Below are 115,343 nucleotides of genomic sequence, written 5' to 3'. Positions count from 1 at the left end.
CTTTATAATAGAAGTAAGTAATTGAAATCAGGAGAGAATAACTAATGACAAATACTCATTTATTTTTTAATACAAGCATTGGTAAACAGAAACCTAATAGTATAAGGAATAAAGAACAAGTGTGTCCGTTCTGTCAGAGAGAACAATTGACGAACATTATTGCGGAGGATGGTCCAATCATTTGGTTGGAGAATAAATATCCCGTATTAGAAAATGCTCATCAAACGGTCTTAATCGAGACAGCTGAGTGTGACACGGAACTTTCACAGTATGATGACAACCATTTAGTCAGATTGATTACATTTGGTTTAGACAAGTGGTTAAGTATGGAGAAAAGTGATAAATACAAATCTGTGATTTTTTTCAAGAATCATGGGCCGCATTCAGGTGGAAGCATTGCTCATCCTCATATGCAAATTGTTGGTTTATATGATGTCGTGTATCAAAATAAGGTGCAGGCTGACGATTTTGTAGGAGAATTGATTGATCAACATGGTGATACTGAATTTTCTTTATCGAATAAACCTCGTATTGGTTTTTATGAATTTAATGTTAAATTAGGACAGAAAAAGGATATTGCAGCGTTTGCTAAATATATTCAAATGGCAACCAAATATATTCTGAGGGATTTTCCTTTTACATGTAACAGCTATAATCTATTTTTTTATCATTTCGAGAATGAAATATATGCAAAAATCGTCCCTCGATATGTAACAAGCCCTCTTTTTATCGGATATTTCTTGCCACAAGTACCTAATAACATCATGTGGATGGTAAAGGATATTCAAAGTAAATATGTACAATTATAATATGCATTTTTCTTTGTTACAAAAAAGAAATATACGTAGCTGTTGTGATTTTCATTTAAAAAAAATATAATGAAGTATTGTACACAGATTATTTTTAATGAAGAGCCTTTGTTTCATAAGGAGATTGATTAATGACTTCTAAACGAACGACAACATCGAGAATTGATTATACTTTAGTTCTTATTTTATTTTTATTGTTTTTAGTGAGCTGTATTTCTATATATAGTGCACAAACGACTGAACAATACGGTGAGAATTTTTTACTTAAACAAATTGTATGGTATGTAGTGGGAATAGGGATTATACTAGCAGTCATTACTTTAGATGCTGAGCAATTAAAGAAAATTTCTTGGTATGCTTACGGTTTTGGACTATTGCTACTTGGATTTCTTGTTGTCGCACCTGAAAGTATTGCTCCTGTAATTAATGGAGCTAAATCATGGATACGGTTGCCTGGTCTTGGACAAATACAGCCCGCTGAGTTAGTAAAGGTTTTTCTCATATTAGCTCTAGCCAGGGTCATCGATGACCATCATCAAAAGACACAATTAAAAACTGTGAAAACAGATTTTTTCCTATTATTTAAAATGCTAATTGTTACTGGCTTCCCTTTGTTGCTCATCATGCAACAACCAGATTTGGGGACTTCCTTGGTAATTTTAGCGATTTTGCTCGGAATGGTTTTTATCTCAGGTATCACTTGGAAAATACTCGCGCCTATTGTAAGTGTAGGTGTAACTTTAGTTGTTGGTATTTTTTATTTTGTATTGTGGCATCCAGAGTTGTTGGAAAAATATTTGGGCGTGAAGGAATACCAATTGGGGCGAATTTATTCTTGGATCGATCCTTATAATTATCAAAGTTCTACAGGTTTTCAACTAACGCGCTCCTTACTTGCCATCGGTTCTGGTGAGACAACAGGAAAGGGCTACGGCACAAGGGAAGTTTACTTACCAGAAAGTCACACAGACTTTATTTTTAGTATCATAGGAGAAGAGTTCGGTTTTATTGGGGCAAGTGTGGTTGTTAGTTTATTTTTCTTATTGATTTATCATTTAACTAAAATAGGCATCAGTACAAGAACGCCATTCTATACATATGTTTGTGTAGGGGTAATTAGTTTAATAACTTTCCATGTCTTTCAAAATATCGGAATGACAATTGGTGTTTTACCGATTACAGGAATCCCACTACCGTTCATTAGTTATGGAGGAAGCTCACTAATGGGTAATATGCTTGCCATGGGACTAATTTTTTCAATTGGCTTTCATAGTAAACGGTATATGTTTTCCAGATCTTCCTAAGAAAAAGAAACCCGAGAATTTAAAATTCTCGGGTTAATGCTGTTAGATAGATGCACCAGTATCCAGTATGATCACCTTCGGATCAACTTTAATATTTAAGTCAGGATATCCCTCTTTCCATTCTTTATAATCAAAATTCCTTATTTTTGTGCTATAAACCTTACCTAGTCCGATTGGGTCGGCATCATCTTCTTGAAAAGACTTAATAAGCGCTGAACATTCATTTTTTATTTTTTTATTGATAAAATTCGTTATCTCTTTTATTTTTTTATCATCGATATTATTTCCGGAATATTCTTTTATATTACCTTGGACTTTAATTTTGATAGTGATGTTTGTTGGATCTTTTTTATCTAATTTATATTTATGATTGGAATGTATACTTTTAATAGCCACTTTTTCACCATCCGGCAAGTCGATAGAGAAGTCACCTCTACTATAACGATCAACGAGTAATTTAAAATAAAATAATTTATCACTTGGGAGAATTTTATATGCAGCATGATCTTTAAATAATGATATGCCCGCTAGTTCGATTTCCTGTTCATTGATTTTTTTGATATGTGGTAAGAAGATATCCTTCCCTTCCTGATAAAAATCTCTCATAAATAAGGTTAAGTTCGTTTTAGGTAAATCTCCATAGTCAATATTATGTTCAATTAAGTCAGAAATAAAGGTTCCATTTCCTTGTGGGCCATATTCTCCTTTTAAAATTTCCTCCGTACTACTATCAGTAGTTGCGAAGTAGATTCGTTTGCCAATGGAAGCATCTCGTTGATAGGCGTCTACATAAACAGTTAATCCACGTTCGGCAATGGCAATATTATATAATGTAAGCCTTAAACCTCCGACTACAATTGGATTGGGTGATTGCCGGTTTGCTTTATACAGTGTCTCTCTCCTGAGATCACCGGTTGTTGTAACAGTTTTGTTCTCTACACTCATTTCTTTGTTGAATATTTCCATAAGAAAGGTTGTCTTTAACAAATGCTCATCACTCGTATCAGGGTCAAAGCCAGTTGCGACTGCAATATTGAGTTCATCTATTATTCTTTTCTGTACACATCCAGTTAGTATGAACAGGCAGCAAATGATACATAACCATTTTTTCATGTTTTCTTCACCTTCTTTATAATGAGGGATAAACAGTACAATAAGGGAATATAAACAAATACAAGAGCTACAGACACCAGTTCAACCACTTGATTAAACCTTTCAATATCTAAGCCTTTCTCTAAAAAAGTAACGATAATAACTGAGATGGCTGAAATCAGTATGGAACCTTTTCTTTGCTTTAATTTAGTGGCTCTTTTAAGTAACCTTGAAGCAATCCAAAGAGAGAGACATATATTCGGTAATAATATCAAACACCAATTGGCAACCCCAATATACTCAAATCGTTCAACAAATGGAAATTGCACCATTTGCCACATAGAGAGTGTAGCCCAAATCGTATTTTCTAATTGTTTTTCTGAGAAATAGGAAAAAGCGATAATCGCTAATATCGTATAAAAAATTGTTGTCGTGGCGACTCCGATATGGGCCCATTTTTTCGATTTCTGCGGTTGGTTAATAAAAGGGTAGATAAATAAAATCGCTTCAAATCCAACAGAAGTTAGTGACATATGATAAGAAGCTTGAAGTAATTCGGTGATTTTATGTTGCCAAATCGGTAATAAGTGGGTGAAGTCAGCGTACTTTAGAGTAAAGGTGAATGTAAATACTAAATAGGCTGGCAAAATGGTTCCAAAAAAACAAATACCCACAACTGTCCTAAGTCCACCGTAGACAATATATATTGATAGAAGTAAGAACAATACCGAAAACGCAAAATTATTTATATCTGGAAACATCCATATTTGAATAACTTCGATAAAATTCAATATAAAGGAAAGAAGGTAAGTGATATAAAATAAAACAAAGGCGAAGCTTGCCACTTTACTAATGAATCGCCCAAAAAGAAACTCATGAACGGTAATAATATCTCCATTAACCATTTCACATAATTTGTACATCATCCATAATACAATATGAATATAAACACCTAGAATGAGAATGGAAATCCATGCATCATATCCAGCATAGTCGGCAATAATTCTTTGATATCCTAGAATGCCAATGCCAATTTGCATAGAGATCATCACATAAAAAACGAGATAGGGAGATATTTTTAAGTTATTGGGAATCGTTTGGCTTTGCATATTCATCACCTCTACTAAGGCTAGGGTTATTCATCAATGTCTTTTGGGTTTTCAGCTTTCTTCTTATTGAATCGTTTTGGTTTTTGCGTTCTTAAAACATGTGGACGCCTGTACATTTTTTGTAAGGGTGCGCGAATAAGTGTATCCTTCATATCTGCTAATCTAAGTGGGTATATTGGCGCCAAAAAAGGTCTTCCTAGTGAGGTCAGGCGTAATAAGTGGGCAATGAGAATACAGAAACAAAAAAGAATTCCTAATACACCCCAAAATTGTGCAAACAGAAGAAAGGGAAAGCGTAAAACCCTAATTGTATTACCCATTTTATAAACAGGTGTTGTAAAGGAACCTAATGCACCTAATGCGACAAAGATTAACAGTACGTTACTAGTAAGACCGGCTTCAACAGATGCTGTACCAATAACGATACCACCTACGATACCAATGGTTTGGCCGACTTTAGTAGGGAGCCGTGCCCCCGCCTCACGCAATAATTCAATCGTCAGCTCAAGAAATAATGCTTCGAGAATAGGGGGGAGCGGAATGGTTCTTCTTGATGTTACTAATATCCCTAATAAGTCTGGCGGTATGAGCTCGTATTGATATGTCATAGCTGCAACGTAAATCGGTGTAACCAAAACTGAAAAGACAACAGCAAAAAATCGCACTAAGCGAAAAAATGTAGCGACAATCCAATTGAGAAAATAGTCTTCGAAAGCGCTAAAAAATTCAATTAACGTCGTGGGCGCTATTAACACATGTGGTGAACCATCAACGATTATGGCGATTTTTCCTTCAGCAAGAATAGCAGCTACTCGATCAGGCCTCTCGGTGTCTAGTAATTGTGGAAATAGGGAATTGGAATTATCACTTAATAATTCAACAATATTAGAGCTATCAGAAATCGTGTCAATCTCAATATTTTTTATACGTTGTTTCACAGTATCAACATTGTCTTTATTAGTAATTCCTTCTATATGTAAGACAGCTACTTTTGTTTTCGAAAGTTTACCAACAGTGTATTCTTGTGAAATTAATTCTTTGATAGGTAATCTCTTCCTAATCAAATTTAAGTTTTGACCAATAGCCTCAACAAACGCTTCCTTAGGTCCTATTACAGAAAACTCAATTTCAGGTTGACTGAGAGATCGAACAATTTCTTTCTGAGCGGCAATAAATCCAAAACGATTTTTATCAGAATCTAGTGTGACAAGTACATATCCATTTAATAACTTTTGTTCTATATCCCTTGGATTTTTTAAAATATGAATATCTGCAATGGGAACTATTCTATGCAAATCATCCAGTGATTCAAATTTTTTTGTTAAAAGTGCTGGTAAAGCACTTTCCTGGATAATTTGTTCATCTACTAAAGTCGCATAAAAATGAAAACCAAACCGTTCATTCGTTTTTTCATTAAAATAATAGGTAGACTGAAAATCAGTTGACAGCTTTAATAAAGATTTCCAATCATCATTTTTGATTTTTTTAAACTTATCCCATATGCTCAAAGGTATCACCGTCAATCAGAAGTATTAAATGCATCTAATCAATATTGTTACCAAATTTGGTTGTGTTATGAATGATGATTAAAAAATGGTAAAGGAGAGATACAAGTTGGCTCACGATTTGGATCAGAAGATAGAAGCGCTAGTGGAAAAATACACGGAATTGTTATTAGGAGAAAGTGACGAAACATTGCAAGAAGAAGTAAAATCCTGGATTATTTATTCATTTATTGCTAAACAGATGCCACCTTTAGTAAAACATTGGAATCAATTGTACCCTGAAGGAAAACAAGAAATGATGGAGCTAATTACAAAGATTAAAGATTTAAATGATAAACAGCGGCTTCAACAAAAGCCTGATGAATAAAAGGGATAAAAAATAAGAACAGATGATGACTGTCGGTCAACATCTGTTCTTATTTTATTCCTCACATATCTTAGCTATTGAATGTTACCGTTTGTTCCATATGGAAACTGTGTAGAGTATCCTTGGAATTGTTGGTAAGATTGTTGTAGACTTTGTTGATCTGCTGCATCAAGACTGTACCAACCTCTTTCAAACATGAGGTTATAAAGATGACGTTGTTCATTCTTTGTTTCAGTAAAAATACGCATAAAATCTTCATAAAGTGTTTGATTACTAACTTCATTTAAATAAATGCTATAAGAATCACTCATGTACTTTTCCATTGCAAGTAGGTCGTTTGTAAAATCACGATCATTCATTTGTGGTGTTTTAGCTATTTGTTTTTCAGGATTTTGTACTTTTTTTGAATTAGTCAACTGAGTTTCCTCCTTATTGCATATTATTAAACGGTTGTGTCGTATTTAGATGTTTCAAAATTTGCTCATAATGACGTTGATGCATTTGTCCACATTGTTCAAAAACAGTTTTTAAAGCAGGGTCTTGACATTGTCCCGCATAGAAATGAGCTTTTTTCATTGCTAATAAATTCCAAGAAAGCATATCATTAAAGTAAAGTGCATCTTTTGTTGATACCATAACTGGGGGTTGCTGCATGATTCCTTGTTGATTCGAGAAGTTTGTATTTTGTTGTTGCATCCCAATACCTCCATTTTGATGATTTTCTTCTAAAATAGTTTGTCAATTGCTGAAAAATTTATGCAGAAAGAAAAAAGTGAAAAAGAAATAAGAAATCTATAAGGAAAATGATTGATTAAATTTTGCAAATATTTTATTATTATAAGTATCAAAGGAATTTCCAAAATTTTTTACAGAAAAAATGAATGAGCATTCATTCAAAATCGAAGGAGGAAGAACAGTTGACCAAACAGATTAGAAAGGCTGCTGTTTTAGGCTCAGGTGTTATGGGCTCTGGAATAGCCGCGCATTTAGCAAATATTGGTATACCAACACTTTTATTAGATATTGTTCCTCGCGAATTAAGTAATGAAGAAGAAGTAAAGGGGATTACCCTTAAGGATAAACAGTTCAAAAATAAAATTGCCGAAAGTGGTAAGCAAAAACTATTAAAGCAAAAACCTGCACCGTTAACAGCAAAGAAAAATATTCATCTTATTGAGGCCGGTAACTTCAATGATGATATGGAGCGCTTGAAAGAAGTGGATTGGATCATTGAGGTGGTAGTAGAAAATCTCAGCGTGAAAAAAGACGTGTTTGCCCAAGTAGATAAATATCGACGTCCTGGAACAATTGTCAGTTCTAATACATCTGGTATTTCTATCGAAGCAATGGCTGAAGGACGTTCTGAAGACTTTAAGAAGCATTTCCTAGGCACTCATTTCTTCAATCCACCACGTTACTTAAAACTATTGGAAGTGATTCCAACTAAGGAAACATCGCCTGAGGTACTTTCTTTTATGCAAACTTTTGGTGAGGATGTTTTAGGAAAAGGTGTTGTTATCGCAAAGGATACGCCTAATTTTATTGCCAATAGAATCGGCACATACGGTCTCCTTGTAACAGTACAAGAAATGTTAAAGGGTGGGTTTACTGTTGGTGAAGTAGATTCAATTACGGGACCACTTATTGGTAGACCGAAAAGTGCGACTTTCCGTACATTGGACGTTGTTGGTTTAGATACGTTTGCCCATGTAGCTAAAAATGTCTATGACCAAGTAGAAGGTGAAGAAAAACAAGTATTCGATGTACCAGATTTTATTAATAAGATGTTAGACAAAGGCTGGTTAGGCAGTAAGACAGGACAAGGATTTTTCTTAAAACAGGGCAAAGAAATTTTAGAGTTAAATCCTAAAACCTTAGAATACGGTCCTCGTAAAAAGTTGAAAACGGCAGCGGTAGAAATAGCTAAACAACAAAAAGGGACAGCAAACAAAATGAAAGCGCTTGTATACGCAGATGATCGCGCTGGAGAATTATTATGGAAGGTGTTATCACCAGCATTAGTATATTCTGCGCAACTCCTAGGGGAAATTGCCGATGAAATTCAATCCATTGATGATGCAATGAAATGGGGATTTGGTTGGAATATGGGCCCATTTGAAACATGGGATGCTATTGGTTTGGAACAGTCAGTGAACAAAATGAAAGCAGAAGGATTAGACATTCCAGAATGGGTTGAGAAAATGATCGCTGATGGACATACACAGTTCTATAAGGAAGAGAACGCGACAACTTTTGTGTATGAAAATGGTGAGTATCAGCCGATTAAGTTAAACCCAAAAGTAATAAACTTAAAGCAATTAAAACAAAAACAAGGTGTCATTAAGAAAAATACTGGAGCAAGCTTAATCGACTTAGGCGATGGCGTCGCTATCTTAGAGTTCCATTCAAAGAGTAATGCGATTGGTTTAGACATTATTCAAATGATTAATTTCGCTATTGATGAAGTAGAGAAAAATTATAAAGGTCTTGTTATCTCCAATCAAGGAAAGAACTTCTGTGTCGGTGCCAATATCGGAATGATGTTAATGGAAGCCCAAGATGATAATTACTTCGAATTAGATATGGTGATCAAACAATTCCAAAATGCGATGACGAAAATCAAGTATAGTGCTAAACCAGTCGTAGTGGCTCCATTCGGTATGACACTTGGCGGGGGAGCGGAAGTAGCTTTAAGTGCATCACATGTTCAAGCATCTAGTGAAACTTACATGGGCTTGGTGGAAGCAGGAGTTGGATTAATTCCAGGCGGCGCAGGGAACAAGTCACTATATTTGAAACATTTAGCAAGCATGCCTAAAGGAGTTCAATTTGATCTACAGAACGTAGCCAATAAAGTCTTTGAAACAATTGCGATGGCAAAGGTATCTACATCAGGAGAAGAGGCGAGAGAAAATAACTTCTTGAATACTTCGGATGCAATTAGTGTAAATGGAGATCACCTCATTTATGATGCCAAACAAGCAGTATTAGCATTGGCAAATGCAGGTTACCTTCCACCAGCAAAAGTGAAATTCCCAGTTGTTGGTGAAACAGGGTATGCCGCATTACTTTTAGGTGCTAATTCTATGCATTTATCTGGTTATATTTCGGAACATGATTTAAAAATTGCCAAGGCACTGGCATATGTCATTGCTGGCGGCAAGGTGCCTTTTGGTACAGAAGTAGATGAGCAATATATGTTAGATCTTGAAAGAGAAGCATTTCTAAAACTTATTGCAGAGCCAAAATCTCAACAACGGATGCAACACATGCTCTTAAAGGGTAAACCACTCCGTAACTAATCATAGATTGCTAGAAAGAATAAAAGATACCGAGAGTAGAAGGAGAGGGAAAAAGCAATGAAAGAAGCTGTAATTGTTGCAGGTGCTAGAACACCTGTCGGTAAAGCAAAAAAAGGCTCACTTGCCACTGTTCGGCCAGATGATTTAGGTGCACTTGTTGTAAAAGAAACGTTGAAACGAGCTGGAAATTATGAAGGTAGTATTGATGATTTAATTATTGGTTGTGCCATGCCAGAAGCAGAGCAAGGTTTGAATATGGCCAGAAATATCGGTGCATTAGCTGGGCTTCCAGACTCGGTACCAGCAATCACAGTCAATCGCTATTGCTCATCAGGGTTGCAATCAATCGCTTATGGTGCCGAAAAAATCATGCTTGGTCACGCAGATACAGTGATCGCCGGTGGAGCTGAATCCATGAGTCTTGTACCTATGATGGGTCATGTTGTCCGTCCTAATTTAACTTTAGCCGAGACAGCTCCTGAATATTATATGAGTATGGGGCATACAGCAGAGCAAGTTGCTGGAAAATACGGCATTTCAAGAGAAGAGCAGGATGCATTTGCTGTACGTAGTCATCAAAAAGCAGCGAAAGCAATTAGTGAAGGTAAATTTGCTGATGAAATTACTCCGGTTGATGTCACACTCCGTCAAATTGGATCGGATAATAAAGTGAAAGAACACAACTTCCAGTTTTCACAAGATGAAGGTGTACGGAGTGATTCAACAGTTGCAACATTAGGGAAACTGAGACCAGCTTTTAATGTGAAAGGTTCAGTTACAGCGGGGAATTCATCACAAACAAGTGATGGTGCAGCAGCTGTAATGATTATGGACAGAGAGAAAGCAGATGCACAAGGATTGCAGCCTTTAGTGAAGTTTCGTTCTTTTGCTGTCGGAGGCGTGCCGCCAGAGGTTATGGGGATTGGGCCAATTGTAGCAATTCCTAAAGCTTTAAAACTAGCGGGGTTAGAGCTATCAGATGTCGGATTATTCGAACTAAATGAAGCTTTTGCTTCTCAATCCATTCAAGTCATTAGAGAATTAGGGTTGGATGAAGAAAAAGTGAATGTTAACGGGGGAGCTATTGCTTTAGGGCATCCACTGGGGTGTACCGGAGCTAAGCTAACACTATCATTAATTCATGAAATGAAGCGTAGAAACGAGCAATTTGGTGTTGTAACGATGTGCATTGGTGGCGGAATGGGTGCCGCAGGTGTGTTTGAACTTCTTTAAAACGACTAAGTTCGATTTTTAAACCAATAGTGTTATAGAGTGGAAGACACTCGACTCCTGCGGTTAATAGATCAAAGAAATCTGAGCCCTGAAAAAAGTGAGTGTCTGATGCGCAATGAACCGAAGTGAAAATTTTATTTAATTACCTTTGAAAAACAAAGTTAACGAAAACTGCAAAAAGCATAAAGAATGAAGATGGAGGATGATGAACGTGTCAAATCAAACTGAAAAATTTATTAAAGGTGGAAGCTTTTTAATTGAAGATATTTCTTATGAAAATATGTACACACCAGAGGATTTTAGCGAAGAGCAAATCATGATTGCGAAGACGACAGAAGATTATGTGACAAATGAAGTGGTACCTCAAGTGGATTATTTAGAACAACATGAATTCGATCGCTCTGTAAAACTATTGAAAAAAGCTGGTGACCTAGGCTTACTTGGTACAGATGTGCCAGAGGAATACGGTGGACTCGGTTTAGATAAGGTAAGTTCAGCACTTATCGCTGAAAAAATGTCACGTGTCGGTGGTTTCTCTATCTCACACGGTGCCCATGTAGGTATTGGTTCTCTTCCAATTGTATTGTTCGGAAATGAAGAGCAAAAGCAAAAATACTTACCGGTGCTTGCGACAGGTGAAAAATTAGCTGCTTATGCACTAACAGAACCAAGTTCAGGATCTGATGCATTAGGAGCAAAAACAACTGCTAAATTAAACGCAGAAGGCACACATTATGTATTAAATGGGGAAAAACAATGGATTACGAATGCTGGGTTTGCCGATGTGTTCGTTGTTTATGCCAAAATAAACGGTGACCAATTCACAGCTTTTATTGTTGAAAGAGAATATCCGGGTGTATCAACAGGTGCTGAAGAAAAGAAAATGGGTATTAAGAGCTCTTCTACAAGAACACTTATTTTAGAAGATGCACAAGTACCAGTTGAAAATGTACTAGGTGAAATTGGTCGTGGTCATGTCATTGCCTTTAACATTTTAAATATTGGTCGTTACAAACTTGGTGTAGGTGCAGTGGGTGGTTCTAAGCATGCCTTTAAATTAGGGGTAGCTTACGCTAACCAACGTCAACAATTCAGTACGCCTATTTCTTCTTTTAATTTAACGAAGGAAAAATTCGGAACAATGGCAAGTAAAATTTATGCAGCTGAAAGCTCCGTTTACCGTACAGTGGGTCTATTTGATGACAGAATGAGTCAACTGAGTGATGAAGAAGTCAAAGACGGTAAAGAAGTAGCGAAGTCTATTGCTGAATATGCAATAGAATGCTCACTTAATAAGTTTTTCTCTACCGAAGTTTTAGATTATGTAGTTGATGAGGCAGTTCAATTACATGGTGGTTATGGCTTTATGGCAGAATATGAAGTAGAAAGAGCTTACCGTGATTCTAGAATCAACCGAATCTTTGAAGGAACAAACGAAATCAACCGTCTTTTAGTACCAGGAACGTATGTTAGAAAAGCAATGAAAGGTGAGCTGCCTTTATTCGAAAAAGCAATGGCACTTCAAGAGGAATTGATGATGATGATGCCAGAAGAGCCAGGTACTGAAGCATTAGAGCAAGAGAAATACCTTGTAAAGAACGCTAAGAAAATCGCCTTACTTGCAGCAGGTTTATGTGCACAAAAATACGGAAAAGCTTTGGATAAAGAGCAAGAAGTTCTTGTAAATATTGCTGATCTTGTTTCTTACGCCTATTCTATGGAATCTACTGTTCTTCGTACTGAAAAAGCCATAGTAAAAGACGGAGTAGCAAAAGCGGAACAAAAGCTATTGTACACACAAATTTTCTGCCAAGAAGCATTTAATCAAATTGAGTTAATTGCGAAAGAAACTTTAGTAGGTGTGGAAGAAGGCGATACATTACGAATGATGCTTTCAGCACTTAAGAAGTTTACGAGACATACTCCAACAAATGTAATTGCGAAAAAACGTCAAGCGGCTGAGAAAATTATTGAAGCTGAAAGATTCGTAGTATAATATTTATCTTTAATGAATAGAAGGAAAGTAACCTGTTTACTTCCTCCATTTGCGAAGTTTATAACTTGAGGCTCAAGAACGAATGTGGGCCTCTTTGTTTTGTTTTTAATATGATAATAATTACAATTCTTCGTTATGAAAATAAAAAGAAATATGTTATGCTAATGAAACGATAGTATTCATGAATATAGGTATGATAAAATAGGTGGTGAAAACATGGCACTTACTTTCTATTGGTACCCTAAATGTGGTACTTGCCGAAAAGCGAAAAAATGGCTAGATGAACATGAAATAGCCTATGATGCGATACATATAGTGGAAAATCCCCCATCCCGCAAGGAAATAGAAGATTTTTACAAAAAGAGCGGGTTAGAGCTGAAAAAGTTTTTCAACACAAGCGGTCAAAAGTATCGTGAGTTAGGATTAAAAGACCGAGTGAAAACGGCCTCAGAGTCGGAACTGTTGGATTTATTAGCATCGGATGGAATGTTAATTAAACGTCCATTAACAACAGACGGTACGAAAGTAACAGTCGGATTTAAAGAGCTAGAATTTGAACAAAATTGGCTGTAAATGGTGGATGCGCTTTATACGTTTTAAACGATCGTTTATTCGGTCATTAAAATAAACAATTTCCTAAATTAATGGAGGTATGAAACATGAGCACACCTAAAGAATTACGTTATTCAGAAGAACACGAGTGGGTAAAAACAGAAGGAGATAAAGTTCGTATTGGTATTACATACTTTGCTCAATCAGAACTTGGAGATATCGTATTTGTTGAGCTTCCAGAAGTAGGAGATGAAGTAACTGCTGATGAACCGTTTGGTAGCGTAGAATCTGTTAAAACAGTTTCTGAGTTATATGCACCAATTAGTGGTAAAATCGTTGAGATTAACGAAGAAGTTAGCGATAGTCCAGAATTTGTGAATGAATCTCCTTACGAGAAAGCATGGATGATCGTTGTTGAGCCATCCGATGCAAGTGAAATTGACAAGCTAATGACAGCTGAACAATATGAAGAAATGACAAAAGAAGATTAATTGCAGTTAAATAAAGAAGGTCAAATCATTAAATGGTTTGACCTTTTTCTAAATTTCTATATAGACATACCAGCTAAGTGCTGAAAAGTTTTCAAATGTAAAAAGGCTTACTATTATAAAATATATAAATGATATATATTAGGTGATGAGCATGCATATAGAACATGGCAATAAAGTGATTATTGTTGAAGGTAAATCTGACAAACGAAAAGTGAAAGGACTAATCAGAGAACCTGTAGAGATCTTATGTACAAATGGAACGATTGGCACTTCGAAGTTGGATGAATTAATTGATTATTTAATTGGGAAGGAAGTCTATATATTAGTCGATGCTGACGCATCAGGAGAAAAACTTCGTAAACAATTTAAGAGAGAGTTACCAGAGGCAGAGCATATCTATATTGATAAAATGTATCGTGAAGTCGAGGCGGCACCCGCGTATCATTTAGCTACAGCCTTAATAAGCGCAAATATAGATATATATACCGAGTATTTAGATAAAGGGTGATAACATGATTGACTGGTCAAACAATGACTTAAATGATTTGATCGCAAGGAAGCAATCCGGCTTATTTTATTTATTCACTCCTATGTGTGGGACATGTCAAGTTGCCGGGAAAATGCTAACAATTACTGAGCAACTGTTGCAGAACCTTCCTATAGGAAAAGCCGACCTGAATTTTTTGCCAGCAGTAGCCGAAAAGTATGAAATTGAAAGTGTACCGTGTTTACTTGTGTTTAAAAAAGGAGAGTTAGTTGATAAGCTTTATGCTTTCCATTCCGTACCTTATTTACTTGAGCAAATTCAATCATATGAATTACAGTTTCAATTTTAAAACCACTTATTGTTTAGGAATAAGTGGTTTTCTTATGCTTTCAATCAAGGGGTTTTGCGCAAATATTTAAATACACCTTTCACTCATTCTATGCAGATGAACCGATGGGCTGTATCTTTTTTCTGTCGATAAGTCTAGCTTTTGACATATTTCTCGGGAAATAGGTGTGAACATTGTTGGAAATAAAATGTTCTGTCGGTTAAAGTCGATAGTTAGGAGAAGGAAATCATTTCTTGGAACAGAATTATAGAATATAAGACGGGGCAGGAGGTGGTTTCAATAGAGAAACTCATTTATCATTTCAATCAATCTTTAAGAGTAAATGATCATATTTTAATGATGTTAAAGGAACCTATAAGGATACGAGTAGAATTAGAACAAAATCTATTGTATTTGACATTAGACCGTAAAAGGCTGTTAATTAAACATGCTCGCCCATTGAAAAATTATCATATAAACATTCAAACTACTGCTGACCACTTTCATTCTTTGCTTCAAGGGCGTACAAGTCTAAAGAAACAAGTGGATGAAAAGCATATCATCCTTAAATCGACTTTTAGACAATTATTGAAATTAGATGCCATTTTCCTGTTAAATCAAAATTAATCAAAAATATATCAAATGTACTAAAAAAAGATTGACTTCCCAAAAAAAGGTTGTTATTCTATCCTTAGAATAATTAGAAAATTAAATATTCTTATCGAGAGTGGTGGAGGGACTGGCCCTATGAAACCCGGCAACCGGTTGTTTGATACACGGTGCTAATTCCAGCAGAGCATAAAAGCTCTGATAGATAAGAAGAGATGATAAACCCTCTTCTTTGTGAAGAGGGTTTTTGGTCGTCTTTTCTTTCCAATTTAAAAAAGAGGAGAGATGTAAAATGGCAGAAAAAGAAAAGCAACTTCGTTTTGAAACAATTGGTGTTCATGGTGGGCTAAAACCTGATCCAGTAACAGGGGCAAGAGCAGTCCCAATCTATCAAAATAATGCTTATCAATTCCAAAATACAGAGCATGCGCAAGACTTATTTGGCTTAAAAGAAACAGGATATATTTATTCTCGTATTCATAATCCAACGGTTACTGTGTTTGAGGAAAGAGTTGCATTGTTAGAAGGGGGAACAGGCGCATTAGCATTAGCAAGCGGGCAAGCAGCCATTTACTTAGCACTTCTTAATATTGTTCAAGCGGGTGATGAAATTGTAGCTGCCTCTAATTTATATGGAGGTACATATAATTTATTTACAGTCACTTTACCAAAGTACGGCATCAACGTTAGGCTTATCGATATGAATAATGAAGAGGAACTACGAGCAGCAATCAATGAAAAGACACGAGCTGTATTTGCCGAAACCATTGGTAACCCGAGTTTACAAGTACTAGATATTGAAACGGTTTCTAATATCGCCCATGAACATGGTGTGCCGTTAGTGGTTGATAACACATTTGCAACTCCTTATCTATGTCGGCCGATTGAGCATGGCGCAGATATTGTTGTTCATTCTGCTACGAAATGGTTACTGGGGAATGGGACGACAATGGGGGGAATCATTGTTGACGGTGGTAAATTTGATTGGAATTCAGAGAAGTATCCAGGATTAAGTCAGCCGGATACAAGCTATAACGATTTAGTATATAGTGAGGCACTTGGCCCTGTAGCATATATTACTAAGGCGAGAGTGCAGCTTCTAAGGGATTTAGGTCCAGCACTAAGTGCACAAAGCGCCTTCCAATTCACTTTAGGTTTAGAAACGTTAACGGTTCGAATGAAAGAACATATTGCTAATACGAAAAAAATTGTGCAATATTTGAATAATCACCCTGCTGTTAATTGGGTACTTTATCCGGGCGATGACAACCATCCTAATAAAGAATTAGCAGACAAATATTTATCTAAAGGTGCAGGGGCAGTTGTCGTTTTTGGCATATCTGGTGGGCGCAAAGCAGGTGCGAAGGTTATTAATTCGGTTGAGCTGTTCGCACATGTAGCGAATGTAGGTGATGCAAAAAGTCTTATTATACATCCAGCAAGCACAACGCATCAACAACTTAATCAAGATGGGTTAAAACAAGCAGGTGTACCTGAAGACTTAATCCGATTATCAATTGGAATTGAAAATGTAGAAGATTTGATCGATGATCTTGAATCTGCTATTGAAGCGGCAACCGGTATTGCTTCATTAAATATAAGGGCCTAACAACTATTATTTTCAGATTTGACACCTACTTCAATGACATGATACTATTACACAGGTACACAAAAAAATTCAATATATTCATAGTTTGCTCTTATTTAGAGAGGTGGAGGGAAGTGCCCTTTGAAGCCCGGCAACCGTCATTTAATTGAAATGGTGCCAATTCACTCAAAGCATTAGCTTTGAAAGATGAGAGAAAGGAATTTTCATAACAAGCCTTTCTGCTCATAAGCAGGAAGGCTTTTTTTAAAAACAATGGATATGCTATAAATGTGTTGGTTTTTCTGGATTGAAGAGGTGAAGTATAAGATGATTTCAATAAAAGATGTAAAAAAGATTTTCTCAACGAAAAACGGGAAAGTAAATGCAGTAGACAATGTTAACCTCGAAATTAACGAGGGTGAAATATTCGGTGTAATCGGATACAGTGGTGCAGGTAAAAGTACATTGATTCGTATGTTAAATGGACTTGAAATCCCGACTGAAGGCGTTGTATCTGTAGCTGGGAATGAAGTTTCTCGCATAAAAGGTGCTAGCTTAAGAAAGGCTAGACAAGAAATAAGCATGATTTTTCAACATTTTAATTTATTATGGTCTCGAACAGTTCGAGAAAACATTGCGTTTCCATTAGAAATTGCTGGTGTACCTAAGAAAGCGCGACTAGAGAGAGTTAATGAATTAATTAAATTGGTCGGACTAGATGGTCGAGAGGATGCCTATCCTTCGCAATTAAGCGGTGGACAAAAACAGCGAGTAGGTATTGCTCGAGCACTTGCCAATAATCCTAAAGTACTGTTATGTGATGAGGCGACAAGTGCTCTAGATCCGCAAACAACTGATAGTATTCTCGACTTACTTGTTGATATTAATGAACGTTTAGGGTTAACTATTGTGTTAATTACGCATGAAATGCATGTCATTCGCAAGATTTGCCACCGTGTGGCTGTCATGGAAGGTGGAAGAATTGTTGAAATTGGCGAAGTGCTAGATGTGTTCCAAAAGCCAAAAGAACCTATTACGAAGCGTTTTGTTCAACAAGTGACCGAACCGGAAGAAACGAAGGAAACGATTACACATTTACTGAGTGCTTATCCAAATGGCCAAATTGTTCAACTTGGATTTGTAGGTGGTTCAGCGGAACAACCATTAATCACAAACTTAATTCGTCACTACAATGTAACAGTGAATGTATTACAAGGAAAGATATCCCAAACACAAAGTGGCTCTTACGGTACCTTATTTATTCATATAGATGGAGAGTCGGATGAGGTTACCCGCGCGATTGAATATATTCATTCGCAGAAGGTTGGCGTGGAGGTGATTTCCCATGCTTAATGAATGGCTACCAAATGTGGATTGGGAAAGAATGTGGGAAGCAACAAAAGAAACTTTATATATGACAAGTATTTCTGTTATAGCCACGTTTATTTTAGGAATTATTCTTGGATTACTTTTGTTCTTAACTTCTAAAGGGAATATATGGCAAAATCAGCTAGTTAATAAAATTATTGCGGCATTTGTTAATGTCTTTCGATCCATTCCGTTCTTAATCTTGATTGTGTTACTAATCCCTTTCACAAAAATGATTTTAGGGACAATGATTGGAGAAAATGCAGCATTGCCAGCACTCATTATTGGTGCAGCACCTTTCTATGCAAGAATGGTGGAAATTGGCTTACGTGAGATTGATAAAGGTGTCATTGAAGCCTCTAAATCGATGGGTGCAAAAACAAGTACAATTATATGGAAGGTACTCATTCCTGAATCTATGCCAGCGCTTGTTTCGGGTATTACCGTTACAGCGATTGCGCTAGTCGGATATACGGCGATGGCAGGTGTCATAGGTGCAGGAGGATTAGGGAATCTTGCCTACTTAGAAGGTTTCCAAAGAAGTAGATATGACGTTGTATGGATTGCAACGATTATTATCTTAATTATCGTGTTTATCATTCAAATGATTGGTGATTTGATTACTTCCAAACTAGACAAACGATAGGAGAGCTAAAAAATGAAAAAATGGTTATCTGTTTTAATGATTGCAGCTGTTGCATTATTTATTGCTGCTTGTGGATCTTCAGATGAAGGTAGCGAAGGATCTGATGAAGGAACAAAAACATTAAAAATTGGGGCATCTAATGTACCGCATGCTGAAATCCTAAATGAAGCAAAACCTTTATTAGAAGAAAAAGGAATTGAATTGGATATCACAACCTTCCAAGATTATATTGTACCGAACCAAGCGTTAGAGGGTGGCGATATTGATGCGAACTATTTCCAACATATCCCTTATTTAGAATCTCAAATGGCTGAAAATGATTATGATTTTGTTAATGCTGGTGGTGTTCATATCGAGCCGATTGGTGTTTATTCACAAGAATATGATAGCTTAGATGATCTTCCAGAAGGAGCAACAATTATTATGAGTAGCTCTGTACCTGACCACGGTCGTATTTTGACAATGTTAGAAAAGGAAGGTTTGATTACACTAAAAGCTGATGTCGATAAAACGACAGCGACAATTGATGATATTGAGGAAAATACGAAAAATATAAAGTTTGATACAGAGTATGAAGCAGCACTTCTTCCACAAATATATAATAATGGAGAAGGTGACGCAGTTCTAATTAACTCTAACTATGCGATTGATGCTGGCTTAAATCCAGTGGAAGATGCAATTGCACTTGAAGAAAGTGATTCTCCATATGTGAATGTAATCGCAGTTAGAGCTGGGGATGAAGACAAAGAAGAAATTAAAGCACTACTAGAAGTATTACACTCTGAAGAAATCCAAAGTTTCATTGAAGAACAATATGAAGGTGCAGTTGTACCTGTTACTGAATAATAGAAATTTATTAAAGAAGTCTACTTAGTTGTAGGCTTCTTTTTTTGGTAAGGCGATGTATAGGGACTAACTAGTACAATTGATGCAAATAAAGGTAGATTAGACGGCTTTTAGAGAATCCCTAAATTCGATTTGATAGAAACAAGTAGTGAGGGAAATTCGTATTATTAAGAAAGAAAATAATAAATCAAGTTAAAACGCTTTTCCCCCATGATCGGGTTTCCGCGTTCATTAAGGTTAAGGATACGAAAAATTGCTAATAAAAGCGGCTTGCGCGTGCATCGAGAGAGAAAAAACCAAAGATAGCAGAACAAAGTCTATTTGCACGTGCATCCAGAGAGAAAATCCAAAGATAGCAGAACAAAATCGCTTTGCTCGTATATCGGAAGTAAAAATACCAACCAGCTTAATAAAAAACAGATAATAATTCTCTGTATATTGCTTAATCTTACAAAGGTGGCCTTAACTGTTGATTAGAGGTATTTTGCACAGACAAAATAGTCATTTCTAACTTGTGTATGAGTAAAGATGAATATTTGTAAGTAATGACCCATGAATTTATGAATAAAAGAGGTGGATAAAACCAATCGCGATAAATTCAGTAAAAAAGCGTATTTTCATGTTTTATCGTGTTTGAATGGGGTAAGTTTATAGTGTAGTATTTTTATTGTAATCATTATAACGCTTTAAACGGCGAAAATTTGAAAGGATTGATTCATTATTAGTCAGCTACAGCTGAATTACACAAGCGAAATGGAAAAGGCCATGCACGGAGCATACGGTGTAGGTTATGAAACGTATTGCCAAAGACAAGATGTAAGGATGCGCGTAGAAAAACAGCGTGAAAAAGATTACTTAAAGAGTCAAAGAATTGTTGCCGATATCGAACGTAAAGCACATGCTTAAATAAAGAGTAGAGCTGTCAGATAGACGGCTCTTTTTGTATACAATAAATGAACATGTGATTTCATTACGCCAATGTTAAAGAAGCGTGAAACTATTTATTATGTAAAAAGCTGGCTTCTTTTTTTCATATAATTGCTTATGAACAAGATGATTATGATGATTTTAATTTGGACATAAATGCAAGTAGAAACGAACTTAACAATAAGTCATATATAAATAGAAGAAAAATGAGTTATTTTCGCTAAATTTAGTGTAGAATAATGGATGGTGATAGGTTTACAACATATACATAGTGGAAATATCGTCTAATATGTGCAAAGAGTTGATATCACATTTAATTTGTTATAAGATTGTAATGAGAATAAAGTGAGAATTAAACTAGAAATGAGATTTGACTTAACAGGGCAAATCTTTTTTATTACGGAGGTATAAACATGGCATCTACATTAACAATTAAAGACCTTCATGTTGAAATTGAAGGAAAAGAGATTTTAAAGGGTGTTAACCTTGAGATAAAGGGTGGAGAAATCCACGCAATTATGGGTCCTAACGGAACAGGTAAATCAACATTATCTTCCGCAATTATGGGACATCCGAAATATGAAGTAACAAAAGGAAGTATTATTTTAGATGGTGAAGATGTACTTGAAATGGAAGTAGATGAGCGCGCGCGCGCAGGTCTATTCCTAGCAATGCAGTACCCAAGTGAAATCAGTGGCGTAACAAATGCAGATTTTTTACGTTCCGCAATTAATAGCCGTCGAGAAGAAGGCGAAGAGATTTCTCTAATGAAATTCATTCGTAAAATGGATAAAAACATGGAGTATCTTGAAATGGATACAGATATGGCCCAACGTTACTTAAACGAAGGCTTCTCTGGTGGGGAGAAAAAACGTAATGAAATCCTACAGATGATGATGATTGAGCCTAAAATTGCGATTCTTGATGAAATTGATTCTGGATTAGATATCGATGCATTGAAAGTCGTTTCTAAAGGGATTAACGAAATGCGCGGTGAGGAGTTTGGTTGCTTAATTATTACTCACTACCAACGTCTATTAAACTACATCACGCCAGATCACGTGCATGTAATGATGCAAGGTCGTGTCGTTAAGTCTGGTGGACCAGAATTAGCACAAAGACTAGAAGCTGAAGGTTATGACTGGATTAAAAAAGAATTAGGTATTGAAGACGAATCAGTTGAGCAAGAAGCGTAAGAGTTAGGAGGATCACTATGTCAACAGAAATAAAGTTACCATTTGATAAAGAATACGTACATTCTTTTTCAAAAGATATGGGCGAGCCTGCATGGATGACAGATCTCCGTGTAAACGCACTGGAGAAAGCTGAAGATCTTCCAATGCCTAAGCCTGATAAAACAAATATTTCAAAATGGAATTTCACTCAATTTGATAAGCATATCGTGGGAAGTGAAGATTACTCTTCATTAACAGATTTGCCAGAAGAAGTAAGAAGCTTAATTAATTTAGAATCAGCTGACCAAAATTTATATATTCAGCGTAATAATCGTCCGGCATATATCTCTTTATCAAAGACAGTTCTAGATCAAGGTGTTATTTTCACCGACATCTTTACTGCTGCTAGAGAGCACGGAGATTTGTTGCAAAAATATTATATGACAGATGGGGTAAAGGTTGACGAACATAAGTTAACAGCTTTACATGCTGCACTGATGAATGGTGGCGTATTTGTCTATATTCCTAAAAATGTAGAAATCAAAGAGCCACTACACTCTGTATTTATTCACGACGATCAAGAAGCAAACCTATTCAATCATGTATTATTGGTTGCTGAAGATAATAGTTCTGTTACTTATGTAGAAAACTACATTTCAACAATGGAAGAAAGCAAAGGCATTTTTAACATCATTTCCGAAGTTGTTGCTAATACAAATGCAAAAGTAACTTATGGAGCGGTAGACACTTTATCTGCTGGAACTACTGTATATGTGAATCGTCGCGGAGTTGCTGGCCGAGATGCACGTATTGAATGGGCATTAGGCTTAATGAATGATGGCGATACAGTTTCTGATAATAAAACGAATTTAATCGGCGATGGTTCATATGGAGATATGAAAACAGTCGTTGTAGGTCGCGGGAAACAAACGCAAAACTTTACAACAAACATTGTACACTTCGGTAAAGCATCTGAAGGTTACATCTTAAAACATGGTGTAATGAAGGATGCAGCTACTTCCATCTTTAATGGAATTGGCAAAATTGAGCACGGAGCGACAAAGGCGAATGCAGAACAAGAATCTCGTGTATTAATGCTAAGCGAAAAAGCACGTGGAGATGCGAACCCAATTCTATTGATTGATGAAGATGATGTAACAGCTGGTCACGCAGCTTCTGTTGGTCGTGTCGATCCGTTACAATTATATTATTTGATGAGTCGTGGTATTTCACAAAAAGAAGCAGAACGCCTTGTTATTCATGGCTTCCTTGCTCCAGTAGTTAATGCTCTTCCTATCGAAGGGGTTAAAAAGCAATTAACAGCTGTGATCGAAGGGAAAGTTCAATAATGAATGCAAAAGAGATTCGCGAGCTATTTCCAATACTAAATCAAGAAGTCAATGGCCATCCATTAGTGTATTTAGATAGCGGTGCTACATCACAAAAACCAATTCAAGTGATTGAAGCGGTACAAAAATATTATCATAACGATAATTCAAATGTTCATAGAGGTGTACACACTTTAGGTACAAGGGCTACTGACGGCTATGAAGGCGCCAGAGAAAAAGTCCGCAAGTTTATTCAAGCAAAATCCACTGAAGAAATTATCTTTACTAGGGGAACAACGACTAGTATAAATAAAGTGGCTGCAAGCTATGCGAGAGCGAATCTTTCAGAAGGGGATGAGATTGTTATCTCCTATATGGAGCACCATAGTAATATTATTCCTTGGCAACAAGTGGCTAAGGAAACTGGTGCAACATTAAAATATTTACCATTACAAGAAGATGGAACAATTGCTCTGAGTGATGTTTCCGCTACAATTACAGACCAAACGAAAATTGTTTCTGTTACACTTGTATCTAATGTATTGGGTGTAATCAATCCTATAAAAGATATTGCCAAAATTGCTCATCAGCATGGAGCTGTAATGGTTGTTGATGCTGCACAAGGGGCACCGCATTTAAAAATTGATGTGCAAGATCTAGATTGTGATTTTCTTGCTTTTTCAGGACATAAAATGTGTGGACCTACTGGTATTGGCGTTCTATATGGTAAGAAACAACTTTTAGAAAATATGGAGCCAGTTGAATTTGGTGGCGAAATGATTGATTTTGTCGGCTTATATGAGTCTACATGGAAAGAACTTCCGTGGAAGTTTGAAGGTGGCACACCAATCATTGCTGGAGCGATTGGACTAGGTGCAGCGATTGATTTCTTAGAAGAAATTGGTTTAGACCAAATTGAGGCTCACGAACATAAGCTTGCTGCTTATGCTTTAGAGAGACTTTCTGAAGTAGAAGGCATGAAAATTTTCGGTCCAAAAACAGCAGCAAATCGTGCAGGGATTGTTACATTTAATTTAGATGATGTTCACCCGCATGATGTGGCAACGGTATTAGATGCTGAAGGAATCGCTATTAGAGCGGGACATCATTGTGCACAGCCGTTAATGAAATGGTTGAAGCAATCAGCAACAGCTAGAGCAAGCTTCTATTTATATAACACAGAAGAAGATATTGATAAGCTTACAACAGGGCTTATCAAAACGAAGGAGTATTTCAGCGATGTCTTTTAATAACTTAGATACCCTCTATCGCCAAGTGATTATGGATCACTACAAGAACCCTCGAAACAAAGGCGTACTTGAAGATGATAGCTTAACAGTTAATATGAATAATCCGACTTGTGGAGATAGAATTCAGTTAACCTTAAAGCTCGAAGATGGGAAAGTCGCTGATGCCAAATTTGAAGGTGAAGGCTGTTCTATCTCAATGTCATCGGCATCTATGATGACACAGGCGATTAAGGGAAAAACAAAGGAAGAAGCAGTAAAGCTATCTCATATTTTTTCTGATATGATGCTTGGGAAAGATTATGACGATGATATCGATTTGGGTGATATTGAAGCACTTCAAGGTGTTTCCCAATTTCCGGCACGTATTAAGTGTGCGACACTAGCGTGGAAGGCGATGGAAAAGGGAATGAACGAGGAAGATACAGCTAAGTAGTCATAGAGTTGTGACGTTAAAATAAATCATGGTGAAGGATTTTTCTAACCATAAGAATGGAGGAATACGAAATGGCAAAAAAAGCACCTGAAATCGGCGATTACAAGTATGGATTTGCCGATAAGGACATTTCCATTTTCCGGTCAAAACGCGGTTTAACAAAAGAAATCGTGCAAGAGATTTCTAAAATGAAGGAAGAGCCTCAATGGATGCTTGACTTCCGATTGAAATCTTTAGAGCACTTCTACAATATGCCAATGCCTCAATGGGGTGGCGATCTATCAGCACTAAACTTTGATGAGATTACGTATTATGTAAAACCATCTGAGAAAACAGAGCGTTCTTGGGATGAGGTACCTGAAGAAATCAAACAAACTTTTGATAAGTTAGGTATTCCAGAAGCGGAGCAAAAATATCTTGCTGGGGTTTCTGCTCAATACGAATCTGAGGTTGTTTACCATAATATGCAAGAGGATCTTGAGTCAAAAGGAATTGTCTTTAAAGATACAGATTCTGCCCTACGTGAAAACGAAGATATTTTCCGTGAGCACTGGGCAAAGGTAATCCCACCGACAGATAATAAATTCGCTGCATTAAACTCAGCCGTATGGTCTGGTGGTTCATTCATCTACGTTCCTAAAGGAATTAAAGTAGACACACCATTACAAGCTTACTTCCGTATTAACTCTGAGAATATGGGTCAGTTCGAGCGTACGTTAATCATTGTAGATGAAGGCGCACATGTACACTATGTTGAAGGTTGTACAGCACCTGTTTATACAACAAATTCATTGCATAGTGCCGTAGTTGAAATTATCATCAAAAAAGGCGCATATTGCCGTTATACAACAATTCAAAACTGGGCAAATAACGTGTTTAACCTCGTTACAAAACGTGCAGTTTGTGAAGAAAATGCAACAATGGAATGGATTGATGGTAACATCGGATCCAAACTAACGATGAAATATCCAGCCGTTATTCTTAAAGGTGAAGGCGCTCGTGGTATGACATTGTCCATCGCATTAGCAGGTAAAGGACAACACCAAGATGCAGGTGCGAAAATGCTACACTTAGCACCTAATACATCTTCGACAATTGTCTCTAAATCAATTGCTAAACAAGGTGGTAAAGTAACTTACCGTGGAATTGTTCAATTTGGACGTAAAGCAACTGGCGCACGTTCAAATATTGAATGTGATACATTAATTATGGATAATCAGTCAACTTCTGATACAATCCCTTATAATGAAATCATGAATGACAATATTTCATTAGAGCACGAAGCAAAGGTATCTAAAGTATCTGAAGAACAATTATTTTATCTAATGAGCAGAGGTATTTCTGAAGAAGAAGCAACAGAAATGATTGTTATGGGCTTCATCGAACCATTTACAAAAGAACTTCCAATGGAATATGCTGTTGAAATGAACCGTTTAATCAAGTTCGAGATGGAAGGTTCAATTGGATAAATGCTTAAAACCCTTATTATATAAGGGTTTTTTGTTTGGAGTAAAAATTATTCGTGCCGGTTTCGGGCAGATATAGATTTTTTCTCGTTTATTTTAGTATATGAGGCGAACTTTTTTAGTTCGTCTTCTTCTTTTTTTTGAGTTAAGTCAGAGGTTATTTATGGTTTAATCAGTCATGCTCTTTTTTGTAATTGTCTACAGAGTGAGATGAATGCAAGGAATTTTCCCACCCAAAAACCTTAGCAAGTCGTTCGTTATTGTCATAATTTTGAATGTCAATCATGTCTTAGGTTGCTACGCTATATTTTGGGGAGCAAAATGCATTTGTACTAACAACAAGGTTGAAACAATAGAGTAGCAAATGCGTCTTTTATACTCAGATCAGTAAATTGATCATTATATCTTTTCACTCCTCCATTCTATAGAGAAAATAGGCTTTCTATATGTATTTTTTATGAAGGGCTGTCCACACGGGCAGTCCTTTTTACTTATATATTATAGAAAGGAGAGTGTTTTATATGGTTAATGTGATAAAGCAGCTGGTATCTCAGGAAGTGGTTAATCAACGCTCTTATGGTAAAGGAAACAAAATTCAATATATAACACCACATCAAACAGGAAATATGGGAATCGGAGCAAATGCACAGATGCATGCTAATTTACAGTCGAACTTAAATGCAAGACAAGCTAGTTGGCACTACCAGGTGGATGATCGCATGGCAATACAATCATTTGAAGATAATGTGATGTGCTGGGCAGCAGGAGATGGGCGAGGGCCAGGGAATACGGCGTCGATTCATATTGAAATGTGCATCAATGCCGATGGAGATTATGAACAGACAATCAATAATGGTGCAGCATTAGTCAAAATGTTGATGGACAAGTATGGGTTGGATCGGAGTAGAATTAAACAACATCACGACTGGTCAGGGAAAAACTGCCCCGCACAATTGCGCGCGGGTTATAAGGGCATTACATGGGAGGATTTTTTGAATAAAGTAGATGGGGTGCAGGAAGAGGAAAATTTCGGATCCCCTTCACCCGGTCCTAATCAGCCAAAACCAAAACCGGTTGAGAATGGAAATAGTATTGTCGACTATCTCAACGCACAAGGAATAGACTCATCCTTCAAGAATCGAGCAATATTAGCAAAGCAATATGGGATGAATAATTATCAAGGTACGGCGGCGCAAAATATTGCTTTATTAGAAAAAATCAAAAAAGGAGTGCCGAAGAAGCCGCAAACAGCCCCGAAAGCGAATCTGAATGTGGACGGAAAATGGGGAAAATCAACAACGAGAGCACTACAAAAAGCACTTGGTACTCCTGTTGATGGTATCATCAGTAATCAGCCGAAAAATAGTGTAACGAATGCCTTCTATGATGGAACGATTCACTTTGCTAGTGGAAAACAAGGAAGTCCAATGGTAAAAGCATTACAACGACTGATTGGTGCAAATCCTGATGGTTTTATGGGCCCTCAAACAGTAAGAGCGTTACAGATATATTTGGGGACGGTTGCTGATGGTGTATTAAGTCGTCCATCCCTCGTAGTAAAAGAAATGCAACGACGACTAAATGCAGGAACTTTTGTTAAATAAATGAACATAAAAAGCAAGGTTACTTTAATGGAAGTATTCACCTTGCTTTTTTATATTATTGCATAGAGGAATTCAATTTGTAGCGGTCCTTAATGGAATAATCAATTTTCCTTAAAGTTCACCGTTTTCATGTCTGTATGTAAAGCTGACCAATCTGTCGTCCCTATCTTTCTTAATTCTATAGCAGCTTCCTCAGGTGTCATTCGAAAAGAGTCGTATACCCATTCAGCCAGAAAGCCTACTGTCCCATAACTCGAAAAGGAGGCGTAGCTTTTATGGTTATATACATGCATCAATGCAGCAGATAGTTCTCGTGATAGATGGTGAATAAATTGTGGATTTTGAAACTGTTCTTTATAGAAAGATTGATAAAAAAAGACATGATTACATATATCCTTGGTTGTTTCTTCTACCTTTAAATGATGATTGTGCCTTTTTTTAGCTTGAGGATAAAACGCTAAAAATTCGTTGATAATGTCCTTTGAGAGTTGATCAAGTAAATCATATTTATCATAGTAATAGACATAGAAGGTAGAGCGACTGATGCCTGCTCTTTTTACAATCTCTTTTACTGTTATAGAAGAGAATGTCTTTTGATGTAATAGCTCAAGTAGTGCTGTGATGATATAAGCTTTCGCAGATGTATTTTGTAGCATTGTTTCCTCATCTCCTAAAATTGGACATTTAGAATGAAAATGTCGTTTGTTTGTATTGGCTTGTTTTTTTACAATTATAAGTGATAGTAAATTGAAGTATAACGGAGGGGAACATAAGTGACAAATGTTCATGTGATAACTGGTGGCACAGGTGGCATGGGAAAAGCGATTGCAGAAGCGTTAAACAAGGAAGATATCTTTTTGCTCGCCGATGTGAATGAAGAGAGATTAAATCAGACCCAGCAAGAGTTAAATGACAAAGGAATCACTCAAGTACATTATCAAACAGTAGATATAACAGATCAAGAAAATGTTCGAGCATTGGCACAAACGGCTGATTCATTAGGTGAAGTAAAGTCCATCATCAATACAGCTGGATTATCACCGACGATGGCTGATGCGAAAAGAATTGTTGATGTTAATTTAAGAGGAACAAGTATCATTTTAGATGCCTTCTATGAAATCGCAAAAAAAGGGACAGTTGCCGTCTGTATTTCCTCAATGAGTGGGCATATGGTGCCAAAAGAAGGGCCGTATAGCGAAATACTAAAGGCACCGTTAGCTGAAGATTTACACGAGAAGATGGAGCCTTTCTATCAAACGAATTCTGGTGCTGCCTATAGCTTTTCGAAATTAGGTGTTTTATTAATTGTAGAAGACCAAGCATGGAGGTGGGGACAGAAAGGGGCGCGAATTGTTTCTGTTTCTCCAGGTACGATTAATACACCAATGGGTAGACAGGAAGCTAGTCAATCTGAGCAAATGAAGATGTTACTAGAAAAAACACCTTTGCAGCGTGAAGGAGAATCACCTGAAATTGCTTCAGCTGTTGCGTTTCTAGTGAGTGATGCAGCAAGCTATATTACTGGTACTGATTTAAGAGTCGACGGTGGCACTGTCGCTAACCTAAAATAAAAAAGAAACCCTGCTGAATAAACTTTCATCAGCAGGGTTTCTTTTTTGACTGTCTCAACATTGACTAGTGTTTCGGTGAAAATTGCTGAAAAACCGTTTTTGTTGGTTCAGGGTATATTTCTTTTCCAGCAATTGAATTGATGATTTTTTGATTTCTTAGAACAGATAGGCCTAGATTTGTTGCACTAGCCCCGTGAGAATGCTCGATATTGGTTAAGGTATAGATATGATTTGTTTTCTTTTTCTTAAAGTCAATTTGATAATTTTCCGTTACTTTGAATCGTTTATTGTCTTCCCAAATGATTTCATCGGCAAATTGCGATAACCAATTCGGTAGGGCAGGTTTATAACCAGTTGCTAAGACGACCTTTTCCGTTTGATGAATAAATTTTTTCTCCTGCTGCCATTGTTGACAATGTAGATGGTACGTCTTCTCTATTTTCTCTATTTTCTGCGCTTCTGTTAAGGGTTGGATAGTTACATTGAGTTTTTCCCCACTAATAGAACGATGGTAAAGCAGGTTATAAATTTTCTTTAAAGTTTCGGGGTCAATGCCATTCCGTAGTTGATTTAAAGAATCTAATGCTTCAAGACGATGGTCAAAATCAAGTTGATGGAAATAATGAATATATTCAGGTGAGAAAAATTCTTTCCCTAATTTGGCATCTTCTTTTTGAAAAAGGCCGGAAGATCTTGTAAACCATGTTAGTTCATAATCGTGGTTTTTCTGATCTAACAATAAGTCGAAAAAAATCTCAGATGCACTTTGACCAGAACCGATTACAGTGACTGAATGACCACTTTTCAATTGCTTCTCATGAAACAAATACTCACTTGAGTGACTAATTTCATTGTTTGGCCAATCTCCATCTAATCCCTTTGGCACCATTGGTATACTGCCAGTTCCGATAATGAGATTCTTTGTTAAATAGTTGGATACTTCTTTTTTTAGTAGATTCTCTACAGTTACTTGATAAAGATGATCCTTTGTTTCTATCACATTTGTTACACGATGGCTGAAATAACAATGTGATAATTGATGGGCTACCCAACTACAATAGTCGCTATATTCTTTGCGCGGAATGTTGAATTGGTTGAAAAAGTAGAAGGCATATAAGCGCTCATGAGTATGTAAATAATTGATAAATGTATATGGACTGGTTGGATCGGCAAATGTTACTAAATCAGCTAAAAAGGGTGTCTGTAAATCTGTGCCCTCTATAAGCATACCTGGATGCCAAACAAACTCCTCTTCTTGTTCAAAAAATAATCCATCTAAATCTTTGACTCGATCAGTTAAAGCTGCAAGACTTAAATTAAAAGGTCCTAAGCCAATGCCAATAAAATCATAAACGACAGGTGTGACCAATAGTATCCCTTCTTCCATTAATAGGTGAAATATCTATTCTGTATTTTCCCTTCCTCTCATATATTCTAAACATAGAGAAAATGTTCTGGAGGTTTAAGTGTTTTTTTTCTGGGGTATGTAAGAGTATCGAACAAATACACAACAGAAAGGACAATGTAAAATGCTCTGGACGATTATCGGTATTTTAATTATTTTATGGATTTTGGGATTTAGCTTTGATGTCGCAGGAGGACTTGTCCACCTATTATTAGTTATTGCACTCGTCGTTTTAGTATTCCAATTAATTACTGGAAGACGTAGACCTTAACGGGACATCTGAGGGTAAATAATATAAGAACGAACGCCCACCTTCATTAAGGTGGGCGTTTTCATTGTGTCGTTTGATTGAAGAAATGTTCATTCAAGATATGATATGGATTATATACGATTTTATTAAAGATAAGAGCATTGAATTTGATTAAAGAATGAATAGAAGTGTGAGCAATAAAATAGTGTATTGCCAAACGCTATTTTTTACATTAAAATGAGAATGATTATCATTGTTGAAAGGTTAAAATCAAATTAAATTCTCAAATGATTAGCTTTTAATATTTCGGAATTTTCTTCACTTTGAATGAGATTGCTGTGATAATTAATTTTTTTGGAAATGGAGCTTTGATTAATGAAGAAATTATATTTTATTATGCTTTTATTTGTACTCGTTTTAGCTGGTTGTATGCAAAAGGAAGAAGAGAGTAATAGTGGAGAAGAGAATAATAATAGTAATCAAACGATTGTCATTGAAGATGCGTCAGGTGAACGCAGCTTTGAAGGAGTTCAGGAGAAAGTAGTTGCTCTTGAATGGAGCGTTGCTGAAGAGTTATTAGCTGTTGGTGTACAACCAGCTGCAGTAGCTGATGTAGAGGGGTTTAATAAGTGGGTAACAATTGATGCTAAATTAGATGAAAGTGTTGTGGATATTGGTTTAAGAACAGAACCAAATATTGAAGAAATAGCAAAGTTAGAGCCCGATGTGATTATTGGTATGGAATATCAAGAACAGTTTAAAGCGGACCTTGAAAAAATAGCTCCTGTAGTGATTTTTGATAGTTCTACAGAGGAAGCTCAAAAAGACTTATATGCTTACATGTTACATACATTAAAGCAGACAGGTAAGCTAGTAGGTAAAGAACAAGAGGCTGACGAGGCAGTTGCTCATTTAGAGGAAAAAATGGCAGAAGCGAAAGAGAATATATCTGCAGCTCAATTAAAGACAAATGAATTTGTTTTTACACAAGCTTATTCTGCGAATCAAGCCCCGACCTTTCGATTATTTACAGAAAACTCGACGGTGAGCCATACACTTGAAGGTATAGGATTGACAAATAAAATACAGGATCAAGATCCACAGCCGAGTGGTTTTATTACAACAAATGTAGAGGGTGTATCTAAGTACGAAGAAGCTATATTTCTTCATACTGTACAAAAAGATGATCCGTTATTTAGTAATTTAGAAGGAAACAAAGCTTGGAACTCTTTATACTTTGTAGAAAATGATTTGATGTACGATGTAGGCGCAGGTGTGTGGACGTTTGGTAGTGTTCTTTCAATGGAAACTTTAGTTGATCATGTTGAAGAGACATTAGTGAAGTAATGTTATGAGAGTTAAACCCTTTCTATTATTTGCGGCATGTGTGCTCTTGTTTATTATTCTTGGTCTCATCCACTTGAGCCAAGGACAAGCTTCAACAGGCTTACTCAGCTTTTGGATGGAAGTATGGGATAATGAGCAGGAACTGAATTTTCTCCTTTATAGTAGAATGCCGAGGTTTTTAATTGGTTGTTTAGTTGGAGCTGCACTTGCCGTAGCAGGGATGTTATTACAAACAATGACAAGAAATCCACTCGCAAGTGCAAGTACACTAGGCATTCATGCAGGAGCATTTTTCTTTGTTGTTCTTTTTTCCATTTTCTTTCCTTCTATAAAGGGTGCCTTTCCATTTTTCGTGACGATGCTTGGGGGAATCATAGCCGCTTTAATTGTTAGTTTTTTAGTAGGTAGAGCATTGGATCCTATTAGAATTGCATTAACTGGATTGATAGTAACAATGTTGTTTTCTTCATTTACTAGTGCCCTGCAGCTTTTATATGAAAATGAAGTGTCCGGGTTGTTTTTATGGGGAGCGGGAACATTGTTACAGCTTGATTGGAGTGGCGTTCAATTTGCTTTGCCATGGGTTCTCTTCACTCTTCTTTTTGCCTTTATAATAGGTCATCGTTTTGACGCTTTACTGTTGGGAGAAGATGTAGCTGTAGGATTAGGACAAAATGTGATGATAAGTAAATTAATAGGTTGGGGTATTGCAATTATATTAGCTGCTGTCTCTGTTACAGTAGTAGGCCCCATTGGATTTGTTGGTATTATGGCTCCACATATTGTTCGTTTAATGGGCTTTAGAAAGCATCGATCCATGCTAATAGGAAATATAGTGGTCGGTGCAGGCTTACTCATATGTGCTGACATCTTTGTTCGTATGATTTCTAGTATGTCCGAATTACCTGTAGGAGCAATGACGGCCATTATAGGAGCACCCTGGTTAGTCTATTTAGCCTTAAAGGTAAGTAGGAAAACGAGAACTGCTGGAGGAGCATTAGAGGGGAAAGTGAGAATTAAGCATATTAAAAGATTTTATGTCCTCATATCTCTCGCCGTTCTTGGATTAGTAGGGTTTAGCCTGTCGTTTGGGGGAACAAGTTTCACTAGTCTTTTAGAATTGCCAAGAGAATTGATGTATAATACCTTCGTTTGGGATTTTCGCTTGCCTCGAGTGGTCGTCAGCTTCGGAATTGGTATGATGATGGCGGCTAGCGGTTTAATGATGCAGACTGTTTTACGTAACCCACTTGCTGACGCTTCTGTTTTAGGTGTGACTTCAGGTGCAAGTGTAGTGGCGATGTTGGTTCTCATTGTTTTTCCACAAGCCCCCTTTGTCCTTATTCCAATTGGTGCATTAATTGGTGCACTTGTTACAATGGGAATTGTATTGTTTATTAGTGCGCGGAGCGGTTATCAACCGATGATTCTATTATTAATGGGTGTTGCTATATCTGCGGTAGGTTCTGCTATTATACAGATTTTATTAGTACGTGCGAACCTTCATGCATCACAAGCTTTAACATGGCTTGCTGGTAGCACCTATGGGACAAGCTGGAGTGACCTAGTAATTGTGATGATAACATCGTTACTACTCTTTCCGGTTATTCTCTATATGGCCAATACATTCGAGATCTTATCATTGAGTGATGAACTATCCATTGGTTTAGGTGTGAAAACTAGTAAAATGCGTATGTTTATGATTATACTAGCTGTTATGTTGTCAAGCATCAGTGTATCAGTGGTTGGAGCAATTGGATTTATCGGTTTACTAGCTCCACATATTGCTAGACAACTGGTCGGTCCGAAGCTACTACAATTACTGCCATTAACCATAGTAATTGGCGGGATTTTACTTATTTCAGCTGATTTTCTTGGAAGAGTCGTTTTAGCTCCTAAAGAAATACCTGCTGGAATAATTGTTTCTTTAATTGGTGCACCATACTTACTTTATTTATTGAAGAAAACGAACAAAATCAAAGCGAGTTAATCTGTTTAATAAAAAATAATCTGAACAATGGTTCGGGTTATTTTTTATTTCTTTTAAACTCATAGTAAGAAACGGATATCTGATTTATACCATCTCCAGTAAGGTACTTTTTCTATATGCTTTTCCTTATTACTGCGTAAGGGTTCCTTTTTTGATACCGATGAGCAATCACAAAATGAGTAAAGTGCTAATGGAATGTTCTAAGAATTTTCTTTTCTGTTTTTGACTGATTCTTTTTGACTTATTTCATTGTGTTTCTTGTTTATGGTTATATCCTTTAGGTAAAATAATCAGTATGAAGATTATTGGTAGATGAGGTGATGGAATGATTAGGATTGGTTTAACTGGATGGGGAGATCATGACAGCCTATATACGGAGCGTGTATCTAACCGAGATAAACTATTAGAATATGGCGCTCATTTTCCAACAGTTGAGGTAGACGCCTCCTTTTATGCCGTACAGCCAGAAAGGAACGGGGAAAAGTGGGTGAGGGAAACGCCTGCTTCATTTAAATTTGTTGTGAAAGCTTATCAGGGGATGACGGGGCATCAAAGGGGAGAGATTCCTTTTGAGTCCAAGGAAGAAATGTTTGCTGCTTTTAAAGCGTCGCTTGCCCCTTATATAAGAGAAAATAAGTTAGCGATGGTCCTATTTCAATTTCCACCGTGGTTTAATTGTAAAAAGGAAAACGTTCAATATTTACGCTGGTGTAAACAGCAAATGGGAGAAATACCATGTGCTGTTGAATTTCGTCATCAGTCTTGGTATCAAGATGCGTTTATAGAAGGTACTTTAAATTTTATCAAGGAAGAGAAATGGATACATACCGTTTGTGATGAACCACAAGCAGGGGAGGGCTCTGTTCCAATTGTAATGCATACTTGCGGTCATCCAATTGTACTTGTCCGCTTGCATGGTCGTAATGTTCATGGGTGGCAAAATAAAAAACAACCAAATTGGCGTGAAGTTCGCTATCTATACCGTTATAATCACCAGGAATTATTGGAGTGGGCAGAGCGATTAAAGCAATTACAAAAAGAGGCAAAGGACGTCTATGTACTATTTAATAATAATTCTGGTGGTGACGCAGCGGATAATGCAAAGGAAATTCTAGAAATATTAGGAATTGAATATGAGGGATTAGCTCCAAAACAACTCGGTTTATTTTAACTAATGAGTACACCTAATCTCTACCTATAACATAAATTGTTAAAGGGAAGGGGGGACGGTCATGGTTGAATTAAAGCCTGTTATTTTGGATGGTCATACGTTTATGACTGTATCCGTTGAGCTGCCAAAAACTAATTTGTTAGTCGTATCAAATGATAAAGGATATATCATGTGTGGTGCATTAGACGTTGCGTTATTAAATGAAAAATTAAAAGATCGCCATGTCATTGCTGGTAGAGCCGTAGGGGTAAAAACGATTCAACAACTAATAGATGCACCACTTGAATCAGTCACTTTTGCTGCAGAGGAATTAGGAATTAAAAAAGGGATGATCGGAAGAGAAGCGCTATTAAGAATGGTATAGGTTATAGTATCCTACTATATCTTAAAAATAATAAATTTAAGTATATTTTAGGTTTTGATAGAGTTTTGCATAAATAATTATATTTTGATATAATGTATAACAATTGAATAATGCCTTATCAATCCGATGGGGTAGAGGCGCAAATCATCATTAGTAATCAATGTGAGGATGACAACAGTGAACTTTGATAAAAGGGAGATTTGCCGAAGCAAATAGGTACGTCAATATTTATTTGTTGGGGTTGCTCTAAATAGGAGTAACACTGTCATTATGGAGGTATATTAACCATAATGGGGAGCTACAGTCGTGATGGAGAATAACGTTACTTCTTGAAGGGTAATGATAGAATCTCTATCGTTACTCTTTTTTTATTATCAATTAAGGATCAAAGAAAAGTGGAGGATACCTTTCTCTGATCGTTAATTGATATGAGACGCATTCGTTCATGTCTATAGCTCCTATACTAATAGGAGGTCTTTTTATGACAGGTACATTTATTTCTGTGCTGCCACCTTTGGTAGCGATGCTTTTGGTTATACTAACAAAAAGGGTGATTCTCTCCCTTGGTTTAGGGGCGTTAACAGCAGCTATCTTAATTGGAGGATATCAACCGCTAGATACGCTACAAATATTTTTCTCGTCGTTTATAGCACTTTTCATAACAGATGAAGGGCTAAATACTTGGAATATATTCATTCTATTATTCTTACTTATTCTTGGTAGCATTACTGCATTTATTTCACTTTCGGGTGGTAGTCGTGCCTTTGGTGAATGGGCAATGAAGCGTGTGAAAACGAGAGTGGGTGCACAGTTATTAACCGTAGTTTTAGGTATGATTTTGTTTATAGATGATTATTTTAATGCGTTAACAGTTGGACAGGTATCTCGACCTGTTACTGATCGACAAAAAGTATCACGTGTAAAGCTTGCTTATTTAATTGATTCAACATCCGCACCTTTGTGTGTTATTTCGCCTATATCAAGTTGGGGAGCATCAATTATCGCCTTAATTGGCTCGATTTTAGTGTCTCATAAAATAACTGATTATAGTGCTTTCTCTGCTTTCATGCAAATCATTCCGTTAAATTTTTATGTATGGGCGGCAATCATAATGGTGTTTATTATTGTTGTTGGGCAAATTGATTTTGGTCCAATGAAGAAACATGAGAAACAAGCTATTGAACAAGGAATTCTATTTGATAAGAAGAAACAGTTGAAAGACGAGGTTCAAGAAGAATTACCTATTAGTACGAAAGGGACTGTTGGTCATCTTGTTTGGCCAATCATTGTTTTATTTATTGGAACAGTGAGTATGATGGCTTGGACAGGCATTAATGGGGCAGAGGGGAATGTGTCGTTAGTATCCTTATTAGAAAACACAGATGTGGCCTTATCATTAATTGTCGGAGGATTATTGAGTTTAGCTGTTGCTTACGTACAATTTGCTCAAGTATTAAAGAAAGATGATAAACTAACGAGTAATTTTTATTTGAAAGCTACATGGGTTGGGATGAAATCTATGTTTGGATCAGTATTGATCTTAATCTTTGCTTGGTTACTCGGAGATTTGATTAGTCAAATAGGTACAGGGGAATACTTGGCTAGCGTTATTAATCAATCGAATCTTAGTCATGATTTTATCCCTGTTATCCTATTTATTATTGCGGCACTTATGGCATTTAGTACAGGGACATCTTGGGGATCATTTGGCATTCTTCTTCCAATAGCTGGTGATATTGCTGTAGCTACAGATATATCCCTGCTGATTCCTGCAATGGCAGCTGTACTTGGAGGGGCAGTATTCGGAGATCATGCTTCACCGATTTCTGATACTTCTATTTTATCCGCCACAGGTGCAGGAAGTAATTTGATTGATCATGTCATTACACAATTTCCTTATGCCTTTACAGCAGCTGTTGCTGCGGCCATCTCTTATATTATTTTGGGTGTAAGTGGAAGTGTAATTATTGCATTAGCTGCTTTGATTGTTATGATGGCAGGGATTTTACTTGTTGTTAAAATGTTCGGTACAAAAACCGAGAAGATGATATAATAGTTCTTTTGAACATATAGGAAGGAGGAATGAACTCGTCGGTTCATTCCTCTTTTTCTATCTTACAAGTCTAAAATTACTACATAAGCAAAGTTATTTTACTTTATATAAAAGTAGCTAGTTATTTTTAATTGCTAATTATTAACAATTGAATGAACTACATTATATCTATCTACTATTAATTATTTTATGAATATAATGATAGAGTTTTACAAACAAAACATATGAAAAAGAAACCCTTTAACGCTCTAAACTATTAATAAAATTCTAAATATTAATATTATTCACAAAGATTGTTTTGACAGATGAATAAAATGATACTATACTATTTTTAGATTTATAGCAATTATCAGAAAAATATTACATTTTGGTTATTTTAGTCTACTTTTTTGTGTGGTATCTTTTCTTGTGGGGTTTATATGGGGGATTTGAACCATGCTCTTAGTTGTTGGAATAATCAAAAAGAGGGGGATCATTATGTTTTTTAAAAAGAGAATGACGGCTGTTCTTTTAGCTTCTACTATAGGAGCTGCAGGTTTCCTTGCTGGCTGTGGTAGTGATAGTGCAGGTGGTGGTGAGTCTGGTGATACTGTCAAGATAGGTGCCAACCTAGAACTTTCTGGTGCAGTTGCCTCATATGGTGAAGGAATTGCTGAAGGAATCGAATTGGCTGTGGATGAAATTAATAAAGATGGTGGAATCGACGGTAAAGAGATAGAAATTGTAAAAGTCGATAATAAATCGGATGCAGCAGAAGCAACCAATGCAGCTATTAAATTAACGGAAAATGATGATGTCGTAGCTATTATTGGGTCTGCTACAAGTGGTAACACAGTTGCTCAAGCACAAGTGGCTAATAATTCAGAGACGGTATTGCTTTCTCCTTCAGGTACGAGTCCAAATGTAACAGTGAATGATGATGGAAGCTTAAATGATTTTGTATTCCGTACCTCGTTTATTGATCCTTTCCAAGGAACAGTAGCAGCGAATTTTGCTGCCAATGAATTAGGAGTGAAAAATGTAGCTATCTATGCTGATAACGCAAGTGATTACGCAAAAGGTTTAGCAGCTTCCTTTAAAGAAACTTTCGAAGCAGCAGGTGGAAAAATAGTAGCCGAAGAATCGTATGTGGCGAAGGATACTGATTTCAGGTCCACACTTACAAGAATTAAATCAGCTAATCCCGAATTTATTTTTATCCCTGGTTATTATGAAGAAGTAGGACTTATTGTCAAACAAGGACGTGAAATGGGTATTGACGTACCGCTAATGGGTGCTGACGGTTGGGATTCACCAAAGCTTGTTGAATTAGCCGGAGGGGATTCCTTAAATAATACATTTATAACAAACCATTATTCTTCGGGTGATCCAGACGAGACGATTCAATCCTTTGTAACAAAGTTTGGTGAAAAATATAATGGTTCATCACCAGATGCTTTTAATGCATTAGGTTATGACTCTGTATATATGTTGAAAGATGCCATGGAGCGTGCCGAAAGTACAAGTGATGCGAAGAAAATCAAAGATGCCTTAGCTGAGACGAAAGATTTAACTCTTGTAACGGGTATCATTTCAGTTGATGAAGATCATAACCCAATTAAATCAGCTACTGTATTGGAATATAAGGATGGGGAGCAAGTCTTCAAAACGAAAGTAAATCCTTAAAATGAGGCTGTATTAAAATGGGAGGAGCGAGTGGGCCTTCCATTTTTTTTATCAGATATGAAAGGGTAATTCCTGATGTGATAGCTAATAATCTCATAGTCTAAGATTGCTCAGGGGCAATGGTTTTTTGAAATTAGCGTGTCAATTATTACCTTATGAGGAGATATTCAGCATAGCGTTTTCGCTAGCTGTCACTCTCTATCTGAAGCTATTCGGGTTATTTGAAGAGGAGTGGGGATTCATGGATTGGATTCAACAGTTAGTAAATGGGATATCGTTAGGAAGTATTTATGCACTGATTGCTTTAGGCTATACAATGGTTTATGGAATTATCAAATTGATTAACTTTGCCCACGGTGAAGTATTTATGATTGGGGCGTTTGTTGGTTTTTATGCGATTGCTGGATGGGGGTTAGGATTCTTTCCTGCCTTAATTATTGCAATGGCTGTCTGTGCAGGGATGGGTATGTTAATTGAGCGAGTAGCATATCGAAGGTTGAGAGGTTCTACGCGAATTGCTGCCCTCATTACAGCGATAGGGATTTCTTTATTTATACAGTATTTATTTATTTACTTTAGAGGTGCACAACCAGAAGCTTATCCTGAAGTCATTAGCAATCAAACCTATAATATTTTGGGTGCACAAATCAGTAGTCAATCACTTATGATTTTAGGCACTTCGATTGTGCTAATGATCGTTCTACAATTTATTGTTCATAAAACCAAAATCGGTAAAGCAATGCGGGCTGTGTCACATGATATGGATGCTGCAAGGTTGATGGGGATTAATGTAAACACAACCATTTCCGCCACATTTGCTATTGGCTCTTCCTTGGCCGGGGCAGCAGGTGTTTTCTTTGGTGTGTATTATACAAAAATAGAACCGTTAATGGGCGTGATTCCAGGATTAAAGGCTTTTGTTGCAGCTGTACTAGGTGGCATCGGTATTATTCCTGGAGCGATGGTTGGTGGCCTTGTGTTAGGTGTAGTTGAAACGGTTGTTAGTGGCCTTGGTTACTCTTTATGGAGAGACGCGGCAGCATTTGTCATTCTCATTTTAATCCTTTTATTCAAGCCATCAGGTATCTTTGGTAAAAATGCAAGAGAGAAGGTGTAAAAAGGATGAATACGAAGAAGATCAAAGGTTTCTGGTTGTTTGTTATTCTCTCCATTATTGTTTATTTTGCAGTTCAGATGGCTGCAAATACTGGAATGATTAATAATTATCATGTGAATACACTTGTTTATATTTGTATTAATATTATTTTGGCCGTCAGTTTACATTTAGTTATTGGCATTACAGGACAATTTTCAATCGGACATGCTGGTTTTTTAGCTGTTGGGGCTTACATTTCAGCAATTGTAACGATGAAACTTTCACTTCCATTTCCTATTGCACTTATTATTGGTGGGATTGTTGCCGCTTTAACTGGCTTAATTGTTGGGATACCTTCTTTAAGGTTACGTGGTGATTATTTAGCGATTGCAACATTAGGATTTGCAGAGATTATCCGCATCATTTTCTTAAATATTGATGCAGTAGGTGGAGCAGCAGGTATGCAGGTCACAAAGATGACAACTTGGACTTCAGCCTTCATCTGCTTATTTATTACCGTATTAGTGATTGTGAATTTTACAAATTCAAGGCATGGTCGCGCATGTATATCGATTAGAGAAAATGAAATCGCTGCCGATGCGATGGGTATTAATACGACCTACTATAAAGTAGCGGCATTTGCCATTGGGTCTTTTTTCGCAGGAATCGCAGGGGGGTTATATGCTCATAATTTTTATATTATTCAACCCGTTCAATTTGGTTTTTTGAAATCATTTGATATCCTCATTTTCGTCGTATTAGGGGGATTAGGCAGTCTATCTGGGGCGGTTATCTCGGCTATTTTGTTAACGATTGTCTCCACATTTTTACAAAGTTATCCTGAAACACGAATGATTATCTATAGTGCCGTGCTCATTCTAGTTATGCTTTACCGTCCGCAAGGTTTATTGGGGACAAAGGAAATTACGGACCTCTTTAAACGTAAAAGCGTGAAAGGAGGAAGCTAAAATGGAGAATCAACCATTATTAAAAGTCAATCAAGCTGGTATTTCTTTTGGCGGTTTAAAAGCTGTTTCAGGATTCGATTTGGAAATTCACCAAGGGGAACTGATCGGTTTGATTGGTCCAAACGGAGCAGGGAAAACGACCAGCTTCAACCTATTAACTGGTGTCTACGTGCCAACTGAAGGAGATATTTTCTTAGAAGGTGTACGTTTAAACGGACTCCCTCCCTATCAGGTGACAAGGAAAGGAATCAGTAGGACGTTTCAAAATATTCGTTTATTCAATGATCTTTCTGTGTTAGATAATGTAAAAGTAGCGAATCATTCGCGTGCGAAACATTCGATGTTAAGCTCGATTCTGCGGTTGCCTTCTCATTTTAACGGAGAAAAAGAAATGGAAGACAAATCAATAGAACTATTACGTATTTTTCAGCTCGAACATGTGAAGGATGAATTAGCTAAAAACTTGCCATATGGACAACAAAGGCGATTAGAAATCGCAAGAGCATTAGCAGCTGGACCAAAGCTTTTGCTGTTAGATGAGCCGGCTGCCGGTATGAACCCACAAGAAACACATGACCTTATGGAGCTCATTCGCTTTATTAGAGAGAAGTTTGATTTAACAATACTCTTAATTGAGCACGATATGAATTTAGTTATGGGGATATGTGAAAGAATTTATGTGCTTGACCATGGGCAATTAATTGCCGAAGGGTTGCCAGAAGAAATTAGAAGTAACCCAAAAGTAATCGAGGCTTATCTCGGAGAGGAGGTTTCTTCGGATGCTCAAGGTTGATGGAATAGATGTTTACTATGGGAATATTCATGCATTAAAGGGCGTCTCGTTAGAGGTATTAGAAGGAGAGATTGTCACTTTAATTGGTGCAAACGGAGCCGGGAAAAGCACACTATTAAAAACGTTATCAGGATTATTAAAGCCGAAGCAAGGCGTGATTCAATATGAGAATCAATCGATTGTTGGTAAACAAGCACAAACGATTGTAAAGGCTGGGATATCGCATGTACCAGAGGGAAGACGCGTGTTCTCGAATATGACTGTAGAAGAAAATTTAGAACTAGGCGCTTTTGTGAGAAAAGATAAAGAAGTACAAAAAGATATCCAGAAAGTCTATGAACTTTTCCCGCGATTATTCGAAAGAAAAGGACAGCTTTCCGGAACTTTATCAGGCGGAGAACAACAAATGTTAGCGATGGGCAGAGCCATTATGGCTAGACCTAAGTTGCTTTTGTTAGATGAACCATCCATGGGCCTTGCCCCAATTATGGTTAAGACCATCTTCAGTATTATAGAAGAAATTAATGAAACAAATGGAACAACGATTTTACTTGTTGAACAAAATGCGCATATGGCCCTCTCTATTGCGAAAAGAGGGTATGTCCTTGAAACTGGAAAAGTAGTGCTCACCGGATCAGCAAAAGATTTACAAGAAAGTGATGAAATCCGTATGGCTTATTTAGGCGGATAAAAAGAACCCGTTAACAAAATATTGGGTAATGGATCATTGCTCAAGCGAAATTCAAAAAGCGAGGAGTTAGATGCCGCTTCTAACAAGAAGGCGTCATCTATTCCTCGTTTACTTTGCTCTTTCTTGTCTTTCCCAAAGATTCAAATGAGGGTATGGATCGTACGACCATTCAGTATAGCCATTATCCTTATACATACCATAATGGAGGTGTGGAGGGAATTTCCCCGAAGTCCCTTTTGGTCCATAGCCAGAACTACCGACACCACCAATGACTTTGCCAGGTTCAACTATTTGACCAACTTTTAAGTCATCAGAAAATCCGCTTAGGTGAGCGTAATAGTGATAGTTATTGTTGATATCGCGAATACCAATTCGCCAACCACCATATTTATTCCAGCCTTTCATTTCGACAATACCATAGCTGGTAGCTCTAACTGGTAAGCCGTAATCAGCAAAAATATCTGTTCCTTCATGGATTCTTCTACCACCCCAACCTCTCGCACTTCCCCATGTACTACGATAGCTATAATGAGTACCAATTGGGACAGGAAAAACATGTTCATCTAAATTAAGTCTCCCGTAGTTTTGATAAAGCTTTGCCTTTCCCATAATAATTCTGACCGATTTATCACGTTTATAATAGTTCCAAATACCAATTTTAATGTTCTCATAATCCGTACCATAACGAAGTAGAAAGTTAGCAAATGCGTACAATACATCGTCATCACTATCTAAACTTGCTTTTCCGTCACCATCACCATCAAAGCCAATACCATTAAAGAACTCTATCGTCTTTGGGTCTTCGTCATTTATGTTTGGGTTTGTGAAACCAACCCATTCCTCCGGTTTAAAGTAAATGCCAGTAATCCCTTCAGCTTTAGGTAAGTCTCTTCTTGATTGTCTTACATTTCTTTCATATTGATCGATGGCAGCAAGATAATACCAAGGAATGGTCGTGACTGTTTCAATTCTTTCATAAAGCGCCATTCTTTTTGCGTAAATATCATCTAATTCGGAGGCTGCTGCCGTTTCTGGTTGCATAAAGGATAAGACCGTTGTTAAGGTGATAAGTAATGTGAAAACTCGCACCAATAAACCTCCCTTCTCTTCTAATTACTGTTATAGTTTGTGATAAAATAGAAAAACGATAAATATAAAATATTGGAAGATTTTTAATGAACGAGGTTGTTCTATCTACTTCCATGTGTTAAAGTTGCTTCTGTAAGACTCTCTAGATAAAAATGATGATAAAAAAAAGCGTCTTTTTGAAATTCTGGGATGGAGTGAAGAAGAATGACGACTAAGAAAGATGAACATTTACGTAAGCCGGATTGGTTGAAAATAAAGTTAAACACTAATAAAAACTACACCGGATTAAAGAAAATGATGAGAGAAAAGAATCTTCATACTGTATGTGAAGAGGCAAAATGCCCAAATATTCATGAATGTTGGGCGGTAAGAAGGACAGCAACATTTATGATCTTAGGTTCTGTTTGTACAAGAGCCTGTCGTTTTTGTGCGGTCAAAACAGGACTGCCAACTGAGCTTGATTGGGAAGAACCAGAACGCGTAGCTGATTCTGTCGCTTTAATGAATTTAAAACATGCAGTTATTACAGTGGTTGCGCGAGATGATTTAAAAGATGGTGGATCAGCTATTTTAGCGGAAACGATTCGTGCCATTAGAAGAAAAAGTCCATTTACAACTGTAGAGGTTTTACCTTCTGATATGGGCGGGGTATATGAAAATCTTAAAACAGTAATGGATGCAAAACCAGATATCTTAAACCATAATATTGAAACAGTAGAAAGACTGACGCCAAGAGTAAGAGCGCGTGCTACATATAAACGATCACTTGAATTTTTACAACGTTCTAAAGAAATGCAACCTGAAATTCCAACCAAATCAAGTTTAATGGTGGGGCTAGGGGAAACAAAAGAAGAAATCATTCAAACGATGGATGATTTGCGAGCGCATGACGTAGATATTATGACGATTGGTCAATATCTACAACCATCTAAAAAACATATAAAAGTTGTAAAATATTATCATCCAGATGAGTTTAATGAATTAAGGGAAATTGCAATGTCCAAAGGGTTTAGCCATTGTGAAGCAGGTCCAATGGTTCGTTCTTCCTATCATGCAGATGAACAAGTAAATGCAGCAGCTAAGCAAAGACAACAAATGGGTGAAGTAGACGCGAAAGAAGCGTAAACACAAGAAAGGGGATTAGCTAAAGGAGCTAATCCTCTTTTGATATTTCACAGCGTTACTTATTTGACATCTTTTCAGACTTGTTAATATCGGCTTTTTTCATTTGGCTCGTTAATTGATCAATACCATAATGGGTGTGCTCACTATCTGCATCCATCGTAGAATAACTTTCTATTTCTTTGCGGAGATTGGTATTGTCAGTCGTATAAATATCAAACCATCCGGGAACAACTGATTCTGCCATTTTTTCTACTTGTGTAGCAGTTGATTCACGATTATCTGAATCCGTATTATAAACAATTAACACTTCATTGTCTGTCACTAATGTAGACACATCATCCACATTTGGAAGTTCAGTACAATATTTTCCGATAATATCAGCCACTTTTTCACGATTAATGGCAGCATAATGTTCATTGGATACCTTTTCTCCATAAATAGGACTTTTTTGATGACGAACGTATCCGAAATCTTCACTACTTTGCTGACTAGTATTGTAAATATCTGTTCGCTGATCATTCACATTAACCGTATTGCCACTTTCGGGATAAATATCACCTTTAGCGGAATGATCGGCTGCTTGACATCCAGTGAGAGCAACCATACTGGATATCCCGATGAACATTATCATTTTTTTCATCAGAAACACCCCCTTAACAATATCTTTTCCGATTCTTTCGTTTTTTTCCTTAGTAATTGATGGTGAATCAGTTATAATTTAAAATAGGACTATTGTACATAGACGTTAACTTTCTTTATAATTTAATTAGTGAGCCAATGAAAAAGAGGTGAGATCAATTGGTTTGTATACAAAACGCATGTTATGAAGTAATTGAAGATATTAGAGACGGATTTAATGAAGAAGCTTTTCGGGGTCGATATAGTGAAATATTAAATCGTTATGATTATATTGTAGGTGACTGGGGATACGGCCAACTAAGACTTAGAGGTTTTTTTGACGATCAGAATCAAAAAGCGACGTATGATACGAAAATTAGCACTTTGACAGAGTATTTATACGAATATTGTAATTTTGGTTGTCCTTATTTCGTTGTAAAAAGAGTGAAGCAATAGAAAAAGCTGAACGAATTATTCGTCCAGCTTTTTTTCTGTTAAAATTACTCATCTGAAGCTTCTGAATGGGGATCGTGTGCTCCAGGCATTTCTCTAGGAATGTCAGCATGAAGTTCCCGATTTTCATAAACAAATGCACTAGATTGGTGTTGACCTTCTTCCCACTCTGAACTTTTGTTCTCAACAGGTGTATGCTTCCCTCTTGGTGCACCATACGGGCCCTCAGGTAAATCTTCCACTGCGAGGTTTTCCTTTTGTGATTCAACATTGTCAAAATCCGAGTAATTCTTTTTTTGATCCATTGATATCACTCCTAATAATATGAGAAAAAATGAGAGCCTGCTACGCTCCCATTTATACTATTTGCAGGAGCAATCAATATTATCCAATCGGTTAAATGACCTCATATAAAAAGGCTCTTAACTCTTCTGCATCTTCGCTCTCCAATTGAAAAGCATGTTCTAAATAACCCTCTTCTTCAAGGTCATCGGTACCAATAATAGCAAAACGACTTCCTTGAATATCAAGAACAAGTTGTTTTCCATAATACCGATCTGAACGAACAAGCGCTAAATCAAAGCGTTGATTTTCACCCATAAAACTAACAAAGCGTGTTTTTGTATCTTCTAAATCATCATATAAAAAGAATCTTTCGGTCATTTAACGTATAGACCCCTTTCTAACTATCCATGCTACATTTATCATAACAAAATCTTAGCAGACAGGAAATTGATTTTATACTCACATAAGGGAGAACTTTCTTCATTGTTATGAATGAGATACAATAGATAGGAAGTATGGGATGAGAAAGGTGAGGGACATGTATTTTGTTGATCGAGAAAAAATTGAGGAAATCCTCGTTTATTTGGAAAAACAACTATCACTATTAGGGAAACATACAGCACTTCATTCGGATATAGAGAAACTTGCGCTTGAAAGACTGAGCCATATGGTTATTGAGGCGGTCTTAGATGTAGGTAATTCAATGATTGATGGCTTTATTATGAGAGACCCAGGTAGTTATGAAGATATTATTGATATTCTGGAAGATGAAAAAGTCATTGACCATGAAATGGCTATCAGCTATAAAAAGGTTATTGCTTACCGTAAGCCATTAGTGCAAAGTTATACAGGCATTCAACATGATGAATTAAACAAGAGCTTCCAATTAGAATTAGCTCAATTAAAAAAATTCCCTACAGCTGTTAGAGACTATTTAATGAAAGAACTTGGTCCTGTATCAGCTTTTAGAAATTAGGGGGAAAGTAAATGACAAAATATAAAGGTTATTTAATTGATTTAGATGGGACGATGTACAAAGGAAAACAATTAATTCATGAAGCCGTTTCCTTTATTCAAGGGTTAAAAGAAAGAGGCATTCCCTACCTTTTTGTCACAAACAATTCATCTAGAACCCCAAAACAAGTTGCTGAAAAACTTCAAAATTTTGGCATTGAGGCGACTGAAGATAAAGTATTTACAACTAGTATGGCAACGGCGAATTATATTTTTCAAAGAAGTCCCGAAGCGTCTATATTTGTGATCGGAGAAGAAGGGATTAGACAGGCATTAGAAGAAAAGGGCTTTCACTTTGCAGGTGAGCACGCCGATTATGTTGTTTCAGGAATCGATCGTGACATCAACTACGAGAAACTTGCAACAGCTTGTTTGGCTGTAAGAAATGGAGCTACCTTTATCTCTACAAACGGTGATATTGCCATTCCAACTGAAAGAGGACTTTTACCTGGCAATGGCTCATTAACCTCAGTCATTAGTGTATCGACGCAAACTATCCCAACTTTTATTGGCAAGCCAGAAGCGATCATTATGGAGCAAGCGTTAAAAGTTTTAGGCACAGATAAAGCTCATACATTGATGGTTGGAGATAACTATGATACAGATATCAAGGCAGGAATGAATGCTGGTCTAGACACATTATTGGTTCATACAGGCGTAACAACGAAGGAACTTTTAAAAGGCTACGACAAGCAACCAACCTTTGTTGTAGATACACTAAATCAGTGGGAATACTTATAAGAAATGAAGAACAGCAGTACGAAAGATGTACTTGCTGTTTTTTATATTGTTGGAATAGATGTTGATGCAGAAGACGATTATAGACAGTCATGCGAGTGAACATGAACGCTTTTTATAACAACAAATTTATCTAAAACTCTACAGTAATATAAAGGAGAGTAAAATAAAAATAGCAGGCTCACTATAAAGTGATGTCCTACTATTTTTCTTCTATCTATTCCACATGATGCGCACGGTGGGCAAGGCGACTAGAAGCCGCAGCAGCAATGGCACCAACAATATCATCTAAAAAAGTATGGCATCTTTCAGAGTTTTTATCATTTAATGGACCTAAGATACCGGGTTTTAATTTATCTACATAACCAAAATTGGTCATTCCGATTGAACCATACACATTTACAATTGATAGCGCTAAAACTTCGTCAACACCATATAATCCTTCATCTGTTTCAATAATGGATTGCAGTGGTTCCATTAATTTCTTTTCTTCTGCAAGCATATCTAATTGAATACCGGTGAGAATGGCGTTTTGTACTTCCCGTTTGGATAATACTCTTTCTACATTGTCGATACATGTTTCTATTTTCAAGTTTTGATGATATTTCTCTTGAAGAAAATACACTAACTCAGCAATATCAACAATCTCTACTCCTCGTTCTTTGAGCCATTTTCTTGCTGTTTTCTCTGTTAAAGTAATTGCTTTTTCTTCACTCATGAGTTCACCTTTTTCTATAATTTTATTCGCTTTATGCTGCTCTTTACTACTATATGATAGTAATGATAGCTTGCGAACTTTCAAACCATCATATCCCCTAAAAATAAATCAACAAGTTTTAGCTATTTTTTCATATATTTGAATAAAATGCATCTATTTAGCTTGATTAAAAGGGGGTTATGACGAATGTTAAGACGTTTACTCAAGGAAAAATATAATATTCAGGCGGAAGAAGAGTTTCGGTTTGATCATTATAATGCTTGTAAATCACAAAATGAAGTGTATATATTAGTCCCTGCTAATCATTTAAAAGAAGAGGCGCTCACTGAACTGGATCAAATTGCAGAGCATTTAAGAATGAGTGGGGATAAGAATATTGCTGGATTTAAAAAAACAACAGAAGGAAAGCCTTATACTGAGTGGGAGGAAGCGAGATATGCAGTTTTAAGTAATCAACGTTTACAGCCAAGAAAAGAAGGACATTTCGGCAGGAAGTTGGCAAAATTCCACTTTCGAGGGAGAACGGTTAATTTTGCAGTGGAACAAACAAGTCGAATCGGTCAATGGAAAACACTGTGGGAAACAAGACTCGATCAAATGGAAAAGGTATGGAATGATATGGTATTTCAATTTGATGGAGAAAGTGAATTTGACCGCCTATTTTTAGAATCATTTCCTTATTACATGGGAATGGCTGAAAATGCGATTCAATATATTGTTGATACGGAATTTGATGATGAACCGATGATGACTGATACTGGCACTGTCTGCCATGAAAGATTTTCTAATCGTACATGGGGAGAACAATATTATGTGAAAAACCCTTTTGATTGGGTATTTGACCATGCCACAAGAGATTTAGCCGAATGGACGAGAGAGAAGTACTTCAAGAATATAAAAACCTATCAACCAGATGTAAGAAAGTTTGTTGAAGAATATGAATCGATCAGTCCATTGTCAAGTTTTTCATGGCGTTTATATTATGCGAGAATGATGTTCCCACTTCATTATTTTGAATGCATCGAAAGCTATTACGGTGCACAAACAGAACAAGAACGAAATATTCTGAAGGAAAAATTAGAAAAGTATTTGCACCAATCGCCAGAATATGAACAATTCATATCGCGTTTTTTTGAAATCGTAAACCATCAGGAAGTGTCTAAACAATGGTATATTCCTATGCCTGAATGGTTGGAATCGAAATAAATAAATTTATATATGTACCCTTCATCAGGCAATTCATTCCAATAATGTAGCAATAAATTAAGATGAGTCTTCACCTGAAGCTAAAGATCAACCATTTTATAAGCACGAGCCAAGTTCAAGCTGGATCGTGCTTTCTCACCAAGCAAAATCACTTCCACCAAATGAAAAATTTGCCTATAATGAAAAGAAAATGGGAAGTGGTGAGAGAATGGGTAAGAAATTGTTTATTACAAGGAAACTTCCAAATGAGGTCATTGAGCCATTACAAGCAAAATACGATGTTGAGATGTGGGACAAGGAGGATGTAGTAATCCCTCGTCATGTGTTACTCGAAAAGGTGAAAGATGCAGAAGGCTTAATGACAATGTTATCAGAAAAAGTAGATGAAGAATTATTTCAACATGCCCCGAAATTAAAGGTTGTGGCCAATATGGCCGTTGGTTATGACAACATAGATATACAAGCGGCAGAGCGCGCGAATGTAACAATCACTAATACACCTGATGTCCTAACAGAATCAACAGCTGATCTGACTTTTTCATTATTATTAGCTACGGCAAGGAGAATGATTGAAGCGGCAGAATATGTGAAAAATAATCAGTGGAAAAGCTGGAGTCCACTGCTATTAGCTGGACATGACGTCCATAGAAAAACCATTGGAATTGTTGGCATGGGGAGTATTGGTGAGGTGGTTGCTAAACGTGCAAAAGGATTTGATATGCATATCCTTTATTATAATCGAACTAGGAAAAAGAGAGCGGAAGAAGAGCTTCATGCCCAGTATGTTTCATTCGAAGAACTTGTCAGTCAATCTGATTTTATCGTCTGCTTAACGCCTTTAACAAATGAAACAAGAAATCTTTTCACAAAAGAAGTCTTTCAGCAAATGAAACCTTCAGCTATTTTTGTTAATGCCTCACGTGGACCAGTAGTCAATGAAGATGACCTCTACTCTGCCTTAGTAGAGGGTGAAATTGCGGGAGCTGGATTAGATGTGTTCGCAGAAGAACCAATCTCAGGAGATCATCCTCTATTGCAATTAAAACAAGTAGTCGCATTGCCTCATATTGGAAGTGCAACAACTGAAACAAGATATAAAATGATGGAATTATGCGTACAGAACATTGACCGAGTATTTTCAGATGGGACTCCACTTACACCAGTAAAACAATAAACCATCTTTGTAAATTAAACGAGTAGGTTAAAACCCGTGGGCGTTATAGCACACGGGTTTTTGACATTTCATTTATCTTTATGCTCCTTAAAAATAATCCACAAGTACATTTCTTTTTCATCATGGTGTTTTTTGAAATGTGAAAAAAAACCAATATATATGAAGAGAGTGTGTATAGATAGCAAACCTTTTAGTAATTGTTTAGAGTAACGAATAAAAACATGTGATTTTATGTTATTATTCGTTATGAATTCACTTTTACTAACATAAATATTTTTGAGGAGGGATTTCATGTTGCCAATTGAAAGAAGAGAAAAAATGATAGATTGGCTAGAGAAAGAAGGATCATTAAAAGTTTCGACAATTAGTAAGAGACTAGGCGTATCAGAAATGACGGTTTATCGAGATATAAAGCCATTATTGAAACAGGATAAAATCATTAAAACATCTAACGGGATTGCACTCATTCCAAGAAATATAACGAAAGAGAACCAATGTACTTATTGTTTGAAACCATTGCAAGCAAGATTATCAGTGCAAATCATCAGAGAGAATGATGTGATTGAGCAAACATGTTGTCCTCATTGTGGATTATTACGTTATGAAGATATTAAGGAAGATGTGACACAAATTATTTGTAGAGACTTCTTAAAAGATACGACGATGAGCGCAAAAGCAGCATTGTATTTAATTAATGCTGACCTTGATTTAAATTGCTGCCACCCTCAAGTGATTTGTTTCAATTCTTATAAACATGCCAAACAATTCCAACAAGGGTTTGGCGGAGAAATCTTACCGTTTGAAGAAGCGATAAAAGAAATTGTGAAGCAAATGTCTGGTGGCTGTTGTCATTCGAACTAATTTTATGATTATAGAGTAGGAGAATACAAGATGAAAAAGGGATTTTATAATCGTTTTTGGAGATGGCATTTTTTTGCGGGGATTTTTATTGCTCCCTTACTTATTACATTAACTCTTTCAGGAATTGGTTATTTGTTTTTTCCAGAAGTCGAAAATCAATTATATGATGATTTATTCTTTGGAGATAGTGAAAACAGTGAACAATTAACAATAGACGAAGGAATGGAGAAAGTTGAAAAAGACTTTCATGGCTTTGCTGTTACAAAGATTAGTATCATGGAGGAGCCATATAATACTCGTTTAACTTTAACAGATGAGGCTGGGGAACAAAAGTATGTTTTCCTTGATGAACAAAACCAAATTGTTGGGAGTCAGGATGCAGCTAATACATACTCAAATGTGATGCGTAGCATACATAGCTCCCTATTTGTAGGAGGAACACCGGTCAATTATTTAGTTGAACTAGCGGCCTGTTGGGCCATCTTTCTACTAATCAGTGGGTTGTATATGACTTTTAAAGGGAAGATCTTAACGAGAAAAGCAAATGGTTCTAAGAACTTTCGTAATAAAAAATTACATGCGCTTATAGGTGTAATCATTACCATTCCAATGGTAGTTATTATTTTCACGGGCTTACCGTGGTCTGCGGTTATGGGGAATATAATTTATACAACTGCCAGTAATAATGCACCTGAACTGGAATTAAATCCACCAACATCTGATATTAATGAGATCCCATGGGCGACAAGGCAAGAGGAAACCCCAGCATCTGATGATCCTCATGCCCATCATCACGGAGGATCAGGTCAGATCGAACATAATGAGTTTATGATTTCAGTAGGGCAACTAATAGATGAAGTGGAAAGTGAAAATATTAGTAAACCTTATTCTATTGTTTACCCTTCTGCTGATGACGGTGTTTATATTGTTTCTAAAGGAAGTAATTCCGGTGTGACGGGTTTGGATGTGAGTCCGTCAGAAGAAATGACTACTTACTTTGACCAATATTCTGGTGAATATATCGCCGCTGTTAATTATGAGGATTATAATCTTTTACAAAAATGGTTTACATGGGGGATTCCATTACATGAAGGACATTTATTTGGCTGGCCAAATAAGGTTTTAAACTTAGTAGTTTGTCTTGCTTTTCTTTTTGTTATTTTTTGGGGTTTTAAAACATGGCTTTCGCGGAAGAAAAAAGACAAGTTTTCTGCACCACCGAAAAATTTTAAAGGGATATCCATTGGTTTTATAATGTTAATGGTCCTTTTAGGTATACTGATGCCTTTATTTGGTATATCCCTCATTATCGTGGCACTTATTGAATGTATAGTTAGTTTTGTGAAAAAAAATAAAGAATAAGCGATGAAGACATTTTCAGTTTTTATGAAAATGTCTTTTTTTATTTTCAAGAGTCGGATGCTATAAATTTATAAGATAAAGCGTTAATAGAAAAATAGAAAAAACTACTTTCTCCTATTGTCAAAGACAAGAAACAGGTCTATAATGTCTACTATACAAATACAAATGTACTTTCTATAAGAACAATCTGAGGGGGAACGGAAATGGAAGCAATCTCGATCGGTTTATTAGGTTTGGGCACAGTAGGTTCAGGTGTAGTAAAAATCATTGAAAGAAACCAGGATAAGCTTATGCATCAAATTGGATGCCCGGTAAAGGTGAGTAAAATTCTGGTGAGAGAGTTAGATAAAAAGCGAGAGGTAGAAATAAACCCAGAGCTACTTACAGCGAACCCTGATGATATCTTAAAGAACGATAATATAGATGTAGTCATCGAAGTGATGGGTGGACTGGAGAAAACGAAGGATTATCTCCAAGAAGCAATCAATCATCATAAGCATATTGTGACAGCTAATAAGGATTTAATGGCGGTTTATGGGCCGGAATTATTACAAGCTGCTTCGGAAAATCAATGTGACTTATTTTATGAAGCAAGTGTAGCTGGTGGTATTCCTATTTTAAGAGGGCTAGTAGATGGTTTAGCATCTGACCGCATTACGAAAATGATGGGCATTGTTAACGGCACGACAAACTTTATTTTGACAAAAATGAGTAAAGAGGGCAGTGCTTACGAAGAGGTTCTAAAAGAGGCACAAGCACTTGGTTATGCAGAAAGTGACCCTACTGCTGATGTAGAAGGATTAGATGCAGCTAGAAAAATGGCCATTCTATCAACATTAGGCTTCTCTATGAATATTGATTTAGATGATGTGAAGGTTAACGGGATTACGGAAATCACGGAAGAAGATTTACAATATGCGAAGCAACTCGGCTATTCAATGAAATTAATTGGGATCGCTCACCGAGAAGGCGAAAAAGTAGAAGTGAGTGTACAACCGACGATGTTAGCAGAAACCCATCCACTTGCGGGTGTGCAAGATGAATATAACGCCGTATATGTGTATGGTGAGGCAGTGGGTGAAACAATGTTTTATGGTCCAGGAGCGGGAAGCTTACCTACAGCAACAGCTGTTGTTTCAGACTTGGTTGCAGTCATGAAGAATATGAGATTAGGAGTTAATGGAAGAAGTGCGGCAGTTCCACAGTTTGAGAAGAAATTAAAAAACGATAATGAAATTTTCGCCAAATACTTCCTGCGCTTACATGTAAGTGATGAAGTCGGTGTTTTCGCTAATATCACAAATATTTTCTCGCAAAGAGGTGTGAGTTTCGAGAAGATTCTACAAGTACCTGTCAAAGAGAAAGAACTAGCTGAAATTGTAGTGGTTACACACCAAGCATCGTTAGAAGACTATGAAAATATTATGCTTCATTTAAGAGACTTAGAGGCAGTAAAAGAGATTAAAAGTTCGTATCGTGTAGAAGGAGGAGCCAAACGATGAGATGGGAAGGCTTATTACAATCATATAAAGATTTTTTACCAATAACTGAAAATACTCCGATGCTTACACTAAATGAAGGCAACACTCCTTTAATTCGGTTAGATAACCTTTCAAGAGATTGGGGAATTGATTTATATGTGAAAACAGAAGGAGCAAACCCAACAGGTTCATTTAAAGACCGCGGTATGGTTATGGCTGTAGCTAAAGCGAAAGAAGCTGGAAGTGAAGCAATTATTTGTGCATCTACAGGTAATACTTCAGCAGCTGCAGCAGCCTATGCAGCGAGATCTGGTCTAAGATGTATTGTCGTGATTCCTGAAGGAAAAATCGCTATGGGAAAATTAGCACAGGCAGTCATGTACGGGGCAGAAGTGGTTTCAATTGAAGGGAATTTTGATCAAGCTTTATCAATGGTTAGAAAAATTAGTGAAACAGAAGCCGTTACATTGGTAAACTCTGTAAACCCTTATCGTCTTGAGGGACAAAAAACAGCAGCATTTGAAATTTGTGATCAGTTAGGTGGGATGGCGCCAGATATTCTTGCCTTACCAGTTGGAAACGCGGGCAATATTAGCGCTTACTGGAAAGGGTTTAAAGAATATCATCAAGCTAAACAAACAGGCCTACCAAAAATGCATGGATTTGAAGCAGAGGGTGCAGCAGCTATTGTTCATAATCGTGTTTTTGAAAACCCTGAAACAGTTGCTACAGCTATCCGTATCGGTAATCCAGCAAGCTGGGATTTAGCTGTGAATGCAGCGAAAGAATCGCAAGGGAAAATTGATGAAGTCAGTGACGAAGAGATTCTTTGTATGTATAGAAAATTAGCTTCATCAGAGGGGATTTTTGCTGAACCGGCATCATGTGCCTCTCTTGCAGGTGTATATAAGCAATTACGTAATGGAGAAATTAAGCATCAAACAAAAGTAGTAGCAGTTTTAACTGGAAATGGATTGAAAGATCCGAATACGGCGATTGATGCGAGTCCTGTTCAACCTGTGAAATTGCCAAATGATGAGCAAGCTGTGGCAGCGCATATAAAGGGAGTTGTCCACGTATGATGGCAGGTGAAGTGCTAGTCATTGAAGTACCTGCTAGTACAGCAAATTTAGGGCCAGGCTTTGATTCCATTGGTTTGGCCCTCAATTTGTATTTGCGACTTGAGGTAACAACCCATGATCAATGGGAAGTCATTCCTCTTTCAGAAGGATTGATGACATTTCCAACAGATGAGCAGAATTACATTATTCAAGTGGCTATGCAAACAGCGAAGAAATACAATCAGGATTGCCCACCTTGTCGATTAACGGTGAGCAGTGATATCCCCATTGCTAGAGGGTTAGGTTCAAGTGCGGCAGCGATTGTGGCTGGAATCGAACTTGCTGATACATTATGTGATTTACGATTAACAAAACAACAAAAGCTCGAATGGGCAACTGAAATAGAAGGACATCCCGATAATGTCGGTGCTTCCCTACTTGGAGGATTGCTAATCGGTAGTCAAGCAGATGATGGTGTAGACGCTTTATCACTCTACCACCTTCAAGTTGATTTTGTCGTTTGTATCCCAACATCTGAATTATTAACGAAGAAATCGCGCCAAGTATTGCCAACGGAACTTTCTTATAAACAGGCTGTTCACGCAGGGGCAATTGGCAATGTATTTATTGCTTCACTTATTAGTGGGGATTATGAACAAGCAGGTAAAATGATGATGAAAGATCTTTATCATCAACCTTATCGTAAAGAAATTGTACCAGAGCTTGAAGGAGTAGAAAAAGTTGCAATGGCGAATGGAGCACTCGGTGTAGCACTAAGTGGCGCAGGACCGACTATATTATGCTTAGCACGTGATGGGGAAGGACAAAAACTGGCAACGCTCTTGAGTGCAGGTTTACATGGAATGAAAGTAGTTCCATTGCAAATGGATTTAATCGGTAGTCGTATTTATAAAGAAAATAGTTCAAAAATAAAAAGCGATGTCATGTGACATCGCTTTTTTAATTAAGTAGGCATTAGAAAACTTGTTCTACTTCCACAACACCAGGAACTTCTTCTAAAAGAGCACGTTCAATACCTGCTTTAAGAGTAATTGTAGAACTTGGGCAACTACCACATGCGCCTAAAAGACGTAATTTTACAATCCCGTCTTCTACATCTACTAATTCACAATCTCCTCCATCACGAAGAAGGAACGGTCTTAATTTATCTAGTACTTCTTGGACTTGACCTGTCATTTCTGCTTGTTCTGCCATTTAAAATCGACTCCTTTCATATCTATATTATAATCAAGATAACCATAAAAATCTATGATAAGGAAACATTTACTTATGTCTCTTATTATACTATATTGTAAAATAGAATGAAGAGTGAAATTATTTTTTTTATTGAAAAAGGGGGAAGCATTTCATGGCTGACCAATTAGAGATTATTGTATATGGAGCAGATGTTCTATGTGCAAGCTGTGTGAATTTACCGTCATCTAAAGAGACATACGAATGGCTTGAAGCGGCACTGGCAAGAAAGTTTGAAAACCAAAAATTTAAAGTATCATATGTCGATATATTCAACCCACCATTAGATGAAGAAAAAAAAGCTTTCGCCTCTCGTGTAATTGAAGAAGATATGTTTTATCCCGTAGTTAAAATCAAAGATCAAATTGTTGGAGAAGGTAATCCTAGGTTGAAAGTGATTTATGCGGAGATGGAGAAATACGGATTTACAGCGGTGTAAGTGAAAAAAATGCAACCTCTGACCTCAGATGAATGAGATAGAGGTTGCATTTTTTGTTAAAAAAGCATTTATTCATACATAATCGGTGCACCTGGTCCAAGCTCTATACCAAGTAACATCCACACAATCAACATAAGTGTCCATCCGACTAAGAAGAACATTGAATAAGGAATCATTGTTGATACAAGGGTACCAATTCCCATCTTTTTATCATATTTCTGTGCAAAAGCAATAATAATGGCAAAATACGTCATCAACGGAGAAATGATATTTGTTGATGAATCTGCAATTCTATAGGCCATCTGAGTAAGTTCAGGTGAATAACCTAATTGCATCATAATTGGAACAAATACCGGAGCCATCATTGCCCACTTTGCAGAAGCACTGCCGATAAATATGTTAATAAATGCAGCAATAAGAATAAAGACGATAATTAATGGAATGCCTGTGAGGTTAATGTTTTGTAAGAATTCAGCACCATAAACCCCTAGAACTAATCCTATATTAGATTCATTAAAGTAAGCGACAAATTGTCCCGCTGTAAAAGCTAGTACAATAAACATTCCCATTGACGCCATTGTATCAGAGAGTTGATTTGCCACATCTTTGTCATTTTTAATCTCTCTAGTAACCATGCCATATACTAAACCTGGAATAAAGAAAAGAATGGCAATGATTGGTACTAAAGAACTCATGAATGGAGAGGAGATAATTGGTTGGTCACCAGTACCACGCATTGGAGCACCTTCTGGTAAAACGAGTAATGCTGCTAAAATAACTCCTACTACAATTGAAACACTTGACCAGATTAACCCCTTCTTTTCGATAGCTGTTAACTTTTCAACTTTTTCCCTGTAGTCGCCTTTATATTCCCCAAGTCGTGGCTCAACAATTTTTTCTGTTACCCATGCTCCTATAACTGTCAATAAAAACACAGAAACAATAATGAACCAATAATTCATGGCAATGCTCATACCTTCTGCATAGACAGGATCTATAATTGCAGCACCTGCAATGGTTAGCTCCCCTAATAATGCATCTGTACCTGAAAGTAAAAGGTTTGCACTAAATCCTCCTGATACCCCGGCAAAGGCTGCAGCTAATCCTGCCAATGGATGTCTACCTACTGCTGCAAAAAGAAGTGCACCAAGTGGCGGTAATACAACATACCCTGCATCGGAAGCGACACTAGACATGATTCCTGCGAACACTAATCCTAGTGTAATAAATCGCTTAGGTACTGATAAGACAAACCCACGTAATAAGGCACTAATGAGTCCCGAGCGCTCAGCAATACCTATCCCTAACATCGTCACTAAAACGACACCCAGAGGGGCAAACCCAATAAAGTTATCTGTCATACTAGAAAATATATATTGGATACCTTCTGCACTTAAAAGGTTGGTAATTTCAACCATTTTTCCTTCTTCGCCCGGATGCTCTACACTAATTCCTAGTTGTGATAGACCAGCAGATAATAGCAAAACAATTAATGACAATATCGCGAATAAAGTGACGGGATGAGGCAATTTGTTACCAATTGTTTCAACACTATCTAATGAACGCTGCAAGTAACCTTTTCTCTTTTTCTTCATTTATATTTTCTCCCTTCTTTCTATTTAGGAAATATTTTGAATATAACCTAACTATTTTGTAAGCGCTTCTTTGCCATTATAAAGGGCAAGTCTATATAAGAAAATAGAAAGTAAAAAAGTAAGAAAACTGTTATTTTTGTAAAAATTCATATCATTATAAAAGAATTTGGTTTTTATGTAAAAAAACAACCATTATAGCAAGAGAATGCTGTGGTGATACTTAATCTTGTCATGAAGAGAATACCTATTGATAAAAGGATATTTTATGAAATGACCCTTATTAGTTGAAACTTTTGAAAGCTAAATGAGTCTAATTTTTAAAAGTGATAGAAAAAAAGTAAAAAAGGAGAAACGGAATGAAAGGTTTTATTGTCATGTTTTTGTTGCTTATGGGATTGAATTCTTTCGTTTATATGGATTTGTCCTCCGCTTCTTCTGAATATGGAGAAAAATCACAAATAGGGTATCTTCTATTAGATAAGCATATGTTAATTGGTGATGAAGATTTTCAACAGGCAGACCTTAATCTTGATGTAAATCATTTAAAAGAAAAGTACGACATTATCTACTATCTATCATATAAAACATCTCAGCTTCCAGAGGGTATAAAGAACGGCGATAAAGTGAAAGTAAGCTATAGTGAGATATCTCAAACAAAAATTCCTCAAATCGCTGTAAAAACTATGGAACTGTATACATCATCTTGTGAAAAAAAGAGTGAACAGGTAGGACATATTTATATAGAAGAAAAAATTTTAACAGAAGATGGAAATTTCCATGCCAAAGACATCCATTTAGATATGGATGAATTACAAGCAAAATACCAAATTGTATTATTACATATGGAATCACCGCTTCTTCTAGAGGGGATTGTTAGTGGTGATCAAGTAGCTATCGGATATAGTCGCATGCTTGAATCTTATCCACCAAAAGCATTGGTTACCTGTATAGAAAAATTGATTTAAAAACTTATAAGTAAAATAACGATGATATCAGAGGGAGTATGTAGTTTTTGATGCACAGCTATCTGTTGAAATGGTTATAGATGTCCGCAGAAATTTAATTTGATGAAATTGCTCAAAATGTACGCGCAATCTACATTGCGCAGCTAACTCAGGAGATATTATTAAAGATGAACGAACAAATCCCACTTTTCTGATTATCTTCAGAAAAACCTCTAATGAAAAAGGGCACAGACAATTTAACTGTACCTACTTAAATTAACCGTTAAATTTATTCACATTCTCTTAACAGTGAAAGACCTAACAAAGAATACATATCCGCCTTAGAGGAGTCCAAATAATTCAATTAGTGCAGAGACTGTATAAAATGAATAAGTTGGAGGACAAGTCATAATGTTCTTTTAGTCTCCATTTCTTTATAGCTTGTAATAATTGCTGTTCAAGTGTGTTAGTAGCGTTTCGTTCCATAAAGACAGTGTTAAGTCTTAAGGAATAATTATTTGAATTTTTTGTTAATTTATGTATTAGATCTGATGCATTACCATCTATTAATCTTAATCTAAATCTATAATTTTGTATTGATTGAATGTCATTTCTAATATTACCATTATTATCTATGGTATCATTATCGAATCTCTCAAAAAGTGATTGTGTACAACTGGATCTTAGGATCTTTATTAACTATTAAGATTTTCTTTTCATTATTTGATAAGTGGTATGATAATTCTTTACAAAGTGTTGTTTCATAACCCCGCCTTACAGATTTAAAAAATGAAGTCACTGTTAAAATTCAAAGATAATTGTATACTTTTTTCTTTCTCATTCGCCTTATAATCGCAGGAGGGAGAAATGGATAATTCAGATGATTTAAAAAGTTTAAATGAGGAACTGAATTTTGTTTACCGATATTTAAGAAAATTGAAGATATCTCATGAAGATGCAGAAGATATTGTACAAGAAACGGCTTATAAATTCCTTCAGTATTATGATTCAATAAGAACACCTAAAATTCGGAGTTGGTTAATCCGTGTGGCTATCAATTTTCATTATGATCAATTTCGTAAAAATAGTAGAGTTAAGCTTGATTTAAGGGAAGATCAAGTAAAAACACTTTCAAAAGATTTACCTGAAGAGATTCTTATAAGTTATGAACATTGGTCTGAATACATTGGCAGAAGTAGCATTGTCATTTGATCATCATTTACAAGTCGCTTTTGAAGAAGATATTGACCAGTAGCTCGAGCCAGGAAGGAATTTGCGAAACTATACAGGGAGGTATACAAATGAGTAGCAATGATAAGAAACATGAATCAGAAGAAAATAACATTTGGCATTGTTCTTACGGCGGGTATTGCATTAGGGATCACCCTATATACAATTTATAAGAATCATTTTGGATTTACCAAAAAGGCTAAACAACAAAAGGCTTGGCTAGAAAAGGAAAATAAATTATAGGCTGTCCAAAAAGGCAGTCTTTTTTATATCCAAAAATATTAAAAAGGAGTGTTATATTAAATGGTTAAAGTTTATATTGATCCAGGACATGGCGGCATTGATCCAGGCGCTGTAGGTAATAGTCTGTATGAAAAATTATTAACATTAAAAAAGGCTTTGAAAATTAAAGAATATCTTGAAGAATACGATGATGTACAAATTAAGATGAGCCGTACAGGTGACCAAACTCGCTCATTAACTTATCGAACTGATGATGCAAATGCGTGGGGTGCCGATGTATATGTATTACCACATATTAATGCTGGTGGCGGTGTAGGTTATGAGGATTATGTTTATCTAGGAGTAGGACAAACCACATTAGCCATTCAAGATGCTATTCATAAGCGAAGTGATAAAAGCTACAGGTTTCAATGACCGTGGGCAAAAACAAAAGAACCTACATGTTCTTAGAGAATCGCATATGCCTGCAATTTTAACCGAAAATGGGTTTATTGATAATAGTGGGGATGCTGCTAAACTTAAACAAGATTCTTTTATAGATGATGTTGCAAGGGGTCATGTTAATGGACTTGTTAAAGCATTTAACCTTAGAAAAAAGGAAACGTCTAAACCGAGCAAAGGTTATCGTCATACGGTAGTTAAAGGTGATACTCTTTGGTCATTATCCTAAAAATACGGCACAACTGTTAATAATCTTAAAAAGCTTAATCCTGGCATTCATGTGGATGCATTACAAATAGGAAGTAAATTAAATATTACTTCTGGTGCTACCTATCACACTGTGAAAAAAGGTGAAACTGTATCTGAACTAGCTAAAAAATACGGTAGCACGATTAAGCAAATTAAAAACTGGAACGATCTAGATAATAACTACACGATTTATGTTGGTGAGAGTTTAAGAGTTAAGTAATAACCAAAGCCCTTCTCAATCGAGGGGGGCTTTGGTTTATTATATTGTAAAATAATCCGAGTTTCTAGATGAAATATACTCATGGTAAATTTATTTCGGGTGAATGATTACCTATTACAAAATAAGTGAATTATAAAAGAAAATGGAAAATCCTTTTATTTTATTTATTTTAAGTGTATGCTATTGTGGGTAATTAGTTAAGGAGGTTATCTTGTTGAGAAATAAGAAGTTTATTACATTATTTATAATAATATTAATTTTTCTTAGTGCTTGTCAAACCAACAATGTTGAAGAAGTGCCATATGAAGGGAAAGCTTTAAATATAGGTGTTGTGGGAGAATCTCCTAATATAAGAGAAGAGAATATAAGTTTTCATAATATAACTCTAGAGGAGATTTATAATTCAGAGCCTGATTTTGATGCGGTGTTTATTATGGAAGATTCCTTATCTGAAGCTTCTAAAAATAAGTTTGTTAAAATGTATAAGGAAAAAAGCTTACCATTCTTCTTTATAGGGTCAAAAGCAAACACCGTGCCGTTTAGAGATATGGAAAATCCTGCTTCGTATAAGGAAGAAGCAGCAAAAATAAATGATACAGATACATATATTTCTGGATTTATATATAACCAGGATACTAATGAATATGATTCTTGGAAATTTGGTTATCCAGTTGAAAACAGCGAATTACAAACTGATAGAATAGATGAAGTTTATTCTAGTGTATTCAAAGTAATTGAAAAATAATTTATGTGGAAAGTAAGAGAAGAGTTGATAATGTCAACTCTTTTTAATTTTGTTAAAAACTTACATACTTAGATATATATTCTTTTAATGTTATAAAATGGTTGAATTATTACATTTGTAATGTTAGTATAATTATTGTGAAATAATATTAGGGGGAATCACCATGCTAAAAAAACTAGTTTTAAGTTCCGCGTTACTATCATTATTATTATCGCCATTAGGTAATGCGAGTGCGAATGCAGAAAGTGATGTAAGTCAAGAAACAACCATGGAAGAAATTAATTTGGAAAAAGTAGATTTTGAAAAATTACAAGATGGGGAAGAAATTCAAGTTGATGGATTTACAATTAAGCATTATTCAAATGAAGAAGCAGCTGAATTAATCGCAGAACAGAAAGGTACTACTACTAGTTCAGAATTAAGAAATCTAGGAGGAAAAACTAATAAAAGTTTAATAACGCCTATGGCTAGTTCATGTGCGAGTGGTGCAACTGCATTTTCTAGAACACTTAATGTGAAGTCAAATTATAAACCAACTATGCATGTATGGACTGAACTTTGCAAAAATAGCGCTGGTCAATTTGTAATAAAGAGTATTGTAGATATCACAATTAATAAATCATATAATGGTATGGTTAAAGGTTTTGGAGGTTCAGTTAAGGCACAAGCATTGAACTCAGGTAAAACTTTATATTACAGAGCAGAAGGTAATTTTTATAACAATGCTTCAACTACAATTAATTCAGAAGCAGGTCTAGATACTAGGGTTGCTACAATTAGTTTTGGTTCATCATCTACTTCCGATTATTTTGGTTATATTCACCAAGCACAAAATATATATCTATTTAAATAAGTTTTATATTATTTAATTTGAGATTGATAAATAATGCTACATAACTATTATTCTAAAAATAAACTTTAAGTTGTATTTAAAGAATTAAGAGTTTAAAAGTAAAAGCCCTTCTCAATCGAGATGGGCTTTCATTCCTTGTAATGCTTTCTGTAATGCTTCTTTTATTGTATCACCCTCAACTTTTTACCCCTCCATTGTTAAACTGTAGATAACCAAGAGTTTTATTAACCGTTATGATATTTATACATCCAAAGAATGCCTGATTTAATAAGGCGTGCTACTCGTCCTGTAATTGGACGTTCGGCAACTAAACCAAAGCCATGTTTTTTACCTAGTGAACCCATGATTCCTTTTAGTTTTATCACAGGAAGGGTTTCGGGTAGTTCTTCATTTTTCCAACGTTTTAAAAGGACTTGTACAATTTGTTCTGCTTGTCCTTCAGCTAGTTGCGCACTTGGTGCATGAGGAAGGCTTGCGCAGTCACCTACTACATATACATGCTCGTCATCAGGGATATTGTGATACTTGGTTAATACGACTCTACCCTGTTTGTCTTTTTCAACATCCATCGCACGTACAACATGTGTCGGCTGAATACCTGCAGTCCATACAACGACATCACTTTCAATCCGCTCATCATGATTGTATAGAGCGCCTTCTTCGACTTTAGTGATATTAGAGTTGTTAATGACTTGTACGCTTCGAGAGTTAAACCAGTTTTGTACATATTTACTTAGTCTCTCTGGGAAGGCAGATAAGATGCGATTCCCCCGATCAAACAACTTGACCGTTAAATCAGGTCTGCTTTCATTTAGTTCAGATGCTAACTCGATACCACTGAGACCAGCACCAACAATCGAAACAATGGCACCCGCAGGCAAATTATTCAGCGTTTCATATGTTTTTCGTGACTTGGCAATAGATTGAATACTGTGAGTATATACATCTGCCCCAGGAACATTATGGTATTTATCTTCACAACCAAGCCCAACAATAAGATCGTCATATGAAATGGGTTGTTGATCGTTTAAATGGACCAGCTTTTCTTTTGTGTCAATTTTTGTAATATCTCCATATTGAATGTTCAAGCGAGGGTGTTCTGGAAAAGCAACACGTACATGTTGATCGGAAATCGTTCCAGCGGCAAGTGCATAGTATTCTGTTTTTAAACAATGATAAGGTACCCGGTCGACGAGAGTAATCGAAACATCATCCGGCAGTTGATTCGGTAAAAGACGAGCAAGCACTCGCATTCCGCCGTATCCTCCCCCAAGAATAACAAGATTTTTCATTTGCTGATATCCCCTTTATTTTGTCCGTTCTCATACAAGAAGATAATCTGATACAATGGAAAAAACACAAGTGTCCAAATTATCTTAAAAAAATAAATATAACCATCCATATTGCATAATCCCATAAAAAGTATAACGAAATTATCTCTAAATCACAACAGAAAACAAAAGGAAACTTATGCAGATAAGACGGAGTAAAAATATTCTGATATTTATAGTTTCTTCAAAAGAAGGAAAAGGAAGCGAATAAGGAGTTAATATTATGAGGAAGATTGTTGTAGAATTTTGTATAACAAATATGGCCAATGGTTCTCACCATGCCTTTGCAAAGTTAAAAAAAGATTATGATTTAGATGTCATTGAATATGGCTGTTTAGGATATTGTGGGAAGTGCCGGCATTTATTATTCGCTTTAGTTGACAATGACATCATTCATGGGGAAAATGCGGAGGAATTGGTTTATAACATTTATCAACATTTAGATGAAGAATAATGTTCCTTTACTCTTTTGTTGCCATATAATAAGGTATAGGTACGTTAATGAAGGCAGTAAGTTTGTGAAACACTGTAAAGAAGTATATACTAAGCCTATAATATAAACTTGGAGGGATTATGATGAATCAAGTTGTTGAGATTACAGAAGCGGCAGCCCTTCACATTAAAGAAATGATGAAACAAAATGAAGAAGAGAACGCCAAATTACGTGTAGCAGTAAAGGGCGGTGGCTGTAGCGGATTATCTTACGGAATGGGCTTTGCTCAAGAAGTAGAAGAAGACGACATTCCTTTTGAATTACATGGCCTTGAAATCGTTGTAAGTAAAGAAGATGCACCGATTCTACAAGGGACAAAAATAGACTATAAAGAATCCATGATGGGTGGCGGTTTCACTATCGACAACCCAAATGCGATTGCCAATTGCGGCTGTGGATCTTCTTTTAGAACCGCAACAAAGGTTGGTACGCCAGAAGAGTGCTAATCTTAGTGAAGAGATCTTTCCTTTATAAAGGGAAGGTCTTTTTTATTTGAAGTCAGAAAGTCAATGTTTAATCCACCAGAAGTGTGGTTGGTAGGTATTATGTGAAAATGGTCAAAACTTCCTCCAGTTTAAGGGTGTAAAAAAACCCGGAATCACATCCGGGCCTTTCTTTTAAAACATTGAAGTACTATGTTTAGGCTGTACTCTTGCTTTAGGGTCAATATATGTTTTAGCGTGACTAACTGCGACTGGTGCTTCACCAAATCCACATGCAATTAATTTTACTTTTCCATCGTAAGTACAAATATCTCCAGCAGCATAAACACCTTCAATGTTAGTTTCCATCTTTTGATTTACAACGATAGAGTTCTTCTGAATGTCAAAGCCCCATTCTTTAATTGGACCTAATGAAGAGACAAAACCATAGTTAACAATAACGGCATCGACGTCGATAACTTCTTTTTCTTCTTCGCCTACTTTTTCAAGGATTACTTGGCTTACACCGCTTTCATCACCAACTAATTCAGCTGGAATATATGGTGTTTTGATATCAACTTTAGAATTTTCAAGGTTTTCTACACTATGTTCATGTGCACGGAATTTATCTCTGCGGTGAACGATTGTAACTTTATCTGCGATAGGTTCAAGCATTAAAGCCCAGTCCACTGCTGAATCGCCTCCACCAAATATAACGACTCTTTTTCCAGCAAAATGATTGAGGTCGTTAATAAAATAATGAAGGTTTTTTCCTTCGTATTCTTTCGCACTTTCCAATTCTAAACGACGGGGTTGGAATGCGCCGTTACCAGCAGTAATAATGACAGATTTTGAAAAGTGGACATCTTTATCTGTCGTAATTTTCAATGTTCCATCTGCTAGTTTTTCCAATGTTTGTACAGATTGTTCTAAAGATATAGTCGGATCAAATTTGTCCATCTGTTCAACAAGATTATCTATTAACTCTTGTGCGCGGATTTTCGGAAATCCTGCAACATCGTAGATATATTTTTCTGGATAAAGGGCAGAAAGCTGTCCACCTAGTTGAGGTAAGCTTTCAATAATGTTAACAGATGCTTGTCTCATCCCACCGTAAAAAGCGGTGAATAGCCCAGTTGGACCCCCGCCGATAATCGTGATGTCGTAAATCTTCTGTTCAGTCAAAGTGATTCCCCCTAAGTATATTTATGGTGTTTTAATTAGTTTACCATAATATTAGACTATTCTGTATCATTTGGTGTTGCATAAGGAAAAGATGTACCATCAAATGATCTTTTAAAAATCAGCGTTGACTAGAAAAATACGGTTAAATTTCCTTTAGAAAGGTAAAATGTGAAAGCGGTACCAATGTTGATTTTATAGTATTGATAATCATTATCAAATTAAAAAATCTTAAAATTCTTAAAGTGTCAATTTAGCTTGAAAATAAGATAGAAAAGGAATACTATGTAATAGAAGATATATTTATTAATTTTTTGTGACATTTTTCGAACATTTTTTTGTCCGTATTAGTGAAGAATATCACAATCTTTTATTTTATGAAAAATAGGAGATAAGAAGTACTATAAAATATATTAAAGGTGGAAGTGATACACTTGAAAAAGCCAAAAATCGTTATTTTAGGTGCAGGTTACGGTGGATTAATGACTGCAACTCGTTTGCAGAAACAAATCGGAGCAAATGATGCTGAAATTATTCTTGTGAATAAAAATGATTACCATTATGAAACAACTTGGTTACATGAAGCATCTGCGGGTACATTACATCACGACCGTGTACGTTATGATATAAGTAAAGTAATTGACAACGGTAAAGTTGAGTTTGTAAAAGGCACTGCTGTTGAAATTAAAACAGATGAGAAGAAAGTTCTACTTGAAAAAGGTGAGCTTGAATATGATTATCTAGTAGTTGCACTAGGTGGAGAATCTGAAACATTTGGTATTAAAGGATTGAAAGAATACGCTTTCTCTATCTCTAATATCAATTCTGCGCGCCAAATTCGTGAGCATATCGAGTATCAATTTGCTACTTATAATACAGAAGAAGTAAAAGATGATACGCGCCTATCAATCGTTGTTGGTGGTGCTGGTTTCACAGGTATCGAGTTCCTTGGTGAATTAGGTAACCGTATTCCTGAATTATGCAAAGAATATGATGTACCTTTTGAAAAGGTGAAGATTGTATGTGTTGAGGCAGCTCCAATGGTATTACCAGGATTTGATCCTGAATTAGTTGAATATGCTGTTGCTCATCTTGAGAAGAAAGGTGTTCAATTCCGTATTGGCACAGCGATTAAAGAAGGTACACCAGATGGTATTATCGTAGCAAAAGGCGAAGATGATGTAGAAGAAATTAAAGCAGGTACTGTAATCTGGGCTGCTGGTATTCGTGGGAATGCCATTATTGAAAAATCAGGATTCGAAGCCATGCGTGGACGTATAAAAGTGGATGAGAACTTAAGAGCACCTGGACATGACAATATCTTTGTTATTGGTGATAGTTCATTAGTGATTAATGAAGAAATTAATCGCCCTTATCCGCCAACTGCACAAATTGCTATGCAACAAGGTGAATTAGTTGCAAAAAATATTGCTGCACTTATTCAAAATAAAGAACTAGGGACATTTACTTTTGATAACAAAGGTACAGTATGTTCTTTAGGTGAAGATGATGCGATTGGTGTTGTATTTGGTAAAAAAGTGGTTGGTAAAAAGGCTTCATTTATGAAGAAGATGGTTGATAACCGTGCATTATTAATGATCGGTGGCGCTTCATTAGTTGCGAAAAAAGGTAAATTCAACGTTCTTTAATGCGTTAAATATAAGAGGGCAAACGATATGTTTGCTCTTTTTTTTATAGATTAATTCATCTAAGGAGAGATAAAATGGGAAAAGCCGATAGAGGTAAAGTATGGCTTGGGGTTAGTGGTCTTTTAATCAATGAAAGTAAAGAATGGTTAGTTGTAAACAAGAAATACGGTGGTTTAAAAGGAAAATGGTCATTACCTGCCGGTTTTGTAGAGCAAGATGAAACAGCAGATGAGGCAATTATTAGAGAAGTGAAGGAAGAAACTGGGCTATCTTGTCGTGTGAAAGAGATGATAGGTCTTCGTACGGGTGTGATTAAAGGGGAAATTAGCGATAATATGGTCATTTTTCTTTTGGAAGCTGATACAAATCAGACAATTGTAATAGAAGACAAAGAATTAGATGATGTCCAATTTATGGATCCACTGGAACTTATTCATCATCAACCAACTTCAGTCATGATTCAGTATATATGGGAGAACCTCAATCATAACAACAAAACATTAATTGATGACATTAATCCCGGAGATCAATTTGGATACACTGCTTATAAATTATTTTTGTAACCTCGTGATATATTGCATAATTTAAAGCATAAGAAAGATAATAATGCTTGTATGCGTTTACATAAAGGGTTTTTACTGTTTTTTGAACCTTTCCATTTTTGATATTTTTCTGTATTATTTAGTTATTATCAGAAAATTCAATTATTCCAAGGGAGATGAACAACATGGCAGTAAAAAATGAATCTAAAGTTTGTATCTATTGTGCAGGTCAAGGGTATTTCCAACTGATCCTTGGAGGATCGGAAACATGTGCTTGTTGCGGTGGTTCTGGTAAACATGAAAAATAATTCAGCAAATGAATAAGATGTAATGATAGCGCTCTAAGTTTTAGAGCGCTTTTAATTTTGTTGAAATACAGCAGAATTATCTCACATGCTATCAAATATCAAAATTTTAAAATAAAATTCTGCTATAATAAAGTTTATTAATTGGCGAAGTTTGTAATGGAGGTTGCAATTTATGCGTATCGTTAAACCTGAGTCTCTGCATCAACAGGCATATCATATAATTAAGAGCGAAATTCTTGAAGGGGTTTATCAACCTTCTGAGAGAATTGTAGAAGCAAAAGCGGCAAGTAAATTAGGCATAAGTAGAGGACCCGTTAGAGAAGCGATTCGAATGCTTATTCAAGATGGTCTTCTTGTATATAATGATGGCTATGTAAAGGTTTATACACCGACGGTTCAAGATGTAGTGGATCTTTTCCAATGTAGAGAAAGTCTAGAAGCTCTTGCGATCAGCTTAGCTATTCATAATATTTCAGAGAATGAGAAAGAAAAGTTACAGAAGAATTTAGTTGCTAGTTATCAGGCAAATGAAAAGAAAGATATAATCGAACTCGGTAAGCTCGACCAAGCCTTTCATGATATTATTATTTATGCCTCAAAGAATAAACAGCTAACAGAGTTATTAGAAATGATTCGGGCAAAGATTCATTATATGCGTAGTAATATGGTAAAGGAAAACTTCTATCCTACATTAGTAGAAGAACATGAAAGAATTATAGACTTATTATTTAGCGGTGATGAAAAAGGAGCACAAGAATATATCAGACAGCATATAAAAAAAGGGCTTGATGGCGTCCTTATGCATATTGATAAAAGCGTTTCTAAATAAAGATCAGCTACTCTAAGTAGAGCCTACATAGAGTAGCTTTGTTTAATTATTATGAGAGAATCCCGTTTAAAGGTTTGATTGTAACACTGGTGAGTCAAGTCAGCTTGTTTATTTGATTCATAAAGTTTCCCGTATGGTGTGCTCTTGTAGTGACGACCATAATAAATCTTATGAGGGAAGTGCCATTATAGAGAATTCAATGGTAATTTCCCATCCCTTTTACTAACTTAGTTAGGTTATTCATTCATAAATAGTGCACACATGATCGCACCTATAGATTCATTTAGTTATATAGCTAAATTCATCCCCGCATTCGAGCTGACTGATATTTGTTCTGGCAGCAAACCTTATATACCTCCTCTATAACTGAAGGTGATCAAGTATCTACTTCTTCTTTTTCCTGTTGTTGCGTTATCCTTACTTGTTTAAATGCACAAAGTGAGTATGTCTTTTTCAGCCTTTTTTCACATAAACTATGTATGAGGTAGAAATATTGTAGCTTCATTTCATTTCGCTCTTTCAAGTCAAACAAGGCGAATAATAAATGAAGAGGTATGTTGGTTAACTGTTTTCCGTTGACTAAAAATAGTAAATGTTGTAATATCCGAAATATAAAGAAAATTCAGAAGTGTGGTGCGGCGTAAATAATTTAACATGGGGTAATTTTCTTTTGTTACTACAATGAAAGCGCATACAAGAAGGGTGGTGTGTAGCAATGAAGGATGGATTACATATTGGTCTATCAGAAGTAATGACAATTAATGTCACAAAGGATATGTTTGCGCAGTTCGACGGAGAAGTTGTTCATCCCGTCTATTCAACTGCATCCATGGTGTATCACATGGAGTGGGTTTCTAGAAAAATCCTTCTTCCGTTTCTTGAGGATCATGAAGAGGGAATGGGGGCAGCTGTCCACATGCAACATGTTGCTCCATCTGGGGGAAATTCTAAAGTGACTTTAACTGCGACCGTTACGACAATTACTGAACGTTCTTTAGTAACGGAGGTTATTGTGATGAATGAACTTGGACTAATTGGTAGAGGAGAAGTCAAACAAGCGGTTCTTCCGAAAGAAGTAATTGCGAAGAAAGTTTTAGCTACCAACAATTAAGGGGGAGCAAGGATGGAAAAGCTTAATCAGTCTCAAGAAGTAGGAAACGATATTTTTAAGAAGATGGCTAATCATGAACAAGTAGTCTTTTGTAATGACCCGAGTACAGGTTTACGAGCAATTATAGCCATTCATAATACCACATTAGGTCCAGCTCTTGGTGGAACGCGGATGTACCCTTATGAAAATATGGATGCCGCCTTAGAAGACGCTTTACGTTTAGCTGAAGGCATGACCGCAAAATGTGCAGCAGCAGATGTTGATTTTGGAGGAGGAAAGGCAGTCATTATTGGTGATCCGAAAAAGGATAAATCACCTGCCTTATTTCGTGCTTTTGGTCAATTTGTAGATTCATTGAATGGTAGATTTTATACAGGGACAGATATGGGGACAACGATGGAGGACTTTGTCCATGCTTCAAAAGAAACGCGATTCATTAATGGGATACCTGAAGCATATGGAGGTGGAGGAGATTCGTCCATCCCTACTGCTCAAGGGGTTGTTTATGCTATACAGGCAACTAATCAATATTTACATGGTACAGACCTTTTGGAAGGACGCACATACAGTATTCAAGGATTAGGCAAAGTTGGGATGAAGATTGCAGAAACACTGCTTGAAGCTGGTGGTAATGTGTTTGTTACAGATATTAATCAAGAGGCAATAGCAGAACTTGTAGAAAAGGCAGAAACGTTAAGAGGTAATGTGCAAGTAGTTGATCATCTAGAAATTTACCGCGTATCGGCCGATATTTTCATTCCGTGTGCAATGGGTGGAGTGTTAAACGAAAGAACCATCAGCGAATTAAGAGTCCATGCCATTGTCGGATCTGCTAATAACCAACTGGCACATTCTTCTGACGCCGCTCTTTTACATGATAAGGGTATCCTATACGCTCCTGATTATATTGTGAATGCTGGGGGGCTCATTCAAGTTGCAGATGAATTATATGGACCAAGTAAAGAGCGAGTACTGCAAAAAACAAGAACGATTTATCATACTTTACTACAATTATATCGAGAATCTGCTACAACTGGAAAGAACACAGTAGAAGCCGCCCAAGATCGTCTACAAAGACAGATGAAAGAACAGCAACATAGAAGCAACTTTTTCTCTCGGAATGTAAGACCTAAATGGGATTTTAAATGATGGGAGGCGTTACTATGGAAAGTTATCCACTATATCAAATGATCGATGAGAACGGGGAATGGGTTAACAAGTCATATGAAGAAGAATTCAATGAGGAAAAAGTAAAGGAATTTTATTACCACATGTTGCGTATACGCACCTATGACCAGAAGGGGGTTGCGTTACAGCGGCAAGGGAGAATTGGTACGTATGTGCCTTTTCCAGGGCACGAAGGAGCACAAGTAGGAAGCGCACTGGCGCTGTCAGAAAATGATTGGATGTTTCCTACTTATCGTGATCACGGTGCCTCTCTCACATTTGGTGCAGATTTAGATCGGATGCTCCTTCATTGGAATGGTAGAATTGAAGGTTGTTTACCATCAAAAGAAAAGCGAATTATGCCAGCTTCCATACCAATTGCTACCCATTTACCACATGCTACAGGCGCTGCCATTGCGGAGGTTTATAAAGGAACTGACAACGCTGCTATTGCTTATTTTGGAGATGGTGCTACTTCTGAAGGTGATTTTCACGAGGGATTAAATATAGCAAGTGTATTTAAGGCACCAGTCGTTTTCTTTAATCAAAATAATGGTTACGCTATTTCGTTACCTATTGAAAAACAGATGAATTCCGAAACGATTGCACAGAAAGCTGTTGCTTATGGGATACCGGGTGTGCGGGTAGATGGTATGGATGTTTTGGCTGTCCATTATGCAGTGAAAGAAGCTTTAGAACGGGCGCGAAAAGGGCAGGGACCAACGCTTATTGAAGCAGTTGTTATTCGTTTTGGGGCACATACAACAGCAGATGACCCTTCGAAATATCGTGATCAAGAAGAAATCAATCGTCAAAAAGAGGCGAAGGATCCTCTTCTTCGGTTGAAAAAGCATTTACAATTTCGCGGATTTTGGAGTGAAGAGTGGGTAGAGAGTATTCAATCTGATATACGTAAGGAGATAGAAGCAGCTGTAGAGAAAATGGAAAATGCACCTGCTGCTAACACAGATGACATGTTTGATCATGTCTTTAGAGAACCTACTTGGACGATATCAAGGCAAAAAGAACAATTAGGCTTGATTGGGGGGAATCGATAATCATGGTCATGTCAAATGAAATAATAAAAACGAAAGCAACAAGTCAGTCGTTGACGATGATCCAAGCGATCACGGATGGATTAAAGACGATGCTAGACAGTGATCAAAACACGATTATTATGGGTGAAGACGTTGGACGCAATGGGGGTGTGTTTAGAGCAACAGATGGTTTACAGGAGACTTTTGGTGAAAAAAGAGTCATCGATACACCACTAAGTGAAGCAGGGTTCGTCGGAACAGCCGTAGGGATGGCGTTAGCGGGATTAAAACCAGTCGTCGAAATTCAATTTCTCGGTTTTATCTATCCAGCATTTGAACAAATTGCGACTCATGTGACAAGAATGCGTATGCGTACACTCGGTCAATATCATATTCCCATGGTGATTCGCGCTCCATACGGTGCAGGAGTCCGCTCACCAGAAATCCATTCGGAAAGTGTCGAAGCATTATTTACACATTTGCCAGGAATAAAGGTCGTGTGCCCATCTAACGCTTATGATGCAAAAGGTTTATTGTTAGCAGCAGTAGATGACCCAGATCCTGTCCTTTTTTTAGAACCGATGCGTCTATACCGGGGAAGTAGAGAAGAAGTGCCTACGGGCGATTATCGAATTGAAATAGGCAAAGGCACTCGTGTGCAAGAAGGCAATGATGTCACCATTTTTGCTTGGGGTGCAATGATTCCCTTAGTCATGAAAGTTAGTGAAAAAATGAAAAAAGACGGTATTTCCTGTGATGTAATTGATCTAAGAAGCCTTTATCCACTAGACCGTGACTTGATTGCTGATTCTGTACAAAAAACAGGGAGAGTTGTCATTGTTCATGAAGGGCATGAGACAGGCGGGTTAGGTAGCGAAATTATTTCTATAATAAATGATACTTCTTTTCTATATTTGAAAGCACCAGTGGAGAAAGTGACTGGCTTCGATGTACCTGTGCCATTATTTTCTTTGGAGAATGATTATTTACCATCAACAGAACGAGTAGAGACAGCAATTCGTAAAGCTTACACATTTTAGAGGGGAGGGTGAGATGATATGACTGATGTGAAATTTAGCGATATAGGTGAAGGAATGACAGAAGGAGAGATTATCCATTACTTTGTCAAAGAAGGAGATACAGTAGAGATAGATCAGCCATTGGTTGAACTACAAACAGATAAAATGGTGGCTGAAATCCCTGCTCCCTCAGCTGGTGTCATCACCTCCATTCCTTTTCAAACAGGAGAAGTCGTTACGGTTGGAACGGTGATTATGACAATCGATAATGGACAGAGCCTTGCAAAGAGAGAAGAAGTAGTGATTGAAGCCGTTCCACCGCGTAAGGAAAAAGAAGTTATTGCTGAAGCGAATGGGAATCGCTATCAACGTATACTTGCAGCACCTTATACAAGAAAAATTGCAAGAGATCTAAATATAGATATAGAAAGAATTGTTGGTACAGGACCAGCGGGAAGAGTAATGGATGATGATGTGTATCAATTTGTGGAAGGATATCGTGCGAAAGAAACGAAAAAAGAGAGAACAGAGCCACAAGTAGAAACAACAAAATTAGAGGAGACTATTCCTTTTACAGGAATTAGAAAAGTCATCGCTCAACGAATGAGTCATTCTCTACAAACAATTCCTCATGTTACGCATTATGATGAGGTCGATGTCACCCAATTATTAGAAGCGAGAAAGGAATTAAAGGATTTAGGTGATCGCCTCTCTCCAGCCGCATTTTTCTTGAAAGCAGTTGTTATCTGCTTAAAAGAACACCCATTATTTAATGCAAGATTAGATGAAGAAGCAGGTGTCATTCGGTTGTTAAAGGATTATCATATAGGTGTGGCGACACAAGGAAAAGAAGGTTTAATGGTACCGGTCATTCACCAAGCTAATCAAAAGTCAGTCCGAGCGATTCATGAGGAGATGAAATCGTTAACGAAAAAAGCACAAGAAGGTAAGCTAACTCCTGGTGATATGAAGGGTGGAACTTTTACAGTTAATAATGTTGGCCCTCTTGGCCGCGGTACAGGGGCAACGCCAATTATCAATCATCCTGAAACAAGTATTATTACCTTCCATGCAGTGAAGAAAAAGCCGGTAGTAAATGCTAAAAATGAAATCGTTATACGTTCTATCATGAATATTTCTATCTCTTTTGATCATCGCCTCATAGATGGTGCGCAATCAATTGCTTTTTCTAACCGTTTCATTGAATTAATTGAACAACCAACAAAACTATTAGTGGAGCTGATTTAAATGGTTGTAGGCGAATTCGCTGAAAAGCGGGATTTAATCATTATTGGAGGCGGTCCTGGAGGGTACAACGCGGCGATTCGAGCAGCGCAATTAGGATTGAAGGTAACTTTAGTTGAACAGAATGAATTGGGTGGTGTTTGCCTGAACTCAGGTTGTATACCCTCAAAGGTTTACGCGCAAGCTGCAAAGAAGTTAGAAGCGCTAGGGCATTATGCTTCTTTTGGTATTGCTATTGATGAACCTACTTTTGCAATCGAATCGTTAAACGATTATAAGAATATGACAATTGAACGGTTGCGAAAAGGGGTAGAAGAACTGTGTAAAGCAAACCAAATTGAGTTAATTCGTGGCAAGGCTCAGTTTATAAATCAAAAGCGTTTAGGTATTGAAATGTCTCATCATTTTGATTTATATGATTTTGAGAAAGTCATTATAGCGACCGGAAGCACTGTTGAAATACTAACAGAGTATCGCGCTGCCAAAATCCTAACAGAAGCTGAACTTTATCGGTTAACCGAGATTCCTCCTCATCTTATCATTTATGGTCATAGTTATATTGCATTAGAAGCGGCCTTTACTTTTCGTCAACTTGGTGCAGATGTGACCCTCATTTTAAATAAAGAAAATTTCTCCTTTGATGAAAGTATTAATAGGGAGTTACAGCGATTATTAAAGAAGCAAAAAATCAAAGTATACCGTGGTTATCAATTAAAAGATATAGCAGAAAGTCATACTCTCTTGCAGCTGAAGTTATCTAAACCAGACCAGGAGATCACATGTGAAGGTAGTCATGTATTTATGGAAGGAACGCATCATGGGAATATCGAGACCCTCGATTTACAAAGAATAGGTGTGGAATGTACAACTGATGGTTTTATTAAAGTAAACCAGCAATTGCAAACAAATATACCGACAATATACGCTATTGGTGATGTCACGGGTGGCGAGCAATCGGCTGTTAAGTCTATTAAAGAAGGAAAAGTGGTCGCTGAGAGGTTAGCTGGCTTGAATAGTGAAGTGGATTTAAGCTTAATGCCTGCAGTTGTCCATACAATTCCACCTCTTGCAACAGTGGGGATGACAGAACAAGAAGCAAAAGAGAAAGGGTTAAACATTGCTGTTAGTCAATTCAATTATAGCGGCAATGGCTATGCGATGGTGACTAGTGAAAAAAGTGGCATAATGAAAATTATTAAAGATGCAGATAATGATGTGCTACTCGGCTTTCATGCCATTGGTTCTTCAGCTATTGAATTAATTAGTACAGCAGTCACAGCTATGGAACTCGTTGGTCGTGACGAAGACTTAAATTTCCCACTGTACCCTCACCCGAGTTTTAACGAAACCATTTTAGAAGCAATTGAGGGCTTGAATAACCGTGCGATTCATATGAAACCGAATGAGAAAAAATCTGTTAAGGTGTGAACAGTAATCATAATGAAGCTAGGCGTGCGTATTCGATGGGCACTTCTAGCTTTTTTACATTTTCAATGCGATTTAAAGGTAGAAATTTAACTTTTAAGTAGAAAAATCTTTATTTTTTGTCATTTCTATTGTAAGAACATGTTGACGCATAGAGAGAAGTTTCAGTAAACTTAGTATTGATGTGCAAGGGAGGACAAGCTGAATGCAAATGACCATTTTCGTATTGCCGATTTCTATGTTACTCTTTTTTGTTTTGTTTTTCGGAATTGGTTTTATATTAAATATGCTTTTAAGAATGTCATGGATCATGGCAATTGTTTATCCAATTGTCGTTATTAGGATTATTGATAAGGTTCGACTCATTGAATACTTTAATGACACCCGTGCTGCCTTTTCTAGTCTTTGGACGGAAATCACGAGCCTCCAATTAGCTGATATTCTCATCTTGAGCAGTGGCTTTGTTGGTGCCATTGTTGCTGGCATAGTCATTAACATGCTCCGCAAAAGAGGATATCGTATGTTTTAATCTATACATAGGGAAAGAAACTCTACTATATATTAAAGTAGAGTTTTTTTGTATTTTAAAATAATGTCGTTTATTGTGGTGGAATCTTTTATAATGGATAAAAAGAAAGGCGGTACATCATGGCCATTATTAAACCCCTGAATCCCTCACATCAGCTCCAATTATTACGTGCACTGAGTGTGCGAAAGGAATTTTCACTCGATGAAAAACAATACTTTCACTTATTGCTTAAAGGTTACGAAGGAGAAAAAAGGTGGCGAGAATATTTAAACGGCTTTCCTTCTGAAATCCCTATTCTATTTGACCTCACGCTAAAAAGTAATCATACGATTTTTCAGGTAGATGCACTCATGGTTCACCAGCATCATATTACTTTTTTTGAGATTAAAAATTTTAGCGGTAACTTTACGATAAAAGATGGGCATTGGTATCATTCAAATAAAGAAATAAAAAATCCATTGATTCAAATAGAACGGAATCAAACACTGATTCGACAATTTGTAGACCAACATCATTTACAACTGACCTTTGATTATTTGTTGGTTTTTGTAAACCCTGAATTCATGCTGTATGATTCTAAGCCAAGAAAGAAACTCATTCTTCCCCAACAAATCCCAAATCTAATAAGAAATTTAAGCCAAATGCGTCACACCCCCACAACCCATCACACAAAGATTATTCAAACTTTATTAACCCATCAAACCGAGTCTCCATTGTTCGTCATTCCAGAGTATACATATCAGGAATTAGCCAAAGGGCTATTTTGTAAAAGATGTAGGGATAAGATGGAAAGGAGAGCTAATCGGGTCATCTGCCCTAAGTGTAAAAGTCAGTGTTCCTTAGAAAGTGCATTGTTAGATCTGATTCATGATTTTTCCATTCTTTTTCCTGCTTTGAAAGTAACGAATCATGTCATCTTTAATTGGTGTAATGGAACCATAAGCAAATCAACTATTAGAAGAGTCCTCCTAAACAATTATTCCATAAAAGGAAGTGGCCGAGGTACTTATTATGAAAGAAAATAGAACAATGGAAGGATTGCTTCAAAATGCGTGATTGATAAGAAATTTGGTAGTGTTCAGGCGTAAACGAGTCAGAAATCCGTGATTGAAGAAAAATGTGGTAAGATTCATGCTAAACGAGTCAGAAATCCGTGATAGAAGAGAAATGTGGAAGTGTATAGGCGTAAACGCACCAAAAATCCGTGACCGAAGAGAAATGTGGTAGGATTCATGCGTAAACGCGTCAAAAATCCATGACCAAAGAAAAAGATGGTAGGATTCATGCGTAAACGCGTCAAAAATCCATGACCAAAGAAAAAGATGGTAGGTTTCATGCATAAATGCGTCAAAAACCCGTGATCGAAGAGAAATGTGGTAGGATACATGCGTAAACGCGTCAAAAATCCGTGACTGAAGAAAAAGATGGTAGGATCCATGCGTAAACGCGTCAAAAATCCGTGACTGAAGAAAAAGAAGGTAGGATTCATGCATAAATGCGTCAAAAATCCGTGACTGAAGAAAAAGAAGGTAGGATTCATGCATAAATACGTCAAAAACCCGTGACTGAAGAAAAAGACGGTAAGATTCATTCGTTAAACACGTCAAAAATCCATGACCGAAGAAAAAAGTTGTAGGATTCGAGCAGAAAGCTATTGGACCAAGAGAGTGAATCTCTTGGTTCAGCTTGTAGACAAAGTCTAAGAATTAGACCCTGTCTACAAGCTTTTTTTGTATAATAGAATGGAATCGATTTTTTGTGGGGGATATATAATATGTTATCAAAACACGTTGAAGATGGAAGAAATCAAATTGAAATGGTTGCGTTGGATCAACTTGTTCCAGATGATCATCTGGTCAGGAAGGTTGAACAATCGATTGACTTTGAATTCATTTATGACCTGGTAAAAGATAAGTATTGTTTAGACAATGGTCGACCGAGTGTTGATCCCGTTGTTCTTATTAAAATGGTCTTTATACAATACCTTTTCGGCATACGCTCAATGCGTCAAACCATTAAAGAAATTGAAACCAACGTGGCTTATCGATGGTTTATTGGTTATGGGTTCACCGAGAAGATTCCTCATTTTTCAACTTTCGGTAAAAACTACGCGCGACGCTTTCACGATACAGATCTATTTGAACAAATTTTCTATCGCATTCTAAAAGAAGCGATGACCAAGGGCTTGGTCGATCCATCCGTTGCTTTTATTGATTCTACTCATGTAAAAGCGAACGCTAATAAGAAGAAATTTGAAAAAAAAATAGCCCGAGTCGAAACGAGATCATATCAGAATCAGTTAGATGAAGAGATCAATATCGATCGTGAGAAACACGGAAAAAAGCCCTTCCCCCCGCAGAATAAAGAAGAGTCAAAAGAAATAAAAGTTAGCACGACAGATCCTGAAAGTGGTTATTACGTAAAAGATGAACGCGAAAAACTATTTGCGTATTCGTTTCATACGGCGAGCGACTCCCGTGGGTTTATCTTAGGGTCACTGGTCACCGGAGGGAATGTTCACGATAGTCGGATGTTGGACAAGCTCGTCACTCAAGTCACAGATAAAGTCGGTAAGCCCCATTCAATCGCTGTTGATGCAGGATATAAAACACCACACATCGCTAAATTCTTAATGGACCAAGACATCAGACCTGTTATGCCTTATACACGTCCGAGAACGAAAGACGGATATCTTAGAAAATACGAATACGTTTACGATGAATATTTTGACGCCTATCTATGTCCCGAAGGACAAATTCTACCTTACCGTACGACGACAAGAGACGGGTACAAGCAATACGCTTCAGACCCTTTGGAATGTAAAGGCTGTCCTCTGTTAGAACGTTGTACGCAAAGTAAGAATCACACCAAAATGATTCATAGACATGTTTGGCAGGATTATATAGAGGAAGTAGATCATTTGAGACATACTGAACTGAATAAAACTTTATATGCGAAACGTAAAGAAACGATCGAACGAGTCTTTGCGGACGCAAAAGAAAAGCATGGCATGCGTTGGACGACCTTAAGAGGTCTTAAAAAAGTTTCAATGCAAGCGATGCTTACGTTCGCTGCCATGAATCTTAAGAAATTGGCAAACTGGACATGGCGAGGACCATGTCCAGTCTAAAAAGAAGAGAAATCTTTGATAATAATAGAAAACCCGACCTTCGCTTAATGCGAATGTCGGGTTTGTCTACGGTCTGGACCAAGAGAGTGAATCTCTTGGTTTTTTTGATACGAAAGTCCAAGCGGTTATTAGATTGCTATCAAAGTGATGAAGAAAATTGAATTTACATAAGGGTTTTATTTGATTATAGGACCGTATGTTTAGCTTCTTTCTAAAAAAAATGAATATTACCTTGAATTAAGGGAAATGACTATTGTTGGGAGGAGTGATTAACTGATGTATGATATAAAAAAATGGGCGAAAAGAATGGTGATAGCTGTAGCGTTTTCTTTCGCGTTATTATCCACATTCCAAACGATTTCAGGTGTAGAAGCAAAGCAAGTGATTGATTATATGAGTGAACAAGCTAATGAAGGAGAGGGATCTACCCTATCTTTCAAACATGCTTTAAAATCGATTGGACTGGCCTTTAAAGATTTAAATAAGACTTTGGAAGCAGATCATTTGAAATTATCAGCAAGCACAGTTGCTGAGGAACCACCTTCTTTGAATGATTGGGATTGGTCACAATACGACACTAAGGAAGTAATCGCAACCGGATACACGGCCTATTATGAGTCGACAGGTAAAAATCCAGGTCATCCTGAATTTGGTATTACATATTCTGGTGTAAAGGTGAAAAGGGATTTATATTCTACGATTGCTGCAGATTTAACTGTTTTCCCCATTGGTACGATACTGTGGATTCCTGATTATGGGTTTGGCGTAGTTGCTGACAAAGGTGGCGCCATTAAAGGAAATAAATTGGACTTATATTATGAAACAGTAGATGATGTATATAATTCTTGGGGGAAGAAAACTTTGGATGTTTATGTAATATCAATCGGTGATGGTACGTTAACTGAAGAAGATTTACAAGAGTTAAATGAAACGGAATCACTACAAGTATTTAGACAGCAGTATACAAAAGAATAAAAACTAAAAAAGTAATGGGGGATGAGTACCCATTACTTTTTTAGTGGAGAAGAATATATTGACGGATGTAATAACTGCCCCAATTTGATTGCCCCTTCGATTAATCTTGGTGAAGGACGGCAAAACAATTCTTCCTCTAGGACATAAACGTTATTGTTTTTCATTGCATCCATATTTGACCAACCTGGACGTTTCTGTAAAATGACTGGATTCACTTTTTCCTGTCTTACACCTACCCAGGCTAAACAAATGACATCAGGATTTTGCGCACGGATGGTGTCCCAGTCTGTCTGGATATTTGCTTGTTCTTTAGATGCGAAAAGGTTTTTGCCGCCCACAAGTTCACTAATTTCAGTTAGCCAGTTTGTACCTCCAGGTGTAAAAACGGGCTTTGGCCACCATTCCCAATAAATAGAGAGAGGAGTCTTCACCTGTTTAGCTAACTTCTTTAAGTTTATCACTTCTTCATGAAAGCTTGCTGCGGCTTGCATGCCGACTTCTTTTTCGCCTAGGGCTGTGGCTACAGTGATTAAGTCATTTTCTATATCTGTTAAGCTTTGTGGATTTAATGTTATGTAGGGAATGCCTCGTTCATCCAATGCAAGAATATTTTTTTCCATTCCCGGTACACTTAAGGATGCCAGCACAAGGTCTGGTTTAGCCTTTTCTACAGCGTTCATATCTATAGAGAGGTCTGGACCCAGTTTTGGTAGAGTATTTACTGCTGCTGGCCAATCAGAGTAATCATCAACAGCGACAAGTTGATCGGTTAATCCTAAGTAGGCGAGAATTTCTGTATTACTAGGGCAAAGAGAGGCGACTCGCATGATTGGAACCTCCAATATCTTAAAATATCAATGCATATAAGAATAATGTTAATAAAATACCTGTTAATCCTCCAAAAAACACTTCTACTGGTTTATGGCCTAATAATTCTTTCAGTTCTTTACGTTTTACTTGGTCTGGCTTTTTGGGCCATGATTTCGCTTCATCGACAAAACGGTTAAAGTCATTGACAAGCTGATTAAGCACAATGGCTTGTTCACCCGCTTGCCTTCGGACTCCGGTTGCATCAAACATAGTAATGATAGCAAACATGGCTGATATCGCGAAGGGAACTGAATCTAATCCTGCCTCGATGGCCACCCCTGTTGATAAAGCTGTAACGGCAGCAGAGTGAGAGCTTGGCATCCCTCCAGTACTTGTTAACAGTGACCAATCTAGCTTTCTTGTAGCAAAAAAGGTAATAGGGACTTTTACAAATTGTGCAAAGAAAATGGCAGCTAATGCTGACCAAAGAGGAAAGTTCAAAAATAATTCCATTATTTAACCACCTTATCGATGTTTGTATTCTTTGTTCGTGTTTAATTTTAATTAATTATTACTATAAGGAAGGATTTTCTATTAGTAACAGATTAGCACAAAACATTTTGATTTGAAAATCAGATCTACTTAGACGATAAAGTTAGCTAGTCGAAATAATGCGAAAGATTAGATATAATGATTATATATCTTATGGAGGTGTTAAAATGTTTACAGTTAAAAAAGAAAATCTTTATGACTCCGCTCATGAAGTTTTAATTATCGGTTTGTTCGATGAACCGAATATAATAAAAGGTGAATTATCTTCTTTGGACGAAAAATTTGAAGGACAAATGAATGAGTTTCTTAAGCAAGGTGATATATCAGGGAAGTTAAAATCAGTAAGTAAAGTACATACCTTCAATAAAATTGGTGCAAAGAGATTATTATTTGTGGGTCTAGGTAAGAAAAAGACATTACAATTCAATGAATTAAAAGAAGCGATAGGCTTAGCCTTTAAAGAAATTCAAAAAAGTAAACTTTCGGAAGTAGCCGTTTTTTTAGACACATTTACTGTTGCCGATCAGCTTGATGCCCTCGATGTTGGTCATGCAGTTAGTGAAGCATATACCCTTGCTACCTATCGTTTTGAGGGATATAAACAAAAGTCAAATGAACCTGAAAAGACAATTGATAAAATCACAGCCTATACGACTGAAAATAGAGAAGATGTTTTATCTGCTTTAACAGTTGGTTATGCCTATGGTAAGGGAACAAACTCTGCAAGAACTTTAGTGAATATGCCTGGGAATATGTTAACAGCAACAACAATGGCAGAGTATGCGATTGAGTTAGCTAATAAATATGATTTGGAAATAGAAATATTAGATAAGAAAGAAATGTTAGAGCTTGGGATGGGTGCGCTGTTAGCTGTCAATCAAGGTTCGACAGAGCCACCGAAAATGATTGTTCTAAAATATCAAGGGAAAGATCAGTGGGAAGATGTCATTAGTCTAGTTGGAAAGGGAATTACCTTCGATACTGGTGGTTACTCGATAAAACCGAAAACAGGGATTGTTGGAATGAAAACAGATATGGGCGGAGCTGCAGCCGTTCTGGGTGCGATGGAAATCATCGGGGAGTTAAGACCAGAACAGAATGTATTAGCCGTTATTCCATCAACAGATAATATGATAAGTGGATCTGCCTTTAAACCAGATGATGTTATTACTTCGTTAAGTGGAAAAACAATAGAGATCTTAAATACAGATGCAGAAGGGCGTCTCGTTTTAGCTGATGCCATTACGTACGCAAAACATCATGGTGCCAATTATTTAGTCGATGTTGCTACTTTAACGGGAGGTGTTATTGTTGCCTTAGGAGAAGAAACAACAGGTGCGATTACTAATCATGAAACCTTCTTTGAACAAGTATTAGAAGCCTCATTCGAAGCAGGCGAAGCGATGTGGAGACTCCCATTATTTGAAAAAGATAAACAAAGAATTCGCAATAGCCCAGTGGCAGATTTAAACAATTCACCAGGAAGAGAAGGCCATGCGATTATGGCGGGCGGCTTTATTGGAGAATTTGCTGAAGATACACCATGGGTGCATTTGGATATAGCTGGTACATCTACAACAAATAAACCTTATGAATTAGGTCCTGCTGGAGCCACAGGGGTAATGACGCGTACATTAGCTCTACTAGTAGAAAGATTTGAAGTAAAGTAATCAACCATTCATTAAAAGCATCTTAAAGGATGAGAAACTCCTTAAGATGCTTTTTTACTCCTCCTTAGCATTTATATTTGCATAGGTGAAACCTCCGATAGCTTGATGAATAAGAGTGAGAATTATGGAACTTTTCTTAAGAATCCATTATTTGACGAACTTGAATCAGTATGTTAATTTATTACTCTAACACTTTACTAAAATAAATCAAATAATAAATAGAAAGAAAGGTTTTAATCATGAATGCTGTTTTACTTGCTGTATTAGTCATGTTAATACTAAGTCTATTACGTGTAAATGTCGTGTTATCCCTTATTATAGGTGCATTGGTGGGAGGGTTAACGGGTGGACTTGGTATAACAAACACAATTGAAGTCTTTACAAATGGTTTAGGTGGCAGTGCAGAAGTAGCGCTTAGTTATGCTTTATTAGGAGGCTTTGCTATTGCTATTTCTCGTACAGGTCTACCTAATCTCCTTGTTGATAAAATTATTCAAAAGGTAGGGAAAGAGGGAGAGACAAGAAAGAAAGGGTTATCTAAAACATTAGTCATTTTATCATTGTTAATTATGGCGTGTTTCTCACAAAATCTAATTCCTATTCATATTGCATTCATCCCTATCTTAGTCCCACCATTATTAAAAGTGATGAATGAATTGAAGATAGACAGAAGATTGATTGCTTCCGTTCTTACATTTGGTTTAGTTACTCCTTATATGCTTATCCCTGCAGGGTTTGGCCAAATATTTCACCAAATCTTAGCAGATAATATGACAAGTAGCGGTTTGAATGTTGATATGCAACAAATACCACTAGCTATGCTACTTCCAGCTTTAGGTATGGTTGTAGGCTTAATAATAGCCGTATTTATATCTTATCGAAAACCGAGAGACTATCAATCATCAGAAATCATAGAAACTGAAACGGTATCTTATAGTATGCGCGGTGTCTTATTTGCTGTATTATCAATCATTATTGCGTTAGTTGTACAAATACAACTAGATTCAATGATTATGGGAGCAGTGGCCGGTATTATAACTGTCTATTTAAGTGGGACCATAAAGGGCGCTGAAGCAGATAGCTTATTAACAGATGGAATGAAAATGATGGCATTTATCGGGTTTGTCATGCTCGCGGCATTTGGTTTCGGTGATGTGCTGAAAGAAACAGGGGATGTTGAAGTCCTTGTGTCGAATGTAGCTGAGATGATAGGGAATAATCAAGCCTTTGGTGCGTTATTAATGCTTTTAGTAGGATTATTAGTCACAATTGGTGTTGGTTCATCCTTTTCAACTATCCCAATCATCACAACCATTTTTGTGCCTTTATGTATAGAGCTAGGGTTTAGTCCTATGGCAACGATTGCATTAATTGGTGCATCTGCTGCATTAGGTGATGCTGGATCACCTGCTTCAGATAGTACACTTGGACCGACATCTGGATTGAATGTGGATGGTAATCATAATCATATTTGGGATACATGTGTACCAACATTTATTCATTATAATATACCTGTCATTATATTTGGATGGATTGCTGCAATGGTATTATAAAAAAATAAACGAGTATTATTTAAACCCGATCATATTTGATTGGGTTTATTTTTGTGAACTCGACCTGAGGCAATGGATATAGGTCGAGTTTTATGAATCATGAATGACTTAGCATGTAAATCTGACCGTCAAAGAACAGAATCGAGTAAAAAGTGAAAAAGTAATAAAGTCTAAGCCATAAAGCTAAATGTAGTCGTACATTGCATATGTCACTATAAACACCTAAAGGAAGCTAGGATTTGACAGATAAGATATGAATAGAAACTATTAAAGAATATTGACAGGATATCAGTTCCCTCAGTCAATCTTCTTTTCATTTTCCAACGCGATCTTTAGGACCAGATATTCATTTTAAGCATTACCGCAAAAAGGATAACAAGATGGTTCCAACCAAATCTGAGGAGGAACCATTTTTGATTAAAATTTAATGCCGAAAAGCATTGTAAGGATATTACGCTTTTTTATTCTTTTTTTGGGAAAGGTACTAGCAGTAGGGCTGTCAGAGGGAATAGGAGACACTTGCATGAAATTCTGCTTTTCAAGTATGTGTATACGTTCATGTAAACGTTCAATTTCTGCGTGTAATTCTTCTAACTCCTGCCGGTGATGTAGCAACTGATAAGAAGTAACATCATCTGCTTTTGCATTTAAGCGTTGTTCTAACATATCTATTCTTGCGCTAAGTTCATCATTAGATATCTGTGGACTAGATATAGTGGCGTGCCGAATTTTTTTGCTAGTTACTTTAATGTCTTGAAGAAGGACACCTGAATTTAATTGATCATGAACTCTTTTTAATAATTGAATATCTTCTTCTGAGTAAGCATAATGTCCATGCTCATTTTTTGTCATATTTAAATTTAGCTGTTTTATCCATCGCTGAATAGTACTTTGGGATACACCGAGTAGTTTCGCTACAGCGCCTGTATTCAAAAGTAATCTCCTCCTTATCATTACTTTATTAAGAAGCATTCTCTTAAAGAAATATATTTTCCTTTACGTTTGACAAAACAAGTGTTGCTTCGTCAAAGATAGTGAATATTTTACAACCTTTTGAGTAATAATCGTTTTTAGTGGGGAGAATGAAGAAAACAGATGGGAGGATAGGTGAAATGACAGAATACGAATTAGAAGACATCTTCCATGAGTCAGGGCATTACCACTTATATGAACAATTAAAGTATAAATTATGGATTGCTTATCAATGGCTAGAGGCAGATCGAAATATACTATCCGAGTTCCTAAATATTTATGATTTTGACCACGACGAAGAATTATATTGTAAGGAATTCTTATTTCATTATAAGATCTTTAAAAACATAAAGAAGAAGAATGCTTTTTATTAAATGAACAGGTAAATAAAAAAAGCCCCCAAATTATTCAATTTGTGAGGCTCTTATTACTTGCGTAATGAAGGCAGTTATTTTGTTTTATAATGTTGTGTGAAGAATTCGTCTGTTTCTTGTACAACAACTTTCCTCAACAGGAGTAGACCAACTAAGTTCGGAATCATCATTAATGCGTTAGCCATATCAGCAAATGCCCAAACGGTAGCTAAGTTAACCATTGCACCAGCTGCACAAGCAATAATATAAATCGCGCGGTAGCCTGCAATTCCTTTTGTACCAGCTATATATTCAAAGCATTTCTCACCGTATACATACCAGCCTACAATTGTTGTAAATCCGAAAAAGATAACAGAAAAAGCGACGATATATTCTCCTGCTGTTCCTAATACTGATGCAAATGCTGCACTCGTTAATGCACCACCATCGAGATTAGGGTCATGGGTTACGCCAGAAAGTAATCCACCTGTATAATCCCAAAAGCCAGTAATGATTAATACAAGTCCAGTCATTGTACAAACGATGATGGTAACAATGAAAGTGCCTGTCATAGCGACAAGTGCTTGCTTCACAGGATGGTCTGTTTTGGCATTACCGGCGATTAAAGCAGCAGTACCTAAACCAGCTTCATTAGAGAAGATTCCTTTTGAGACACCATTTTTAATTGCCTCTGATACAACAACTCCTACAAAACCACCGGTTGCTGCGATCGGATTAAAAGCATAATGAAAAATTAATTGAAATGACGGAATAATCATTTCATAATTGACCGCAATGATGATTAAAGCGCCACCAATATAAAGAAAAGCCATAATGGGAACAAAGAATCCAGCGACGGTACTAATTCTTTGAATACCTCCAAAAATAATAAGTGAAGCAAAAACAGCTAAAACGATGCCAGTAATCACACTGTTGATACCAAAGGATTCACTAGCTACTTGAGCAATCGTATTAGATTGCACGCTATTCCCTATACCTAAAGCGGCAAAAGCACCAAAAATGGCAAAGGCAATGGCTAACCATTTAAACTTAGCTCCTAATCCTCTCTCAATATAGTACATGGGTCCACTTGAATATTCACCATTGCTATTCTTTACACGATATTTCATTGCTAGTAAGGCTTCCGCGTATTTAGTAGCCATCCCGAAAAGCCCAACAATCCACATCCAAAAAATGGCGCCTGGTCCACCTAAAGTGATAGCTGTGGCGACTCCAGCGATGTTTCCGTTACCTATTGTTGCTGCCAATGCAGTCATTAACGCTTTGAAATTACTTACATCGCCTTCATCATTTGTATCCTTCGCGTTTCCTTCCTTTGTAAATGCTAATTTGAAAGCATAATAAAGTTTCGTAAATGTACGGCCTTTAAGCATGATTGTTAGAAGTAGGCCCGTCCCAAATAATAAGATTAAACTGGGGGTTCCCCACAAAAAGGAATTAACTTTTTCAAGTATGTTCATAATGTCCACAGATGAATCTTCCTCTCTTTAGTTGAATATCATACTATATTTTTTAAAATGTAATCGCTTTCTTAAATGAATAAACCAAAACCATTTTCAGCTTGGTAAAATTCTTGAAGTGCACGGAAAATTATAAGAATACTTATTATTGTAAAATTATACAAAGATAACTTCAATCAATTTTAAAAAAGTTTAATTATTTATAATAATCAATAAGTTTAAAAAGAGCTTTTCGACAGCATGTAAAGGTTTAGATATAATAAAAAAAAGAGGCAGTTGGAGGTTTGAAATGGAGAGAGAAAAACAGTACGGGAAAGATCCATTTAAACGATCATTTGATAACTTAGAAACATTTGTAGATAAAATTAGAGATGTTCTTGAATGTCCAGTTACTATTGAAGATGCTAATCATCGGTTATTAGCTTATAGTACGCATGATGATCAAACCGATCAGGCTAGGATTGCAACGATTATTAGCAGAAAAGTTCCCGAAAAGGTAATAAATAGTTTATGGAAAGCAGATGCTATACCTCAATTATTAAGGAGTGCTGAACCATTAAAGATTCCAGAAATTAAAGAAATTGGTCTGGGCAATAGGGTAGCAATCTCCATTAGGCATCAAGAAGAGGTGCTTGGCTATATTTGGGTGGTCGAACGAGATAAGTCTCTTACAGCAGAAGATATGTATTTATTAAAACTGGCTGCTCAATCGGCAAGAATTGAATTGTTGAAGCTTTATCGTCAAAAAAAGAAAAGAGAAGAAAGCTATCAGGATTTTTTCTGGCAGTTGTTAACTGGCAGATATCCCAAGCATGCAGAAGTAATAGACAAGTTAGATGATTTTCATATCAAACCATCTCTGCACTCTGCTGTCATTATTTTTCGCTTTATAGACGATATAGACATGCAAACAGAACAAAGCATGATTTATCTCATTTCAACGAGCCAAAAAATCCATATGACTTTTTATGCAACGATGGGTAATGATTTTATCTTACTAGCATCTCCGCCATCTACACAGGCAAATGAAACAGATTTATCTGAGTTTGTCCAGTTTGTTATCAATCAAATGTATGTAAGATTTGAAATTGATCATATCATTAGTGGTAGCAGCAGTTTGAAATTGACCTATGACCATGTTGAAGATCGCTATTCAGAATGCTTAGAAGTACTTCGTTTAAAATCACAATATCCGAAAGAAATGCAAGAAATCTATACTTATCACCAATTGGGTGTCTTTAAATATTTGGATGCCATTCTTGATATAAGAAGCCGTGATGCATATGAACATCCCGTCATCCAACGTTTAATAGATTATGACCATGCTCATCGAACGGAGCTATTAATGACGCTAGAAGCCTTTATTTTAAATGATAGCAATGTAAATGACGCTGCTAAGATACTACATGTTCACGTTAATACATTAAATTATCGTTTGAAGAGAATTACTGAACTCACTCATGTGAACTTTAAAAGTACACATGAGAAATTTTCCTTGTATTTAGAACTGCAAATCCGCAAATACATAGAAAAAAAGCATCGTTTGTGAAATTACACAAATGATGCTTTTTCATTTTTCAAATATAAACAAAGTCATTTCAACATTCTATTATTATACTGACAATAGGGAAACATAAAATTGTCATTTATTATTTGACAATTTATTCTATGCAATTTATTCATACTTAAAAATTAATATAATAAATGGAAGGGGCCAAAAGGATATGATTATCGGCGTACCTAAAGAAATTAAAAACAACGAGAACCGTGTAGCAATGACACCAGCGGGGGTAGATGCATTAGTAAAAGCTGGACATGAAGTACTTATTGAAACGACTGCAGGACTCGGAAGTGGATTTCAAGATCAAGATTACGAGTTAACAGGCGCGAAAATCGTAGGCACGGCAAAAGAAGCATGGGCAGCGGAGATGGTAATGAAGGTAAAAGAACCGCTACCAACTGAATATGACTATTTCCGTAAAGGCCTAGTATTGTTTACTTATTTGCATTTAGCAGCAGAACCAGAATTGGCAGATGCGCTAGTGAAAAGCGGAGTAACGGCTATTGCATATGAAACAGTTGAGGTGAACCGTACACTTCCATTACTAACACCAATGAGTGAAGTTGCTGGTAGAATGGCAACACAAGTTGGAGCGCAATTCTTACAAAAAACAAACGGCGGCCAAGGAATATTACTTGCGGGTGTACCAGGTGTATCAAGAGGAAAAGTGACGATTATTGGTGGGGGCGTTGTGGGTATTAATGCTGCGAAAATGGCCATCGGTCTTGGTGCAGATGTAACAATCATTGATTTAAGCCCTGAAAGACTTCGTCAACTTGATGATATTTTCGGTAATAGCATTCAAACATTAATGTCTAATCCATTAAATATTGCTGAATCTGTAAAAGAAGCTGACCTTGTAATTGGTGCTGTACTCATTCCAGGAGCAAAAGCGCCAAAATTAGTAACAGAAGAAATGATTCAAACGATGAAACCTGGTGCAGTCGTTATCGACGTTGCGGTTGACCAAGGTGGTATTCTTGAAACGGTTGATCATGTAACTACACATGATGATCCAACATATATTAAACATGGTGTTGTGCATTATGCTGTGGCAAACATGCCAGGTGCCGTGCCAAGAACATCAACAATCGCTTTAACGAATGTAACGATTCCTTATGCATTACAAATAGCGACTAAAGGTGCACATCTAGCTGTTGAGCAAAACCCAGCATTGAAATTAGGGGTAAACGTAGTAAATGGGCATGTAACGTATGAAGCAGTCGCAAGGGACTTAGGATATGATTATGTTCAAGTTGAGGCAGCATTTGCAAATGAAGAAATAACAAACTAATGATACTTTTTCCTACCTCTTATTGGGGTAGGTTTTTTTATTCTTTGAATGAAATATTAGACGATGTATGAATTTGTGAGAGTGGTTCAGTTAATACTAAATCATGTTGAACGCGATTTTCTTATAGCTTTCATTTATTATGCTTTAGCTATGATGGATAACGTCTCTTCAGGAGCCCCTTCACCATTCAAAGGATTGAATAGGGCTGTATTTCTCTAGTTAAACATATAGGGGATATTTGATTTCATTCAAATAAATAAAACAGAAAAATGGATTGTTTTCTTTGTACGGAATGGTTTATCTTTTCACATTTTGTTATTGATCATCTTATTTTTGACATCTTCTTGTGTACTAATTAGTCTAGTAATAGAAAAAAGTTCACTTTTAGGGGGCTTAAAAGTGAAGTAAAAAGCCATTAGACCAAGAGTCTTCAATCAAAAGTTGACATTTTTCATGAAACTCTATATAATCTTCAAAAAAATAGTTAATCGTTGATGAGGAATAGTAAGTTTTCATCATTATTTTCAGAGAAGGTATCCGTTTGTGCTGTGAGATATCTATTAATGAAAAGCTGAACCTGCCCTCTGAGTACATATTCTTTAGAATATGCGGTTTACTTGTTGAACCGTTATCAATAAGAGTGCAAAGCTTTGCTTTGAAATAGGGTGGTACCACCAGTCATTGGGTCCCTATTTGAAAGCAGGGCTTTTTTGTGTCTTTGAGAATAAAAATTAAAAATGAGGTGTCAATATGGGTAAACAGTTTGTGAAAGAAATAACATCAATGAATGAAGATTTTCCACAATGGTATACAGATGTCGTAAAGAAAGCTGATTTAGTCGATTATTCAAGTGTGAGAGGTTCAATGATTATTCGTCCATATGGTTACGCCCTTTGGGAGAACATTAAATCAGCACTTGATCAAAAGATAAAAGAAACTGGGCATGAAAATGTTTATATGCCTCTATTTATTCCTGAGAGCCTTCTTCAGAAAGAGAAAGATCATATTGAAGGATTTGCCCCAGAAGTCGCTTGGGTAACTCATGGTGGGGAAGATGAGCTTGCTGAGAGACTTTGTGTGCGCCCGACATCAGAAGTACTATTCGGAGAACATTATAAAAATATTATTCACTCTTATCGTGATTTACCAAAGCTGTATAATCAATGGTCAAATGTTGTTCGATGGGAGAAAACAACAAGACCATTTTTACGAACGTTGGAGTTTTTATGGCAAGAGGGCCATACTTGTCATGCGACGGATGAAGAAGCGTTAGAAGAAACAGTAAAGATGCTTGAAGTCTATGCAGATATTTGTGAAAATCTTTTAGCTATCCCTGTTGTTAAAGGCAAGAAAACGGAAAAAGAAAAGTTTGCTGGCGCAAAATTAACTTATACAATTGAAAGTTTAATGCATGATGGTAAAGCGCTACAATCAGGGACATCTCATCATTTAGGAGATGGCTTTGCAAAGGCATTTGGGATTCAATTTACCGACCAAGATGGAAAAGAGCAGTATGTGCAGCAAACTTCTTGGGGATTCACAACCAGAATTATCGGTGCGATGATTATGGTCCACGGTGATGACAGAGGGTTAGTAATTCCGCCAAAGGTTGCCCCAAAGCAGGTAATGATTGTTCCTATTGCGCAACATAAGGATGGCGTATTAGATTTTGCCTATGATTTAAAAGAAAAACTAAATAAAGTAGCGCGCGTAGATATTGATGCAAGTGATAAAAAGCCAGGTTGGAAATTTAATGAATATGAAATGAAGGGTGTGCCCATTCGCTTAGAAGTAGGGCCTAAAGATATTGAAAAGGGTCAAGTCGTACTTGCAAGAAGAGATACAGGAGAGAAAATGGTCACTCCATTAGCAAATCTAGAAGAAACAATTGTTCAACTTTTAGAAGGGATTCAAACTTCACTTTATCATAAGGCAAAAGAACATCGCAACGATCATACGTATGAAGCATATACTTATGAAGAGTTTAAGCAGATATTTAATGAAAAACAAGGGTTTGTCAAAGCGATGTGGTGTGGTAATCAAGCATGCGAAGAGAAAATAAAAGAAGACACAAGTGTGACTTCCCGTTGTATGCCATTTGATGAAACGGCGATTGCTAAAGTGTGTGTGTGCTGTAAAGAAGAAGCAAAGCATCTTGTCTATTGGGCTAAAGCTTATTAAGAAAAAAATTTTATTGACCCATATCTTTTTTTCACTTAAAGCCGTTTAAGTAATAGAAAGTGTGAAGGGGTGAAGGAAACAATGCATAAGGAGCAGATGGTAAGCCGGTCAGCAACGTTAGATTTGATTGCGAAAAAGTATTATCGAGACTTAGTAAGCTATTGCACCTTTCTTTGCCAAAATGAGTGGGATGGAGAGGACATCGCGCAAGAAACCATCTTGAAGGCAATGAAGTATAACGAAGCTAAAATAACACGAGCTTTGTTAAAGAAAATTGCTTATCATCAATGGATTGATGTGGTTAGAAAAAAGAAAAAAGAGCAATTAACAGAAAATCATGTTGATATCGAAACGAGAAATCATCATTTGACAGAAACAATTGAATTATTATTAGAGAAATTAACTGTGCAACAGGCGCTAGCTTTTTCATTAAAAGAAGCGTTTTTATTTAAGAATAGTGAAATTGCAGAGATGTTAAATATGAAAGAAGCCTCTGTTAAGAGTTTATTGCATCGAGCAAGAAAACGTTTAGGAACAGATATGAAAGAATTGAATCAGCAGTGGGATGAGCCGGTAAAGAGAAAAATCTTTCAAGTTTTCCATCGGGCACTTGAGCATCAACATCCCACTGAGCTTATCAAATTACTGCCAGTAATCAGTCATTATAGTACTTCCAAGCAAAGCACCCCTTCCAATGCTTTCAATATGATGGCAGCTTAATGCTTGCCTTTTTGGAGGTTTCCTAATGAGCACGATACCTTATGTAATTGAACAAACGGCTAAAGGTGAACGGTCCTATGACATTTATTCAAGACTATTGAGAGATCGGATTATTATGATTGGTGAAGAAATCAATGATCATATGGCGAATAATATTGTTGCACAAATATTATTTTTAGCTGCAGAAGATGAGAAAAAAGATATTTCACTCTATATTAATAGTCCTGGAGGATCAACAACAGCGGGCTTTGCTATTTTAGATACACTCGACTATGTAAGGTGTGATATTCGCACTATCTGTACAGGGATGGCTGCCTCATTTGGTGCACTACTGCTTCTATCTGGCACGAAGGGAAAACGATTTGTGCTTCCTCATAGCGAAGTAATGATTCATCAGCCCTTAGGTGGTGCAAGAGGGCAAGCGACAGATATTGAGATCTCTGCAAGAAGGATATTAAAGCTAAAAGACGTAACCAACCAAATGATTGCCGAGAAAACAAATCAACCATTAGACAAGGTGAAGTTGGATACAGAGCGTGATTATTTTATGAGCGCACAAGAAGCGGTGGATTATGGAATCGCGGATGCTATTTTAACGAAGAGTGAATGATAATAACTCACATTAAGCCCACGCTTAATTGATGATAGATGCATATGTAATAGGGAAGGTACCCAGCTTTTAATTAAAGGAGGTAATCCCTAGTGCATTATTATTATCGACATCCTGGTGTTGCGGACGAACGCTTTTTTCCCTTTTTGGCGGCGCCATTTGTTGGCGGTTTTCTTGGAGGATTAGCGGGAGGGGCTTTAGCCGCACCGCTGTTCTTTAGACCTAGGCCGTGTTTTGGAGGACCTTGTCCACCGTATGGATACGGATACGGCCCCGGCCCTGTTCCATATGGCAATCAAGGTTTTGGTGGCTATCCAAATGCCTATGCTGGCAATCCCAATCTTTATGGACCAAATATTAATATAAATAATGAGATTAACTAGATAGAAATGATACCACGGAGAGATGCTGTGGTATTTTTTTGTAAGCTTGAATTTATATATTGAAGGATGGTACAGAAAACCCAAGTTTATATAAATAAAAAGCAGTCGTAAAATGACTGCTCTTCTATATTAGGTTTGAAAAATATGTCTTAACCCTACATTTGCATCGTAGTCCATTTTAATTTTAATGACAAATGCGCACTTTGATCACCGGCAGATTGAAAATTTAAGGTCAATCCATCTGGTGTATAAGTAACTTTCGGATGATTGTTCAGATCAGCAGATTCAATTAATTGATTAACTTTTGTTTGATTTGATTCTTGGGCAGCAGTCATAATATTATAGGAGTATTCTCTGGACTTCGCCATTTTATCAAGTAATTTACTAGCACTATTCATTAATACTTCCATTTCTTTTGCTGATTGAATGAACTGATCTGGATTAACTGGAGGGAATGAACGTAGTATATGTATTGGTGGATAAGGGTGGCAATAAATAGGATAGGTATAAGGATACGGACAAATAGGAGAGGGATTAAAACGTGTAGGATACATCATAGGTCTCCTTTCAATATCGCATTAGCATAAATATATGTGCCTAAGGCTTATTCTATGATTAAACAGAATATTCCCATAAAATATATGTTCGGTTATAATGGTAGTTGAGGGGAGGCGTACATATGTATCCAAAAACAATGATAGAAACGTTAGGTATTGAAATTACAAGCCTTGAAAAGGGAAAGGTTGTTGCCACTATGCCTGTAGACGGCAGAACGAGACAGCCATTTGGTATCCTTCATGGAGGGGCTTCTGTAGCGCTTGCTGAAACTGTAGCGAGCTTAGGTGCTTATGAACTCGTTGATAAAGAAACAGAAGGTGTAGCAGGACTAGAGATCAATGCTAACCATATTAAGTCAAAGAAAGACGGCGTTGTGACAGCAATTGCAACAGTTCTACATCAAGGAAAAACAACGATGGTTTGGGAAATAAAGATCGTCGATGAACAAGAAAAATTAATATGTGCATCAAGGTGTACAATGGCTGTTTTAAAATTGAAAAAGTCTTAATGAAATGCGGGTGGGAAGGTAATTTCTACCCTGCTTTTTTTGTTTTATATGTGGCATTGTATGATGTGAAAGTTAAACCTTCACATGGTATCCAGTATCCACATAACAATCATTACCATCTAACGAAATACATGCTCTCTTTAAATGTTAAATTACTAGGAACCATTGTTAACTAACAATTGGCAATCAGCCACAAATAGTGAAACAAACGACGTTTCTCAGCTAAAGCTTTACTCTATGATGACTGAACAAGTTAGGTTTGTGGGACACTTTCATTTGATCGTAATCAATTGTTTAAAGCCATCAAAAATAATTTTTTAATAAACCGCAAGTTACGTTTCATTCATTTGATTAGTCAAGATTGGAAAATTTGTTTATTAAAATAAAAAACGCCACCTACATGCAGTTTAGATTGCATATGGTAGCGTTTTTTTTATAGATTCTTCCCTAATTTCTTTTTAAATTCTTCATATTTTTGTTGTTCATTAGATTTCTTTATCTCGAGGTATTCCTGGTAATCATCAACCTTACTACCTTTCATTTTTACCCCATGATGATAGGCTGCTCTTCCAAGTAAATGGCCAGCAACTGGAGCTGTTAAAAACATAAAGACGATACAGAGAAGTACTCTTGTATTAAACTCACTCTCATGAAAGTAAAAGTAAAAGAATGCAGCTAATAATATACAAAGGACACCAAGTGTAGCAGCTTTTGAAGCAGCATGGTTTCTCGTATATACATCAGGTAATCTGATTACACCTAGCGCTGCTATTAAGTGAAAAAATGCTCCGAGAATAATAAATATGACGATGATAATATTAGCGATCTCTATCATGATCAATGATGACTCCCTTCTCTAGATATTTGGAGAAGGCTACTGTCCCGATAAACGCTAATATACCAAATAGCAAAATGAACTCTACATAGGCAGTTGTATCTACTTTGATACATATTAACGCGACAATACCAACAATGTTTACTCCAACGGCGTCTAAAGCAACGATACGATCCGGCAATGTTGGGCCTATAATGATTCGGTAGACTAATGCAAGCATGGATAGAGCTAAACAAATGATTGCAATTGTAACGGCAGTTTGTATCATTTTCGGCTCACCTCCATAATCGCTTTTTCGAAGCTTGTTTGAATCGCTTCTATTTCATCCTGGACATCATTCATATCTACTGCATGAACAAAGAGAATCTTTTTATCTTCAGATATATCTACAACTAACGTACCCGGTGTTAAAGTAATTAAATTAGATAAAGTAGTGATTTCCCAATCCTTCTCTAAACGTGTTGGATAAGCAAAAATCCCGGGAGAGTTGTGTAACTTAGGTGTTAAAACAATTTTGACAACAGCAATGTTGGCTAGAATTAACTCTTTTATAAAGATAAAGAGTAATTTTACGACCGCATATATACGGTATAAATAAAAACGGCTACTGAAGAAGTTTCTAAATACAAACAGGATGAGTAGGCCGAAGAAATATCCTTTGATAAATGCTACTAGATCATACGTTGTTGTTAGAAACATCCACATAAAACCAAGACAAACATTTAATAAAATTTGAACTGCCATACTCACTACTCCTTTAGAACTGCATCGATATATAAATTGGTGTTGATTAAGCTTTCAGCAGCTTGAGACATATACGGATAAATAAAATCTGCACCTACACCATAGCAGATAGAAAGAATGACTAAGATCACTGGAGCGGTTAATAACTGCTTATAAGGAACCGTCTTTTCATTTGCATATGTCTTTGGTTCGCCCCAAACCCCATTAATAAAGATTTTCATAATAGAGATGAGTACGAATAAGCTAGATGCTAATACAATTGCAGCGCCAATGAAGTATTCAGATGAAAACCCACCTTGAACAATAAGCACTTTTCCTACGAACCCACTTAACGGTGGGATACCTGATAGTGCAAGTGCTGCAAGGAAGAAGGTCCAGCTAAATCCTGGATAATTTTTAATCAATCCACCCATTTGTTTCAAGTTATTCGTCCCCGTAATGGTCGCCATTAAACCAACGAGTAGGAATAAAGCTGCTTTAATAATCATGTCATGAATGAGGTAGAATATTGATCCTGTTAAGGCACTTTCATTCATTGTACTGACACCGAATAGGATGACACCTACTGCAACAATAATATTGTATATGATAATTTTTTTAACATCCGAATAAGCCAAGGCTCCGATAATACCAGCAATTATGGTTAATATTGCTAGAATCATGATGACTTGTTGAACATACCCGCCGTCTTCATAAAAGAATAAAGAGTACGTCCTGATGATGGAATAAACACCGACCTTCGTGAGAAGTGCCCCGAAAATAGCCATTACAGGTGCTGGAGGTGCATAATAGGAGCCCGGAAGCCAGAAGTAAAGTGGGAATATCGCACCTTTCAATCCAAATACAATCAGGAATATGATTCCAATAATAGAAATCACCCCAGGTTGAGATATACCACTTATTTCACTAATTCTTGCAGCGATATGCGCCATATTCAATGTTCCTACGACTGAATACAGATAACCAACCGCAATGACGAATAGACCAGATGAAATAACGTTAACGAGTATATACTTGATGGATTCTCTTAATTGAATTTTCGTTCCACCGAGTAAAATCAACGCATAAGAAGACATCAACATCACTTCGAAAAATACGAATAGGTTAAAGATATCGCCTGTTGTGAAAGCACCATTCACACCAACAATTAGAAATTGTAATGCAGCATAAAAATGATATTTTTCACGTGCTTCGCCAATTCCCTTAAACGAATAAATGATACAAGCAAATGCGACGATACTCGTTGTTAATACAAGTAAAGCAGATAACATATCAGAGACGAGGGTAATGCCAAAAGGAGCATCCCAGTTTGATAAGTTTAATGTTTGTATGCCGTCATTTTTCACCTTATTTACTAACAAGGCAGATAGAATGACTGTTACAAAAGCCGATAGACCAGAAACCCACCTTTGAGCAATAACTGACTTATTTAAGAAGATCAGAATGACGGCGGTAATTAATGGAACTAAAATTGGTAGTATTAAAAAATTAATCATTGCCATCATTTCCTCTCAATTTCTCCATATTGTCTGTTCCAAGTTCTTTATAAGAGCGATACCCTAATACAAGGAATAGAGCGGTAACCCCAAAAGAAATGACGATTGCAGTTAAAATGAGTGCTTGAGGAAGAGGGTCTGAATATGCACTGGCTTCTTCACCTATTAGAGGGGGTGCACCTCTCTTCAAGCCTCCCATAGTTAATAAGAGAAGATGTACGCCGTGACTTAATACAGTTGTCCCTAATATGATTCGCACAACACTTCGTGATAGCATCAAGTAGGTCGCTGACATGAAAAGAATGCCGGCAATAATAATCATTAGTATTTCCATTATTCATCATCTCCTCCTATCGTTTGAATAATGGACATTGTCACACCTACAACAACAAGATATACCCCTAGATCAAACAATGTAGCTGTATGCAAGTGGAGTTCACCTAATATAGGTACATGAAGATCTCCAAAAGCATGTGTTAAAAAAGGTTTGTTGAAAATGAGTGACCCAGCACCAGTTCCAATCGCAAATACTAAACCAACTGCCACCATATATAAAAAGTTGACTGGTAAAATATTTCTTACTGTTTGTAGGTCATAGGCCAAGAGTAAGAGTAGGATGGCTCCTGAAGTTAATAAGCCACCAACAAATCCGCCTCCAGGTGTATAATGTCCGGCAAAAAAGATGTAAATGGAGAAAATCATGATGAGAAATAATAAAACTTTCGTCATCGATTGCAAGATAACGTTACTTGTTTTCAATTTTCTTTCCTCCATTTCTCCTTAACTTAATCAGACTGAAAATAGCTAGTGCAGCAATACCTAGCACAGCAATTTCAAACATCGTATCAAAGCCCCTAAAGTCAACTAGGATAACATTCACCATGTTTTTTCCAGCCGCTTCACTATACGTGTTTTCAATATAATATTGTGAGATAGAATCAAATAATTTTGTACTATGCGCTGTTAATCCAACTAAAATTACGAATAAACCCACTCCGACTGAGATAACCGCATTACGGACTTTAACTGGTACAGGATCATCTGTTAGTTTTTTCGGTAAATGATAGAAGCAAAGTAAAAATAGTGATACAGAAATCGTCTCAATTACTAGTTGTGTTAGTGCTAAATCTGGCGCTCGAAACACAATAAACAACAAGGAGACCATATATCCTATTGTTCCAGTTAAAAGAATCGAAACGATACGGGACTTAGCAAATAATAATGCGATTGATGAGATTGCAACTATCAATGTGAGTATGACTTCGTAAAAATGAATAGGTGCCAGATTATCAGTGCTAAAGGCGAAGGCGTTTTGCCCAAACAATGAACCAATAATAAGAACAACCATAAACAAAAACATATAACTTAAATAATGGTTAATCGAACCTGTCATTACATTGCGGTTCAAGCTGTGAGATCCTTTATACATTGAATCAAGTAGCCCATCATAAAAACGATTAAGTGCAAGCTTCTCAGGGAAAATCCCGTAAATTCCGCGCCACTTATTTAATCCGAGATACAACAGAACCCCAACGATAATAACGCCTATTGTCATAACCAACTCTGTATTAAAACCATGCCACATAGAAATATGAACATCAAACTCATACATTGGCATAACCGTTTCTATAGCAGGTACTAATATTGGTTTTATGATATTAGGGAAAAAGCCAATAACAATAACTAATGAAGCCAGAATAATTGGAGATATAAGCATACCAATTGGCGCTTCATGCGGTTTTTTCTCTAATTTTTCAGGTTGATACTTCCCTGTGAATGTTTTGAAAACAAGGATCATACTGTATATGAACGTAAAAACGCTCGCAATCCATGCAATAATTGGGATAATGATACTCCAATCAAAATCCATATGAAGTGCATTAATCATCCCAGTAAAGAACATCTCTTTACTTAAAAATCCATTAAATGGCGGAAGACCAGCCATTGAGAAGGTACCTATAATTGCAATCGTAAAAGTGATAGGCATTAGGTTCATCAAGCCACCAAGTTTACGGATGTCCCTTGTACCAGTTTCATGGTCAACAATTCCTACAACCATAAATAAACTACCTTTAAAAGTTGCATGGTTAATTAAGTGGAATATTGCTGCAGTTGTAGCGACAGTAAAATATTTCGGTTGATCGTAATGTAGCGCAGCTGCTCCTACACCTAATAAAGACATAATTAATCCAAGTTGACTTATGGTCGAAAAGGCTAGGATAGATTTTAGATCGGTTTGCTTGACCGCTGAGAAGGATCCCCAGAATAATGTGAACAATCCAAAAGCAATGATGAGCCCCATCCATAAAGTGTCTTCGGCAAAAACTGGACTCATTCTAGCTACTAGATAGATCCCCGCTTTAACCATTGTAGCTGAGTGAAGGTAAGCACTAACAGGGGTTGGTGCTTCCATCGCATCTGGTAACCAGATATGGAATGGAAATTGTGCCGATTTCGTGAATGCACCTAATAGAAAACATAAAAGAGCGGCAACAAAAAGTGGGTGATCAATAATTGTGTCAGCTTGTGCGACAATTTCGGTAATACTGAACGTTCCGGTCATGTTATAGAGAAGGATGATTCCTCCCAACATAGCTAGTCCACCTAAAACGGTGATAATCATTGATTTTTGTGCACCATAGCGTGATTTCTCTCGATTGTACCAATAGCCAATTAAAAGAAAAGATGAAAAGCTAGTTAATTCCCAAAACGCATAAAGGACAATTAAATTGTCTGATAAAACAACACCAAGCATTGCCCCCATGAACAGCAATAAATAAACATAGAATGTATTTAATTTCTCTTTCTGTTTAGAAAGATAGTAAATAGAATACAGAATAACTAACGAACCAATCCCAGTAATTAATAAAGCGAATAATAAACCAAGTCCATCCACTTTAACTGTGAAGTCAATTCCTAAAGAAGAGATCCATGAAAACGATTCCATTGTTACTTGTTTATTTGTTGTTTTAGAAATAAAACTACTGAAATAAATGAACAGCAGAATAGGAAGTGGTAGTATAAACCACCCTGTGTGTACTGACTTAATATTTTTATATATAAGCGGTACAAACACTGCGATAATAAATGGCGCAATAATCGCCAAATGTAACAGTGACAAGAAATTACCCCCTTTTGAAGAAAAAATCTGTGAATTGCAAGATAATGCAGAGAAATATGCTATTCATACTAAAGTTCAACAGCTACGGTAGTAATTATAACGTAAAAAGTTATCAGTTGCATTGAAGAAATCCCTAACAGTAGGATTCCCCATAAACTTTATAAATAAGTAGAAACACGTCGATATTTGGCAAAAATTTTTTAAATGAATAAAAAAACGAATAATTATACAAACTATTTTTAGGTGGTGGTTTGTAAATGTTTGGGAAAATAATAACTGCTATAGGCATATTTGCCATCATTTTCTGCAGTGCATGGTTCGTTGAATCACAGGAAATGTCAAATAAACTGAAGGCAGATCAACCTAAAAAGTATGAAAGTGAATGGAGTAATTTGGAAATAGAAGCGGATGTATCTGATTTTGCTCCAAGAGAGTACGTGAAAATTAGAGAAGTGTCTTGAAAAAATTTTTCCAAAAATACGTGGCTAAAGACGACTAATGAGACTTGAAAGGTCCGGGCAAATTTGACTTTGCTCGGATCTTTTTTATTTGAACAATGATGATGAGATTACCAATGAATAATGCAATCCCAAATACTATGCATAACTTCGTTGGTTTATATAGGGAAGGGGATTTTCTAAAATGACCGTACATAACATGAGAAATAAAAAAGTACATATTTGGGACAGTCAGGAATATGATGGAGTATATTTAGGTTTTAATTCAAATAACTGAAAAATAAAAAAATAGCATGCTATAATAACAATAAAGAGTACACGATAAAATCCGTTTATAAAGAAGGGATCTTTTCTTATTATTTACGTAAAAAGGGGGGTCACAGCTGATGGAAGGAGCAAGATATTTATTTATTGATTTTGAATTTACAATGCCAGAACGGAATTGGAAAGGTTTTTATCCTGAAATCATTGAAGTGGGCTATATTTTGGTAGAGGGTGGAAACATCGTTGACCAGTTTTCATCTTATGTGAAACCAATTAAGTACCCTCATTTATCTAAAAGGTGTAGCTCATTTTTGAAAATTTCTCAACAACAGGTTGATACAGGAATCACTTTTAAGCAAATGCTAGAAAAGTTTTCGAAAATACCAACTGTCTCCTCCTTAAAAATCGTTACATGGGGAAATATGGATATGAAGGTGCTGCGAAATAATTGTTTACATACGGAGTTACCGTTTCCCTTTGATGGTAAAGAAATAGATTTATCAATGGAGTATAAACGATTCTTCGGTAATCAGAATCAGACAGGTTTATGGAGGGCTGTGCAAGAGTATGGAAAAGAAGGCACGGGGAAGCACCATAAAGCATTGGATGATGCCTTAACGACTTATCAGATCTTTAAGCTTGTGGAAAAAGATAAGCGCTATCTAAAGAAACCGAAGCCTGCTACAATCGGGGACGTCATAGATTTTTCTAAGCTGTTGAAGCAACATGTGTAAGGACTCAAAGTAAAATTGAGTCTTATTTTTTTGCATGAAAACCTGTTTTTAATATCAAACCTTATGCAAAAAAAGTGGTCAAAGTGATAAACGGCGAAAGAAATAAAGTCGCTGTTTTTACAGTACTGCTGCTAATCTACTCCACTTAATCAAGTGCTAGCTTGCATTGGATTCGTGAAGTGACAGAAGGAATGACGGTCATCAAGCCGTAGTGCATACATACTACTTTAGAAACGGCAAATATCAAAAGAGCAAAGGAGCTAACTAGAAATACGGAGTACAGATAAGCAATGCCCACATAAATGATTTCAAATCAGCCAGAACTGAGGGCAAAAGAGAGGGGGACTGTTAAGGGAGATTTAAGTCCTAAATGACTAAATGTGATTTAGGACTCAATCTGTGACAGTTCGTTTAAAAACAATTATTTAAAATAGTCTTTTTCTAATGATTTTAAGTTCATTAAGCTTTTTTCTGCCCATTCCGTGCTTTTGGTAAGTAATTCTGCACGCATTTTTTCAATAGCATCTTGAAGTGAAACTTGATAGTCGGGAATTTCTTCGGTAAAAGGTTTCACCATTTTTAAAGGGACATTCGTTTGTTCCCTATATGCCAAGGCTCTTCTTTCTTGAAAGAAACCGCCGTCTACTTCTTTAGGGTGATGAAGATCACCTTGTGTAGGATGCTTCAGCACTGCTAAGACCCTTACCAAATAACTTTGCGGACGGATGTCTGTGATTTCTCCAATATATTTCCCTGTTTTGTATATCCCGGTAACTTTATCTCCAATCTTTAATTCACTCATTGATGTACCTCCTAACAATTGATCTTGCCTATATTATGAATGAGAAAGAAATGAAAGACAATCCATAAAACAGATAGATAGGCTCTTTACAAACCGGTACAATATTAAAATAATGGTAGTATAATACATACGCTTGGGAGTGAGATAATGAGAAAAAAATGGTTGGTTTTATTTGCAATGCTTCTTTTATTACTTGCTGGTTGTGGTGAGAATAACGATACAGCTGATGCAGACAAAGGGGACAAGTCAACAGCAGAGGAAAAAACACAAAAAGATGATACAGGCGAAACTGCTAAAGTAAAAGGTTTCCCACAGCTTTCCAATGAAGTAGGGGAAAATGAGCAGGTCGTTAAGATGGTAACATCATTAGGCGAAATTACGATTAAACTTTTCCCCGATATTGCACCTAAGACAGTAGAAAACTTTATCACTCATAGTAAAGAAGGCTATTATGATGGCGTTATCTTTCATCGTGTTATGAAAGAGTTTATGGTCCAAGGTGGAGACCCTGAAGGCACAGGACTTGGTGGAGAAAGTATTTACGGGGAATACTTTGAGGATGAGTTTTCTAATCAATTATTTAATATTCGCGGTGCCTTATCGATGGCTAACAAAGGTGCTGATACAAATGGTAGTCAATTTTTCATTGTTCAGAATACAACATTAGGGGATGGCCTAGAACAACAAATGAAAGATAATGAATATCCAGCTGACATTATTGAGAAATATGTGGAAAATGGTGGAACGCCATGGCTAGATGGGCGTCATACTGTTTTTGGACAGGTGATAGATGGGATGGATATTGTTGATGAAATTGCACAAGTAGAAGTAAATGAAAACGATAAACCAGTAGAAGACGTGATTATTGAGAAAATACAAGTCATCGAATAAAGGTTGGTATAGATTACATCGACTGTTATAATAAGGATATCAACGAAAGTAAGAAAGGAACATAGCCGTGCTTCAAACTTATGTGTTTTCTTTATTTCTTTATTTTCCAGAAGACAAGACAGAATATATTCCGGCCGTTATATGGTTAGTTGCCTTTATGATTCTCGCAGGATTTGTAATGAGATGGTTTATTCACCACTCAAAAAAAGAGAGTGAAAAAACACGCGAACTCGAAGACCAATTAAAACAAAAAAGTAAAAACTCCTCTGTTGATTGAAGGCAACTTTCATGTTTGTAAACTTTTCGACAACCACTTTGAGTAGTGGTTGTATTTTTTTTGGATTGGGAAAAGCTAAGTGCATGATTTTCTTTTTGGAGGCTTTCTTTATGAATAAGAAGATAGTTTATTTATTATTTAGTCTATCTGTTTTATTAATGGGTTGTACAGAACAGGAAGTAAAAAAGGTAGATGTAGAAATGTTTAACGCAGTAGGGGATTCTCTTGGTAAGATTAAATTAGAAGAGCAGGCCAGTGGGGTCAAGTTAGGCTTAGATTTAAAAGGTCTGCCCCCTGGGGATCATGCTATTCATATCCATGAGAAAGGTGAGTGTGAGGCTCCTGATTTTAAATCGGCTGGTAATCACTTTAATCCCGAAGATAAAGATCATGGTTTACTGAATCAAGATGGTCATCATGCGGGAGATTTACCTAATATTATTGTGGAAGATGATGGGAAAGTGAAGACAGACTTAGTTGCAGCTGAAGTTACAATGAAAGATGACAAGTCTTCATTATTAACAAAAGATGGTACATCTATTGTCATTGATGAAAAAACAGATGATGGAATGACACAGCCTTCTGGCGACTCAGGGGAAAGAATTGCATGTGGAGTGGTTTCAAAGAACAAAGAACCAAAGCAGAAAGAAGCACAAAATAGTAAGAGTTAACCAATATTATATGAATGGAAGAAAGAACAAATTCTAGAAGGGATTTGTTCTTTTTTATTGCTTAGGAAACGATAAAAAACTAGGCTGGTTTATCGATGGAAGAGAGTAAACCATTAAGTGAGCGAAGTGAGTCATAAGTTTTTTAAAATAAAATTTATGAAAATCATTGCGTGAATAAAAGTAAGAATATTATGTAAAAAGAATATTTATTTTATAGTAAATATGCTTTAATAGGGTAAAGGGAGGGGACTTTATGAAGCTACTAGAAAATAGTGTAGTACAACTGATTCCAATGGAAACTTGTCATATTGAAGGGATAAACAAGGCAGCGAAAGACGAGTCAATTTGGACACATATGTCAGTCGATTTAACCCAATATAGTGATGTCGTTACATATGTTGAAGCGGGTATCAAAAAGCGTGAAGAAGGAAGAGAGTTCCCTTTTGTTATTTTTAATAAAAAGGAGCAGCAAATTATTGGCTGTACCTGGTTTTTAGATGTGGACCTTACCCATAAAAGGTTAGAAATCGGTTCAACATGGCTTCATCCTCATTATTGGCGCAGTGCCATCAATACAAACTGTAAATACCTTTTATTATCTTATTGTTTTGAAGAACTGAAATTAAATCGAGTACAAATAAAAACTGGCCATGAGAACCTCCAATCACAACAGGCAATTGAGAGAATAGGTGCTAAGAAGGAGGGGGTATTACGCAATCATATGATTCGTAGGAATGGAGAAATTCGTCACACAGTGATGTATAGTGTGACAATAGAAGATTGGTTAGAAATAAAAAAGCATTTAAAAGAGAATTTATTGAAATAAAAAAACATGTCGGAGATCGTTTTTCCGACATGTTTTTTACAGAATCCTTATGAAAATGCTGTTTTTAAACGGTGAAGTCCATCCATAAGTATATCATGAGGGCAGGCGATGTTCATACGGACAAACCCTTCACCACCTGGGCCATATTTTGGTCCTGGCTCTAATCCAAGTTTTCCTTTCTTTACAAGCTTCAGCTGAATGTCATCATCAGATAAGCCGAGTTTACGACAATCTAGCCAGATTAAATACGTCCCTTCTGGTTCAACGACATCAATATCAGGCAATTCTTTTTCTATAAAACTTTTTACACTCTGGATATTTTGTTGTAAATAGGAGAGTAAAGCTTCTAACCAGTCTGCTCCATGGGTATAAGCAGCTTCCATGCCGACCATTCCAAAGATGGATAATTGATGGAAGCCTTGTCTTGCTTGAAAATCTTCAAATTTTTTCCTTAATGTCTCATTTGGAATGATAAGGGCGGATGCTTGCAACCCAGCAATATTAAAAGTTTTCGTTGGTGCAATGCATGTAATCGTCTGGTCTCTTAGTTCCTCGCTTAAGCTAGCGATAGCGACATGTTTTTTGGGCTTATAGACGAGGTCTGCATGAATTTCATCTGATAGGATTAAGCAATCATAAGCGATACATAAGTCACCGATCTTCTGTAAATCCTCTTTTGACCACACATTTCCTCCAGGATTATGAGGATTACAGAGAATAAACATTTTCGCACCTTTTTTGAGTTGCTGTTCAAAGTCATCAAAATCAATTTTGTAATGTCCATTAACAAGCTGAAGTGGAGACCGTAAAACTTTACGATGATTACTTTCAATGACATTTGTGAACGGCGGATAAACAGGGGTATGTATTAATATATTGTCCCCTTCTTCTGTATAGGTCTGTACGACTGCTGCCAAAGATGGAACCACACCGGTATTGTATAATATGGACTGCAGTGGAATATCCCAGCCGTGATGAACACTTACCCAATCCTTGATTGCTTTTGGTAAGGATGGGGAGGCAAATGTATAACCATAAATTCCGTGATCTAAACGTTTTTGTAGGGCATTTGTTACCTCTTTAGGCGGTTTGAAATCCATATCTGCGACCCACATTGGAAGGACGTCTTCTTCTCCAAAAACCATTTTGGTCAATTCCCACTTCACTGATGACGTATTTTTACGATCAAAAATTTCATGAAAATATTGATTTTCCACTTCTATCCCACCATTTCTTTATTTATCGATTTCTATCTATATGATAAGATATGTAAACATAAATGAAAAATAATAAGGTGAATGAATAATGAATACACAACAAATGAATCTTTTGTTAGTTGATTGTTTAAATGATTGGGACCCATTTCATATCGGTACAGGTAATTACGATACGGAAATAGCTGATATCCTCCAAGTAGTACAAACTGTTGACGATACTAATGAATTGGCCCATAACATCCAAGCTATATATGAATTCTCTTTTGATGAAGTAATTCCTCTTGCTCAATGTAAAAAATATGCAAAGAAACTCCTGGTGATAAAAAATAATAGTTCTTGCGAAATTGAATAAATGGGTTATGGAATAAAAATTATCTTAGCCCACCATTCTCTTTTTTCTGTAAATATTGTTCGATAATTGCTGCAATCTCCTCAGGCTTTTCTTCGGGTATAAGATGACCTGCCTGCTTAAGGATATGTAATTCGCTATGCGGTAGGTCTCCTTGTAATCTTTGACCGATAGAGAGTGGGACCACCTTGTCTGCCTCCCCCCATATGAGTAAACAAGGAGTGTTAATTGTTTTTAATAAGGTCTCATCCAAATCTCCCTCCCGGTCACGTATCATTCTCGCTAAGGAATAGAAGATATCCTTGTTTAAAAATGGTTCTAGATAACCATCCCTCATGGCATCATCAATCATTTCTTTTTCATAAACAACGTTGTTTAAGTTTTTTTCTACACCTGATTTTTCAAGATATTTTTTTACAAAATGAGAAAAGAAAGGGAGGTGACTTGCGTAAACATACTTTGCTGGCATTCTCGGTAGATAAGAAGAGCTACATAATAAGACTACAGCCTCAAGCAGGTCTGGTCTTTGATGAGCAATGTTTAGGCAAATTTGTCCTCCCATTGAATGCCCAACCATCACGATTTGTTGAATAGATAATTTTTCAAGAAGTAAAATAACAGTTGAAGCAATATTTTCATAAGAATAGATAAACTTTTTTGCTTTTCCGCTCTTCCCAAATGGTGGCAGGTCAATTGTGAGTACTGTATTTTCTTTTTGTAGCAATGGTATGAGCTTTCGAAAACTAAAGCTGGAAGAAAGAAACCCATGCAATAATACAAATGATCGTTTAGGGGTTGGGTGTGGGTAATATTCATAATAAAAGTCATTTCCATTTAGAAGCATTTTATCGTTTGGCAATGGTTGTCCTCATTTCTTTACAGTGATGTAAGGTGTTACTATAAGTCATATCATTCGTAGCCATTGCTTACAAGGAGAAACATTTTATCTGAGGCATAAAATAAAAAATAGGCAATCCTATAACAGATTGCCTTCAACAAAGGGGGAATTCTAGAAAGACTTACAATATAAGCCTTCCCGAAAACCTACATGTTTATACGTAAGAATTGGAAATAGTTTCATTTATATCCTGTTGATGAAGCATAGGATGGTTGAACTCGTTCTGATTTTGAAGGTCAACTTGTGGATTTGTAATAGTTGATACTGGGATGTCCAATATTGTACATAGCTTGAGGATTGTTAGCGTATCTGGGGTGGAAATACCTGACTCATATCTTTCGATTACTGCACTACCTACCCGCGCTCTTTTTGCAAGTTCCAATCTTGTTAACCCATGTTGTTCACGGACTAAGCGAATGTTTTCATCAATGTGATTCATTTTTATCCCCCCTTCTATATTTTATTTTACCACCAATCATCTTTTTTAATGGGTAATTGTATGAATATTTCGTTAATTAATTGTGACTATTTATTGACTATCCATTTTACTTTTGATATTAGCTATAGAGTATGATATAATTTTTTATTGCGTATATAAACGATAAAATATTAATAATTAGGAGTGTTCCCATGTCAGAGAAAATTGAAGTAGGCAGCGTGATTACTGGAAAAGTAACAGGTATTCAACCTTATGGTGCCTTTGTTGCATTAGATGAAAATACACAAGGACTTGTTCACATTTCAGAAGTTACTCATGGCTTCGTTAAAGATATTAATGAACATTTAAGTGTTGGAGATGAAGTACAAGTAAAAGTACTGTCTATTGATGAAAATGCTGGAAAAATCGGCCTTTCTATTCGTGCAACACAAGAAGCACCAGCGCCAACCGAAAAAGAGAAAAAACCTCGCAAACGCCCAAATAATCCTGTAGCTCAAAAAGTAGAGGATAATGGTAGCCAAGGTTTCAATACACTAAAAGATAAATTGCAAGAGTGGATTGCACAATCTGAGCGTGAAGATTTAATTAAAAAATAATCTAGTTCAGCTTCACAGAAGACACCGGGGAAATCTCGGTGTCTTTTTTGTCGAAAGAAAGAATCATTTAGTTCCTCGGAAGAGACAATGACAGAGAGGTATTTATTTTATTTTTTAAAATAAATAAAAAAAGATGTATTCTTTGCAATCCTTAGTAAAAAAAATGATAATAACAAAAAAGGAAGGTGAAAAGAATGGAGAATTTTACATTTTGGAATCCAACGAGATTGATTTTTGGTAAAGGTGAACTTAGTAAATTAAGCGAAGAGATTTCTCCTTTTGGCCGTAAGGTGCTGGTTGTTTATGGTGGTGGAAGTATTAAAAGGAATGGTCTATACGATAAGGTAATGAATGAGCTTGAGAAAATGGATGCAGAAGTGTATGAACTAGGTGGGGTTGATCCAAATCCTCGTGTTTCTTCCGTTCGTGAAGGTGTGAATATTTGCCGCGAGAAAGAAATTGATTTCATTCTAGCTGTTGGTGGCGGGAGTGTCATCGATTGTACAAAAGCCATTGCTGGAGCAACGAAATTTGCTGGTGATGCTTGGGATATGGTGACGAATAAAGTAAGAATGGAAGAAGCGATTCCCTTTGGTACCGTCCTTACATTAGCTGCAACGGGTTCTGAAATGAATTCTGGAGCGGTCATTACCAATTGGGAAACACATGAAAAATTGTCTTGGGGAAGCCCGACTGTTTTCCCTCAATTTTCAATTTTAGATCCAGAACATACATATTCAGTGCCAAGAGACCAAACGATTTATGGCATAGTCGATATGATGTCTCATGTACTTGAGCATTATTTCCATTTAGAAGAAAATACGGACTTTCAAGATCGTATGTGCGAATCTCTCTTAACTACGATAATGGATACAGCTCCAAAACTAATAGATGACTTAGAAAATTATGAGCATCGTGCGACCATTTTATATAGCGGTACAATGGCATTAAACGGTATTCTCAATATGGGTTATAAAGGAGACTGGGCAACTCATAACATTGAACATGCTGTATCGGCAGTCTATGATATCCCTCATGGTGGCGGTTTGGCCATTTTATTCCCTCATTGGATTAAGCATACATTACATGCCAAGCCTGAGAGAATGAAACAATTAGCAATAAGAGTGTTTGAAGTTGATCCAACAGGCAAAACAGATGAGGAAGTCGCATTAGAAGGAATTGCTCGTTTAAGACTTTTTTGGAACAGTATTGATGCACCCGAACAATTATCAGATTATGGTATAGACGATAGCAAGCTAGAAGATATGGCAAATAAAGCCGTTCATAATGGTCCTTTTGGTCGTTTTCAAGTATTAGATAAAGAGGATGTTCTTTCAATCTATCGTTCAGCATTATAAGGATGAAGCTCTCGTGTGAAACGGGAGCTTTCTTTATAGGTTCTTATCATATTTGGGTTTAATGGAATTGTGGTCACCTGGTGTGAGTTGCCTTATACACCCATAGTAAAAAAGGTGAAAGGATAATTTTTGCTTAAGCACGAGTGATGGGTTATAAACCTTATTTTTGGAAATGATGTAATCATGAACTAGATAACGGTTAAACTGGTTGTTCAAACCGTCGGTGGCAAAGACTGATTCTTGAAAAATTCCTTGTCTTTCGATAAAGTGATAGAGGACTATTGATTCATGAAATACATAAGCGGAGGAAAAACGATGACTCATATACAGTTTGATTATACGAAAGCGTTTAGCTTTTTTAGTGAGCATGAACTATCATACTTAAAAGGAGCGGTAACAGCAGCGCATACCGCTATAGAAAATAAAACAGGAGCAGGTCATGAATTCTTAGGGTGGGTAGATTTACCGAAAAATTATGATTGCGAGGAATTTGCAAGAATTCAACAGGCAGCAACAAAAGTCAAGCAAGATTCAGATGTTCTTTTAGTAATCGGAATTGGTGGTTCTTACCTTGGTGCAAGAGCTGCTATTGAGATGTTACAACATAGTTTTTATAATGCTCTTTCAAAAGAAAAAAGGAAAACACCTCAAATCGTTTTTGTAGGCAATAATATTAGCTCTAGTTATATTCATGATGTCATCGATTTATTGGAAGGTAAAGACTTTTCTATTAATGTCATTTCTAAATCTGGAACAACGACAGAACCAGCAATTGCCTTTCGTTTATTCCGAAAAATATTAGAAGAGAAATATGGCGTAGAGGAAGCGAGAAAACGAATTTACGCTACCACTGATAAAGAAAAGGGCGCGTTAAAAACATTAGCGAATGAAGAAGGCTATGAGTCATTTATTATTCCGGATGATATTGGTGGAAGATACTCTGTGCTAACAGCCGTTGGATTACTACCAGTTGCCGTTGCGAATATTGATATTAATCAAGTAATGGAAGGAGCTGAAGCTGCTCGTAAAGAGTTAAGTTCTGCCGATATAGAAGAGAATATCGCCTATCAATATGCAGCAGTAAGGAATGTCCTTTATAATAAGGGCAAAACCATTGAAATGCTTGTTAATTATGAGCCGGGGTTACAATACTTTTCAGAATGGTGGAAGCAATTATTTGGTGAAAGTGA

The 115,343-nt window shown here is 36.5% G+C and carries 117 protein-coding genes, 1 pseudogene, 3 riboswitches and 1 other annotated feature (1 of these 122 cut by a window edge); of the genes and pseudogenes, 86 read left to right on the top strand and 32 right to left on the bottom strand.

The genetic code is table 11. The features are described from left to right. Nucleotides 1-44: 44 nt before the first annotated feature. On the top strand, nucleotides 45-809 hold the full coding sequence (locus LG276_RS19415) for a DUF4931 domain-containing protein (protein ID WP_224938106.1): 765 nt from the start codon (nucleotides 45-47) through the stop codon (nucleotides 807-809). Nucleotides 810-940: 131 nt separating this feature from the next. Continuing rightward, nucleotides 941-2,113, top strand: a complete 1,173-nt coding sequence (rodA, locus tag LG276_RS19410) for a rod shape-determining protein RodA (protein WP_095371977.1) — start codon at nucleotides 941-943, stop codon at nucleotides 2,111-2,113. Between the two features lie 42 nt (nucleotides 2,114-2,155). Here the strand turns inward: rodA and LG276_RS19405 are convergent, their stop codons facing one another. From LG276_RS19405 to LG276_RS19395, 3 genes are read right to left on the bottom strand one after another with little or no spacing between them, the layout of a single operon-like run. Next, nucleotides 2,156-3,226 carry a Ger(x)C family spore germination protein gene (locus LG276_RS19405; RefSeq protein WP_404292552.1) on the bottom strand — a complete coding sequence of 357 codons (1,071 nt, stop codon included), beginning with the start codon at nucleotides 3,224-3,226 and terminating at the stop codon, nucleotides 2,156-2,158. Then, the gene (locus LG276_RS19400; RefSeq protein ID WP_404292550.1) at nucleotides 3,223-4,314 is read right to left on the bottom strand and encodes a GerAB/ArcD/ProY family transporter; all 1,092 of its coding nucleotides are present in this window, start codon (nucleotides 4,312-4,314) and stop codon (nucleotides 3,223-3,225) included. Before LG276_RS19400 ends, LG276_RS19405 begins: the two co-directional genes overlap by 4 nt. Before the next feature lie 26 nt (nucleotides 4,315-4,340). Next, nucleotides 4,341-5,822, bottom strand: coding sequence for a spore germination protein (locus LG276_RS19395; protein ID WP_404292548.1), 1,482 nt, complete (start codon nucleotides 5,820-5,822; stop codon nucleotides 4,341-4,343). Between the two features lie 106 nt (nucleotides 5,823-5,928). Between LG276_RS19395 and LG276_RS19390 the strand changes: the two genes are divergently transcribed. Continuing rightward, nucleotides 5,929-6,186, top strand: a complete 258-nt coding sequence (locus LG276_RS19390) for a DUF2573 family protein (protein ID WP_404292546.1) — start codon at nucleotides 5,929-5,931, stop codon at nucleotides 6,184-6,186. A 74-nt stretch (nucleotides 6,187-6,260) separates the two neighbouring features. On the opposite strand, the gene LG276_RS19385 is transcribed toward LG276_RS19390, so the two are convergent. Then, a complete protein-coding gene (locus LG276_RS19385; protein ID WP_224938121.1) occupies nucleotides 6,261-6,545 on the bottom strand; it encodes a spore coat protein in 285 nt (94 codons plus the stop codon). A gap of 70 nt (nucleotides 6,546-6,615) precedes the next feature. After that, on the bottom strand, nucleotides 6,616-6,882 hold the full coding sequence (locus LG276_RS19380) for a hypothetical protein (protein ID WP_289434505.1): 267 nt from the start codon (nucleotides 6,880-6,882) through the stop codon (nucleotides 6,616-6,618). Between the two features lie 221 nt (nucleotides 6,883-7,103). Here LG276_RS19380 and LG276_RS19375 point away from each other — a divergent pair, with 221 nt between their 5' ends. From LG276_RS19375 to LG276_RS19285, 19 genes are all read left to right on the top strand, one after another. Further along, entirely contained in the window at nucleotides 7,104-9,488 is a 2,385-nt protein-coding gene (locus tag LG276_RS19375; protein ID WP_404292544.1) for a 3-hydroxyacyl-CoA dehydrogenase NAD-binding domain-containing protein, read from the top strand. A 57-nt stretch (nucleotides 9,489-9,545) separates the two neighbouring features. Next, nucleotides 9,546-10,721: an acetyl-CoA C-acetyltransferase gene (locus tag LG276_RS19370; RefSeq protein ID WP_224938099.1), complete on the top strand. Its 1,176-nt coding sequence runs from the start codon at nucleotides 9,546-9,548 to the stop codon at nucleotides 10,719-10,721. Between the two features lie 211 nt (nucleotides 10,722-10,932). Then, nucleotides 10,933-12,717: an acyl-CoA dehydrogenase family protein gene (locus tag LG276_RS19365; RefSeq protein WP_224938098.1), complete on the top strand. Its 1,785-nt coding sequence runs from the start codon at nucleotides 10,933-10,935 to the stop codon at nucleotides 12,715-12,717. Nucleotides 12,718-12,933: 216 nt separating this feature from the next. Next, the gene (locus LG276_RS19360; RefSeq protein WP_224938097.1) at nucleotides 12,934-13,290 is read left to right on the top strand and encodes an arsenate reductase family protein; all 357 of its coding nucleotides are present in this window, start codon (nucleotides 12,934-12,936) and stop codon (nucleotides 13,288-13,290) included. Between the two features lie 86 nt (nucleotides 13,291-13,376). Further along, a complete protein-coding gene (gene gcvH / locus LG276_RS19355; RefSeq protein ID WP_404292542.1) occupies nucleotides 13,377-13,760 on the top strand; it encodes a glycine cleavage system protein GcvH in 384 nt (127 codons plus the stop codon). A 145-nt stretch (nucleotides 13,761-13,905) separates the two neighbouring features. After that, on the top strand, nucleotides 13,906-14,268 hold the full coding sequence (locus LG276_RS19350; RefSeq protein WP_373370966.1) for a toprim domain-containing protein: 363 nt from the start codon (nucleotides 13,906-13,908) through the stop codon (nucleotides 14,266-14,268). A 4-nt stretch (nucleotides 14,269-14,272) separates the two neighbouring features. Continuing rightward, a complete protein-coding gene (locus LG276_RS19345; RefSeq protein WP_404292540.1) occupies nucleotides 14,273-14,596 on the top strand; it encodes a thioredoxin family protein in 324 nt (107 codons plus the stop codon). A 270-nt stretch (nucleotides 14,597-14,866) separates the two neighbouring features. Continuing rightward, nucleotides 14,867-15,202 (top strand): hypothetical protein, encoded by a 336-nt coding sequence (locus LG276_RS19340; RefSeq protein ID WP_251163584.1) that lies wholly within the window; start codon nucleotides 14,867-14,869, stop codon nucleotides 15,200-15,202. A gap of 88 nt (nucleotides 15,203-15,290) precedes the next feature. Further along, a riboswitch (SAM riboswitch) is annotated at nucleotides 15,291-15,396 on the top strand. 80 nt (nucleotides 15,397-15,476) lie between these two features. Next, complete coding sequence (locus LG276_RS19335) at nucleotides 15,477-16,793, top strand: O-acetylhomoserine aminocarboxypropyltransferase/cysteine synthase family protein (protein ID WP_404292538.1); 1,317 nt, start codon at nucleotides 15,477-15,479, stop codon at nucleotides 16,791-16,793. Between the two features lie 88 nt (nucleotides 16,794-16,881). Beyond that, nucleotides 16,882-16,986: riboswitch (SAM riboswitch) on the top strand. Between the two features lie 113 nt (nucleotides 16,987-17,099). Next, nucleotides 17,100-18,125, top strand: coding sequence for a methionine ABC transporter ATP-binding protein (locus tag LG276_RS19330; protein ID WP_095371991.1), 1,026 nt, complete (start codon nucleotides 17,100-17,102; stop codon nucleotides 18,123-18,125). Then, the gene (locus LG276_RS19325; protein ID WP_095371992.1) at nucleotides 18,118-18,786 is read left to right on the top strand and encodes a methionine ABC transporter permease; all 669 of its coding nucleotides are present in this window, start codon (nucleotides 18,118-18,120) and stop codon (nucleotides 18,784-18,786) included. Before LG276_RS19330 ends, LG276_RS19325 begins: the two co-directional genes overlap by 8 nt. A 12-nt stretch (nucleotides 18,787-18,798) precedes the next feature. Beyond that, nucleotides 18,799-19,632, top strand: coding sequence for a MetQ/NlpA family ABC transporter substrate-binding protein (locus LG276_RS19320; RefSeq protein WP_224938093.1), 834 nt, complete (start codon nucleotides 18,799-18,801; stop codon nucleotides 19,630-19,632). Between the two features lie 753 nt (nucleotides 19,633-20,385). After that, on the top strand, nucleotides 20,386-20,538 hold the full coding sequence (locus LG276_RS19315; RefSeq protein ID WP_157733903.1) for a hypothetical protein: 153 nt from the start codon (nucleotides 20,386-20,388) through the stop codon (nucleotides 20,536-20,538). Between the two features lie 434 nt (nucleotides 20,539-20,972). Then, the gene (gene sufC / locus LG276_RS19310) at nucleotides 20,973-21,755 is read left to right on the top strand and encodes a Fe-S cluster assembly ATPase SufC (protein ID WP_095371994.1); all 783 of its coding nucleotides are present in this window, start codon (nucleotides 20,973-20,975) and stop codon (nucleotides 21,753-21,755) included. Nucleotides 21,756-21,772: 17 nt separating this feature from the next. After that, complete coding sequence (gene sufD, locus LG276_RS19305; RefSeq protein ID WP_095371995.1) at nucleotides 21,773-23,083, top strand: Fe-S cluster assembly protein SufD; 1,311 nt, start codon at nucleotides 21,773-21,775, stop codon at nucleotides 23,081-23,083. Further along, complete coding sequence (locus LG276_RS19300) at nucleotides 23,083-24,312, top strand: cysteine desulfurase (RefSeq protein WP_404292536.1); 1,230 nt, start codon at nucleotides 23,083-23,085, stop codon at nucleotides 24,310-24,312. The genes sufD and LG276_RS19300 overlap by 1 nt, the downstream gene beginning before the upstream one ends. Continuing rightward, a complete protein-coding gene (gene sufU / locus LG276_RS19295) occupies nucleotides 24,302-24,745 on the top strand; it encodes a Fe-S cluster assembly sulfur transfer protein SufU (protein WP_095371997.1) in 444 nt (147 codons plus the stop codon). Before LG276_RS19300 ends, sufU begins: the two co-directional genes overlap by 11 nt. A gap of 71 nt (nucleotides 24,746-24,816) precedes the next feature. After that, on the top strand, nucleotides 24,817-26,214 hold the full coding sequence (sufB, locus tag LG276_RS19290; protein ID WP_095371998.1) for a Fe-S cluster assembly protein SufB: 1,398 nt from the start codon (nucleotides 24,817-24,819) through the stop codon (nucleotides 26,212-26,214). A 518-nt stretch (nucleotides 26,215-26,732) separates the two neighbouring features. Continuing rightward, entirely contained in the window at nucleotides 26,733-27,815 is a 1,083-nt protein-coding gene (locus LG276_RS19285; RefSeq protein WP_251163579.1) for an N-acetylmuramoyl-L-alanine amidase, read from the top strand. Between the two features lie 101 nt (nucleotides 27,816-27,916). On the opposite strand, the gene LG276_RS19280 is transcribed toward LG276_RS19285, so the two are convergent. Next, complete coding sequence (locus LG276_RS19280; protein ID WP_404292534.1) at nucleotides 27,917-28,471, bottom strand: TetR/AcrR family transcriptional regulator; 555 nt, start codon at nucleotides 28,469-28,471, stop codon at nucleotides 27,917-27,919. A gap of 117 nt (nucleotides 28,472-28,588) precedes the next feature. On the opposite strand from LG276_RS19280, the gene LG276_RS19275 reads away from it, so the two are divergent. Further along, the gene (locus LG276_RS19275; protein ID WP_404292532.1) at nucleotides 28,589-29,386 is read left to right on the top strand and encodes an SDR family oxidoreductase; all 798 of its coding nucleotides are present in this window, start codon (nucleotides 28,589-28,591) and stop codon (nucleotides 29,384-29,386) included. A 64-nt stretch (nucleotides 29,387-29,450) separates the two neighbouring features. On the opposite strand, the gene LG276_RS19270 is transcribed toward LG276_RS19275, so the two are convergent. Next, nucleotides 29,451-30,755 carry a lysine N(6)-hydroxylase/L-ornithine N(5)-oxygenase family protein gene (locus tag LG276_RS19270; protein WP_404292530.1) on the bottom strand — a complete coding sequence of 435 codons (1,305 nt, stop codon included), beginning with the start codon at nucleotides 30,753-30,755 and terminating at the stop codon, nucleotides 29,451-29,453. 160 nt (nucleotides 30,756-30,915) lie between these two features. On the opposite strand from LG276_RS19270, the gene LG276_RS19265 reads away from it, so the two are divergent. From LG276_RS19265 to LG276_RS19215, 11 genes are all read left to right on the top strand, one after another. Beyond that, entirely contained in the window at nucleotides 30,916-31,062 is a 147-nt protein-coding gene (locus LG276_RS19265) for a lmo0937 family membrane protein (protein ID WP_224938087.1), read from the top strand. A 354-nt stretch (nucleotides 31,063-31,416) separates the two neighbouring features. Next, complete coding sequence (locus tag LG276_RS19260; protein WP_224938086.1) at nucleotides 31,417-32,388, top strand: ABC transporter substrate-binding protein; 972 nt, start codon at nucleotides 31,417-31,419, stop codon at nucleotides 32,386-32,388. Nucleotides 32,389-32,392: 4 nt separating this feature from the next. Next, nucleotides 32,393-34,378 (top strand): iron ABC transporter permease, encoded by a 1,986-nt coding sequence (locus LG276_RS19255; protein WP_404292528.1) that lies wholly within the window; start codon nucleotides 32,393-32,395, stop codon nucleotides 34,376-34,378. A gap of 325 nt (nucleotides 34,379-34,703) precedes the next feature. Further along, nucleotides 34,704-35,549, top strand: coding sequence for a DUF72 domain-containing protein (locus LG276_RS19250; RefSeq protein WP_289434497.1), 846 nt, complete (start codon nucleotides 34,704-34,706; stop codon nucleotides 35,547-35,549). A gap of 61 nt (nucleotides 35,550-35,610) precedes the next feature. Beyond that, nucleotides 35,611-35,913, top strand: coding sequence for a YunC family protein (locus LG276_RS19245; protein WP_095372006.1), 303 nt, complete (start codon nucleotides 35,611-35,613; stop codon nucleotides 35,911-35,913). 124 nt (nucleotides 35,914-36,037) lie between these two features. After that, a riboswitch (Lysine riboswitch) is annotated at nucleotides 36,038-36,222 on the top strand. Between the two features lie 172 nt (nucleotides 36,223-36,394). Next, nucleotides 36,395-37,966: a Na+/H+ antiporter NhaC family protein gene (locus LG276_RS19240; protein WP_289434496.1), complete on the top strand. Its 1,572-nt coding sequence runs from the start codon at nucleotides 36,395-36,397 to the stop codon at nucleotides 37,964-37,966. 477 nt (nucleotides 37,967-38,443) lie between these two features. Then, a complete protein-coding gene (locus LG276_RS19235; RefSeq protein ID WP_224938081.1) occupies nucleotides 38,444-39,631 on the top strand; it encodes an ABC transporter substrate-binding protein in 1,188 nt (395 codons plus the stop codon). A 241-nt stretch (nucleotides 39,632-39,872) separates the two neighbouring features. Beyond that, nucleotides 39,873-40,748 carry a branched-chain amino acid ABC transporter permease gene (locus tag LG276_RS19230; RefSeq protein ID WP_224938080.1) on the top strand — a complete coding sequence of 292 codons (876 nt, stop codon included), beginning with the start codon at nucleotides 39,873-39,875 and terminating at the stop codon, nucleotides 40,746-40,748. 5 nt (nucleotides 40,749-40,753) lie between these two features. Then, nucleotides 40,754-41,695 (top strand): branched-chain amino acid ABC transporter permease, encoded by a 942-nt coding sequence (locus LG276_RS19225; RefSeq protein WP_095372009.1) that lies wholly within the window; start codon nucleotides 40,754-40,756, stop codon nucleotides 41,693-41,695. Between the two features lies 1 nt (nucleotide 41,696). Continuing rightward, nucleotides 41,697-42,488, top strand: a complete 792-nt coding sequence (locus tag LG276_RS19220) for an ABC transporter ATP-binding protein (RefSeq protein WP_095372010.1) — start codon at nucleotides 41,697-41,699, stop codon at nucleotides 42,486-42,488. Further along, on the top strand, nucleotides 42,475-43,179 hold the full coding sequence (locus LG276_RS19215) for an ABC transporter ATP-binding protein (protein WP_095372011.1): 705 nt from the start codon (nucleotides 42,475-42,477) through the stop codon (nucleotides 43,177-43,179). Before LG276_RS19220 ends, LG276_RS19215 begins: the two co-directional genes overlap by 14 nt. 108 nt (nucleotides 43,180-43,287) lie before the next feature. On the opposite strand, the gene LG276_RS19210 is transcribed toward LG276_RS19215, so the two are convergent. Next, nucleotides 43,288-44,220 carry a M23 family metallopeptidase gene (locus LG276_RS19210; protein ID WP_224938120.1) on the bottom strand — a complete coding sequence of 311 codons (933 nt, stop codon included), beginning with the start codon at nucleotides 44,218-44,220 and terminating at the stop codon, nucleotides 43,288-43,290. Nucleotides 44,221-44,472: 252 nt separating this feature from the next. Here LG276_RS19210 and lipA point away from each other — a divergent pair, with 252 nt between their 5' ends. Beyond that, nucleotides 44,473-45,393: a lipoyl synthase gene (gene lipA / locus LG276_RS19205; RefSeq protein ID WP_224938077.1), complete on the top strand. Its 921-nt coding sequence runs from the start codon at nucleotides 44,473-44,475 to the stop codon at nucleotides 45,391-45,393. A 55-nt stretch (nucleotides 45,394-45,448) separates the two neighbouring features. Here lipA and LG276_RS19200 read toward each other — a convergent pair whose 3' ends face one another. After that, nucleotides 45,449-46,033, bottom strand: a complete 585-nt coding sequence (locus LG276_RS19200; RefSeq protein WP_224938076.1) for a YhcN/YlaJ family sporulation lipoprotein — start codon at nucleotides 46,031-46,033, stop codon at nucleotides 45,449-45,451. A gap of 158 nt (nucleotides 46,034-46,191) precedes the next feature. On the opposite strand from LG276_RS19200, the gene LG276_RS19195 reads away from it, so the two are divergent. Further along, nucleotides 46,192-46,467, top strand: coding sequence for a YutD family protein (locus tag LG276_RS19195; protein ID WP_095372014.1), 276 nt, complete (start codon nucleotides 46,192-46,194; stop codon nucleotides 46,465-46,467). Nucleotides 46,468-46,511: 44 nt separating this feature from the next. Here LG276_RS19195 and LG276_RS19190 read toward each other — a convergent pair whose 3' ends face one another. Continuing rightward, nucleotides 46,512-46,769 carry a hypothetical protein gene (locus LG276_RS19190; protein WP_251163570.1) on the bottom strand — a complete coding sequence of 86 codons (258 nt, stop codon included), beginning with the start codon at nucleotides 46,767-46,769 and terminating at the stop codon, nucleotides 46,512-46,514. Between the two features lie 91 nt (nucleotides 46,770-46,860). Then, the gene (locus LG276_RS19185; protein ID WP_095372016.1) at nucleotides 46,861-47,127 is read right to left on the bottom strand and encodes a DUF3055 domain-containing protein; all 267 of its coding nucleotides are present in this window, start codon (nucleotides 47,125-47,127) and stop codon (nucleotides 46,861-46,863) included. Between the two features lie 160 nt (nucleotides 47,128-47,287). On the opposite strand from LG276_RS19185, the gene LG276_RS19180 reads away from it, so the two are divergent. After that, complete coding sequence (locus LG276_RS19180) at nucleotides 47,288-47,725, top strand: DUF86 domain-containing protein (protein ID WP_404294459.1); 438 nt, start codon at nucleotides 47,288-47,290, stop codon at nucleotides 47,723-47,725. 11 nt (nucleotides 47,726-47,736) lie between these two features. Beyond that, nucleotides 47,737-48,504: a TIGR01457 family HAD-type hydrolase gene (locus LG276_RS19175; RefSeq protein WP_095372017.1), complete on the top strand. Its 768-nt coding sequence runs from the start codon at nucleotides 47,737-47,739 to the stop codon at nucleotides 48,502-48,504. 214 nt (nucleotides 48,505-48,718) lie between these two features. On the opposite strand, the gene LG276_RS19170 is transcribed toward LG276_RS19175, so the two are convergent. Continuing rightward, entirely contained in the window at nucleotides 48,719-49,219 is a 501-nt protein-coding gene (locus LG276_RS19170) for a phosphatidylglycerophosphatase A (RefSeq protein ID WP_095373610.1), read from the bottom strand. Nucleotides 49,220-49,405: 186 nt separating this feature from the next. Here LG276_RS19170 and yutH point away from each other — a divergent pair, with 186 nt between their 5' ends. The 7 genes from yutH to thrB all read left to right on the top strand — a co-directional run bounded on the left by yutH (nucleotide 49,406) and on the right by thrB (nucleotide 57,314). Continuing rightward, nucleotides 49,406-50,425 carry a spore coat putative kinase YutH gene (gene yutH / locus LG276_RS19165; RefSeq protein WP_224938073.1) on the top strand — a complete coding sequence of 340 codons (1,020 nt, stop codon included), beginning with the start codon at nucleotides 49,406-49,408 and terminating at the stop codon, nucleotides 50,423-50,425. A gap of 208 nt (nucleotides 50,426-50,633) precedes the next feature. Then, nucleotides 50,634-51,599, top strand: a complete 966-nt coding sequence (locus LG276_RS19160; RefSeq protein ID WP_404292525.1) for a 2-hydroxyacid dehydrogenase — start codon at nucleotides 50,634-50,636, stop codon at nucleotides 51,597-51,599. A gap of 291 nt (nucleotides 51,600-51,890) precedes the next feature. Next, nucleotides 51,891-52,460, top strand: a complete 570-nt coding sequence (locus tag LG276_RS19155) for a DeoR family transcriptional regulator (RefSeq protein WP_095372019.1) — start codon at nucleotides 51,891-51,893, stop codon at nucleotides 52,458-52,460. A 30-nt stretch (nucleotides 52,461-52,490) separates the two neighbouring features. Next, a complete protein-coding gene (locus tag LG276_RS19150) occupies nucleotides 52,491-53,822 on the top strand; it encodes a PepSY-associated TM helix domain-containing protein (RefSeq protein WP_404292523.1) in 1,332 nt (443 codons plus the stop codon). A 203-nt stretch (nucleotides 53,823-54,025) separates the two neighbouring features. Then, complete coding sequence (locus LG276_RS19145) at nucleotides 54,026-55,324, top strand: homoserine dehydrogenase (RefSeq protein WP_404292521.1); 1,299 nt, start codon at nucleotides 54,026-54,028, stop codon at nucleotides 55,322-55,324. Beyond that, nucleotides 55,321-56,385, top strand: a complete 1,065-nt coding sequence (gene thrC / locus LG276_RS19140) for a threonine synthase (protein WP_307318362.1) — start codon at nucleotides 55,321-55,323, stop codon at nucleotides 56,383-56,385. The genes LG276_RS19145 and thrC overlap by 4 nt, the downstream gene beginning before the upstream one ends. Next, nucleotides 56,382-57,314, top strand: a complete 933-nt coding sequence (gene thrB, locus LG276_RS19135; RefSeq protein WP_289434486.1) for a homoserine kinase — start codon at nucleotides 56,382-56,384, stop codon at nucleotides 57,312-57,314. The genes thrC and thrB overlap by 4 nt, the downstream gene beginning before the upstream one ends. A 25-nt stretch (nucleotides 57,315-57,339) precedes the next feature. Here the strand turns inward: thrB and LG276_RS19130 are convergent, their stop codons facing one another. Continuing rightward, the gene (locus LG276_RS19130; protein ID WP_095372024.1) at nucleotides 57,340-57,579 is read right to left on the bottom strand and encodes a NifU family protein; all 240 of its coding nucleotides are present in this window, start codon (nucleotides 57,577-57,579) and stop codon (nucleotides 57,340-57,342) included. Between the two features lie 154 nt (nucleotides 57,580-57,733). On the opposite strand from LG276_RS19130, the gene LG276_RS19125 reads away from it, so the two are divergent. Continuing rightward, nucleotides 57,734-58,057 (top strand): YuzD family protein, encoded by a 324-nt coding sequence (locus LG276_RS19125; RefSeq protein ID WP_095372025.1) that lies wholly within the window; start codon nucleotides 57,734-57,736, stop codon nucleotides 58,055-58,057. A 68-nt stretch (nucleotides 58,058-58,125) separates the two neighbouring features. Here the strand turns inward: LG276_RS19125 and LG276_RS19120 are convergent, their stop codons facing one another. Beyond that, nucleotides 58,126-59,652: an AbgT family transporter gene (locus LG276_RS19120; RefSeq protein ID WP_224938068.1), complete on the bottom strand. Its 1,527-nt coding sequence runs from the start codon at nucleotides 59,650-59,652 to the stop codon at nucleotides 58,126-58,128. 356 nt (nucleotides 59,653-60,008) lie between these two features. Here LG276_RS19120 and LG276_RS19115 point away from each other — a divergent pair, with 356 nt between their 5' ends. From LG276_RS19115 to LG276_RS19095, 5 genes and pseudogenes are all read left to right on the top strand, one after another. Next, nucleotides 60,009-60,617 (top strand): hypothetical protein, encoded by a 609-nt coding sequence (locus LG276_RS19115; RefSeq protein ID WP_404292518.1) that lies wholly within the window; start codon nucleotides 60,009-60,011, stop codon nucleotides 60,615-60,617. 846 nt (nucleotides 60,618-61,463) lie between these two features. Next, a complete protein-coding gene (locus LG276_RS19110) occupies nucleotides 61,464-61,808 on the top strand; it encodes an RNA polymerase sigma factor (RefSeq protein ID WP_404292516.1) in 345 nt (114 codons plus the stop codon). A gap of 321 nt (nucleotides 61,809-62,129) precedes the next feature. Continuing rightward, a pseudogene (locus LG276_RS19105) lies at nucleotides 62,130-62,979 on the top strand (N-acetylmuramoyl-L-alanine amidase). Nucleotides 62,980-63,193: 214 nt separating this feature from the next. Continuing rightward, a complete protein-coding gene (locus LG276_RS19100; protein WP_251163645.1) occupies nucleotides 63,194-63,724 on the top strand; it encodes a hypothetical protein in 531 nt (176 codons plus the stop codon). A 163-nt stretch (nucleotides 63,725-63,887) separates the two neighbouring features. After that, nucleotides 63,888-64,577 (top strand): hypothetical protein, encoded by a 690-nt coding sequence (locus LG276_RS19095; protein ID WP_404292514.1) that lies wholly within the window; start codon nucleotides 63,888-63,890, stop codon nucleotides 64,575-64,577. Between the two features lie 224 nt (nucleotides 64,578-64,801). Here the strand turns inward: LG276_RS19095 and LG276_RS19090 are convergent, their stop codons facing one another. Next, nucleotides 64,802-65,869: an NAD(P)/FAD-dependent oxidoreductase gene (locus tag LG276_RS19090; RefSeq protein ID WP_404292512.1), complete on the bottom strand. Its 1,068-nt coding sequence runs from the start codon at nucleotides 65,867-65,869 to the stop codon at nucleotides 64,802-64,804. 262 nt (nucleotides 65,870-66,131) lie between these two features. Between LG276_RS19090 and LG276_RS19085 the strand changes: the two genes are divergently transcribed. Beyond that, on the top strand, nucleotides 66,132-66,362 hold the full coding sequence (locus LG276_RS19085) for a DUF1450 domain-containing protein (protein WP_224938063.1): 231 nt from the start codon (nucleotides 66,132-66,134) through the stop codon (nucleotides 66,360-66,362). 122 nt (nucleotides 66,363-66,484) lie between these two features. Continuing rightward, nucleotides 66,485-66,847, top strand: a complete 363-nt coding sequence (locus LG276_RS19080) for an iron-sulfur cluster assembly accessory protein (protein ID WP_191817221.1) — start codon at nucleotides 66,485-66,487, stop codon at nucleotides 66,845-66,847. A 171-nt stretch (nucleotides 66,848-67,018) separates the two neighbouring features. Here the strand turns inward: LG276_RS19080 and LG276_RS19075 are convergent, their stop codons facing one another. Next, nucleotides 67,019-68,008, bottom strand: a complete 990-nt coding sequence (locus LG276_RS19075) for an NAD(P)/FAD-dependent oxidoreductase (protein ID WP_404292510.1) — start codon at nucleotides 68,006-68,008, stop codon at nucleotides 67,019-67,021. A 431-nt stretch (nucleotides 68,009-68,439) separates the two neighbouring features. Between LG276_RS19075 and LG276_RS19070 the strand changes: the two genes are divergently transcribed. From LG276_RS19070 to LG276_RS19005, 14 genes are all read left to right on the top strand, one after another. Then, nucleotides 68,440-69,654: an NAD(P)/FAD-dependent oxidoreductase gene (locus LG276_RS19070; protein WP_251163656.1), complete on the top strand. Its 1,215-nt coding sequence runs from the start codon at nucleotides 68,440-68,442 to the stop codon at nucleotides 69,652-69,654. Nucleotides 69,655-69,728: 74 nt separating this feature from the next. Next, the gene (locus LG276_RS19065; RefSeq protein WP_404292508.1) at nucleotides 69,729-70,217 is read left to right on the top strand and encodes an NUDIX domain-containing protein; all 489 of its coding nucleotides are present in this window, start codon (nucleotides 69,729-69,731) and stop codon (nucleotides 70,215-70,217) included. Nucleotides 70,218-70,381: 164 nt separating this feature from the next. After that, a complete protein-coding gene (locus tag LG276_RS19060) occupies nucleotides 70,382-70,504 on the top strand; it encodes a YuiA family protein (RefSeq protein WP_224938011.1) in 123 nt (40 codons plus the stop codon). Between the two features lie 172 nt (nucleotides 70,505-70,676). After that, nucleotides 70,677-71,333: a GntR family transcriptional regulator gene (locus tag LG276_RS19055; protein ID WP_224938010.1), complete on the top strand. Its 657-nt coding sequence runs from the start codon at nucleotides 70,677-70,679 to the stop codon at nucleotides 71,331-71,333. A gap of 715 nt (nucleotides 71,334-72,048) precedes the next feature. After that, entirely contained in the window at nucleotides 72,049-72,444 is a 396-nt protein-coding gene (locus LG276_RS19050) for a thioesterase family protein (protein ID WP_289434473.1), read from the top strand. Between the two features lie 12 nt (nucleotides 72,445-72,456). Further along, complete coding sequence (locus tag LG276_RS19045) at nucleotides 72,457-73,593, top strand: Glu/Leu/Phe/Val dehydrogenase (protein WP_224938008.1); 1,137 nt, start codon at nucleotides 72,457-72,459, stop codon at nucleotides 73,591-73,593. A 14-nt stretch (nucleotides 73,594-73,607) separates the two neighbouring features. Next, nucleotides 73,608-74,669 carry a pyruvate dehydrogenase (acetyl-transferring) E1 component subunit alpha gene (gene pdhA, locus LG276_RS19040; protein WP_251163658.1) on the top strand — a complete coding sequence of 354 codons (1,062 nt, stop codon included), beginning with the start codon at nucleotides 73,608-73,610 and terminating at the stop codon, nucleotides 74,667-74,669. 2 nt (nucleotides 74,670-74,671) lie between these two features. Further along, complete coding sequence (locus tag LG276_RS19035; protein ID WP_233435203.1) at nucleotides 74,672-75,688, top strand: alpha-ketoacid dehydrogenase subunit beta; 1,017 nt, start codon at nucleotides 74,672-74,674, stop codon at nucleotides 75,686-75,688. An 18-nt stretch (nucleotides 75,689-75,706) separates the two neighbouring features. Beyond that, nucleotides 75,707-76,915, top strand: a complete 1,209-nt coding sequence (locus tag LG276_RS19030; protein WP_404292505.1) for a dihydrolipoamide acetyltransferase family protein — start codon at nucleotides 75,707-75,709, stop codon at nucleotides 76,913-76,915. Continuing rightward, nucleotides 76,916-78,340: a dihydrolipoyl dehydrogenase gene (gene lpdA / locus LG276_RS19025; protein ID WP_404292503.1), complete on the top strand. Its 1,425-nt coding sequence runs from the start codon at nucleotides 76,916-76,918 to the stop codon at nucleotides 78,338-78,340. 202 nt (nucleotides 78,341-78,542) lie between these two features. Continuing rightward, nucleotides 78,543-78,866 carry a YuiB family protein gene (locus LG276_RS19020; RefSeq protein WP_224938003.1) on the top strand — a complete coding sequence of 108 codons (324 nt, stop codon included), beginning with the start codon at nucleotides 78,543-78,545 and terminating at the stop codon, nucleotides 78,864-78,866. 119 nt (nucleotides 78,867-78,985) lie between these two features. Continuing rightward, nucleotides 78,986-79,891: a nuclease-related domain-containing protein gene (locus tag LG276_RS19015; RefSeq protein WP_404292501.1), complete on the top strand. Its 906-nt coding sequence runs from the start codon at nucleotides 78,986-78,988 to the stop codon at nucleotides 79,889-79,891. 749 nt (nucleotides 79,892-80,640) lie between these two features. After that, nucleotides 80,641-81,996: an IS1182 family transposase gene (locus tag LG276_RS19010; RefSeq protein WP_404292499.1), complete on the top strand. Its 1,356-nt coding sequence runs from the start codon at nucleotides 80,641-80,643 to the stop codon at nucleotides 81,994-81,996. Between the two features lie 276 nt (nucleotides 81,997-82,272). After that, entirely contained in the window at nucleotides 82,273-82,971 is a 699-nt protein-coding gene (locus LG276_RS19005) for a 3D domain-containing protein (protein WP_224938001.1), read from the top strand. Nucleotides 82,972-83,003: 32 nt separating this feature from the next. On the opposite strand, the gene LG276_RS19000 is transcribed toward LG276_RS19005, so the two are convergent. Then, the gene (locus tag LG276_RS19000) at nucleotides 83,004-83,798 is read right to left on the bottom strand and encodes a cobalamin-binding protein (RefSeq protein WP_251163311.1); all 795 of its coding nucleotides are present in this window, start codon (nucleotides 83,796-83,798) and stop codon (nucleotides 83,004-83,006) included. A 19-nt stretch (nucleotides 83,799-83,817) separates the two neighbouring features. Continuing rightward, nucleotides 83,818-84,294 (bottom strand): divergent PAP2 family protein, encoded by a 477-nt coding sequence (locus LG276_RS18995; RefSeq protein WP_224937999.1) that lies wholly within the window; start codon nucleotides 84,292-84,294, stop codon nucleotides 83,818-83,820. Between the two features lie 206 nt (nucleotides 84,295-84,500). Here LG276_RS18995 and LG276_RS18990 point away from each other — a divergent pair, with 206 nt between their 5' ends. Both LG276_RS18990 and LG276_RS18985 read left to right on the top strand, forming a co-directional pair. Continuing rightward, nucleotides 84,501-86,003 (top strand): leucyl aminopeptidase, encoded by a 1,503-nt coding sequence (locus LG276_RS18990; protein WP_251163312.1) that lies wholly within the window; start codon nucleotides 84,501-84,503, stop codon nucleotides 86,001-86,003. A gap of 239 nt (nucleotides 86,004-86,242) precedes the next feature. Then, entirely contained in the window at nucleotides 86,243-87,556 is a 1,314-nt protein-coding gene (locus tag LG276_RS18985) for a Na+/H+ antiporter family protein (RefSeq protein WP_224937997.1), read from the top strand. Nucleotides 87,557-87,973: 417 nt separating this feature from the next. On the opposite strand, the gene LG276_RS18980 is transcribed toward LG276_RS18985, so the two are convergent. Continuing rightward, the gene (locus LG276_RS18980) at nucleotides 87,974-88,489 is read right to left on the bottom strand and encodes a MerR family transcriptional regulator (protein ID WP_251163313.1); all 516 of its coding nucleotides are present in this window, start codon (nucleotides 88,487-88,489) and stop codon (nucleotides 87,974-87,976) included. A gap of 179 nt (nucleotides 88,490-88,668) precedes the next feature. On the opposite strand from LG276_RS18980, the gene LG276_RS18975 reads away from it, so the two are divergent. Beyond that, nucleotides 88,669-88,902, top strand: coding sequence for a hypothetical protein (locus LG276_RS18975; RefSeq protein ID WP_224937996.1), 234 nt, complete (start codon nucleotides 88,669-88,671; stop codon nucleotides 88,900-88,902). 74 nt (nucleotides 88,903-88,976) lie between these two features. On the opposite strand, the gene LG276_RS18970 is transcribed toward LG276_RS18975, so the two are convergent. Beyond that, nucleotides 88,977-90,362: a sodium:alanine symporter family protein gene (locus LG276_RS18970; protein WP_224938113.1), complete on the bottom strand. Its 1,386-nt coding sequence runs from the start codon at nucleotides 90,360-90,362 to the stop codon at nucleotides 88,977-88,979. A gap of 289 nt (nucleotides 90,363-90,651) precedes the next feature. Between LG276_RS18970 and LG276_RS18965 the strand changes: the two genes are divergently transcribed. The 6 genes from LG276_RS18965 (at nucleotide 90,652) to LG276_RS18940 (ending at nucleotide 97,111) form a co-directional block, all read left to right on the top strand. Then, on the top strand, nucleotides 90,652-91,911 hold the full coding sequence (locus tag LG276_RS18965; protein ID WP_224937995.1) for a CdaR family transcriptional regulator: 1,260 nt from the start codon (nucleotides 90,652-90,654) through the stop codon (nucleotides 91,909-91,911). Nucleotides 91,912-92,086: 175 nt separating this feature from the next. Continuing rightward, nucleotides 92,087-93,217 carry an alanine dehydrogenase gene (gene ald / locus LG276_RS18960; protein WP_251163314.1) on the top strand — a complete coding sequence of 377 codons (1,131 nt, stop codon included), beginning with the start codon at nucleotides 92,087-92,089 and terminating at the stop codon, nucleotides 93,215-93,217. A 482-nt stretch (nucleotides 93,218-93,699) separates the two neighbouring features. Further along, nucleotides 93,700-93,911: a binding site (T-box leader), on the top strand. Between the two features lie 56 nt (nucleotides 93,912-93,967). After that, the gene (gene proS, locus LG276_RS18955; protein WP_251163315.1) at nucleotides 93,968-95,398 is read left to right on the top strand and encodes a proline--tRNA ligase; all 1,431 of its coding nucleotides are present in this window, start codon (nucleotides 93,968-93,970) and stop codon (nucleotides 95,396-95,398) included. 81 nt (nucleotides 95,399-95,479) lie between these two features. Further along, complete coding sequence (locus LG276_RS18950; RefSeq protein WP_251163316.1) at nucleotides 95,480-96,118, top strand: sigma-70 family RNA polymerase sigma factor; 639 nt, start codon at nucleotides 95,480-95,482, stop codon at nucleotides 96,116-96,118. 25 nt (nucleotides 96,119-96,143) lie between these two features. Further along, complete coding sequence (locus LG276_RS18945; protein WP_095372058.1) at nucleotides 96,144-96,728, top strand: ATP-dependent Clp protease proteolytic subunit; 585 nt, start codon at nucleotides 96,144-96,146, stop codon at nucleotides 96,726-96,728. A gap of 92 nt (nucleotides 96,729-96,820) precedes the next feature. Next, the gene (locus LG276_RS18940) at nucleotides 96,821-97,111 is read left to right on the top strand and encodes a hypothetical protein (RefSeq protein ID WP_224937990.1); all 291 of its coding nucleotides are present in this window, start codon (nucleotides 96,821-96,823) and stop codon (nucleotides 97,109-97,111) included. Nucleotides 97,112-97,266: 155 nt separating this feature from the next. Here the strand turns inward: LG276_RS18940 and LG276_RS18935 are convergent, their stop codons facing one another. Next, nucleotides 97,267-97,665 (bottom strand): hypothetical protein, encoded by a 399-nt coding sequence (locus tag LG276_RS18935; RefSeq protein WP_224937989.1) that lies wholly within the window; start codon nucleotides 97,663-97,665, stop codon nucleotides 97,267-97,269. A gap of 125 nt (nucleotides 97,666-97,790) precedes the next feature. Here LG276_RS18935 and LG276_RS18930 point away from each other — a divergent pair, with 125 nt between their 5' ends. Beyond that, complete coding sequence (locus LG276_RS18930) at nucleotides 97,791-98,177, top strand: hotdog fold thioesterase (RefSeq protein WP_095372060.1); 387 nt, start codon at nucleotides 97,791-97,793, stop codon at nucleotides 98,175-98,177. 433 nt (nucleotides 98,178-98,610) lie between these two features. On the opposite strand, the gene mnhG is transcribed toward LG276_RS18930, so the two are convergent. The 7 genes from mnhG to LG276_RS18895 are packed head-to-tail and all read right to left on the bottom strand — an operon-like array spanning nucleotide 98,611 to nucleotide 104,373. Beyond that, nucleotides 98,611-99,012 (bottom strand): monovalent cation/H(+) antiporter subunit G, encoded by a 402-nt coding sequence (mnhG, locus tag LG276_RS18925; RefSeq protein WP_224937988.1) that lies wholly within the window; start codon nucleotides 99,010-99,012, stop codon nucleotides 98,611-98,613. Further along, a complete protein-coding gene (locus tag LG276_RS18920) occupies nucleotides 98,996-99,280 on the bottom strand; it encodes a Na(+)/H(+) antiporter subunit F1 (protein WP_224937987.1) in 285 nt (94 codons plus the stop codon). The genes mnhG and LG276_RS18920 overlap by 17 nt, the downstream gene beginning before the upstream one ends. Beyond that, a complete protein-coding gene (locus LG276_RS18915) occupies nucleotides 99,277-99,756 on the bottom strand; it encodes a Na+/H+ antiporter subunit E (RefSeq protein WP_224937986.1) in 480 nt (159 codons plus the stop codon). Before LG276_RS18915 ends, LG276_RS18920 begins: the two co-directional genes overlap by 4 nt. A gap of 5 nt (nucleotides 99,757-99,761) precedes the next feature. Then, nucleotides 99,762-101,252 carry a Na+/H+ antiporter subunit D gene (locus LG276_RS18910; protein WP_251163318.1) on the bottom strand — a complete coding sequence of 497 codons (1,491 nt, stop codon included), beginning with the start codon at nucleotides 101,250-101,252 and terminating at the stop codon, nucleotides 99,762-99,764. Beyond that, nucleotides 101,245-101,586, bottom strand: a complete 342-nt coding sequence (locus tag LG276_RS18905; RefSeq protein ID WP_224937984.1) for a Na(+)/H(+) antiporter subunit C — start codon at nucleotides 101,584-101,586, stop codon at nucleotides 101,245-101,247. The genes LG276_RS18910 and LG276_RS18905 overlap by 8 nt, the downstream gene beginning before the upstream one ends. After that, nucleotides 101,586-102,026: a Na(+)/H(+) antiporter subunit B gene (locus LG276_RS18900; protein ID WP_373370962.1), complete on the bottom strand. Its 441-nt coding sequence runs from the start codon at nucleotides 102,024-102,026 to the stop codon at nucleotides 101,586-101,588. Before LG276_RS18900 ends, LG276_RS18905 begins: the two co-directional genes overlap by 1 nt. Next, entirely contained in the window at nucleotides 101,998-104,373 is a 2,376-nt protein-coding gene (locus LG276_RS18895; protein ID WP_251163319.1) for a Na+/H+ antiporter subunit A, read from the bottom strand. Before LG276_RS18895 ends, LG276_RS18900 begins: the two co-directional genes overlap by 29 nt. A 257-nt stretch (nucleotides 104,374-104,630) precedes the next feature. On the opposite strand from LG276_RS18895, the gene LG276_RS18890 reads away from it, so the two are divergent. After that, entirely contained in the window at nucleotides 104,631-104,834 is a 204-nt protein-coding gene (locus LG276_RS18890) for a hypothetical protein (protein ID WP_224937981.1), read from the top strand. 380 nt (nucleotides 104,835-105,214) lie between these two features. Beyond that, nucleotides 105,215-105,829, top strand: a complete 615-nt coding sequence (kapD, locus tag LG276_RS18885; RefSeq protein ID WP_373370963.1) for a 3'-5' exonuclease KapD — start codon at nucleotides 105,215-105,217, stop codon at nucleotides 105,827-105,829. 421 nt (nucleotides 105,830-106,250) lie between these two features. Here the strand turns inward: kapD and LG276_RS18880 are convergent, their stop codons facing one another. Further along, on the bottom strand, nucleotides 106,251-106,631 hold the full coding sequence (locus LG276_RS18880) for a kinase-associated lipoprotein B (RefSeq protein WP_404292495.1): 381 nt from the start codon (nucleotides 106,629-106,631) through the stop codon (nucleotides 106,251-106,253). A gap of 147 nt (nucleotides 106,632-106,778) precedes the next feature. On the opposite strand from LG276_RS18880, the gene LG276_RS18875 reads away from it, so the two are divergent. The 3 genes from LG276_RS18875 (at nucleotide 106,779) to LG276_RS18865 (ending at nucleotide 109,296) form a co-directional block, all read left to right on the top strand. Continuing rightward, entirely contained in the window at nucleotides 106,779-107,522 is a 744-nt protein-coding gene (locus LG276_RS18875) for a peptidylprolyl isomerase (protein WP_281203089.1), read from the top strand. 387 nt (nucleotides 107,523-107,909) lie between these two features. After that, the gene (locus tag LG276_RS18870; RefSeq protein WP_224937976.1) at nucleotides 107,910-108,470 is read left to right on the top strand and encodes a superoxide dismutase family protein; all 561 of its coding nucleotides are present in this window, start codon (nucleotides 107,910-107,912) and stop codon (nucleotides 108,468-108,470) included. Nucleotides 108,471-108,723: 253 nt separating this feature from the next. Continuing rightward, on the top strand, nucleotides 108,724-109,296 hold the full coding sequence (locus LG276_RS18865) for a GNAT family N-acetyltransferase (RefSeq protein WP_251163320.1): 573 nt from the start codon (nucleotides 108,724-108,726) through the stop codon (nucleotides 109,294-109,296). Nucleotides 109,297-109,343: 47 nt separating this feature from the next. On the opposite strand, the gene LG276_RS18860 is transcribed toward LG276_RS18865, so the two are convergent. Continuing rightward, nucleotides 109,344-110,513, bottom strand: a complete 1,170-nt coding sequence (locus LG276_RS18860) for a MalY/PatB family protein (RefSeq protein ID WP_251163321.1) — start codon at nucleotides 110,511-110,513, stop codon at nucleotides 109,344-109,346. An 88-nt stretch (nucleotides 110,514-110,601) separates the two neighbouring features. Here LG276_RS18860 and LG276_RS18855 point away from each other — a divergent pair, with 88 nt between their 5' ends. Beyond that, entirely contained in the window at nucleotides 110,602-110,865 is a 264-nt protein-coding gene (locus LG276_RS18855) for a DUF1871 family protein (protein WP_251163322.1), read from the top strand. 19 nt (nucleotides 110,866-110,884) lie between these two features. Here LG276_RS18855 and LG276_RS18850 read toward each other — a convergent pair whose 3' ends face one another. Together LG276_RS18850 and LG276_RS18845 are read right to left on the bottom strand one after the other, a co-directional pair. Further along, nucleotides 110,885-111,721, bottom strand: coding sequence for an alpha/beta fold hydrolase (locus LG276_RS18850; RefSeq protein ID WP_306470103.1), 837 nt, complete (start codon nucleotides 111,719-111,721; stop codon nucleotides 110,885-110,887). Nucleotides 111,722-111,914: 193 nt separating this feature from the next. Next, entirely contained in the window at nucleotides 111,915-112,199 is a 285-nt protein-coding gene (locus tag LG276_RS18845) for a helix-turn-helix transcriptional regulator (protein ID WP_251163323.1), read from the bottom strand. Nucleotides 112,200-112,390: 191 nt separating this feature from the next. Here LG276_RS18845 and yugI point away from each other — a divergent pair, with 191 nt between their 5' ends. From yugI to LG276_RS18830, 3 genes are all read left to right on the top strand, one after another. Next, nucleotides 112,391-112,795, top strand: a complete 405-nt coding sequence (yugI, locus tag LG276_RS18840) for a S1 domain-containing post-transcriptional regulator GSP13 (RefSeq protein WP_095372077.1) — start codon at nucleotides 112,391-112,393, stop codon at nucleotides 112,793-112,795. Between the two features lie 194 nt (nucleotides 112,796-112,989). Beyond that, nucleotides 112,990-114,153 (top strand): iron-containing alcohol dehydrogenase, encoded by a 1,164-nt coding sequence (locus tag LG276_RS18835; protein WP_251163324.1) that lies wholly within the window; start codon nucleotides 112,990-112,992, stop codon nucleotides 114,151-114,153. A gap of 315 nt (nucleotides 114,154-114,468) precedes the next feature. Continuing rightward, nucleotides 114,469-115,343, top strand: the 5' portion of a protein-coding gene (locus LG276_RS18830) for a glucose-6-phosphate isomerase (protein ID WP_251163325.1). Its footprint extends 475 nt past the window's final position; the window shows 875 of its 1,350 coding nt (coding positions 1-875); its start codon is at nucleotides 114,469-114,471; the stop codon falls past the right edge of the window.

It is taken from the genome of Cytobacillus kochii (genome assembly GCF_044790165.1).
GTDB classification, from domain to species: domain Bacteria; phylum Bacillota; class Bacilli; order Bacillales; family Cytobacillaceae; genus Cytobacillus; species Cytobacillus kochii.
Note: the sequence above shows the minus strand (reverse complement) of the source record. Positions and strands in the feature narration are given on the sequence as shown.

Coding starts and splice junctions, on each gene's coding strand:
- LG276_RS19415 (WP_224938106.1), top strand. CDS start 45: ATGACAAATACTCATTTATTTTTTAATACAAGCATTGGTAAACAGAAA.
- rodA (WP_095371977.1), top strand. CDS start 941: ATGACTTCTAAACGAACGACAACATCGAGAATTGATTATACTTTAGTT.
- LG276_RS19405 (WP_404292552.1), bottom strand. CDS start 3,226: ATGAAAAAATGGTTATGTATCATTTGCTGCCTGTTCATACTAACTGGA.
- LG276_RS19400 (WP_404292550.1), bottom strand. CDS start 4,314: ATGCAAAGCCAAACGATTCCCAATAACTTAAAAATATCTCCCTATCTC.
- LG276_RS19385 (WP_224938121.1), bottom strand. CDS start 6,545: ATGAATGATCGTGATTTTACAAACGACCTACTTGCAATGGAAAAGTAC.
- LG276_RS19380 (WP_289434505.1), bottom strand. CDS start 6,882: ATGCAACAACAAAATACAAACTTCTCGAATCAACAAGGAATCATGCAG.
- LG276_RS19370 (WP_224938099.1), top strand. CDS start 9,546: ATGAAAGAAGCTGTAATTGTTGCAGGTGCTAGAACACCTGTCGGTAAA.
- LG276_RS19360 (WP_224938097.1), top strand. CDS start 12,934: ATGGCACTTACTTTCTATTGGTACCCTAAATGTGGTACTTGCCGAAAA.
- gcvH (WP_404292542.1), top strand. CDS start 13,377: ATGAGCACACCTAAAGAATTACGTTATTCAGAAGAACACGAGTGGGTA.
- LG276_RS19350 (WP_373370966.1), top strand. CDS start 13,906: ATGAGCATGCATATAGAACATGGCAATAAAGTGATTATTGTTGAAGGT.
- LG276_RS19345 (WP_404292540.1), top strand. CDS start 14,273: ATGATTGACTGGTCAAACAATGACTTAAATGATTTGATCGCAAGGAAG.
- LG276_RS19335 (WP_404292538.1), top strand. CDS start 15,477: ATGGCAGAAAAAGAAAAGCAACTTCGTTTTGAAACAATTGGTGTTCAT.
- LG276_RS19330 (WP_095371991.1), top strand. CDS start 17,100: ATGATTTCAATAAAAGATGTAAAAAAGATTTTCTCAACGAAAAACGGG.
- LG276_RS19325 (WP_095371992.1), top strand. CDS start 18,118: ATGCTTAATGAATGGCTACCAAATGTGGATTGGGAAAGAATGTGGGAA.
- LG276_RS19320 (WP_224938093.1), top strand. CDS start 18,799: ATGAAAAAATGGTTATCTGTTTTAATGATTGCAGCTGTTGCATTATTT.
- LG276_RS19315 (WP_157733903.1), top strand. CDS start 20,386: ATGGAAAAGGCCATGCACGGAGCATACGGTGTAGGTTATGAAACGTAT.
- sufC (WP_095371994.1), top strand. CDS start 20,973: ATGGCATCTACATTAACAATTAAAGACCTTCATGTTGAAATTGAAGGA.
- sufD (WP_095371995.1), top strand. CDS start 21,773: ATGTCAACAGAAATAAAGTTACCATTTGATAAAGAATACGTACATTCT.
- LG276_RS19300 (WP_404292536.1), top strand. CDS start 23,083: ATGAATGCAAAAGAGATTCGCGAGCTATTTCCAATACTAAATCAAGAA.
- sufU (WP_095371997.1), top strand. CDS start 24,302: ATGTCTTTTAATAACTTAGATACCCTCTATCGCCAAGTGATTATGGAT.
- sufB (WP_095371998.1), top strand. CDS start 24,817: ATGGCAAAAAAAGCACCTGAAATCGGCGATTACAAGTATGGATTTGCC.
- LG276_RS19285 (WP_251163579.1), top strand. CDS start 26,733: ATGGTTAATGTGATAAAGCAGCTGGTATCTCAGGAAGTGGTTAATCAA.
- LG276_RS19280 (WP_404292534.1), bottom strand. CDS start 28,471: ATGCTACAAAATACATCTGCGAAAGCTTATATCATCACAGCACTACTT.
- LG276_RS19265 (WP_224938087.1), top strand. CDS start 30,916: ATGCTCTGGACGATTATCGGTATTTTAATTATTTTATGGATTTTGGGA.
- LG276_RS19260 (WP_224938086.1), top strand. CDS start 31,417: ATGAAGAAATTATATTTTATTATGCTTTTATTTGTACTCGTTTTAGCT.
- LG276_RS19255 (WP_404292528.1), top strand. CDS start 32,393: ATGAGAGTTAAACCCTTTCTATTATTTGCGGCATGTGTGCTCTTGTTT.
- LG276_RS19250 (WP_289434497.1), top strand. CDS start 34,704: ATGATTAGGATTGGTTTAACTGGATGGGGAGATCATGACAGCCTATAT.
- LG276_RS19245 (WP_095372006.1), top strand. CDS start 35,611: ATGGTTGAATTAAAGCCTGTTATTTTGGATGGTCATACGTTTATGACT.
- LG276_RS19240 (WP_289434496.1), top strand. CDS start 36,395: ATGACAGGTACATTTATTTCTGTGCTGCCACCTTTGGTAGCGATGCTT.
- LG276_RS19235 (WP_224938081.1), top strand. CDS start 38,444: ATGTTTTTTAAAAAGAGAATGACGGCTGTTCTTTTAGCTTCTACTATA.
- LG276_RS19230 (WP_224938080.1), top strand. CDS start 39,873: ATGGATTGGATTCAACAGTTAGTAAATGGGATATCGTTAGGAAGTATT.
- LG276_RS19225 (WP_095372009.1), top strand. CDS start 40,754: ATGAATACGAAGAAGATCAAAGGTTTCTGGTTGTTTGTTATTCTCTCC.
- LG276_RS19220 (WP_095372010.1), top strand. CDS start 41,697: ATGGAGAATCAACCATTATTAAAAGTCAATCAAGCTGGTATTTCTTTT.
- LG276_RS19215 (WP_095372011.1), top strand. CDS start 42,475: ATGCTCAAGGTTGATGGAATAGATGTTTACTATGGGAATATTCATGCA.
- LG276_RS19210 (WP_224938120.1), bottom strand. CDS start 44,220: ATGCAACCAGAAACGGCAGCAGCCTCCGAATTAGATGATATTTACGCA.
- lipA (WP_224938077.1), top strand. CDS start 44,473: ATGACGACTAAGAAAGATGAACATTTACGTAAGCCGGATTGGTTGAAA.
- LG276_RS19200 (WP_224938076.1), bottom strand. CDS start 46,033: ATGAAAAAAATGATAATGTTCATCGGGATATCCAGTATGGTTGCTCTC.
- LG276_RS19190 (WP_251163570.1), bottom strand. CDS start 46,769: ATGGATCAAAAAAAGAATTACTCGGATTTTGACAATGTTGAATCACAA.
- LG276_RS19185 (WP_095372016.1), bottom strand. CDS start 47,127: ATGACCGAAAGATTCTTTTTATATGATGATTTAGAAGATACAAAAACA.
- LG276_RS19180 (WP_404294459.1), top strand. CDS start 47,288: ATGTATTTTGTTGATCGAGAAAAAATTGAGGAAATCCTCGTTTATTTG.
- LG276_RS19175 (WP_095372017.1), top strand. CDS start 47,737: ATGACAAAATATAAAGGTTATTTAATTGATTTAGATGGGACGATGTAC.
- LG276_RS19170 (WP_095373610.1), bottom strand. CDS start 49,219: ATGAGTGAAGAAAAAGCAATTACTTTAACAGAGAAAACAGCAAGAAAA.
- yutH (WP_224938073.1), top strand. CDS start 49,406: ATGTTAAGACGTTTACTCAAGGAAAAATATAATATTCAGGCGGAAGAA.
- LG276_RS19160 (WP_404292525.1), top strand. CDS start 50,634: ATGGGTAAGAAATTGTTTATTACAAGGAAACTTCCAAATGAGGTCATT.
- LG276_RS19155 (WP_095372019.1), top strand. CDS start 51,891: ATGTTGCCAATTGAAAGAAGAGAAAAAATGATAGATTGGCTAGAGAAA.
- LG276_RS19150 (WP_404292523.1), top strand. CDS start 52,491: ATGAAAAAGGGATTTTATAATCGTTTTTGGAGATGGCATTTTTTTGCG.
- LG276_RS19145 (WP_404292521.1), top strand. CDS start 54,026: ATGGAAGCAATCTCGATCGGTTTATTAGGTTTGGGCACAGTAGGTTCA.
- thrC (WP_307318362.1), top strand. CDS start 55,321: ATGAGATGGGAAGGCTTATTACAATCATATAAAGATTTTTTACCAATA.
- thrB (WP_289434486.1), top strand. CDS start 56,382: ATGATGGCAGGTGAAGTGCTAGTCATTGAAGTACCTGCTAGTACAGCA.
- LG276_RS19130 (WP_095372024.1), bottom strand. CDS start 57,579: ATGGCAGAACAAGCAGAAATGACAGGTCAAGTCCAAGAAGTACTAGAT.
- LG276_RS19125 (WP_095372025.1), top strand. CDS start 57,734: ATGGCTGACCAATTAGAGATTATTGTATATGGAGCAGATGTTCTATGT.
- LG276_RS19120 (WP_224938068.1), bottom strand. CDS start 59,652: ATGAAGAAAAAGAGAAAAGGTTACTTGCAGCGTTCATTAGATAGTGTT.
- LG276_RS19115 (WP_404292518.1), top strand. CDS start 60,009: ATGAAAGGTTTTATTGTCATGTTTTTGTTGCTTATGGGATTGAATTCT.
- LG276_RS19110 (WP_404292516.1), top strand. CDS start 61,464: ATGGATAATTCAGATGATTTAAAAAGTTTAAATGAGGAACTGAATTTT.
- LG276_RS19095 (WP_404292514.1), top strand. CDS start 63,888: ATGCTAAAAAAACTAGTTTTAAGTTCCGCGTTACTATCATTATTATTA.
- LG276_RS19090 (WP_404292512.1), bottom strand. CDS start 65,869: ATGAAAAATCTTGTTATTCTTGGGGGAGGATACGGCGGAATGCGAGTG.
- LG276_RS19085 (WP_224938063.1), top strand. CDS start 66,132: ATGAGGAAGATTGTTGTAGAATTTTGTATAACAAATATGGCCAATGGT.
- LG276_RS19080 (WP_191817221.1), top strand. CDS start 66,485: ATGAATCAAGTTGTTGAGATTACAGAAGCGGCAGCCCTTCACATTAAA.
- LG276_RS19065 (WP_404292508.1), top strand. CDS start 69,729: ATGGGAAAAGCCGATAGAGGTAAAGTATGGCTTGGGGTTAGTGGTCTT.
- LG276_RS19060 (WP_224938011.1), top strand. CDS start 70,382: ATGGCAGTAAAAAATGAATCTAAAGTTTGTATCTATTGTGCAGGTCAA.
- LG276_RS19055 (WP_224938010.1), top strand. CDS start 70,677: ATGCGTATCGTTAAACCTGAGTCTCTGCATCAACAGGCATATCATATA.
- LG276_RS19050 (WP_289434473.1), top strand. CDS start 72,049: ATGAAGGATGGATTACATATTGGTCTATCAGAAGTAATGACAATTAAT.
- LG276_RS19045 (WP_224938008.1), top strand. CDS start 72,457: ATGGAAAAGCTTAATCAGTCTCAAGAAGTAGGAAACGATATTTTTAAG.
- pdhA (WP_251163658.1), top strand. CDS start 73,608: ATGGAAAGTTATCCACTATATCAAATGATCGATGAGAACGGGGAATGG.
- LG276_RS19035 (WP_233435203.1), top strand. CDS start 74,672: ATGGTCATGTCAAATGAAATAATAAAAACGAAAGCAACAAGTCAGTCG.
- LG276_RS19030 (WP_404292505.1), top strand. CDS start 75,707: ATGACTGATGTGAAATTTAGCGATATAGGTGAAGGAATGACAGAAGGA.
- lpdA (WP_404292503.1), top strand. CDS start 76,916: ATGGTTGTAGGCGAATTCGCTGAAAAGCGGGATTTAATCATTATTGGA.
- LG276_RS19020 (WP_224938003.1), top strand. CDS start 78,543: ATGCAAATGACCATTTTCGTATTGCCGATTTCTATGTTACTCTTTTTT.
- LG276_RS19015 (WP_404292501.1), top strand. CDS start 78,986: ATGGCCATTATTAAACCCCTGAATCCCTCACATCAGCTCCAATTATTA.
- LG276_RS19010 (WP_404292499.1), top strand. CDS start 80,641: ATGTTATCAAAACACGTTGAAGATGGAAGAAATCAAATTGAAATGGTT.
- LG276_RS19005 (WP_224938001.1), top strand. CDS start 82,273: ATGTATGATATAAAAAAATGGGCGAAAAGAATGGTGATAGCTGTAGCG.
- LG276_RS19000 (WP_251163311.1), bottom strand. CDS start 83,798: ATGCGAGTCGCCTCTCTTTGCCCTAGTAATACAGAAATTCTCGCCTAC.
- LG276_RS18995 (WP_224937999.1), bottom strand. CDS start 84,294: ATGGAATTATTTTTGAACTTTCCTCTTTGGTCAGCATTAGCTGCCATT.
- LG276_RS18990 (WP_251163312.1), top strand. CDS start 84,501: ATGTTTACAGTTAAAAAAGAAAATCTTTATGACTCCGCTCATGAAGTT.
- LG276_RS18985 (WP_224937997.1), top strand. CDS start 86,243: ATGAATGCTGTTTTACTTGCTGTATTAGTCATGTTAATACTAAGTCTA.
- LG276_RS18975 (WP_224937996.1), top strand. CDS start 88,669: ATGACAGAATACGAATTAGAAGACATCTTCCATGAGTCAGGGCATTAC.
- LG276_RS18970 (WP_224938113.1), bottom strand. CDS start 90,362: ATGAACATACTTGAAAAAGTTAATTCCTTTTTGTGGGGAACCCCCAGT.
- LG276_RS18965 (WP_224937995.1), top strand. CDS start 90,652: ATGGAGAGAGAAAAACAGTACGGGAAAGATCCATTTAAACGATCATTT.
- ald (WP_251163314.1), top strand. CDS start 92,087: ATGATTATCGGCGTACCTAAAGAAATTAAAAACAACGAGAACCGTGTA.
- proS (WP_251163315.1), top strand. CDS start 93,968: ATGGGTAAACAGTTTGTGAAAGAAATAACATCAATGAATGAAGATTTT.
- LG276_RS18950 (WP_251163316.1), top strand. CDS start 95,480: ATGCATAAGGAGCAGATGGTAAGCCGGTCAGCAACGTTAGATTTGATT.
- LG276_RS18945 (WP_095372058.1), top strand. CDS start 96,144: ATGAGCACGATACCTTATGTAATTGAACAAACGGCTAAAGGTGAACGG.
- LG276_RS18935 (WP_224937989.1), bottom strand. CDS start 97,665: ATGTATCCTACACGTTTTAATCCCTCTCCTATTTGTCCGTATCCTTAT.
- LG276_RS18930 (WP_095372060.1), top strand. CDS start 97,791: ATGTATCCAAAAACAATGATAGAAACGTTAGGTATTGAAATTACAAGC.
- mnhG (WP_224937988.1), bottom strand. CDS start 99,012: ATGATAGAGATCGCTAATATTATCATCGTCATATTTATTATTCTCGGA.
- LG276_RS18920 (WP_224937987.1), bottom strand. CDS start 99,280: ATGATACAAACTGCCGTTACAATTGCAATCATTTGTTTAGCTCTATCC.
- LG276_RS18915 (WP_224937986.1), bottom strand. CDS start 99,756: ATGGCAGTTCAAATTTTATTAAATGTTTGTCTTGGTTTTATGTGGATG.
- LG276_RS18910 (WP_251163318.1), bottom strand. CDS start 101,252: ATGATTAATTTTTTAATACTACCAATTTTAGTTCCATTAATTACCGCC.
- LG276_RS18905 (WP_224937984.1), bottom strand. CDS start 101,586: ATGGAAATACTAATGATTATTATTGCCGGCATTCTTTTCATGTCAGCG.
- LG276_RS18900 (WP_373370962.1), bottom strand. CDS start 102,026: ATGGAGGAAAGAAAATTGAAAACAAGTAACGTTATCTTGCAATCGATG.
- LG276_RS18890 (WP_224937981.1), top strand. CDS start 104,631: ATGTTTGGGAAAATAATAACTGCTATAGGCATATTTGCCATCATTTTC.
- LG276_RS18880 (WP_404292495.1), bottom strand. CDS start 106,631: ATGAGTGAATTAAAGATTGGAGATAAAGTTACCGGGATATACAAAACA.
- LG276_RS18875 (WP_281203089.1), top strand. CDS start 106,779: ATGAGAAAAAAATGGTTGGTTTTATTTGCAATGCTTCTTTTATTACTT.
- LG276_RS18870 (WP_224937976.1), top strand. CDS start 107,910: ATGAATAAGAAGATAGTTTATTTATTATTTAGTCTATCTGTTTTATTA.
- LG276_RS18865 (WP_251163320.1), top strand. CDS start 108,724: ATGAAGCTACTAGAAAATAGTGTAGTACAACTGATTCCAATGGAAACT.
- LG276_RS18855 (WP_251163322.1), top strand. CDS start 110,602: ATGAATACACAACAAATGAATCTTTTGTTAGTTGATTGTTTAAATGAT.
- LG276_RS18845 (WP_251163323.1), bottom strand. CDS start 112,199: ATGAATCACATTGATGAAAACATTCGCTTAGTCCGTGAACAACATGGG.
- yugI (WP_095372077.1), top strand. CDS start 112,391: ATGTCAGAGAAAATTGAAGTAGGCAGCGTGATTACTGGAAAAGTAACA.
- LG276_RS18835 (WP_251163324.1), top strand. CDS start 112,990: ATGGAGAATTTTACATTTTGGAATCCAACGAGATTGATTTTTGGTAAA.